Source organism: Pseudomonas versuta (assembly GCF_001294575.1).
Taxonomy (GTDB): Bacteria; Pseudomonadota; Gammaproteobacteria; order Pseudomonadales; family Pseudomonadaceae; genus Aquipseudomonas; species Aquipseudomonas versuta.
On the sequence record NZ_CP012676.1, the window covers coordinates 4,650,687 to 4,763,753 of the forward strand.

Below are 113,067 nucleotides of genomic sequence, written 5' to 3' on the forward strand. Positions count from 1 at the left end.
CCGTCAGGCGATTCGGCGAAGGTGACGAACTCTTCCAGTTCCGGGTCAGACAGGTCGCGATACACGTAGAGCAACGTGTTATCCAGCTCACCCGCAATTTGCTCCATCAAGCGCTGGCGCTGGCCATCCAGCATGCCTTGGGCCTGTCCACCGCCGAGCAACCCCGGAATCATCGAACTCAAACTGTCAGCGGCAACCCCGGCGATCGCCAGAGTGACTTCTGCGCCCGCTTCACGGGCCGGCAGTGCCCGTGACAAGTGGTTGATCAATAGCTGGCGAGTGGCGCTGGCTTCGATCCGGGGCAAGCCTTGTGCGTGCTTTGCCAACTGATCGCGGCGGGTGGCCAGCAGTTCTGCAGCCACAATCCGTCGGCCCAGCGGCGACTGGAAAAATGTCAGTGCAGGCACAGGGTCAGGCAGGGTGTTGCGCATTTTCTCTTTGGCACGCCGGTCCATCGCGTCGGGGGCAAAGCGCTGGTTGCTGTTATTGACCAGGGCTTGATAGACAGCAGGCGGCAGGTTGTTGCGATAGCGTTCCTGGGCGGCAGTAAGGGCATCAACAAAATGCGCGCGCTGTTCTGGCCACCCGGCAGTCGTGAACAGATCATCGAGGTTATCTGCCCATGCGGGTAACGTGCAAAACATCATCAACAGTAAAAACAAGCGGCGCATGAGGGACTCCTGTCTGCAGGGCGCTATTGTCCGGGTGTGGCGTAGGACTTGTCGAGAATTCGTCTCGCTCCAGGGGGCTTTAAATGCTCCGGTTAATTATTTCTACTCCGCCAGCTAGACGGAGCTGTCGGATTTTCAGACGTGTCGATATTATGCGCGGCATGCAAATACCATCTGATCACCCGCTGTTGCTTCGCATCGTCGACGACCTGTACGCGCAGGGGTGGTCACAGCAAAATATCTTTCTGCCCGAGGCTTTGACCCTCGAACTGGCGGCGGAGTGCCATAAACGTTCGGCCGAGGGTGAACTGACCCCGGCGGCGGTCGGGCGCGGTATTGCCCAGGAGGTCCGCGAGGGGATACGCGGCGACCATATTCAATGGCTGGAGCCGGGAGAGGTTCTAGCCTGCGACAACTATCTGGGGTTAATGGAAAGCCTGCGAATCGCCATGAATCGCAGGCTTTTTTTGGGCCTTGATGACTTTGAAAGTCACTTTGCCCTCTACCCGCCCGGAGCCTTCTACCTCAAGCATCTGGACCGCTTTCGCGATGATGACCGGCGCATGGTCTCGGCCGTGGTTTACCTCAACGAGGCCTGGCTGCCGGAACATGGCGGGCATTTGCGCATGTACCTGGACGATAACGTCGACTATGACGTACTGCCGGTCGGTGGTTGTCTGGTGGTATTTCTCTCGGGCGAGATCCCCCATGAAGTGATGCCCGCGACCCGTGACCGGCTGTCGTTGACCGGCTGGTTTCGCCGTCGCGCTACAGAGGTGTTTGTATGAGGCAAAAGGTGTTGGTCAGTCGTTGTCTGTTGGGCCATCGCGTGCGCTACGACGGCGGCGCCAGTGGTCCGTATGGTCAGTTGGCCCGGTGGCAGGATGAAGGGCGGATCATTGCCTTGTGCCCGGAAGTTGCGGGTGGCTTGCCTACGCCGCGTCCACCGGCAGAAATTCCCGGTGGGCAAGGGCTCGATGTGCTTAACGGCAAAGCACCGGTGATGACCAACGAAGGTGAAGACGTGACCGCGGCGTTTATGGACGGGGCACAACAGGCGCTGGCGCTGGTAAACCGGCACGGCATCCGGATTGCCATTCTCAAGGCCAATAGCCCGTCTTGCGGCAATGTGCAGACCTATGACGGCAGCTTCAGCGGGGTCAAGGTTGAGGGCCAGGGCGTGACAGCCGCATTGCTGGCAGGTGCAGGCGTTCAGGTGTTCAGCGAGTTGCAGCTGGATGACGCGGCACGGGCGCTGGCACGGCTTGAGGCCTGACGATTTCTGTGACAGCCGGCGCGCTCGCGCCTGCAGGGGTATGTAGAGGCTGTAAATGAGTTCAGGTAATATCCGTTGCCACTTTGCCCTGGGGATTCATCATGACTGACAAGCCTAAACCACAGCCCTCGGCCGCGACTGAAAGTGCCGACTCTGCGCTGCACCATATCGTGGATGGTTTTTTGCACTTCCATCACGAAATCTTCCCCGAGCAGGAAGCCTTCTTCAAAAAACTCGCCACGGCGCAGAACCCGCGCGCGATGTTTATTGCCTGTGCCGATTCGCGCATCGTGCCTGAACTGATCACCCAAAGTGCCCCGGGTGATTTGTTTGTTACGCGTAACGTCGGCAACGTGGTACCACCGTACGGCCAGATGAATGGCGGCGTTTCGACTGCAATCGAGTACGCGGTGCTGGCACTTGGCGTGCAGCACATCATCATTTGCGGACATTCGGATTGTGGCGCGATGCGCGCGGTGCTGAACCCCGCCAGCCTGAAAAAAATGCCTACGGTCAAAGCTTGGTTGCACCATGTTGAAGTGGCCAAAACCATGGTTCAGGACAACTGCAACTGTGCCAACGAAGCTGAAAGCATGCACGTGCTGACCGAAGAAAACGTAATTGCCCAGTTGCAGCACTTGCGCACACACCCGTCAGTGGCGTCGCGCATGGCCAACGGGCATCTGTTCATTCACGGCTGGGTGTACGACATCGAAACCAGTGAGATCAAGGCCTACGACGCCGATAAAGGCGCCTTCCTGCCCCTGGATGGCACCAGCCCGATTCCGAGTGCTACGCCCAAGGCCAGGTTTTAAGCGCTTGCAAGAGCGAGCTGTCCGCTTTCTTGGACACTGCACTGAAACGCTCGCGAGCAAGCTCGCTCCTACAGAACAATCCTATACGTTCAGCCCAACGCCCAGTTGCTTGGACAGGCAAGGCCAGCGGCTCCAGGCTGCGCCCGTCACAGGGCTGGTCAGACGTCCGCGGTAGGCATTGACCGATTCCACGGCAAAGCTTTCATCGTTGAGCATCTCGTCGACCGCATGGTGTACGGCTTCGTCCAGTTGATTGGCAAAGGCCTCGCCGATCAGCTGGTGGGCGATGAGGTTGGCTACGGTCATGTCCAGCGGGATCAACGGCTGGCCCAAGTGTTTGATGTAGAGATCGTTGACCTCTTCGACCAGCCGGTGTGCCAGATACGCTTCATCAAGCAGGCCTTCAAGCCCGGAATGACCCTCGAGCAGCTGCAGTGGCTGGGCAAAGTATTGCTCGGCAATTTTAAGTACCGGCTTGATTTGCGACTCGATGCCGGCCTCTTGGGCGACTGCGTTGGCGGCATCGAGCAAGTCGGGCACCTGTTCAATGTAGGCGCTGACAAAGCGGCTCATCACTGCATTTTTATCTGTGTCAGGGAGCTCAATGGCGGCATGAAGATGCGGCAGTTGCGTGGCCAGATGCTGGGCCAGCAGGCCCGTTTTGGCCTCATGTTCTTGGGCACGCGAGATCTGCACGCGGATGGCGGCGGTGTTCATGGGAACTCCAGGGGGGCAGCAAGACAGGAAAGTGCTTTAAAAGTAGACCTTTAAACTAAAAGGGCTTTTTTTCAGGGGAAGTATTGTTATTCATTTTGTGACCGGGCAGTGAGTGCCATTTGTCGATGTGGCCTTATTTCACTGTTTTGACCCCTTACATTGCGGGGTTGGTGCCGGTGTCTATACTCGATTTTGTAACCGAATTTGATGATGCCCGACTGCCTGAGCAGACGAGGCTAGGCGGTCCAGGTTCACAGGGTTTGAAAACCGCCCCCTTGTAACGCAGGTTGATACCGGCGCAATAACAAGAAAAATAAAGGGGAACCCGCAATGATGCGACATCCAAATCTATGGATGGGCCTGCTGTTGTGGTCGGTTTTCGGCAAGGCGCAAGCTGCCTGGACCGTGAACATGACGCCGGGCGCGACCGAAGTCAGCCACGCTGTCTTCGACCTGCACATGACCATTTTCTGGATCTGTGTGGTGATCGGCATCATCGTATTTGGTGCCATGTTTTGGTCGATGATCGTTCACCGCCGCTCTACCGGGCAGCAAGCCGCCAAATTCCACGAGAGCACCACGGTCGAAATCCTCTGGACGGTCGTGCCTCTGGTGATCCTCATCGTGATGGCCATCCCCGCAACCAAAACCCTGATTAACATCTATGACACCAGTGAATCGGATGTCGACATCCAGGTCACTGGCTACCAGTGGAAGTGGCATTACAAATACCTGGGACAGGACGTCGAATTCTTCAGCAACCTGGCCACCCCCGCCGAGCAAATCCATAACCAGGCCCCCAAGGGCGAACATTACTTGCTTGAAGTCGACGAGCCGCTGGTACTGCCGATCGGCGCCAAAGTGCGTTTTCTGGTGACCTCGGCTGACGTTATCCACTCCTGGTGGGTGCCTGCTTTCGCGGTCAAGCGCGACGCCATTCCGGGGTTTATCAACGAAGCCTGGACCCGTATCGAGAAGCCCGGCATCTATCGCGGCCAGTGCGCTGAACTGTGCGGCAAGGACCACGGTTTTATGCCCATCGTGGTGGATGTCAAAACCCGTGTGGACTACGACGCCTGGCTCGCCGATCGCAAGGCGCAGGCCGCGCAGCTCAAGGAATTGACCAGTAAAGACTGGACCCTGGACGAACTGGTGGCCCGTGGCGACAAGGTTTATCACACCACCTGTGTGGCCTGTCACCAGGCTGAGGGCCAGGGCTTGCCGCCGATGTTCCCTGCCCTCAAAGGCTCGCCGATTGCCACCGGTCCGGTCGCCGATCACCTGCATCGGGTGTTCTTCGGCAAACCGGGTACAGCCATGGCGGCCTTCGGCAAGCAGCTCTCGGAAGTGGATATAGCCGCGGTGGTGACTTACGAGCGTAACGCCTGGGGCAACAACAAGGGCGACATGGTCACCCCCAAAGATGTGCTGGCGCTCAAACAGGCACAAGGCAAATGAGCCGCCGGGGGATGTGCGTACGCAATGGCAGGGGGCCGCGGGCCGCCGGTTTTTTGGTCCATCCGTTTGCAGGAGTCAGGACATGAGTGCGGTTATTGATGACCACGGGCCTGCCCAAGACCACGCCCACGGCCCGGCCAAAGGCCTGATGCGCTGGGTGTTGACCACCAACCATAAAGACATCGGCACCTTGTACCTGTGGTTCAGCTTCTGCATGTTTTTGCTCGGTGGATCATTCGCCATGGTGATTCGCGCCGAACTGTTCCAGCCGGGTTTACAGATCGTGGCGCCCGCCTTTTTCAACCAGATGACCACCATGCACGGGCTGATCATGGTGTTCGGTGCAGTCATGCCCGCATTTGTCGGGCTGGCCAACTGGATGATCCCGCTGATGATCGGCGCCCCGGACATGGCCTTGCCGAGGATGAACAACTTCAGCTTCTGGCTGCTGCCTGCCGCTTTCGCACTGCTGATCTCGACACTGTTCATGGCCGGTGGCGGGCCTAATTTTGGCTGGACCTTCTACGCGCCGCTGTCCACGACCTATGCACCCGAAAGCGTGACTTATTTTATTTTTGCCATCCACTTGATGGGCATCAGTTCGATCATGGGCGCGATCAACGTGATCGCCACCATCCTCAACTTACGTGCTCCCGGCATGACGTTGATGAAGATGCCGCTGTTCGTCTGGACCTGGCTGATTACGGCCTTCCTGTTGATAGCGGTGATGCCCGTGCTGGCAGGCGTGGTCACCATGATGTTGATGGACATCCACTTCGGCACCAGCTTCTTCAGTGCCGCGGGGGGCGGTGATCCGGTGTTGTTCCAGCATGTGTTCTGGTTCTTCGGTCACCCCGAGGTCTACATCATGATCCTGCCGGCCTTCGGCGCCATCAGCGCGATCATTCCGACCTTCTCGCGCAAGCCGTTGTTCGGCTACACCTCGATGGTCTACGCCACGGCCAGCATCGCCTTCCTGTCATTCATCGTCTGGGCCCACCACATGTTTGTGGTCGGGATCCCCCTGGTCGGTGAACTGTTCTTTATGTACGCCACGCTGCTGATCGCAGTGCCGACCGGCGTCAAGGTGTTCAACTGGGTCAGTACCATGTGGCAAGGGTCATTGACCTTCGAGACGCCAATGCTGTTCGCCGTGGCCTTTGTGATTCTGTTCACCATCGGCGGGTTCTCCGGGCTGATGCTGGCCATCGCGCCGGCGGACTTCCAGTACCACGACACCTACTTCGTGGTGGCGCATTTCCACTACGTTCTGGTGCCGGGAGCGATTTTCGGAATCTTCGCCTCGACCTATTACTGGTTGCCGAAATGGACCGGCCACATGTACGACGAGACCCTCGGAAAACTGCACTTCTGGCTATCGTTTGTGGGCATGAACCTGACGTTTTTTCCGATGCATTTTGTCGGCCTGGCCGGCATGCCGCGTCGGGTGCCGGACTACAACCTGCAGTTTGCCGATTTCAACATGGTGTCCTCGATTGGCGGGTTCCTGTTCGGCACTACGCAGCTGTTGTTCCTGTTTATTGTCATCAAATGCATTCGCGGCGGCCCCAAAGCGCCCGCCAAGCCGTGGGACGGCGCCGAAGGTCTGGAGTGGAGCGTGCCCTCGCCCGCGCCGTATCACACCTTCACCACGCCGCCGGAAATCAAGTGACTATCGCATCCAGCGGCCTCGCACGCTTGAGCGCGCCAGCGATGCAGGCGGCCCATTCGCGGATGTCATCGCGAGCCAGCTCGCTCCTGAAGGACGCCGACTATGGCTAACTCAACGGCGGTCAAACGCCTGGTCCTGCGCCTGTTGCTGATGGTGGTGGTGATGTTTGCCTTTGGTTTTGCGTTGGTGCCGATTTACGACGTGATGTGCAAAGCCTTCGGGATCAACGGCAAGACTGCCGGGCAGTACGAAGGCGAGCAAGTGGTCGACCCGAGTCGCCAGGTGCGGGTGCAGTTTTTGTCGACTAATGCCATCGACATGGTGTGGGAGTTCTATCCCAAGGGCGATCAACTGGTGGTCAACCCCGGAGCGGTCAACGAAATGGTGTTTGTGGTCTCGAACCCCTCCGATCACCCGATGACGGCGCAGGCTGTGCCGAGTATTTCACCGGCCGAGGCTGCCCAGTATTTCCACAAGACCGAATGTTTTTGCTTTACCCAACAGGTGCTGCAACCGGGCCAGCGTCTGGAGATGCCGATGCGTTTTATCGTCGACCGTGACATGCCCAAGGATGTGAAACACCTGACGCTGGCCTACACGCTGTTCGATATCACTGCTCGCCATCCGCCTGTCGCCGCCAACGCCGGCAAGGACGACAACCGGCTTGCCCGATAAGGAGAACGCTCCATGGCAACTCACGATCGCTACTACGTCCCGCCTCAAAGCAAGTGGCCGATCATTGCCACGGTGGGCCTGCTGGTCACGGTGTACGGCCTTGGTACCTGGTTCAACGACCTCAAGGCTGCGCGGCCCGAGTCCCATGGCCCGCTGATTTTCTTTATCGGCGGCCTGATCGTGGCGTACATGCTGTTTGGCTGGTTCGGCGCAGTGATCAAGGAGAGCCGCGCCGGGCTCTATAGCGCGCAACTGGACCGCTCGTTTCGCTGGGGCATGACCTGGTTTATTTTTTCCGAGGTGATGTTCTTTATCGCGTTTTTTGGTGCGCTGTTTTATGTGCGCCATTTTTCCGGCCCATGGCTGGGTGGTGAGGGCAGCAAGGCGGTGGCGCACATGCTATGGCCCGATTTTCAATTCGCCTGGCCGCTGCTGCACACCCCTGACCCTGCACTTTATCCGCCTCCCAAAGGCACCATCAGCCCGTGGGGCTTGCCGCTGCTCAACACGGTGTTGCTGGTCAGCTCCAGCATCACTCTCACCATCGCTCACCACGCGCTGAGTAAAGGCCATCGCGGGGCACTCAAGTTCTGGCTGGGCCTTACGGTCTTGCTCGGGGTCGGGTTTTTGGGCTTTCAGGCCGAGGAGTACATCCACGCGTATAAAGAGCTGGGCCTGACCCTGGGCTCCGGGGTGTATGGCGCGACGTTCTTTATGCTCACCGGCTTTCACGGTGCCCACGTGACCATCGGCGCCCTGATATTGCTGGTGATGCTGATCCGGGTGATACGCGGGCATTTCAATGCCGAGCACCAGTTTGGCTTTCAGGCAGCGACCTGGTACTGGCACTTTGTGGATGTGGTGTGGCTCGGTTTGTTCCTGTTCGTGTACGTGCTGTGAGCCGGCAACCATGACCCGCTTTCTACCCGGTATCGCGCCGACGCTGGTGGTGTTGGCATTACTGCCGCTGCTGGTGTTTTTGGGCTTTTGGCAGCTCAGTCGTGGCGAGCAGAAACGTGTACTGCTCGACAGCTACGCCGAACGTCAGGTCGCCGCGCCGCTGACCGCGGGGCAACTGTTGAATGTGGATCAACCGGCCTTCCGCCGCGTGCAATTGCGCGGACATTTAGACGGGCAACACAGCCTGCTGCTGGACAACCGCGTGCGGGACGGCCAGGTCGGTGTCGAGCTGCTACAACCTTTTCAGGATCAAGCCAGCGGTCAGTGGTTACTGCTCAATCGCGGCTGGCTGCCGTGGCCCAGCCGGCGCATGCCACCGGTATTCGACACCCCCGAACAGACGCTGGATATCCAGGCCTGGGTTTATGAGTCTCCCGGCGCCACCTTTCAATTGCAGGCCGACCCGCAGAACGCACCCTGGCCGCGTCTCGTGACGACGGTTGCCCCCGCCAGGCTTTGGGCGGAACTGGGCCGCCAGGGCTTTGCCGACGAGGTTCGTATTGCCCCCGGCCCGGCTGCCTATAAGGCTGACTGGCCGCTCATTTCCACGGGCATGGGCCCGGAAAAACACACTGCCTATGCCGTGCAGTGGTTCGCCATGGCGCTGGCCCTGCTCGGTCTTTATCTGTACCTCGGTTGGCACAACGCTCGGGAGAAACGCCATGGGAACGGCCATCAATCCGCCTGATACAGCTCGCACTTCATCCCCTGCTACCCGGCGGCGCGGGCGCTTTCAGCTGATTCTGATTCTGTTGCTCACCGTCGGCCCGATGGTGCTGGCAACGGGCATGTACAAACTCAAATTCTGGGTACCTGACAGTCGCAGCTACCACGGTGAACTGCTGGGTAACGGGCAGAGCCGCGCGGCCCTTGGCGTGGTGTCCGATGAGTCGCGCTGGCAACTGCTGGTCACGGCACCACAGGGCTGTGCAGCAGATTGCCAGCAGTTGGTGTATCTGGCGCGTCAGCTTCAGGTCGGGCTGGGCCGCGATGCGTCAAGGGCGACCCATGGGTTGGCCGTGGCACAGCCGGTAGACGCGCAGTACGCCGCCAAATTGCAAAGCGAATACCCGCAATTACAACGCTACACACTGGACCTGCCGACTTATACACAGGGCGCTGAGGGCAATGGCGCGGCGCAACTGTGGATCATCGACCCGCACGGCAATCTGGTGCTGAGCTACGACCCGCAGGTCAACGGCAAGGACGTGCTCGACGACCTGCGCCATTTGCTGAAGCTGTCCAATATCGGATAGGGGCTATGTCATGGCCAAAGCTGGATTTCGTCTCGCCTTGTTGGCCACCTTGCTGGCGCTGGTGGTGGTGTTGCTCGGCGCCTATACCCGCCTGACCCATGCTGGGCTGGGCTGCCCGGACTGGCCCGGTTGCTACGGCTTTATCAGCGTGCCGCAAAGCGAGGCGCAACTGGCCCATGCCGAGTTGCACTTTCCCGATGCCCCGGTGCAGGCCGACAAAGGCTGGAGCGAGATGGTGCACCGCTATTTCGCCGGTACGCTCGGGCTGTTGATTGTGCTGCTGGCGGCGCGCGCCTGGAGCCAGCGACGGTTGCAGGATCAGCCATTAAAACTGCCGCTGTTTATTTTGTTGGTGGTGATCGCGCAAGCCGCCTTTGGCATGTGGACGGTAACGCTCAAGTTGTGGCCACAGGTGGTGACGGGGCATTTACTGGGCGGGTTTGCGACCCTGAGTCTGTTGTTTTTGCTGACCTTGCGTCTGTCTGGCGTGCTGCCAGCCCTGGCTGTCCCCCGCCGCCTGCAGCGTTGGGCTACGGCCGGGCTGGTGCTGGCGATCATGCAAATTGCGCTGGGGGGCTGGGTCAGTTCCAACTACGCAGCGGTGGCCTGTGTCGACCTTCCCACGTGTCACGGTCAATGGTGGCCGCAAGCCGACTTCGCCAATGGCTTTCATTTGACTCAGCACATCGGCCCCAACTACCTGGGCGGGCAACTGGACAGTGACGCACGCACTGCAATTCACCTGACCCATCGATTCGGTGCCGTGTTGCTGACCCTGGTATTAGTGGGGCTTGCCTGGCAACTGCGCAGGGTCGGCATGACGCGGCTGGCAGGCTTGCTCCTGTTGGCGCTGGGGGTGCAAATCAGCCTGGGGGTGAGCAATGTACTGTTGGGCTTGCCACTGGCCGTCGCCGTGGCTCACAACGCCGGCGGCGCAGCATTGTTGCTGACCCTGGTGCTGGTCAACTACCACGCCCGAACGGTTTTGGTCAGGGTTAAAGCCCCCCGCTTCGCCCGCTGGATATTCAGCCCTCGGCGCCCCTCGGCCGGTCTTGTCACCCTTAAAGGGGAACTGCCATGGCGGCCCTGACTGGCGATCGGCCCCGTCAGGCGCTGTGGCGTGATTATCTGGAACTGACCAAGCCCCGGGTGGTGGTGATGATGCTGCTCACCTCGCTGGTGGGCATGTTTCTGGCCACCCGTGCGGGCGTGCCCTGGACGGTACTGGTATTTGGAAATCTGGGAATTGGCCTGTGCGCCGGCGGTGCGGCGGCGGTCAATCATGTGGTCGACCGGCGTATCGATGCGGTGATGGCCCGTACTCACAAACGTCCGCTTGCCGAGGGCCGGGTCTCACCGCTGGCGGCGTTGTCATTCGCACTGCTGTTGTCGGTATCGGGGCTGGCGCTGCTGCTGGTGTTTACCAATGCGCTGGCAGCCTGGCTGACGCTGGCTTCGCTGTTGGGCTACGCGATTATTTATACCGGCTTTCTGAAGCGGGCCACGCCGCAAAATATTGTAATTGGCGGGCTGGCCGGCGCCGCACCACCGTTGCTGGGATGGGTGGCGGTCACGGGGCATGTCACCGCCGAGCCGTTGCTGCTGGTGTTGATCATCTTTGCCTGGACCCCGCCACACTTTTGGGCGCTGGCAATCCACCGCAAGGAGGAATACGCCAAGGCGAAAATTCCGATGTTGCCCGTGACCCACGGCGAGCACTACACCAAGGTGCATATCCTGCTATACACATTCGCGCTGCTTGCAGTGAGCTTGCTGCCCTTTGTGATTCACATGAGCGGCCTGCTCTACCTGGCATGTGCACTGGGGTTGGGCGCGCGCTTTCTGCGTTGGGCCTGGGTGCTGTACCGTGGCGCTGCGCCGCACGCCGCGATCAACACCTTCAAGTACTCTATTTACTACTTGTTCCTGCTATTTATCGCGCTGCTTGTCGATCATTACTTAGTGTTGAACCTATGACTAAAACTCAAAAAACCGTTTATATCCTCGTCGCGCTGGTGGCATTGGTCATGGGCCTGACGTTTAACAAAATGATGTCGGGGAAAAGCCAGGGCGATAACACGTCCCTGATCGATGCCGGGATCATCCTGCTGCCGCAAAGCCGTCATTTGCCTGATGTGAAGATGACCAACCAGGACGGTCAACCGGTACTCATGAATGAGCTGAAAGACAAGTGGAGCATGCTGTTTTTCGGCTACACCTTCTGCCCGGACATCTGCCCGACCACCCTCGCCCAGTTGCGTCAGATCAAAAGTGAACTGCCCAAGGCCGTGCAGGACAAGCTGCAGATCGTGCTGGTCAGTGTCGACCCGAACCGCGACACGCCGCAGCAGCTCAAACAATACCTGGGCTACTTCGACCCGCAGTTTGTAGGGCTGACGCCTGCTTCCATTGAAGACCTGCAAACACTGGCGAACGCGGTGAGCATCCCGTTCATTCCGGCTGACACCAGCAAGCCCAACTACACCGTTGACCACAGCGGCAATCTGGCGCTGATCGGTCCGGACGGCACCCAGCGCGGTTTCATTCGCGCACCGTTCAACACCGCCAAAATGGTTGCCCAATTGCCGGGGTTGGTAGAGCGTAAATAAAGGACGCGAGGGGGGAATCTGCAGGAGCCAGCTGGCTCCTGCAGAAAGATCAGCCAATCAGAACGCCGGAATGATGGCGCCTTTGTACTTCTCGTTGATGAACGCTTTCACTTCAGGGCTGTGCAGGGCAGCAACCAGCTTCTGCATGTCAGCCGAATCCTTGTCGTCCGGGCGAGCTACCAGGATGTTCACGTAAGGCGAGTCGCTGCCTTCGATCACCAGTGCATCTTTTTCCGGGTTCAGTTTGGCTTCCAGCGCGTAGTTGGTGTTGATCAGCGCCAGATCAACCTGGGTCAGCACGCGGGGAATGGTCGCGGCTTCCAGTTCGCGGAATTTCAGCTCTTTAGTGTTCTCGACGATGTCTTTAGGCGTCGACAGGATGTTATTCGAGTCCTTCAGCTTGATCAGGCCCGCCTTGTCCAGCAACAACAGCGCACGGCCGCCGTTGGTGGCGTCGTTAGGGATCACAACAGTTGCGCCCTCTGGCAGCTCAGCCAGCTTTTTGTACTTGCTGGAGTAAGCACCCAGCGGCTCAAGGTGTACGGCGGCAACGCTGACCAGATGGGTGCCCTTGGCCTTGTTGAACTCGTCCAGGTACGGCTGGTGCTGGAAGAAGTTGGCATCCAGGCGTTTTTCGGCCACTTGCACGTTTGGCTGGATGTAGTCAGTGAACACCTTGACCTTGAGGTTCACGCCCTCTTTGGCCAATGCCGGTTTCACGAATTCCAGAATCTCGGCGTGAGGCACCGGAGTGGCCGCGACCGACAGATCACCGGCGTGGGCCGAAAATGCGGCCACAGCGGCCACGGCAGCAAATAACTTCTTCATTCAGCAACTCCTTGTGAACACCTGACTTCAGGTGCCTGCCAGCCCGGGGGCTGGCGGTTACGTTTATTAACGAGGGATCGCGCTTACTTGCGCGAAAAGTGCACCACTAGCCGATCACCAACGGTTTGCAGAATTTGCACCAGGATCAGCAACAGCACCACGGTGACAATCATCACGTCAGTCTGGAAGCGCTGGTAGCCGAAACGAATCGCCAGATCGCCCAGGCCGCCTGCGCCGACCACGCCCGCCATCGCGGTGTAGGACACCAGCGTAATGGAGGTGACGGTAATCGCAGCAAAAATGCCGGGGCGCGCTTCAGGCAACAAGGCACTGGTAATGATCTGACGCGTGCTGGCACCCATTGCCTGAGTGGCTTCGATGATGCCGCGATCCACTTCACGCAGTGCGGTCTCGACCAGACGGGCGAAGAACGGCGTGGCGCCGACCACCAAAGGCGGAATGGCGCCTGCTACGCCCAGCGATGTTCCGGTAATCAGAACGGTGAACGGGATCATCACAATCAGCAAAATGATAAATGGCAGCGAACGTAAAATATTCACCACCAGCGACAACAGGGCGTACACCGCCTTTTGCTCGAACAGTTGGCGCGGACTGCACAGGAACAGCAATACGCCCAGCGGCAGGCCCAGAAGGATGGTGAACAGCAGCGAACCGCCGAGCATCATCATGGTGTCGCCGGTTGCCAGCCAGATTTCGAACCAGTCGATGTTGGCAAAGAAACTCAGTAGGGATTCCATTAGCGCAGCACCTCCATATGAACGTCAGCCGCAGTGAAACGTGCGAAAGCTGCGTCCATGTCGCCTCCGGTGATGGCCAGGGTCAACTGCCCGTAGGGGGTGTCTTTGATGCGGTCGATGCGACCGGCCAGGATGCTGTAGTCCACCCCCGTCTCGCGCGCGATAGTGCCCAGCAACGGTGCGTAGGTGGCTTCGCCCTGGAAGGTCAGACGTACGATACGGCCAGGGACATGGGCAAAATCGTCGCGCTGTTCGCTTTCGTCGATCTGCTCGTCTTCCTGGACAAAACGCTTGGTGGTCGGGTGCTTGGGGTGCAGGAACACTTGCGCAACCGGGCCTTGCTCGACGATCACGCCTGCGTCCATCACTGCTACGTGGTCGCACACGCGACGGATGACATCCATCTCGTGGGTGATCAGCACGATGGTCAGTTTCAGTTCGCGGTTGATTTCAGCCAGCAACTGCAAGACCGAGGCCGTAGTTTGCGGGTCCAGGGCACTGGTGGCTTCGTCGCACAGCAGCACTTTAGGTTTGGTGGCCAATGCGCGGGCTATGCCTACGCGCTGTTTCTGGCCGCCTGACAGCTGCGCCGGGTATTTTCTGGCGTGGTCGGACAGGCCTACCCGCTCCAGCAACTCGGCGACACGCAGGTCGATGTCTTTGCGCGACAGTTCACCGGCCAGCGTCAGCGGCATCGCGACGTTATCGGCGACAGTTTTGGACGCCAGCAGGTTGAAGTGCTGGAAGATCATGCCGACTTGCTGGCGAAAGCGTCGCAGGCCGTTGGCATCCATGGCCGTCACGTCCTCGTTGTCGACAATGATCTGGCCGCCACTCGGGGTTTCGAGGCGGTTGATCAGGCGCAGCAATGTACTTTTGCCCGCGCCGGAGTGGCCAATCAGGCCGAAAACCTGGCCGCTCTCGACACGCAAACTGGTGGAGTGCAACGCGGGGATGTCCTTACCGGAGACCCGGTAGGTTTTATGAACGTTATGGAACTCAATCACGTAGCGAACCTTGTGGGGCGCGAAAATAGAAGATCAGCGGTTAGCCGGGCGGGCATTTTAGCCTGTCCGTATAGAGGTTCTTAGCATTTATTTGCGCTGGAACCTTTGATTTGGCAATAAGACGACTGATGGTCTGAAATAAGGAACGACGGTAAACCCTAAAAGTCAGTACTAGGACCCGCCTCGGGAGATTAGTCCAGGAAGCCCGGCCCATCGGGCTTTCGCCAACAAGGAGTTTAGTCTGATGAGTAGCAAAAAACCGTCTTCCAACAAGAGCCAGATGGCCGGCACCGACACCTTGGATCGTGGCAACAGCAACGTCAAACTCGATAGCCTCGAAACTTTTCGTGATGACGCGACGGATCAGGCGTTGCGCACCAATCAGGGGGTGAAGATTGCGGACAATCAAAACACCCTGAAAGCCGGCGCCAGAGGCCCCTCGTTGCTCGAAGACTTCATCATGCGCGAGAAGATCACGCATTTTGACCACGAGCGAATTCCAGAGCGCATCGTTCACGCTCGCGGTACCGGCGCACATGGTTACTTCCAGGCTTATAAATCTCACAGCGACCTGAGCAAGGCGGGTTTTCTGCAGGACCCGGGTAAAAAAACTCCGGTTTTTGTGCGTTTCTCGACCGTCCAGGGCCCGCGCGGCTCCGGGGATACCGTGCGCGATGTCCGCGGCTTTGCCGTGAAGTTTTTTACCGATGAGGGCAATTTCGATCTGGTCGGTAACAACATGCCGGTATTTTTTATCCAGGACGCGATCAAGTTTCCTGACTTCGTGCATGCGGTAAAGCCTGAGCCACACAACGAAATGCCCACAGGTGGCTCAGCCCACGACACGTTTTGGGACTTCGTCTCGCTGGTGCCTGAATCTGCTCACATGGTGATTTGGGCAATGTCTGACCGCGCCATTCCTAAGAGCCTGCGCAGCATGCAGGGTTTCGGCGTGCATACGTTCCGTCTGATCAACGCTGAAGGCAAATCCAGCTTCGTCAAATTCCACTGGCGTCCGACTGTGGGTACTTGCTCGCTGGTGTGGGACGAAGCGCAAAAGCTGGCGGGCAAAGACACTGACTACCATCGCCGTGATCTGTGGGAGTCGATTGAAACCGGCGATTACCCTGAGTGGGAATTCGGCGTGCAGATCATTTCGGAGGAAGACGAGCATAAATTCGACTTCGATATCCTTGATCCAACCAAGCTGATCCCCGAAGAACTGGTGCCGATTACGCCTCTGGGCAAGATGGTGCTTAACCGCAACCCGGATAACTTCTTCGCGGAAACCGAGCAAGTAGCTTTTTGCCCGGGCCATATCGTGCCGGGTATCGACTTCTCCAATGACCCGTTGCTGCAAGGTCGGCTGTTTTCCTACACCGATACGCAAATCAGCCGTCTGGGCGGGCCGAACTTTCATGAAATCCCGATCAACCGCCCCGTTGCGCCGTTTCACAATAACCAGCGCGACGCGCAGCACCGCAGCACCATCAACAAAGGCCGGGCGTCCTACGAGCCGAATTCCATCGACGGTGGCTGGCCCAAAGAAACCCCGCCTGCGGCCCATGACGGGGGGTTTGAGTCGTACCCCGAGCGTATTGATGCCAACAAGATTCGTCAGCGCAGCGAGTCGTTCAGTGACCACTTCTCCCAGGCCCGGCTGTTTTTCCGCAGCATGAGCAAGCACGAGCAAGAACACATTATCGGCGCCTACAGTTTTGAACTGGGCAAGGTGGAGCGCGAACACATACGGGTGCGCCAGGTGAATGAAATCCTGGCCAATATCGACCTTCAGCTGGCCAAGCGTGTGGCTGAAAACCTGGGCCTGCCAGCACCGAAGGCCGGCACGGTCGCGGAGCGCAAAACCAGTGTCAGCCAGTCCCCGGCCTTGAGCCAGGCCAACCTGCTGGCGGGCAATATCAAAACCCGTAAAGTGGCAATTCTGGCGGCCAATGGTGTCGATGGTGCAGCGATTGAAAGCCTCAAACAGGCCCTCACGGCCCAAGGCGCACATGCCAAATTGCTGGGGCCTACGTCCGCGCCGGTGAAAACGGCAGACGGCAAACTGTTGCCGGTGGATGCCTCCATGGAGGGCATGCCGTCGATTGCCTTTGACGCGGTGTTCGTACCGGGTGGTGCAGCGTCGATCAATACATTGAGTGGTGACGGCGTAGCGTTGCATTACCTGCTCGAAGCTTATAAGCACCTGAAGGCGATTGCCTTGCAGGGTGACGCCAGCCAGCTGCTGGATGTGCTGCATTTACAGGTAGATGAAGGATTGCTGGCGATCAAGGATGCCAAGGATGTGAAGGCGTTCTTTGCCGCGATTGCCCAGCATCGGGTCTGGGCACGGGAGCCGAAGGCCAAGGCCATTCCGGCGTAATTGCAGGGCTCTGCAGCAGCGAGCTTGTACGCGATGGGGTCGCCGATGACCCTGTCGCGAACAAGCGGCTTGCCGCAGGTTTACTTGAATTTACGGTTTGCTGGGGATCAGGACCATTTGCGCAGGCACATGGCGAATGATCTGGCGTTCCAGTTGTAGATCGAACGCAGGGTCGAGTTTTTTCACCCGTTTGCTGATCAGTGTGGACAGCCATGGAAAGTCCGCCGTGCGCGGAACCTGCAGGCTGACAGCGCACTGGTAATTGACGATGTCTTGCGCAATCAAGTCCAGTTGACGGCGAAGTTTGGCAATATCGTCGATGTTAAGCGTAACGGTCGTGCTCTCTGCTGCGGGGTCGATAACCTTGGCCGCAGGTCTGGCTTCGGCAGCCTTTAGCGCGGCCTCGGCCTTGTCCAGCTCAGCTTTGCGCGCATGGGCAATGGCGCTGTTGACGCCACCGGTCAGCGCCGGAGCTGTAGGCATCAAGGATCGGGCGCGGCTCAGTGCTGTGGCAGCAGCGTTGACATCACCTTTTTGCAGAACGATCTGGCTGCGTTGCAAGTAGGCTTCAGCCAGCTGGCGCTGGTATTGCACCAACTGCGGGTCATCCGGCGTTTGCGCCTGCAAGGCGGCCAGTTGATCTTCAGCGGTAGCGAGTTCACTGCTGGCCAGGTTTTGCTCCAGCTGTGCGATGGCCGCAGCGCGCGCATCCGGGACAGGCGTGTCGCCGGAAGGTGTGCTTTGGCAGGCGCCCAGCAGCAAGGAAAATGCGGCCAGGAGCAAGTAACGGGAGTTAAACAGCTTCATTCCTGCGGCTCTCTAAGTGCGCAAAAAACGAGCAAGTCTACACCCCTCGACGGGGCAGAACAAAACTCAGCAGAAACAGTGCCGCGGCACACACCACAATTGATGGTCCCGCCGGCGTGTCTTTGAACCATGAAAGTGCCAGGCCACCACACACTGCCAGCATTCCCAGCAAGCTGGCACCCAGGGCCATTTGCTCGGGAGAGCGGGCATGGCGTTGGGCTGCTGCTGCCGGGATGATCAGCAAGGACGTGATCAACAACACGCCGACAATCTTCATTGCTACGGCAATAACAATCGCGATCAACAGCATCAGCGTCATGCGCAGTGCTGCTACCGGCAAGCCTTCAACGGTTGCCAACTCTTCATGTACGGTAATCGCCAGCAGCGGCCGCCACAGTGCCACCAACAATGCCAGAACTACAGCGCTACCGCCCATGATCCACATCAAATCGTTCGGGCTGATTGCCAGCAGATCACCAAACAAATAAGCCATCAGGTCGATTCGCACTTCATGCATGAAGCTTAGTACGACCAGCCCGAGGGACAAGGTACTGGGTGCAAGTATTCCGAGCAATGTGTCGGAAGCCAATGGCTGGCGCTGTTGCAAGGTAACCAACAAGACTGCCAGTAACAGGCAGCCAACCGTCACGGCGATGGTCGGGCTGACATCGAGCAGAAAACCCATCGCCACCCCGAGCAAGGCGGCATGGGACAGCGTGTCACCGAAATAGGCCATTCGTCGCCACACGACAAATGAACCCAGGGGCCCCGCGACTATTGCCAAAGCCAGACCTGCCAGCAGGGCGTAAAACAGAAAATCAGCCATGCTTGCAGCCTTCTCCATGAATGTGTGCGGGCGCCGCGGTGGCGCCTTCGCTGACCACCGAACCATGCAAGTCATGGGCGTGGTCATGATGGTGGTGATAAATCGCCAGGCTCTGTGCGTTTTTGCCGAACAGTTCAACGAACGCCGGGTCATTGCTGACTTGTTCCGGGTGACCCGAGCAACAGACGTGGCGATTGAGGCAGACCACCTGATCGGTGGTGCTCATGACCAGGTGCAAATCGTGGGACACCATCAGCACGCCGCAGCCGTGGCGGTCGCGCAGGCGGGTAATCAAGCTGTACAGCTCGGCCTGGCCGGCTACGTCTACGCCCTGTACCGGCTCGTCAAGAACCAGCAACTCAGGCTTGCGCAGCAGAGCGCGGGCCAGCAGCACGCGCTGCATTTCACCGCCGGAAACACTTTGCACGGGGCTGTCGATGACTTTCTCGGCGCCCACTTCTTTCAGCGCGGCGAGAGCCTGGGGTCTGTCCACGCCCGGCACCAGGCGCAAAAAGCGCAATACCGAGAGCGGCAGTGTCGGATCGACGTGCAGTTTTTGCGGCATGTAGCCGACCCGCAGCCTGGGTTTGCGCCATACGCTGCCATGGGTGGGCTTGAGCAGCCCGAGCACGGCTTTGACCAGCGTGGTTTTACCGGCGCCGTTGGGGCCTATGAGGGTAACGATCTGGCCCGGCTCTACACTCAGCTCGATATTGTCGAGCACGTCTTGCCCGGCGAAGGTCACAGTGACCTGGTCCAAACGTATCAGTGCTGCGCTCATCAGGCCTCCCGGCAACCCGAACACAAACCGACCACTTCGACGGTCTGGCCTTCCACAGTAAAGCCGACATCCAGCGCGCTATTGATGATTGCGTTGCTGATGCTCTTTTGCTCAAGCTCGATGGCGGCATGGCAGTTGCGGCAGATCAGAAACTGGCCCTGATGCGCGTGCTCGGGGTGGCTGCAACCAATAAAGGCATTGAGTGAGGAGATGCGATGCACCAGACCGTTGTCGAGCAGGAAGTCCAGCGCCCGATATACGGTCGGTGGTGCTGCGCGGCGGCCGTCTTGCTCGCTGAGCACTGCCAGAATGTCATAAGCGCCCAGCGGCTTGTGGCTTTGCCATACCAGCTCAAGCACACGGCGGCGCAGGGCAGTCAGGCGCAAACCCTTTTGCGCACACAAGATGTCCGCTTCGCTAAGCGCGCTGTGGACACAATGGGAGTGGTCATGGGGACGACTGGCTAGCGGTGTAATAGGCATGGGCGGCGACGATTTTTGAGAGAGACGTTATTATGTTACCTGTTTCAACCACCATGAGTGCTCATCGTGCCCCGTCTTTTTTCTATTTTTCTTGTTCTAAGTGCCAGTTTGGCCGTAATTGGCCCGGCTCGGGCCGAGGTCAACGTGTTGACCAGCATCAAGCCCTTGCAGCTGATAGCGGCTGCTGTGCAGGACGGCGTAGGTCATCCCGAGGTGCTTTTGCCGCCTAATGCTTCGCCCCATAACTATGCACTGCGCCCTTCCGACGTACGGCGCGTGCAGTCGGCTGATCTTCTGTACTGGATTGGCCCTGACATGGAAGGTTTCATGCCGCGGGTGATCAAAACCCGTACCTTGCCATCGGTTTCCATTCAAACCCTGCCAGCGCTCAAACTTCGTCATTTCGCCGAAGATAGCCAGTCCCATGAAGAAGATGCAGCCGAACACGACCACGATCACCGTCCAGGTACGCTGGATGCGCACCTGTGGCTGGACCCGGCGAACGCCCGTGTAATCGCGGCTAAAATGGCGGCCGACCTGTGTCAGAAAGACCCTGCCAACGCGGCCAGATACCAAGCTAACCTCACGGCTTTCAATCAGCGTCTGGACGCTCTGGATGTGCGTCTCAAAGCACGCCTGGCCGGGATTTCCGACAAGCCGTTCTTTGTGTTCCATGAAGGCTACGATTATTTCGAAAGCGCTTACGGCCTCAAGCATGCAGGCGTTTTCAGCGTGGCTTCGGAAGTACAACCGGGTGCGCAGCACGTCGCAACCATGCGCAAGCGTCTGCAGGAAGTAGGCAAGACGTGCGTGTTCAGTGACCCGCCTTTGCGCCCGCGTCTGGCTGACACGCTGACGGCCGGTTTACCGGTCAAGCTGGCTGAACTGGATGCGTTGGGTGGCTATACCCCGGCGACGGCGCAGGGGTACGAGCAACTGCTGGAAAAATTGGGCAATGACCTGGCGGGTTGCCTGGAGGGTTTGTAACGGCCCACACAAGCAGAACCTGTAGGAGCGAGCTTGCTCGCGAGCTATTCAATTACACACAGCTCGCGAGCTCGCTCCCACAGGGGCTTACCTTTCTTACAGCGCAAAAGGCAGATGTATTGTCACTGCCTGGCGCAATGCCAAACGGCGTTCGAACTCGCCCGGATCGTGGATCAGTACGTCCTGTCCGGCAAAAGTGTGGGCTGCGATCAGGCGTGACAGCCAGAAACGCACGCACGCCACGCGCAACATCGTCGGCCACAACTGAGCTTCGCTCGCAGTAAACGGGCGCAGAGCGGCATAAGCGCCAAGCAATGCACGGGCCCGTGGCTCGTCAATCTTTCCGTCTTCGTCAGCGCACCAGTCATTCAGGGCAATCGCAACGTCGTACAGCATTGGGCCAGAGCATGCGTTGTAAAAGTCGATCAGGCCGGTCAGATGCGTGCCTTCAAACATCGCGTTGTCACGAAACAGGTCGCCGTGCAGGTTGGCCCGCGGCAATGCGAGGATCTGCTCTTTATGCGCGCTGATTTCATCCAGTGCCTTTTGCAGCAATTGTGCCGATTCGGGTGACAGGTCGGCCATCAATGCCGGTCCTTCTGCCAGCATCCAGTCCAGGCCACGGTCTGTCTTGCGCTCCAGCACGTTGTCACGTGTGGCCACATGCAAATGGCCGAGCAATTCGCCGACTTGTGCACAATGCTGGGCATTGGCTTCTCGAATGTGCTTGCCCGCCAGGCGCGGTTGCAGCAGGGCCGGCTTGCCCTTGAGTTCACGCAGGGCCTGGCCGTCGACGGTGCGCAATGCGAAAGGCACCGGCAGATCAGCAGTGTGCAGCACGTCCAGCAGCTCGATAAAGAACGGCATCTCTTTGATCGGGCCACGTTCAACCAGGGTCAGGACATATTCGCCCTGCTCCAGGCTGATGAAGTAATTGGTGTTTTCGCTGCCAGCGGCAATCCCCTGGAAATCGAGCAGGCGGCCAAGCCCGTAAGGCGCAAGAAAAGTTTCCAACTCGGTGCGAGTCAGGGGCGTGAATACAGACATGGTTTAAAACTGCCAGTACGGGCGCCGCATGGAGTCGGCGCCGATTAAAGTTAAGACGCTATTTCCATTCGAAGATTTTCCACGATGGAATCAGCATATCCGGCTGGTCGGAACGGATGAAATTGGCATCAGTACCATCAGCGCGCACTAAAAAGTACGGCGGTGCTCCTTTTGGGGTGACCTTGATGGCATACAGAAAACCGTTTTGACGGTATTCCTGGATTGTCTTATCGCCTTCCGTGCGAATGGTTACGTCTGGGTCAGCTGTGACTGCTTCATCGGCTGCGAAGGTTAACAGCGGAGTGAATGCAAACAAGCCGGTCAGCAACAGGCGATTTAGTGTGCGCATGATAACCTTGTCCCTTTGTCGTCATTGGTCCGGACATTCTAGCGCCGGACTCGCCGAAAAGGTTGATCCTGCTCATGAGCCAAGCTCCCCTCGTCCTGGTGGACGGTTCTTCATATCTGTACCGCGCTTTTCATGCGCTGCCGCCGCTGACTACGTCCAAGGGGTTGCCGACAGGTGCCGTGAAGGGCGTATTGAACATGCTTAAAAGCCTGCGAAAACAGTACCCGGACAGTCCGTTTGCGGTGGTTTTCGATGCCAAGGGCGGGACATTTCGCGATGAGATGTTCGCCGAATACAAGGCTAACCGTCCAAGCATGCCCGACGACATGCGGGTCCAGATCGAGCCCTTGCACGCCAGCGTTATCGCGCTTGGCTTCCCTTTGCTGTGCGTGGAAGGTGTTGAGGCTGACGATGTAATCGGCACCCTGGCCCGCAGCAGCGCTGCCGCAGACCGTCCGGTAGTTATTTCGACGGGCGACAAGGACATGGCGCAACTGGTCGACGGTCACATCACTCTGGTCAACACCATGACCGGCAGCGTGATGGACATCGAGGGCGTGAAAGAAAAATTTGGCGTCTCGCCCGAGCAGATCATTGATTACCTGGCTCTGATGGGCGATTCGTCCGATAACATTCCGGGCGTCCCGGGGATTGGTCCGAAGACCGCGTCCGGCTTGCTGGTCGGTGTCGGCGGTGGTCTGGTCGATTTGTACGAAAAGCTCGATATCGTGCCGACCTTACCGATTCGGGGGGCTAAAAATCTGCCGGCCAAGCTTGAAGAGCATCGGGAAATGGCATTTTTGTCGTACCGGCTCGCCACGATCAAAATTGATGTTCCACTGGATATCGGCCTCGAAGACTTGCATCTCAAACAGCCAGACTGCGAAAAGCTGATTGAGCTGTACACCGAGCTGGAATTCAAAAGCTGGATTGCCGAGGTTGAGCGTGAAGCCAAGCGTGCCGGCCAGGTAATTGTTCATGAAGAGCCTGCGCCGCCTGCCGAAGAACAGCAGTACGAAACCATCCTTGATCAGGCGCGCTTCGACGTATGGCTGAAAAAGCTTAACGACGCCAGGCTGATAGCTTTCGATACTGAAACCACGGGCCTGGACGCGCAGCAGGCGCAATTGGTGGGGCTGTCGTTTGCAGTCAAGCCGGGGGAGGCGGCCTACATCCCGCTGACCCACTCCTACATGGGCGTGCCTGAGCAACTGGATCGCGACACAGTACTGCGAGCCCTCAAGCCGTTGCTCGAAGACCCGGCCAAAGCCAAAGTGGGCCAGCACGCCAAGTTCGACATGAACATCCTGGCCAACTGCGCCATCGGTGGTGATCAGGCATGCGGGATCATGGTGCAGGGCGTCGCATTTGACACCATGCTTGAATCCTATGTGCTCGACTCCACGGCGACGCGCCACGATATGGACAGCCTTGCCCTCAAATATCTGGGCCATGGCACTACCAGCTTCCAGGACATTGCCGGCAAGGGTGTCAAGCAGCTGACCTTTGACCAGATCTCGCTGGAGCAGGCCGGGCCGTATGCGGCTGAAGATGCAGACGTGACCCTGCGTTTACACCATGTGCTGCACGAGAAGCTGGCAGCGATCCCAAGCCTGAACAGCGTTTTGACCGACATTGAGATGCCGCTGGTACCTGTACTGGCGCGCATTGAGCGTCAGGGTGCGCTGGTGGACGCCAACCTGCTGGGTATTCAGAGCGTTGAACTGGGCGACAAGCTGGTCGCGCTTGAGCGTGAGGCTTTCGCCATCGCAGGCGAAGAATTCAACCTTGGGTCCCCTAAGCAATTAGGCGTGATCCTGTACGAAAAGCTCGGGTTGCCGATTATCAGCAAAACCGCCAAGGGGCAGCCTTCGACGGCTGAAGCGGTTCTGGCTGAATTGGCCGAGCAGGACTTCCCTTTGCCCAAGGTACTGATGCAGTACCGCTCAATGAGCAAGCTGAAAAGCACCTACACCGATCGCCTGCCTGAGCAGATCAACCCTCGTACCGGTCGGATTCATACGTCTTACCACCAGGCTGTCACGGCGACCGGACGCTTGTCGTCCAGTGATCCAAACCTGCAGAACATTCCAATCCGTACCGCCGAAGGCCGTCGGATTCGTCAGGCGTTTGTGGCGCCAAAAGGCTACAAACTGCTGGCGGCGGACTACTCGCAAATCGAGCTGCGGATCATGGCCCATCTGGCCAAGGACGAAGGCTTGCTGCACGCCTTCCGCAACGACCTGGACGTTCACAGTGCTACTGCAGCCGAGGTATTCGGCGTCGAACTGAACGATGTCACTACCGATCAGCGTCGTAGCGCCAAAGCGATCAACTTCGGTCTGATCTATGGCATGAGTGCTTTCGGTCTGGCCAAGCAGATTGGTGTTGATCGCAAACAGTCCCAGGCTTACATCGACCGTTATTTCGCGCGCTACCCGGGTGTTCTGGATTACATGGAACGCACCCGTACCCAGGCAGCCGAGCAAGGCTATGTCGAGACCATTTTTGGCCGTCGCCTGTACTTGCCGGACATCAATGCGAAAAACCCGGCGCTGCGCAAAGGCGCAGAGCGGACGGCGATTAACGCCCCGATGCAGGGCACTGCTGCCGATATCATCAAGAAAGCCATGGTGGCTGTGGATAACTGGCTGACGGCTTCTGGTCTGGATGCGCGCGTCATTTTGCAGGTACACGATGAATTGGTACTTGAGGTGCGTGAAGACCTGGTGGATGAGGTGCGTGAACAGGTCCGTAGCCACATGAGCGAAGCCGCGAAGCTCGATGTGCCGCTGGTGGTGGAAGTGGGTGTGGGCAACAACTGGGATGAGGCGCACTAAGGGCTGAAGTTGTCGGTATGGGTTTTTTGGCTCAGCCAAAGCCCCGTTTATTGCAAATGGTTTTTAGCCATCTGGAACTTAACAGTCATTCACCACTCAGATTTACTGAATGGGTGGTGAAGCCCTTCAATGCTCCTGATGTTGTGTTAAGTGTTGGCAGATATCTGGATCGCGCCCTAGCGGTCTAGTACTTGAACCCCGAACTTCTTCCCCCAATACGAAGTCCGGGGTTTTTTTTGCCTGCAATTCCTTATTCGGCGCTCTCGATTGCTTCTTCGCCTTTGTTCGGCAGTTCCATCCAGCGTGCCAGCACGGTGTAAGCTTCTTCCAGGCCCATACGTTTAGGGGTGGAGAACAGCTGGATGGTCACAGCATCGCCCCATTGCTTGCGGATATCAGCCTGAATTTTGAGCAGGGTATTTTTCGCAGCGCCGTACGTCAGTTTGTCGGCTTTGGTCAGCAAAATGTGCATCGGCATGCCGCTCGAAACTGTCCAGTCGAGCATCAACAGGTCGAAATCGGTCATTGGATGACGGATATCCATCATCAAAATCACACCCTTGAGGCTTTCGCGGCTGCCGAAATAGGCTTCCAGGTGACGCTGCCAGTGCAGTTTCAGCGGGATAGGAACCTTGGCATAACCATAACCCGGCAGGTCGACCAGGCGACGCTCTTCGTCCAGCTGGAAGAAGTTCAGCAGCTGAGTGCGTCCTGGAGTTTTCGAGGTGCGCGCCAGGCTAGCGTGGGTCAAGGTGTTGAGTGCGCTGGACTTGCCGGCGTTGGAGCGCCCGGCGAACGCGACTTCATAGCCTTCGTCGTCGGGGCATTGATCAACTTTGGCTGCGCTGAGCATGAAGGTGGCCTGTTGGCAAAGACCGAGAATGGGGTTCTTGAGTTGCATGGGATTTCCGATGTGAGCGGCGTCAGGAATGGACGCGGCGAGCGTGTCGTTTCCGTTTCAGTGGCGCCAGTATATAATGCCGCAGATTTTGTGTGCGCTTTGTCCCAGCGTAGGATAAAGAATACGGGAGCGGTAAACCCAGGTTGCGCAGTAGAACGCAGCAGGCTCCCAACCCTGAAAAGGTCGTTTTATGACGAAATGGCTGCTAGCTGCCGGTATCTTGATGCCACTTTAACAGCACTCAGGCTACACAGGATCCGGAAGCCGTGTACAACCGCGTTTGTATTGTCTGCCAGCTGGTCAACTGCCCGCAGCACCGACATCCGGTGATCGGGAAGCCTGAAGGCCAAGGGCAAGATATGGAAGCGCCGGTGCAGCACGTGACCCAGGGTTTCAAGGCGATGCCGCCGCGTGGTTTGTGCATGGACTGCAGTGTCGAGGATTACCGGTCACCCACCCTGTGGATGAACGAGTAAGCCCGGCCCATAACTCTTTAACCCTTAGCCGTAGTTGGATTAGCTGATGAACAAATTACTCGTGAGTCTGCTGTTGACCTTGGGCGTCGCCGGTACTGCCCAGGCCGCAGCCACCGCCCTTGTAGGCGATGCTGCTGCAGGTCAGGCAAAAACCGCTGTATGTGGCGCTTGTCACGGTCCGGACGGCAATAGCATGGCGCCAAATTTCCCGAAGCTGGCCGGGCAAGGTGATCGCTACCTGCTCAAGCAACTGCACGAAATCAAGGACGGCAAGCGCCAGGTACTGGAGATGACCGGCTTGCTGACCAACCTGAACGATCAGGATCTCGCGGATATCGCCGCTTACTACTCCAGCCAGAAAAACTCGGTGGGTGCTGCTGACCCGGCACTGGTTGCCCGTGGCGAAGCCCTGTTCCGCGGTGGCGACCTGCAAAAAGGCATGCCGGCGTGCACCGGTTGCCACTCGCCTGACGGCCAGGGTAATGCCGCTGCCGGCTTTCCGCATTTGGGTGGCCAGCACGCCAGCTATATCGAGAAACAACTGACCGACTTCCGTGAAGGCGAGCGTACCAACGACGGTGACTCGATGATCATGCGCGGTATTGCTGCGAAGCTGAGCAACAAGGATATCAAGGCGCTGGCCAGCTACATTCAAGGCCTGCACTAGGGTTGTTCACGCCGGATGCATGCCTTCGGCGGTGTTAACGATCGTTTAATCCTTGACTGTGAACCTGAAAGGGCAGCTTCGGCTGCCCTTTTTCGTAACAACTGCCGCTACACTACCGAACTCAAGCCAGAACGGGCCTGTCTGAATACAGGTCACGTTGAAGCGACCTTATTTGCCCAGGAGTAAAGCATGCGTAATCTGATTCTCAGCGCCGCTCTCGTCAGTGCCAGTCTGTTTGGCATGACCGCTCAAGCTGCCGAACCGCTTGAAGCGGGTAAACAATATGTAGAGCTGAGCAGCGCCGTTCCGGTTGCAGTGCCAGGCAAGATCGAAGTAGTTGAGCTGTTCTGGTATGGCTGCCCGCATTGCTATGCATTCGAGCCCGTGGTGAACCCTTGGGTCGAGAAGCTGCCTTCTGACGTGAACTTTGTACGCATTCCTGCCATGTTTGGAGGCCCATGGGATGCCCACGGGCAAATGTTCCTGACCCTTCAAGCCATGGGTGTAGAGGGTAAAGTTCACCACGCCGTCTTTGAAGCAATCCAGAAAGAAGGCAAACGCCTGACCAAACAGGATGAAATGGCCGATTTCCTGGCGACCCAGGGCGTAGATAAAGACAAGTTTCTCGCGACTTTCAACTCGTTCGCGATCAAGGGCCAGATTAAACAAGCTAAAGAGCTTGCCCAGAAGTACGGCATCACTGGCGTACCGACCATGGTTGTTGATGGCAAGTACCGATTCGATCTGGGTACTGCCGGTGGCCCGGAGCAGGCACTCAATGTGGCCGATCAACTGATCGCCAAAGAGCGCGCAGCAGCGGCAACCAAGCCTTAAGGGCGCCCTTCCCGTGAGGAGCTGGAAAACAAAGCGAACCGTTGCCCTGCACGAACCGCAGGTCAACGAGGATCATCTGGCTGCCTGCGGGCTGCCGGATGATCGGCGTTTGCGACTGCTCAGTTTTAATATCCAGGTCGGTAACAGTACCCAGAGCTACCGTCATTACCTGACCCGCAGCTGGCAGCATGTACTGCCGCACAAAGGGCGGGCCGGTAACCTGGACAAGATAGGCGACTTGTTGAGCGACTTCGATCTGGTCGCTTTGCAGGAAGCTGATGGTGGCAGCCTTCGATCCGGCTACATCAATCAAGTCAAATACCTGGCCCAACAGGGCGAATTCCCTTACTGGTATCAACAACTCAATCGCAATCTGGGTCGCCTGGCCCAGCACAGCAATGGCGTGCTCAGCCGGCTGCGCCCTACGGCGATTGAAGATCATCCCTTGCCCGGCCCTGCGGGTCGTGGCGCAATTTTAGTGCGCTTCGGTACTGGTCCTGATGCACTGGTCGTGGTGGTCATGCACCTGGCGCTGGGGACTAAGGTGCGGACGATGCAACTGGCCTATATTCGCGAGCTGGTAAGCGGTTATCAGCATCAGGTGCTGATGGGCGACATGAACACCAATGCCACAGATTTACTCCAGACTTCGCCCCTGCGTGACCTCGGTTTGCTGGCGCCGCAAATGGAAGCCACCTTCCCCAGCTGGCGTCCGCAGCGTTGTCTTGATCATATTTTGCTCAGCCCCAGCCTTACGCTGGAGCGTGTGCAGGTGCTGGATCAGCCCATCTCTGATCATTTGCCGGTGGCAGTTGAAATCCGCTTGCCGGGGACGGTGGGCGTCGACGCCCTGCCTGTGCTGAGCAGCCCCTCTTCATGAGTGCTGATGACGCCAGTCGCTGGAAAGAAAAGTACCTAAAAAGCATCGAGCGCCAAGACAAACTGGAACGTCGCTGGAGTGCCCGGATCGATTTGCTGCGCCGGGGGCTGGTACGCAGCACTCTGGCGGCAGAAGGCACTGATCGCACCGTCGACCAGTGCATGAAGGAGATGCGCGACGCGCTACGCACTGACGAGATGGACGCCGCGTTGGCGGCATTGTTGCCGCGTCTCGAAAAGGCCGTACTCGACTCCGAGCAGCGCCGGGAAACCCGCGTTGAGCAAATCAGTACGGCACTCAATACCCTGGTCACCCAGCTGCAAGCGCTGGCGTTGCCGCGGGAAGTCAGCAAGCCGCTGAAGGCATTCGCCAAACAGCTCGACAGCCGTGCAAGCCAGGCACGCGAGATCCCGCTGTTGCTCGATGAACTGAGCCATTTGCAAGGACTTGCTCTGGCGCCCCAAAGCCCTGAGTCAGAGTCGCCAAAACCGGGCTTGTTGCAGCGATTGTTCGGTGCTCAGGGGGCAGACCGGGCAGTACCCGAAGTCACTGCACCGCAAGTTACCCGGGCACAGGCAGCGACACAGCCTGCGCTCGCCAAACCCCCTGCAGCACCTCCATCGCCCTCGTTGCCGCTGGCTGAAAGTGCCCCGCCCGAGCTGGAGCGGCTGCATTCGGTGCCGGTGGCAGTGGCCGATACTGAGGCCTCGTCGCCGCACCCTCAGGATGATCACGCACAGCCCCTGCCCGCGCCGCAAGTTCCAGTGCCTGAAGAGTCGCAGGAGCATGTGTCCGCCGGGGCACTGGAGTCTGTTGTCGCCCTTGTGGATGCAGAAAACAGCCTGCCCGAAGTCCTGGTTGATTCCCCAACCCCTGAAAGTGATGACTTTACCGGGCCACCTGAGTCATACGAGCCTGGCCAGGCAGAGCCCCTTGCGGGCGATGCGGTCTATGCCCTGCCTGAAAGTCCCGAGCCATCCTACAGCTCGGTCGCGGTGCATATTGAATCCACCCTGCTTGGGTTGCTGAGCGACCTTTCATTGCCGGAGCATCATCGCCCGCAAGCAGAGGCGATGCGCATTCGTCTTGAAAAAGGGCTCAACTGGTACGAACTGCTGCCCATCCTCGATGATCTTGCCGTTCTGATGCTGGCTGTCGCTGACAGTGATCAGCATGAGTTCGAGGCGTATCTCAAGCAGCTCAACGGGCGGTTGGAGTTGTTCCAGAACAACCTTCAGGCTGCGAGCGAGGGGCACAGCGAAGGTCGATCTGCTGCCGCTGACTTGCACAGTCAATTGCGCGAACACGTCGACGGGTTGCAAAACAGTGTTCACGACGCGGTCGATCTGCGCAGCCTCAAGCACATTCTGGAAAACCGCCTGGAAGGCCTGCTGGGTACGCTTGACCAACACCAGCAGCAGCGCGATGCACGGGAGCAAGAGGTCGCCGCGCACCTGCAAGCCCTGGCCGAGCGGGTTGTACAAATGGAACAGCAAGCCCAGGGCTATCGCGAGCACCTTGAAGAGCAGCGCCAGAAAGCCCTGATTGACCCTCTCACCGGTTTGCCCAACCGTGCGGCCTGGGGCGAGCGACTTGGACTTGAAGTCAGACGCTGGCAAACAGAAGCAAGTCCGTTGTTGATCGCCATGCTCGACCTTGATCATTTCAAGCGCATCAATGATGGTTATGGTCATCTGGCGGGCGATAAAGTGCTGAAGATTATTGCCACTCAGCTACGCAAGCACCTGCGCCCCGGCGACTTTATCGCCCGTTTTGGCGGTGAGGAGTTTGTGCTGTTGATCCCTGGCGCCACGCTGGCCACGGGTGCGCCATTGCTCGAAAAGCTGCGTGCGGCCATTGCAGGCTGTCCGTTTCACTTCAAGGGCGAGCCAGTCACCATCACCGCTTCTATCGGTGTCTCGGCATTCAGGCCGGGTGACCGCAGCGAGCATGTACTCAAGCGTGCAGATGACGCCCTGTATCGGGCCAAGCATAACGGGCGAAATTGCATTGAGACCGACCTCCAGCCGCAGCCCTGAAGGTTCTGCGAGCGGCTACAGGGTTGCAGGCGGTGGTGAGGTGCAAGAGGTTGCGTTCAGATGCACCCGCAGCCAGTAAGGTATGCTGGCGCATTAATATTTTCCTGTGTTGGCTCCGCCCATGAAATTCTCAGCGCTTCTTATTGTGTTTCTTGCCCTGCTGGCCGGTTGTACCGGCGGCCTTCGCATGGATACCAGCCATCCTTCGGTCAACCACGACAGCCGTGTGCAGTTCGTGGTGCTTCATTACACCTCGACCTCGCTGGAGCGTTCACTGCAGTTGCTCACCAGCGGGCCTGTCAGTAGCCACTATCTGATTGGCGATACCCCGCCAACCATTTTCAAGCTGGTGGATGAAAACCAGCGGGCCTGGCACGCCGGTGAGAGCCAATGGAAAGGCCGCACCTGGCTCAACTCCAGTTCCATCGGCATTGAGATCGTCAACAAGGGGTACCGCGATACACCGAACGGGCGGGTCTGGTATCCCTACACCGAAGGGCAGGTCCAGTCGTTGATCGCGCTGCTCAAAGACATCACGACGCGTTACAAAATCGATGCACACAACATTATTGGTCACAGCGACATAGCGCCCCTGCGCAAGCTTGACCCGGGCCCGCTGTTTCCCTGGAAGCGCCTGGCCGAGGCAGGCTTCGGTGTCTGGCCAGAGGCTCAGGCCGTAGCCCGCGAGCAGGCTTTGTTTGCCAACGCGTTGCCAAGTATTACCTGGTTTCAGCAGCAGTTAGCGCTATTGGGCTACGAGACACCGCAGACCGGTGAGCTGGACGTTGCTACTCGCCATGTACTGGCGGCCTTCCAGATGCACTTTCGGCCAGCACTGTTTGATGGCACCCCCGATGCAGAAAGTGCGGCCATCCTGAAAGTACTGAATACACAAACCCGGTAATGACCAGGAAAGCGCTATAACAGGGGCAAGGCCATATAAAACTGGGTGCCCTGTCCCGGGCGCGAATAGACGCCGATCCGCCCGCCGTGCAATTGCACGATCTCCTTGCACAGCGCCAACCCAAGGCCGGCGCCGCCCTTTTTGCGCCCTACCTGCACAAAGGGTTCGAAAATCCTTCCTTGCTGGCCGTAGGCAATACCTTCGCCATTGTCTTCGACGCTGATAATCACCCGCTCGCCATGCCGGCGCGCCTGCAGGCGAATTTGACCGCCGCTGCCGGTGTGGCGCAAGGCATTGTCCAGCAGGTTATCCAGGACACGTTCGAGCTGGGCCTGGTCGGCATTCAAGCCCGGCAGCGGAGACTGCAACTCGACCAGCAACTCGACACCCTTGGCAGCTGCCCTCGCCGCGAAGCGGGCCCGGGCATCTTCCAGCATGTCCGGCAGGTCGCACGGGGCCAGCGTCAGCTTTTGCATGCCGTTTTGATAGCGGGAAAAGTTCAGCAGGTCATTGATCAGCTGCATCAGGCGCTGCATCTCTTCATTGACGGTGTTGAGCAGGTCGGTTTCACGGGACTGCGGGTCAAATTTGGCACGCTCCAGAAACAAACCGAAGGCCATATGCATACCGGTGACCGGGGTGCGCAACTCGTGGGAGGCGCGTAGCACAAACTCGCTGCGAACCCGTTCAAAGGCCCGTTGCTCCGTGACGTCATGCAGCACCATCACCGCGCCCAGAATTGGCCCTTTGGGCTGGCTGACCGGGGTCAGGCTGTAGGTAAGCAGGCGGTTTTCACCCTCAATATCGACGCTCAAGTCTTCCGGGGCGCGTTCAAGGCTGCCGCCACGCAAGACCGTCAGCAATTGTTGATCGAGTTCGGGGCGCATCAATGCCTCGCCCAGCGGCTGACTCAGACGGCTTTCGTCCCATCCCAGCTGGCGTTGAGCCACAGGATTCAAATGCTCAAGGCGGCCCTGCTGATCAATCATCAGCAACCCGTCGTCAATGCTGTCGAGCACTGCCTGAAGCCGCTGCTGACCTGCCAGAAGTTCGTCGACATTGGTCGCCTGATGCTGGCGCAAGGCTTCGGCCATGATCCCGAAACGCCGGGTCAGCAGGTTCATCTCAGTGGCCGAAGAAAGTGGCAGCACCACCTCGAAGTTGCCTTTACCTATATTGTCGGCGGCTTTGGCCAGCGCCTCGATCGGCGCGCCAAAACGTCGGGCTATGCCGTGGGCGGTAATAAAACCAATGGTCAATACCGCAAGTCCCACAAGCCCCAGTAACCAGGCAATGATCAGTGCCCGGTCACGGGCGGAGGCCTGGGCGGCATAGATGTTGTCGAGTGCCTGGCGGTGCTCGGCAATCAGGCCGTTGCGCAACAGGTTGAAGCTGTTCCTCAGCTCGTTGTCAGTACTCAGGTCAGGCGTGCTGTCATGCGTGGAATTAAGCGCTTTCAGAAAGCTCTCATAGTCCGCGCGAGCCTGGACAAAGCCGTTGTGCAGATTGTTTTTGCGTTCATGCTCGATGCCCTCATCGAGCAGCTGCTGGTACTCATTGATGGAGGCCTGCAGTGCTTTGGGGTCTTGCCGGGTGCTCAGCATCAGGATCAGTTGGTCACCCAGGCTTTGACGCAGTTTCAGGCCCAGATCGAGGGTGATGAAGTTGTTGCGGATCAGCGCCTCCTGGGTTTGAGCCATTTGCATCACGCTGACGACGCCGAGCAGCAGCCCGAGCAGCGCCACCGTAATCAGTGCAGAAATGCTTAGAAACAGCCGGGTGCGCAGCTTGATCGCAAGTTTCATCGTATACGGCTCACAAGTTGTACTGCTTGCGCTTGCGATAGAGTGTCGAAGCGTCGATACCCAGGGTTTTTGCCGCCTGGTCCAGGGTTTCGCTGGTGGCCAGTACCGCACCGATGTGCGCTTTTTCCAGTTGGTCGAGACTCAGTGCTGAACCAATGCGCGGAGTGTTCGGGGTGGTTTGCTCGGCCATGCCCAAGTGGCTGATTTCAACAACTTCCTGCGGGCAAATAATGCTCGCTCGTTCTACCACGTTGCGCAGTTCCCGGATGTTGCCCGGCCAGCGGTAGTTGGCCAGCGCCAGCCTGGCTTCTTCGCTGAAACCCCGGGCCGGACGGGCGTACTCTTTTACGAAGCGGGCCAGAAAGCGGTCGGCCAGGGTCAGAATGTCTTCACTGCGTTCGCGCAACGGCGGTAAATGCAGGGTGATGACGTTCAGGCGGTACAGCAGGTCTTCGCGAAAACGGCCTTCGCGCACCATGTGTTCAAGATTGAGGTTGGTGGCCGCCAGAATCCGTACATCGGCGCGGCGGGTTACAGGATCGCCAACTCGCTCGTAGGCCTTGTCCTGAATAAAGCGCAGCAGCTTGGGTTGCAATGTCAGGGGGAAATCGCCGATTTCATCCAGAAACAAGGTCCCGCCATCGGCCTGGTTGACTCGGCCCAGAGTGCTTTCACTGGCGCCGGTGAATGCTCCGCGAGTGTGGCCGAACAGCTCGCTTTCCATCAATTCGGCGGTCAGCGACGGGCAGTTAATGGTCACACAGGACTTTTTAGCCCGTTTGCTCCAACCATGAATAGCCTGCGCCAGCTCGCCCTTACCGGTCCCGGACTCACCGAGAATCAGGATGTTGGCATCGGTGCCGGCAACCTGGCGCGCGGTTTCCAGCACGGCCATCATGGCCGGACTGTGAGAATCGAGCCCGTCCTTTGGCTTGCGGATCTCACCTTCAAGGGCTTCGAGACGGGCGGACAGCTGGCGTACCTCCAGCTGCTTGGCCGTTGCCAGTCGCAGTTGGTCAGGGCTGCACGGTTTCACCAGATAGTCGGCTGCACCCGCCTGAATGGCGTCCACGGCGGTGTCCACGGCCGAGTGAGCAGTCACTATTACGACCCGCATCCACGGGGCCTGAATGCGCATCTGGGCCAGTACATCCAGGCCATTGTCTTCACCCAGGCGCAAGTCCAGAAAACACAGGTCGAACACTTGCCGCTGCAACAGCGCATCGGCCTGGGCCGCGCTGTTGGCGGTGGCGACGGTGTAACCCTCGTCTTCGAGGCAATAGCGGAATGTGCGCAGGATGGCAGATTCATCGTCGACCAGCAGAATGCGGCCCTGGTGTTCTTTGGCTGACTCCATTTCCTGCCTTCCTTTATGTGTGTTCAGGGTTAGTGTCGGAATAATCGGGCAAGTTGCATGATTTTTTCACGAATCTTTAAGAGGCTAGCAGGGAAGCCATACGCCTGCATTGGCTAACTCGATGATTTTACTGATTTTTAACCTGTCTTTTGCGCATCGGTGGACTGCTCATTTACCCCGTTTGGTTCGTGGGGGTCGTATCGACCGGTGCAGATCGTGCAGAACGCACGACCTTCTCGGCAGGCATCGTGCAGGATGCGCGCCCGGCAGTCTTCACATATGTCATAACTTATTGATCTATAAAGGTTTTATTTTTTTAAAAAGCTGGCATGCCGTCTGCACTATCCCTAGTAACGAAATTGCACAGCATCAGTCACGACTGGCTGTGCATTCCCAACATTGACCACCGAGTGGCAGGAGTTTGAGCATGAAGCGCCAAGGTTTCGCCAGCTTTCATATGTCATCACTGCACCTGCAGCAAGGCCTGTGTGCCAGTCTTGCTTTGTTGGTGACACTGATCGGTGGTCAGCAATGGGTTCGATGGGAGCAAGCCGCGCCGTCTCAGGCAGTGTCCTTGCCCGCTGTCGTTTATCAGCAGCAGCACTTCAGCACGATCAAAACCAATGCGCTGGATTCCAGTGTCTACGCCGCTGACCGTTATGAACTGGCAGCTGCTGAAGAGACGCAAATAGCCAATTCGCAACCTGCACCGGAACGTTGGGTGTTTTAAGTGTTCACAGCCTTGAGGCCCTTGCGGGCGTTGAAGTACATCACTGGCAATACGCTATTCCCACAGTAATAAGGAGAATCACCATGTTGAGTTGGGCAGTTACTTTCCTGATTATCGCCATCATCGCTGCAGTGCTGGGCTTTGGTGGTATTGCGGGCACCGCGACCGGTATCGCCAAGATTCTCTTTGTCGTATTCCTGGTGATGTTCGTGGTGTCGTTCATCTTTGGCCGTCGTGGTAAAGGCTAATCATGATTAGCCGTTCCTTTAAGGCTATGGCCGCCGCCCTGTTGATGGGCGGCAGCGTCATGGCCCTGGCTGCAAACGATGGCCAGTCGCACGCAAACCAGCTACTCAGCGATCCCGACTATCGCCAGGCCTGGCAACAGGTGGTGAAGATGGAAGAGCGCTTACCCGAGTGGGTGATGAATCTTTCTGGCTCTGCCGAGCAGATGAATGCAGTCACCGAAGATGGCGATCAATATCTGGTCGGTCCTTTATGTGAAACCGCAGATACGTGTTCGACCAAGCGCTTGATTGTCGCGGTCAGTTTCGACAAGAAACACGCTTATGCAATGCTGGTTGAAGTACCGGCGGGTTTGCCTGCTGACAAATCACCGACACGTCACGCCGACTACCGCTTTTTGGGCAAGCCGGACGCAGGCATGCAGGCCTTGCTCAAAGAGCAATTAAAGAAGGATCCGAGCTGGTACTGAGCTCTGTCTCTTTCTTGATTCTGTAGGGGGGAACTCACTCTTGCAGGCGCAATAGCCCAGGTTTTATCTGGGCTTTTTTGTGTCTGAGCGGTAGGGGTGTTTATTCGTAAAACCCTGTCTGGTCTCATTATTTTCCAAAGTACTGAGCAGCCCGGGGTTATGTGAGACAGCGACCGTATATCGACTAATAGCAAAATGATTTATTCAGTATTTTCGATTCGTGCAATCGGATAACTCTCATTTATTTGACGATTTTTCGTCGGGTTTTCTGGACGCAAAAGACCTTGTAACAGCCGGTGTACGGCACTTATGTCGTCTATTCTTACCTTTCCCCCGTGCTTGTTGATGAGGTCTTGTCGGACAAAACCCATGCCGATTCGGCATAGGGTAGGCGTTTACGGCATTAGACGGTTTACGCCGGCATGGGAATAGTTGCGCCTTTTTTCGCCTGCTAAAGAGCCTGTACGGTTCGATTTGGGCGACCTTCTACGGGGGTAGAGGTTTCTGATATTTGCGCTCTGAGCGCTCTATTCTGAGCTTCTGCCCGAGTCCACTTGAAGTAAGGGTAATGACATGAAGAAGGCAAAACTTAGCCTCGCCTGGCAGATCCTGATTGGTCTGGTCCTCGGGATTGCAATCGGCGCACTGCTTAACCATTTCAGTGCTGAAAAGGCCTGGTGGATCAGCAACGTTCTGCAACCTGCCGGTGATATCTTTATCCGTCTGATCAAGATGATCGTGATCCCGATCGTGATTTCCTCACTGGTTGTCGGGATTGCAGGCGTGGGTGATGCGAAGAAGCTGGGTCGTATCGGTCTTAAAACCATTCTTTACTTCGAGGTGGTGACCACCATCGCGATTCTGGTCGGCCTGGTGCTGGCCAACGTGTTCCACCCGGGCGCCGGGATCGACATGAGCACGCTGGGCACGGTCGATATTTCCAAATATCAGGCCACTGCTGCTGAAGTGACCCACGAGCATGCGTTCATTGAGACCATCCTCAACCTGATCCCGTCGAACATCTTCGCTGCCATGGCTCGCGGCGAGATGCTGCCGATCATCTTCTTCTCGGTACTCTTCGGCCTCGGCCTGTCGAGCCTGAACGCCGAGCTGCGTGACCCGCTGGTGAAAACCTTCCAGGGCGTGTCCGAGTCGATGTTCAAAGTCACGCACATGATCATGAACTACGCGCCAATCGGTGTGTTTGCGCTGATCGCCGTGACCGTTGCCAACTTCGGTTTTGCGTCTCTGGTACCGCTGGCCAAGCTGGTATTGCTGGTTTACGCCGCCATCCTGTTCTTCGCCTTTGCCGTGCTGGGCCTGATCGCCAAGCTGTTCGGCTTCTCGGTGATCAAGCTGATGCGCATCTTCAAGGACGAGCTGGTTCTGGCTTACTCCACCGCCAGCTCTGAAACCGTGCTGCCGCGGGTGATCGAGAAGATGGAAGCCTACGGCGCACCGAAGGCTATCTGCAGCTTCGTGGTACCGACCGGCTACTCGTTCAACCTTGACGGTTCGACCCTGTATCAAAGTATCGCGGCGATTTTTATCGCGCAGCTGTATGGCATCGACCTGTCGATCAGCCAGCAATTGCTGTTGGTACTGACCTTGATGGTCACCTCCAAAGGCATCGCCGGCGTACCGGGCGTGTCCTTCGTAGTGCTGCTGGCAACCCTGGGCAGCGTGGGTATTCCGCTTGAAGGCCTGGCCTTTATCGCCGGTGTTGACCGTGTGATGGACATGGCGCGTACCGCCCTGAACGTGATTGGTAACGCCCTGGCGGTACTGGTGATTTCGCGTTGGGAAGGCATGTACGACGACGCCAAGGGCGAGCGTTACTGGAACTCGCTGCCGCACTGGCGCAGCAAGGAAGCCCTGCCAAAAGGCGAATAAACGTCCTTCGGCAGTTGCACCCAAACAAACCCCGGCCTTGTCCGGGGTTTGTTGTTTCTGCGGTCTGGCCGCTATCATCCGCCGTATCTTTCAGGAGTTCACTCGATGCTCAACGGCCTATGGCTCGGTTTTTTCCTCGTCGCTGCGGTGTCGGCGCTTGTCCAGTGGCTGGTGGGCGGCAATGCCGGGATCTTTGCGGCGATAGTGGAAAGTATCTTTGCCATGGCCAAGCTGTCGGTCGAAGTGATGATTCTGTTGTTTGGCACCTTGACCTTATGGCTGGGGTTTCTGCGCATCGCTGAAAAAGCCGGAATCGTCGACTGGCTGGGCAGGGCGCTGGGGCCGCTGTTCAAGCGCCTGATGCCCGAAGTGCCGCCCGGCCACCCGGCACTGGGGTTTATCACCTTGAACTTCGCGGCCAACGGTCTGGGCCTGGACAATGCCGCCACGCCGATTGGCCTCAAGGCCATGCGGGCGCTGCAAGAGCTCAATCCGAGCCCGACCAGCGCGAGCAATGCGCAAATCCTGTTTCTGGTGCTTAACGCCTCTTCCTTGACCCTGCTGCCGGTGACGATCTTCATGTATCGCGCTCAGCAGGGCGCCGCGGACCCTACGCTGGTGTTCCTGCCCATCCTGCTGGCGACCAGCGCCTCGACGCTGGTGGGCCTGCTCTCGGTTGCCTTCATGCAGCGCTTGCGACTGTGGGACCCGGTGGTGTTGGCTTACCTGGTACCCGGGGCGTTGATCCTGGGTGCATTCATGGCGTTGCTGGCGAGCCTGTCAGCCGCGGCGCTGGCGAGTTTGTCCTCGATCCTCGGCAACCTGACACTGTTCGGGTTGATCATGCTGTTTCTGGTGATTGGCGCGTTGCGCAAGGTCAAGGTCTACGAGGCCTTCGTTGAAGGGGCCAAAGAGGGCTTTGATGTCGCCAAGAACCTGCTGCCGTATCTGGTGGCGATGCTCTGTGCGGTAGGGGTGCTCCGGGCATCTGGCGCGCTGGATTTCGGTCTGGACGGGATTCGCCATGTGGTCGAGTGGCTGGGCATGGACACACGCTTTGTCGATGCGTTGCCGACGGCCATGGTCAAGCCGTTCTCGGGCAGTGCGGCGCGGGCCCTGCTGATCGAAACCATGCAGACCCAGGGGGTGGACAGCTTCCCGGCGCTGGTGGCCGCGACGGTGCAGGGCAGTACTGAAACCACGTTTTATGTGCTGGCCGTGTACTTCGGCGCAGTGGGTATTCAGCGCGCCCGCCATGCCGTGGGTTGCGCTTTGCTGGCCGAGTTCTCGGGTGTAGTGGCCGCGATTGCGGTGTGCTACTGGTTCTTCGGTTAATCTGCAAAACCATCGCTGGCAAGCCAGCTTCCACAGGTGTTGTGGGAGCTGGCTTGGCAGCGATACAGGGCCTCAGCGTTGCGCCTGCCCTTGCTTCATCACCCACTGCACCACTTGTGGCATCAGCGTGTCAGTGGCCTGGCCAAAACCTGCAACAACCCCCGGGACCATCGGATTGCTCAGCGGCTGGCGTGCTTCAAAACGCCTGGATGCCACCACCCGCTGATCGCTACTGCGCACCAGCCGGGCGTTGTACTGAATCAGCACTTCAGGGCTTTTGCCGTTGTAGCGGGTCTGGAACGCCAGTAATTCTCCGCCTAGTTCGTAATCGGCCTGCAGGTTGCTGTCGTCGGTGCTCAGCCCCTGAATCCGCCCGTCCTGGAGGAAGGCCTCGAGCAAGCGGTTACGCAGTAGCACCGGCGCCGTATCGCTCCAGCGCGCGCCTTTGTAATTGCTGATCAGGTTGCCCTCAGGTACCACGGCGATGTTCTGGCTGTTCAGTGCGTTACTGGCCATCGGCTTGTCGAGGCGCAACGACCAGCTCACCGGTGCGCTACGGCTGGCGGCAACGGGCGCTTGCCCATAGGGCAGCCAGTACACGTCGACCTGCTCGGGCTTGGGCAAAATCGAACAGGCGCTGAGCAGGCTCAGGCTGGCGGCCAGGACGATTGCACCTGCCAGGCGATAAGTACGGATCATGGCGTGAATTCCTTGTTCTGTTCGCGGCCCAGCAAGTAACCGCTTGGGTTGGCTTCAAGGCGCCGCGAAATCGAGCGTAACGTGCCGAGGGTTTCGCGCAGCTCATTGACGGCCGGGCCCAGCTGATTGAGCCCTTGCAGGCCGCTGTTGAGCGACTGTTCATTGTTGTTGATCAGGGTATTGATGGTCGCGCTGCTCTGTTCCAGCGACTTCATGGCCTGTTCTGCACTGCTGAACATCTGCTGGCCCTGATTGCTCAACATGCCATTGGCGTTGCGCATCAGCGCCGTGGTTTGCTCCAGAGTGCCGCTGGCCTGCTTACTGACCTGGGCCAGTTGCTTCATCATCTGACTGATATCGTTGCGCTGGCTGGCAATTGCAGTAGTGGTCTGCTCAAGGTTGTCCAGGGTCTTGCCCACGCGATTGACGTTCTCGCGGGAGAACAGGCGGTTGGCGTTGTGCAGCAGGATATTGATATTGGCCAGCAAGTCATTGCCGTCGGTGAGCAACCGGGCAATCGGGGAGGGCGAGGCCACAATGACTGGCAGCTTGCCGTCTACGCCTTTGAGGGGTGGACTGTTCGGGTCGCCCCCGCTGAGCTGGATGATCGAGGTGCCTGTCACGCCCGTCAGCGCAAGCTTGGCCTTGGTATCGACCTTGACCGGGGTGCCGGCAGCCAGGCGAATACGCGCCAGTACGCGGCGCGGGTCCTTGTCATCCAGGCGCAGCTCTATGACGTCGCCAACCTTGATCCCGTTGTATTGCACCGAGCTGCCTTTGGACAAGCCGCTGACCGCCTCGTTGAACACCACTTCGTAATCCTTGAAGGTACTGTCCATGCTGGCCTTGGCCAGCCACAGGCCAAACAGCATGGCCCCGACAATGACCAGCACACTGAACAGGCCGATCAATACATGATGGGCACGGGTCTCCATGTTATTGCTCCTTGAACTTGGTTGCCGCTTCGTACGCAGCGCGGCCACGGGGGCCATGGAAATATTCATGAATCCACGGGTCGTCGTAGTCTTCGACCTGTTTGATAGGTGCGGCTACCAGCACCCGTTTTTGCGACAGCACCGCAACCCGGTCAGTGATGGTGTAGAGCGTGTCCAGGTCATGGGTAACGAGAAATACACTCAAGCCCATGGCGTCACGCAGGGTCAGGATCAACTGGTCGAACGCCGCGGCGCCAATCGGGTCCAGCCCCGCGGTGGGTTCATCCAGAAACAGGATGTCCGGATCCAGCGCCAGCGCCCGGGCCAGCGCCGCGCGCTTGACCATCCCGCCTGACAGCATGGACGGGTATTTGTCGGCGGCTGACAGGGGCAGCCCGGCCAGTGCCAGCTTCACACACGCCAGATGCTCTGCGTCAGGACGGCTTAGCCCCGCGTGCTCGATCAGGGGCAGGGCGATGTTTTCGGTCACGGTCAGCGAAGAAAACAGCGCGCCGCCCTGAAATAACACGCCAAAACGCCGTTCAACTTTCGACCGTGCCTCTTCCGGCAGGCTTAACAGGTCTTGACCAAACACCCGCACCTGGCCTTCGGTTGGTCGCCGCAGCCCGACAATACTGCGAAGCAGTACTGATTTTCCGGTACCGGAGCCGCCGACAACGCCGAGAATTTCGCCCTTGTACACATCCAGGTCGAGATTCTCGTGCACGGTCTGGCTGCCAAAACGGTTACACAAACCGCGCACTTCGATTACCGCCTCGCCGGGCGTATGCATGGGAGCACTCACCAGCCCATCTCCATAAAGAACAACGCGGCCACGGCGTCGAGGACGATTACGATAAAGATCGATTGCACCACGCTGGACGTGGTGTGCTCGCCTACAGACTCGGCGCTGCCGCTGACTTTAAAGCCCTCAAGGCAGCCCACCGCAGCGATCAGAAAGGCGAAAAACGGGGCTTTGACCATGCCCACCAAAAAGTGTTGAACGCCGATATCGGAGTGCAACAGTGATATGAACATGTCGGGGGAAATGCCCAGCGAGACAACGCAGACCACCGCGCCGCCGAGGATGCCGGCCATCATGGCCAAAAAAGTCAGCAGAGGCAGGGCGATAAGGAGTGCCAAAACCCGTGGCAGCACCAGCAAGTCCATGGGGTCCAGGCCCAGGGTGCGAATCGCGTCGATCTCTTCGTTGGCTTTCATCGAGCCGATTTGAGCAGTAAAGGCACTGGCCGTACGGCCTGCCAGCAGGATGGCCGTGAGTAACACGCCAAACTCGCGCAAGAAGGAAAAGGCCACCAGGTCGACGGTAAAGATCCCGGCACCAAAGTTGGCCAGCACCGTGGCGCCGAGGAATGCCACTACGGCGCCCACCATGAAGGTCAGCAACACCACAATCGGCGCGGCGTTGAGGCCAATCTGCTCGATATGCGCCACGACGGGAGTGATGCGCCACTGTTTTGGCCGAAACAGGTTGCGTATCAGGGTTTGCAGGATCAGCCCGATGAAGCCCAGCAACTGCAGCGTGTCTTGCCACAGCTTGTAGACCGCGCCGCCGATGCGGCTCAACAACAGGATGCAGGTGTTCTGCGGGGCGACTTTGACCGGCACACAGAAGTCGCGCATTGAGGAGTAGACCGTTTGCAGCAATGCACGATCAGCGGCGGGCAGTTTTTGTGCGGTGTCGGTCAACTGGCCGACTCGCTCGGCGCCCAATAGCTCCACCAGCAGCGACGCTCCGGCAGTGTCGATGCTGGAAACCTCGTCCAGATCAACCTCGGTTTGAGCGTCGTAATGCCCGACAAGTTGCTCGGTTTGCTGTTTGAGCAGGGTGTAGTGGGCCAGCGTCCAGTCGCCGCTGATAAGCAGCCGCGCCGGATTTCTTGAGGTGTCTAGTTGGGCATTGCCCGCCATGGCCGTAATGATCTTAAGCTCCCAGCTAAGTACGCTTGAACCTTATTTAATAGCACAGTCCTGCAAAACTGCTTCAGTTTGCTTGAAGATCGCTTGCCGGTGATTGATCTGGGTTAACCCGAAAGCGCAACACGCCAATCAATTGTCCATCCTCGGTGATAACCCGTACTTGCCAGCGCCCTGCGGGGTTGGGCGGGAAATTCTGTTTATGGGTCCAGGCGCGGTAGCCCTCCTGGCGTCCTCCGTGAATATCCAGAGCGATGCGGTCGACCTCCTGGCCGTTGAGCTGCCACACATGGTAGATCCGCTCATTCAAGCCACGGGGAGCATTGATCGATGTGTAGGCATACAGACCGCTGCGGCGCAGTTCGCTGACGCTGATCTCTTCAATGCTTTCGCCCGGCGTGCGGTCTTGCAACTGGGTTGTAACCGCGACCTCGGTCATCCACAGGGTCGCGGGCGGCACCCAGGAGCGCAGTAACCAGCCCGTACCTCCCAATGCGAGCACGATCAAGGGCAGCACCAGCCAGCCGCGCCAGGTTTTCAGCGGCAGGCTCACCGCCAGGCTGGGGATAGAAAGCAGCACAGCGGTGCCCAGAGCCAGTTTGTAGCTTTCGGAGGTGGTCAGGTTAAGGATGATCGGCAGGGCGGTCAGCAGCGCCGCGAACAAGGCCAGGGTGTGCATGGCCAAAAACAGCCAGCGCCTGGGTGCCAGCCATCGGTAATACAGCGGATCGGTGATCGTCACCAGCCCCGCGGCCCCGAGCAGGCCGGTAAACACCAGCTGTCCGCTGTTCCAGGTGGTGGTAATAAAGAAGAAGGGCAGGACAAAAAACAGGCTTTCCTGATGAATCATCTGCGTTGCATAACGCAGCAGCGGCGGGGGGATTTCGCGCTTGAACACCCGGCTGAACAGCTGGGTGAAACTGTTCTCCAGCATCAGCCAGACCCAGCTCACCAGCAGGATCACGGCGATCCATCGGGCCATGCCTTGCTGGCGGTCCACCAGAATGAAACTGCCCACGCCCGAGCAAAAGCCGAATGCCGCGATCAGTCCCGGATAACGCTTCATCAACTCGAGGATGCGCTGTACGTAGTGGTTCCAGTTCGGCATTCGGCGGTTCACATTCTGTATAGGAAAAATCCTCGACAGAATAGCGTTTCAGAGAGCATGGCGTCCGGGATGTTTGCACCCTTGGCGCCCGAAACCTGCGGGAACCGACAAGCCGGGCTCGCGCACCGGTTTAACGTACGCTGCTTTCGAAGCGGCTCACGTCAGTCAGTTCCAGTACCAGTTGATCGCCGACATTCAGCGGGCCAACGCCTGCCGGGGTCCCGGTCATGATCACGTCGCCGGCTTGCAGCGAGAAGCATGCCGCCATGTGCTGGATCATCGGCACGATCGGGTTGAGCATCATGGCGCTGTTGCCATCCTGGCGTACTTCGCCATTGATGGTCAGGCGAATGCCGATGTCGGCCAGATCAGCGAAGGTGCAGCTCGGCACGAACGGTGCCAGCACGCAGGCGCCGTCGAATGATTTGGCGATTTCCCACGGCAGGCCCTTGGCTTTGAGTTCGGCCTGCTTGTCGCGCAGGGTCAGGTCCAGCCCCGGAGCGAAGCCGGAAATGGCATCCAGCACTTCTTCCCGGCTCGGGTTGTTCGACAGGGGCTTGCCGATCAGAACCGAGATTTCGGCTTCGTAATGCACTGAGCCGCGCTCGGTCGGAATCGCAAAACCGCCGTCCAGAGCCACAACACAACTGCCTGGCTTGATAAACAGCAGGGGCTCGGTCGGGATCGGGTTATCCAGCTCTTTGGCGTGCTCGGCGTAGTTACGCCCGATGCACACCACTTTGCCGATTGGAAAGTGAATCCGGGTACCGTCGACATACTGGTGCTGATAGCTCATGGACCGCTCCGCTGGGATTTAAGGGTGAAACCAACCCTGTAGGAGCGAGCTTGCTCGCGAGCCGTAAAGATCGCGAACAAGCTCGTTCCTGCAGGGATGCAGGGTTATTTAAATCGCAAAAATCTTGCCCGGGTTCATGATGCCGTTCGGGTCGAACACGGCCTTGAGCGCTTTCATGTATTCGATTTCGACCGGCGAGCGGCTGTAGGTCAGGTAGTCACGCTTGGTCATGCCCACGCCATGTTCGGCAGAGATCGAGCCGTTGTACTTCTCGACGGTTTCAAATACCCACTTGTTCACCGTCGCACACTTGGCAAAGAACTCGTCCTTGCTCAGGTTTTCGGGCTTGAGGATGTTCAGGTGCAGGTTGCCGTCACCAATGTGGCCGAACCAGACAATTTCGAAGTCCGGGTAGTGTTCGCCGACGATGGCGTCAATTTCTTTCAGGAAGGCCGGTACTTTCGATACGGTGACCGAAATGTCGTTTTTGTACGGCGTCCAGTGGGAAATGGTTTCGGAGATGTATTCGCGAAGTTTCCACAGGTTTTGCAGTTGGGTCTCGCTCTGGCTCATCACGCCGTCCAGCACCCAGCCTTGTTCCATGCAGTGTTCGAAGGTTTCCAGCGCGGCATTGGCCACCTCTTCGGTGGTTGCTTCAAATTCCAGCAAGGCATAGAACGGGCAGTCGGTCTCGAATGGCGAAGGCACATCACCACGGCCCATGACCTTGGTCAGCGCCTTGTCGGAGAAGAACTCGAAGGCCGTCAGATCCAGCTTGCTCTGGAAGGCGTGCAGCACAGGCATGATCGAGTCGAAATCGGCCGTGCCCAACACCATCGCGGTCAGGTTTTTCGGCGCACGGTCCAGACGCATGGTGGCTTCAACCACAAAACCCAGAGTGCCTTCCGCGCCGATGAACAGCTGGCGCATGTCGTAGCCGGTGGCGTTTTTGATCAGGTCCTTGTTGAGCTCGAGCAGGTCGCCCTTGCCGGTCACGACTTTCATCCCCGCGACCCAGTTGCGGGTCATGCCGTAGCGAATAACCTTGATCCCGCCGGCATTGGTGCCGATATTGCCGCCAATCTGGCTTGAGCCTGCCGAGGCAAAATCCACCGGGTAGTACAGGCCGTTTTCTTCGGCCAGATTCTGTAGATGTTCGGTGACCACGCCCGGCTGACAGACCACGGTACGGTCGGTCAGGTTGATGTCCAGCACCTGGTTCATGTAGTCGAACGACACAACCACTTCGCCATTCGCCGCCACGGCTGCTGCCGACAGACCTGTACGCCCGCCCGACGGTACCAGTGCAACCTTGCGCTCATTGGCCCACAGCACGATGGCCTGCACCTGCTCGGTGCTCTTGGGGAAGACAATGGCCAGCGGGGCCGGGGCGAAGTGCTTGGTCCAGTCCTTGCCGAAAGCGTTGAGGGAGTCGGCGTCGGTCAAGACCTTGCCAGGCTCTACTAGGTTCTTTAGCTCATCAATCAAGGCTGGATGGGTCATCAACAGAACTCTCGAACAATTCATGGTCATCCTGAGAACGCTTCACGTCGCAGGTATGGGTGTTTAGCGGGGCGCTTATGCTAGCATACGGCCCCCCCGTAGAATCGAGCCGTAGGACGATTCTCGGTGCCGGTCTACACGCCGGCCAGGTCAGCTCTCGCTGTCCATTCCCTGCCATTTTTTCTCTGGGACACAGGTTTACGCAGATGAGCAAGACTTCTCTCGATAAGAGCAAGATCAAGTTCCTTCTTTTGGAAGGCGTCCACCAATCCGCTGTTGAAGTACTCAAGTCTGCCGGTTACACCAGCATCGAGTACATCACCAGTTCCTTGCCTGAAGCCCAGCTGAAGGAAAAGATCGCTGATGCCCACTTTATCGGCATCCGTTCTCGTACCCAGCTGACCGAAGAAGTGTTCGACTGCGCCAAGAAACTGGTCGCTGTTGGTTGTTTCTGCATCGGCACCAACCAGGTCGATCTCAACGCTGCTCGCGAACGCGGTATCGCTGTTTTCAACGCGCCGTACTCCAACACCCGTTCGGTGGCCGAGTTGGTGCTGGCTGAAGCGATCCTGTTGCTGCGTGGCATCCCTGAGAAGAACGCATCCTGCCACCGTGGTGGCTGGATCAAAAGTGCGGCCAACTCCTTCGAAATCCGGGGCAAGAAACTGGGTATCGTGGGTTATGGTTCGATCGGTACTCAGCTGTCGGTACTGGCTGAAGGCTTGGGCATGCAGGTGTTCTTCTATGACACCGTGACCAAACTGCCGTTGGGCAATGCGACTCAGGTCGGCAACCTGCACGACTTGTTGGGCATGTCCGACATCGTGACGCTGCATGTCCCTGAAACCGCCGCTACCCAGTGGATGATCGGTGAGAAAGAAATCCGCGCGATCAAAAAGGGCGGGATTCTGATCAACGCCGCACGTGGCACCGTGGTTGAGCTGGATGCACTGGCTGACGCGATCAAGGACAAGCACCTGATCGGCGCCGCTATCGACGTGTTCCCGGTTGAGCCGCGCTCCAACGACGACGTGTTCGAAAGCCCGCTGCGTGGCCTGGACAACGTGATCCTGACCCCGCACATCGGCGGTTCCACCGCTGAAGCGCAAGCCAACATCGGTCTGGAAGTGGCAGAGAAGCTGGTCAAGTACAGCGATAACGGTACTTCGGTATCGTCCGTGAACTTCCCGGAAGTTGCCCTGCCGGCTCATCCTGGCAAGCACCGTTTGCTGCACATCCACCAGAACATCCCGGGTGTGATGAGCGAGATCAACAAGGTCTTCGCCGAAAACGGTATCAACATCTCCGGCCAGTTCCTGCAAACCAACGAGAAAGTTGGCTATGTAGTGATCGACGTCGACGCCGAGTCTTCGGACCTGGCGCAAGAGAAGCTGCAAACCATCAACGGCACCATCCGTTGCCGCGTACTGTTCTAAGACGCGGGTCAATAAAAAGGGAGACCCTCGGGTCTCCCTTTTTTATGCGCGGTAAAAAACTTACTTCACATTGACGGTGATTTTTTTCGAAACGACGGCAGGCTCAAACGGCACGTGGTTCTTGTCACCCAGCTCCAGCTGCAAAGTGTGCTTGCCAGGGGTCAGCGTCACTTCGGTTTCAACCTGACCCTTGCCGAAATGCACGTGGTTGGCGTCTGCCGGGATTGGCATGGCGGCGGCAGGCAGTTTGTCGACATCGATCAGCAGATGGTGGTGGCCAGTGTTTGCAGTCTGGTCGCCAGCGGGTGCAATGGCGACGTTTTTGGCGCCGAACTTCACGGTAAAGGTTTTATCCACAGTGGCGCCGTCAGCGGGAGACACGATGAATACTTCGGCGTCTTTAGGCGCCGGGGTCGTCGGCATGCCGGCAGCCGTGGCCATAACCGAAGCGCCCATCAATACAGAAGCCAACGCAACACGAGACAGTAGAGCTTTCATTTATTTTCTCCGGTTTTTTACAAAATGCTCAGGCTAAGGACAACTTTGAGCGGATCTGTTGTCCAACGCCGCAATTAACCAACATAAAGCAAAGCGGACGCCAATTGCGAATCGCTTGCATCAAATTCAAAGGAGTGACCATGCGTTTTCTGCCGGGCCTGATGCTGTTACTGCCATTGGCGAGTCCTTTTGCCCAAGCTGAACTGATTGATGATGTGAATGATCGCGGCGAACTGCGCATCGCCCTCGAAGCCGACCTGCCACCTTTCAGCTTCAAGCAGGACGGCCGTTTGACCGGTTTCGACGTGGAGCTGGGCGAGTTACTGGCCCAGGAGCTGGACGTTCACCCCTCGATTCTGATCACCGACAGCAATGACCTGCTGCCTGGTGTTGAAAGCGGAAAATACGATGTAGCAATCAATCACATCGCTTTGACCCCGCAACTGCAGGATCGGTTCGATTTCAGCGAGCCTTACAGCTATACCGGCGCTCAGCTGATCGTCCGCCAGGAAGAGCAGCGCCCGCTCAACACCCTGGACACACTCAAGGGCCAGCTCTTAGGCGTAGCTCAGGGTAGCCAGTTTGTCGAGCAGGTGCGAACCGGTCAGGCAGGCGAAGTGCACAGCTACCCCGATGCCCATCAGTCATTGGTGGCGTTGGCGGATAAACAGCTGGATGCGGCGGTCAGCGACCGTTTACTGACCCCGTTTGCGATTCGCGACAGCCAGTTAGCGGTCAAGGAAGGTGCAACCCTGGGGCCCGTGGTTGCGTTGGCGATTCCCTTTCAGAAGGGCAACCCTGCGTTCCAGACCAGCCTGGACAAGGCGTTGCAGCGAATCAAGGCGGATGGCCGCCTGGCGGCCTTGTCGCAGAAGTGGTTTGGCCTGGATGCCACCAAGCCATAAGGCCACAAACTTGTAGGAACCGGCTTGCAGCGATGCAGGCGACTCGGTGTCGATCCGGTCGCCAGCAAGCTGGCTCATACAGTGCCATGGGAACTACTCGCGCAGTCCCTTCACATCTGTCGCCTTCACATCCCCGCCTTTATTGCCCCAGCTGGTGCGGATGAAATTGACCACGTCGGCTACTTCCTGATCCGACAACCGCCAGTCAAAAGCCGGCATGGTGAAGGTCGATGGCGCAGTGTGGGTTGCCGGAAGCGTCCCGCCCTTGAGCACGATATGAATCAGTGAAGTCGGGTCGTCCGACAGCAGCACCGGGTTGCCCGCCAATGCCGGGAATACCCGGGTGTAACCGTGCCCGTCAGTGCGATGGCAGGCCGCGCAGTTGTCGATGTATACCGCCGCGCCGCGTTTGCTGTCGTCACCGTTCCACAACGCATCGGCAACGGCCGGATCGTATTGATGCGGCGTGTCCGTCGCGTCGACTGCCGGCAGCGATTTGAGGTAGCGGGCAATGGCTGTCAGGTCGGCTTCGGACATGTACTGCATGCTGTGCACAATCACATCGCTCATGCCGCCAAATACCGCGCTGCGGTCACTGCGGCCGGTCTTCAGGAACTGCACCAGCTGCTCTTCGTTCCAGCTGCCCAGGCCATCCTTGTGATCACCGCGCAGGTTCTTCGCAATCCAGCCTTCCAGCGGTGCGCTGCCCGATAGAAATGCGCTGCTGTCGCCCGCGCCCAGGGCTTTTTCCTGCATGGTCAGTGCCCGTGGTGTATGGCAGGCGCCGCAATGTCCAAGGCCTTCCACCAGATAAGCGCCGCGGCTCACTACGGGGTCTTGCCCGGTAACGGGGGTGAAGTCTGCAACGGCAGGTGCGAACGTCCAGCGCCACATCGCCAGCGGCCAGCGCATGCTCAGTGGCCAGGGAATATCGACCGCCTTGTTTTCTTGTGCGACAGGTTTTACCCCCTTCATGAAGTAGGCATACAGCGCCTGCATGTCGGTTTCGGTCACGCGGGCGTAGGACGGATAAGGCATTGCCGGGTAGAGCGTGTCGCCATTTTTGGCGATGCCATGGCGTACGGCCTTGTCGAAATCGTCAAAGCTGTAGGCGCCGATTCCGCTTTTGTCCGGCGTGATATTGGTCGAGTAAATCAGGCCAATCGGGGTTTCCATTGGCAGGCCACCGGCAAACGGCTTGCCATCCTTGGCCGTGTGGCACGCCACGCAGTCACCGGCACGGGCCAGGTATTCACCCTGATTGATCAGCGCCTGCTGATCTTCCTGCGCGGCCACTGCCGAGAAGCTGCCCAGCAGGGCCAGGGTCGCGATAACAATTGCTTTCATGCTCATCGCTCCTTATGCCTGAACCAGCGGGCCGGGGTTTTTCAGGTACTGCTCGCGAATCGCCCGGGCCGACCAGTAGGTCAACGCAGCCACCAGCCCTGTCGGGTTGTAGCCCAGACCCTGAGGGAAAGCAGAGGCGCCGGGAACAAATACGTTGTGCACGTCCCAGCTCTGCAAGTAGCGGTTCAGGGCACTGGTTTTCGGATCGGTGCCCATGATCGCGCCACCGTTCAGGTGAGTGGTCTGATAGGACGCGGTATTGAAGTGATCGCCGACTTTTTTGCCGATGGCGGCGATGGCTTTGGGGTTCATCGCTTCGGCGATCTTGCCCATTTTCTCCATCATGAAACGGTTCATCTTGATGTCGTTTTCCTGCCAGTCGAAGGTCATCCGCAGCAACGGCTGGCCGTAGGCATCGCGATACACCGGGTCGAGATCGAGGTAGTTGCAACGGTAAGACTGATGCGCGCCGTGTGAGTCCATCGATACCTGGTGGGTGTAGTAATCCGCCGTGGCGCGCTTCCAGGCGCTGCCCCATGCCGGTGTGCCGGGCGGGTTGGAGGTGCCGGCAATCGGCCGGCTGCCCGCCTGGTTGACCCACATCGGCGAACCGCCGACGAAGCCATGGGGCCCGTGGTCGAAGTTGTCCGCGTTGAAGTCGTCTATCGCCACGCCGTTGCCGCCCGCGCCGATGAAATTGTTGGTGTGCACGTCTTTATCGAAGTAGGCCTTGATGGTGCCCATGTTCTGGTAGGCGAAGTTACGGCCGACCACGCCTTCGTTGGTGATCGGGTCGTAAGGCTTGCCAATCCCCGAGAGCAGCATCAACCGCACGTTGTGGAACTGGAAGGCCCCGAGAATCACCAGATCCGCCGGTTGCTCGATTTCCCGGCCCAGCGCATCGATGTACGTCACGCCTGTGGCTTTGCTTTTGCTGCTGTCCAGATTGACCCGGATCACGTGCGCGTTGGGGCGCAGTTCAAAGTTGGGCAGCGGTTTGAGCGCCGGCAGAATGTTCACGTTGGGCGAGGCTTTGGAGTACATGTAGCACACGTAACCGCTGCAAAACCCGCAGAAGTTGCAGGGTCCCATCTGTGCGCCATAAGGGTTGGTGTAAGGCCCGGAGGTGTTGGCTGACGGCAGGTTGTAGGGTTTATAACCCACCTCATTGGCCGCTTTCTGAAACAGCTGTGCGGATACGGTGTTCTTTTGCGAGACCAACGGGAAATGGTCTGAGCGATCGGGCGCATAAGGGTTGCCGCCGTTGCCTTTACCGACCAACTGACCTTTGACGGTCCAGGCCTGGCCAGAGGTGCCGAACACTTTTTCCGCGTAGTCGAAGAACGGTTCCAGCTCTTCGTAGCTGACGCCAAAGTCCTGGATGGTCATGTCTTTGGGGATGAAGTTTTTGCCGTAGCGCTCTTCATAGTGGCTGCGCATCCGCAGCTCGATAGGGTCTACCCGGAAGTGAACACCCGACCAGTGCAAGCCTGCGCCGCCCACGCCATTGCCGGGCAGGAACGCGCCCAGCTGGCGGTTGGGCAGGGCTACGTCATTCACGCTGTGGCGGATGGTGACGGTTTCTTTCGATACATCCTGAAAGAGCTTCTTGCGCACGCTGTAGGTGAGTTCGTCTATCACCTGTGGATAGTTGCCGTCCGGATAGGTGTCCTGCATTGGGCCGCGTTCAAGGGCCACAACATTCAGTCCAGCTTCTGTCAGCTCTTTGGCCATGATCGCGCCGGTCCAGCCGAAACCGACGATAACTGCATCAACTTTTTTCATAACGGTCGACATGCTCAAGCCCTCTCGCCGCGGATGGATACTGCCGGGAAGGGGTAAGGCTCGTTGCGTTCCACCCAGTCCATGAAATCAGCGCGGGCGCCGGGGAAGCCGATCATGGTCCAGCCGACCATGCCTTTGTTGCCACCGTGGATCGGGTCGCAGAAGAAGCCTTCCTTGGTGTTTTGCAGCAAGAAGCTGAAAAACATCTTGGCCGGGACGCTCTCGAATTCCGGTGTTCCGGCTTCCAGCTGCATGAGCACATTGTCTCGGGTAGCGCTGTCTAGCCCAGCAAATGTTGAGTTATAGGCCTTTTTGCAGAGCTCCTCCGTTGCAGCAATACCCAGGCGATAAATCTGTTTGGGTACCAGCTTGCTCTGCCAGCCCATTTCCGGGGCTGCGTCTGCATTGAACGGACCTTGCATGAACCACAGTGCGCCGCTGGCATACGGGGTATTCATCTGGCGATCGATATATTCCGGTACGCCAGCTTCCAGGGCGCCAGGGCCTTGTTCGTCAGCCGGGATCAGGCGCGACACAGCGGCGTTCACAAACGCCCACTCTTCAGCGGTGAAGTAAGTCGGCTCATAGGCGCTGGCAGCAGTTGCAGGGTGCGCCGCTGGTTCAGGCGCGGCGGCGGCAGGCGTGGCCATCAGCACAGAACCACCAAGGCCGGTGCTGGCGACGGTCACCACTGGAATCAGGGTCAGGGTTTTGCGTAAAAACTCACGCCGCGGGTTGTCTTGATCAGACATGGGGGAGCACCTCATCGGGCAATCACGGGTTTCAGCTACTCGATGGCAGCTTGTCGTTTTGGCGGCGGTTTGGACTGGAATCGATCCGTAAACAGAACACGCAGGCAACTATTAGTTACAAATTCTAACAGGCTGGGAGGCAGGGTGAATCGTTTCATGCGTAATTTTGCCGCACCCGCAGTGGCAAAGCGCTGTGGTGTCTTAACGAAATTTTGACAACAGGCTCACGGAGTTTTGATCGGGCTTGACCCAATCTAACGCTACATCCTCTTAATTCCTGTTGAAGTGGTCGAACTGACATGCCCAAAGCCCGGTTTCTCCCTGCTCTGTGTCTGACGTTAATGGCGGCATTTGCGCTGCCTCAAGCGCAGGCTGACGAAGCGGCCCGTCCGGCTCAGTGGGCACAGCCCATCGCGGCGCAGTACAACCTGTATCAAATGTCTGCGACGCTCTATCGCAGTGCATTGCCCGATAGCGAAGCTCAGGCTTTGCTGGACAAGCTGAAGATCGGTACCGTGATCAATTTTTTGAATGAGCCCGATGACACCTGGCTCAAGACCCCCGGCGTCGTGCAAGTGCAGTTGCCTTATCGCACTAATCATGTGGATGACGCCGATGTGCTGACGGCCTTGCGCGCCATTCAGTCGGCACAAGCCCGAGGTCCGGTGTTGATGCACTGCAAACACGGCTCGGATCGCACGGGCTTGATGTCTGCGATGTACCGGGTTGTGGTTGAGGGCTGGAGCAAAGAAGACGCCCTGAAGGAAATGACCCAGGGCGGCTTTGGTGAAAGCTCACACCACAGGGATGGCGCGGCCTACTTGATGAAGGCTGACATCCCGAAACTGCGTGCCGCCTTGAGCAGTGGCGCCTGCAGCACCAGCCCGTTCGCCTCATGCGTGGTGATGGGCTGGTTGAAATCCGCCTGAGCCCTGGTCGCCCACTGCTGCAAGGCCGCCCGGCGCTGTGGCAGTGGCAATTTCCCCAGTTTTTCTACCTCGGCATAAAACACCTGCCAATCACCTCCCGACTGTTTGAACAGGGCGGTAAAGGCGGGCACCCATTGGTCGTACAGACCAAATGGCAGCAGCTTGGCGTTATTCATCGGCGAATTTACCCACGGGTCATAACGGTTATTGCCGGCCCATTGCCGGTCGCGTAACTGACGGTACTCCCTGCGCAGTCGTTCAAACTCGGCTGTTTTACGCTGGCGCATTTCAGGCGCAGGCAAAGGCTGGGCATACAGCTGTTGCAGACGTTGTCGGGTGTCGAGCACCAGCGCTATGAATTGATCGCGTTGCTCCAGCTCCGCGCTGCTGGAGGGCGGCAAAACCTGGTGCATGCGCCATTGGCGAGTACCTTGCTGTTCGACAAAGCTGGCGAAAGACTCATTGAACTCGGTGTCGTCCTGTACGTAAAACCGCTGATGGGCCAGCTCATGAAAAATCAGGGTGGCCAGTCGCTCATCCCCCCAATTAAGCATGCTGTTGAGGATCGGATCATCAAACCAGCCAAGGGTTGAATAGGCTTCGACGCCACTGATAAACACGTCTTTGCCTTGCTGGCGCTGCAGGGCCGCCTCGCCGCGTGCGGCCCCTTTCGAGTAGTAACCCCTGTAGGCCACGCACCCGGCAATCGGGAAGCAATGGGTGACGGGGCTCAGGGAAAATTCTGCAGTGGCAAACACATTCCACACCACGTAGGGCCGTTTCAGATCGACGTAGAGGCGATAGCTTTGGTTGTCCGGCAGGTGCAGGTGCTGGCTGGCGAAGGTTCTCGCGGCCTGGGCTTTTGCCAGGTGTTCACGCAATGCCGGCGGTTGTTGCGGGTCGGCAATCACCGTGGCTACCGGTGTGCGGGCTTTTAATATTTGCCACTGGCCGTCAGCCAGTTGCGAGTAATAAGCGGCACTGGAGCAGCCATTGAGCAGGGGCACCAGGACAATGGCGAAGAGGCAGCGAGTGAGCGGCGACATGGGACGGTCCAGTGGGGGAATGGCGCAAGACTAATCGCTAGCCCCTGCAGGAGCGAGCAATCGAGCGTCGACCAGCTGCTCCTTCATGGGGGTAGCCTGTCTTCAGGCTATGCTCATACTTTGATCCCAGGTGGAAATCGCCATGCGCACGTATTTGTTATTGCCCATCGCCTGTCTGCTGTGTGCCTGTGCCAGCACGCCATTGCCAGCCGCAGACCCCACCAAGGCGTGGGTCGACCTGGAAACACAAACCGGCAAGCTGGTGATGGCCGAGCGTCTGGATAATCAGCGCCTGAACGACGGCCGCTACTTTCAAGTAACGCCAGGCAGTCATGAACTGATGGTGAGGTTTGATTTCGAGGTATTTGTCGGCGGCATGGGCATGTTCAGCGACCCGCAGGAGCGCTTGTGCTACATCACCCTCAATTACGACAATTTCCAGCCCGGCCAGCGTTACCGGCTGCAAGCGCGCTCCTTGGGTTTCAACGCTTACGCCCGGCTATACAACGCCGAGGGCAAGGTGCTGACAGAGGAGAGGCTGGTTAACTGCCTGCCTTGAGGTCAGGCATCGTTCTTTTGATAGATGATCTTTTTGCTGCCGTTTTCGCACGTCCCCACCACCATGTTCTGGTCGTGAACTTCTTCGTTGGTCACGATTTCAAGCGTGTAGGACGACACATTGTTGGCCTGAATCTTGGCTTCGATTTCGGCTTTCAGTTCTTCGCACGGTTTTGGCGCGGCCAGTGCCGAAGTGGCCATGGCGCAGCAGATAACAGCTAGAGCAAAACGTTTCATGATGAGACTCCCTTGGGACAGAACGCAAAGTCATGGTCTGACGCGACGAACGATCATACGATCACATTTCACGCCTTGCCTGACTGATCTGTGGCAGCCATCTTCCTACTGTTCAGGTCTACGCAGCCCCGGTCATGGCGACCGGGGCGTATGAGTGTCATTACCCCGTCGGTTTAGCTCACCAGGGTGGCATCGAGGGTGATTTTGGCATTCAGCACTTTGGACACCGGGCAACCTTCTTTGGCCTTTTTGGTCGCTTCTTCAAATTGTGCCTGGCTCGCCCCCGGCACCTTGGCCTTGAGTGTCAGATGCACGGCGGTGATCCCGTAGCCGCCCTCGACCTTGTCGAGTGAGACTTCGGCCTGGGTGTCGATGCTGTCCGGCTTTAGTCCCGCCTCGCCAAGAATCATGGACAAGGCCATGGAGAAGCAACCGGCATGGGCCGCGCCAATCAGTTCTTCAGGGTTGGTACCCTTGCCGCCTTCGAAACGGGCCTTGAAGCCATAGGGGGCTTTGTTCAGCACCCCGGTTTCAGTGGAGATGGAGCCGATGCCGGTTTTGACATCGCCTTCCCAATGCGCCGATGCCGTTTTTTTAATAGTCATGCGTGCCTCCTGAAGAACGGCGTGAAAAATTTCACGCCTTGACTGGAGGTGTGAGGGCGGCGGGGTTCACAAAGTTCATCCTGACTGACCAATCGTCTTTTTTAGTCGCTCAATTCATGGCTTGCCATTGAAACTCGGGTATATGCCCATATTGCTAAGAACACTGGCAGGTTTTTGGCGAGCGTCATGGCCTGCGTCCATTTAGGAGAAGCCGGCTCATGACACGATTGTCCGATGTTAAATTCTCGACCCTCGACCTGGTGCCTGTGCGTGAAAATGGCAGCGCGGCCCAGTCGTTGCACAACTCACTGGATCTGGCACGGCACGTAGAAAAGTTTGGCTACAACCGTTTCTGGGTGGCCGAGCACCACAATATGGACGGTATCGCCAGCTCGGCGACCTCTGTGTTGATTGGCTACCTGGCCGGTGGCACCTCGACCATTCGCGTGGGTTCTGGCGGTGTGATGTTGCCCAACCATGCGCCCCTGGTCATCGCTGAACAGTTCGGCACCCTTGAAAGCCTGTATCCGGGCCGGATCGATCTGGGCCTGGGCCGTGCGCCGGGCTCCGACCAGATGACCGCCCGCGCATTGCGTCGCGAACGCTCCGGCAGCGCGGATGATTTCCCTGAAGATGTGGCCGAGCTGATGCGCTATCTGGGCCCGCGCACGCCGGATCAGCGGGTGATCGCCATGCCGGGCACTGGGACTAATGTCCCGGTGTGGCTGCTCGGTTCCAGCCTGTTCAGCGCGCAATTGGCGGGTGAGCGCGGCTTGCCTTACGCCTTCGCTTCACATTTCGCACCGCGGATGATGCACGAAGCGATTCGTGTCTACCGCAATCACTTCAAGCCGTCAGCGACCCTCGATAAACCCTATGTGATGCTGGGCGTGCCACTGGTGGCGGCCGATACCGACGAGCAGGCGGAGTACCTGTCCACTTCAGTGCTGCAGCGGATTCTGGCGTTGATGCGCGGGCAAAGTCTGGTGCAGCGTGCACCGGTGGACTCGATGGATGGCCTGTGGCTGCCCCACGAAAAAGAAGCGGTGATGAGCTTCCTGGGCCTGGCAATGGTTGGCAGCCCGCAGAAAATTCGCGCCAAGCTTGAAGTGCTGGTGGAGCAAACCGGGGCGGATGAACTGATCTTCACCTGTGATCTGTATGAGCATGCGGACCGCATTCGCTCCTATGAACTGCTGGCGCAGGTGATGAAACAAGACTGACCCGCAGGAGCAAGCTTGCTCGCAAGCTTTTAGCCCCACAAAAAAGCCGACCTGAGGGTCCAGGCTGTTCACTTGAACGACTGCTTTTCAACTGTAGGAGCGAGCGTGTCTCGCGATGGTCGCGAGGCAAGCTCGCTCCTACAAAGGCAGTGTTTACTTATGTGAACAGCATTGGGCCCAGGGTCGGCTTTTTTGTACGCGCAGGGTTAACCGCGCTTGTAGACGATATCTTTGGTGCCCGCTTCGCAGGAACCCACTACTTTTCCGTCCGCCGACGCGCCTTTTTCCACTACTTTGAGCGAGTAATGCTGAGCGCCATTGGCCTCAATCTTCGCGGCGATTTCGCTTTTCAGCTCTTCACAAGGTTTGCCAGCTGCGAACGCTGTTCCTGCAATGCTCAGCAAACCTATAGCCAATAAAATCTTTTTCATCGGTCACATTCCCCGGTCGAAACTAAAAGGGTGCAGCGCATCTACTGCGTTGCACCCAGACGGTGTAGCGGACTTTATGGCAAACGGCCAGTCAGCTGACTCTAAAGGCTGATGCAACTCAGCTGCTGGCAATCCGGAAGCCGACCTTGAGGGTGACCTGATAGTGCCCCACCTTGCCGTCCTTGACGTGCCCGCGGGTCTCGATCACCTCGAACCATTCTATGTGCTTGATGCTTTTGTTGGCCTCTGCCAGTGCATTACTGATGGCGTCTTCTATGCTGCTCGGGGACGAGCCCACCAGTTCAATTTTCTTGTAGGTGTGATGGTCAGACATAACGTTCTCCTTTGTCGTAGATCAAAGCCTAGCAGCGATTGTGCTGAATACTTTGTAGGCCACTGGAAAGGAAAAGTTCAGACCGACTGCACTTTTGGTGCACCCCGGAGTCGGAGTTAACACGTACCTCACTCATCAATGCAGGAGAGCCCTAATGGCTAGCAATTCCCTACGTAAAGCCTCATTGCAAAGCATGGAAGCTGAGATCGAGAGCCTGCTCAAGTCTCTGGAAAGCCTCAAGCACGACGCCTCTGACGAATCCAAAAAAACCTTGAGTGCCCTCAAAGGCAACGCCGAGAACGCGCTGAAACACTCGCGTCATCTGATCAGCGATGCTTACGAAGAAGTTAAAGACAAAACCCGCGAAACCGCAGTGGCCACCCGCGAATATGCACAAGAGCATCCTTATGCCACCGCAGGCGTTGCTATCGGCGCCCTGGGCCTGTTGGCCGCCTTCCTGATGTGCAAGCGCGGTAACTAATTATCCGCGCTGCGCGCAAGCTCAGCCTTGAGCCATTGCGCCAGTTGCCGGGCGCGTCCGTCTGCGGCGCGCTTGGGCAACCACAACGCCAGCTGCGCCGGGGTTTGTTTGAAACCCCAAGGTGCAGCCAGGCGTCCGGCCCGCAAGTCTTCTGCCACTAACGGCTCGGGGGCAATCGCCACCCCAAGGCCTGCTACGGCGGCTTCGAGCAAATAGTACAAGTGCTCAAACCCTTGCCCGTATTTCAAATCGTTTGCCTGGATTGCGTTTTGCTGCGCCCAGCTCGGCCATGCCTGTGGTCTTGAAGTGGTGTGCAACAACGCTTCGTCCAGCAGGGCGCTGACGGGTGCCTGACGCAGTTGCTCATAACGGGCGTAACGCGGGCTGATCACCGGTCCGATCCGCTCGCTGGCCAGTTCATACACCTGCATGTCGGCGGGCCAGGGTGGCTCGGCAAACAGCAGCAGGGCATCCAGCCCCGGGCGGCGCGGGTCAAGATCGCCTTCGCCGGCCGACAAGTGCAGGCGCAGATCCGGCAGGTCGGCATTGAGGCGGCCCAGCCGAGGGATGAACCAGCGCGCCAGCAAACTGCCTGAGCAGCCAAGTACAAACGGCGCGTCGATATGGCTTTGCGTGAGTTCAGTGCACACATTACGCAGTCGGTCGAAGGCTTCGCTGCTGGCTTCACGCAGGCGCATCCCGGCATCCGTGAGCTTCAAACCACGGCCTTCCTTGACGAACAGGCTGATGCCCAGGTGTTCTTCGAGCACTTTCAATTGCCGACTGACGGCACCGTGGGTGACGTTCAGTTGTTCGGCGGCCAGGCTAACGCTGCTCAGCCGGGCTGTGGCTTCGAATGCGCGCAAGGCGTTCAGGGGCGGGAGGTCTCGGCTCATGGTATCTGTGAGTTTTCCTGACAGGTTGTGGCGATCTTATCGGTTTTCATCCTGGGCTGTCGCGGTTAAAGTCAGGTCCATCGACCTTCGTACCTTTTTATCTGGAGCGTCCCATGACCCAATCCACTTTGCGTACCGGCCCTGATGCCAATGGCCTTTTCGGCTCATTCGGCGGCCGCTACGTAGCCGAAACCCTGATGCCGCTGATCCTTGATCTGGACCGCGAGTATGAGCTGGCCAAGACCGATCCTGAATTCATTAAAGAGCTGGCCTATTTCCAGCGCGATTACGTCGGTCGTCCAAGCCCGCTGTACTACGCCGAGCGTCTGACCGAGTTCTGTGGCGGCGCCAAAATCTACCTCAAGCGCGAAGAGCTGAACCACACCGGTGCGCACAAGATCAACAACTGCATTGGCCAGATCCTGCTGGCGCGGCGCATGGGCAAAAAACGCATCATCGCCGAGACCGGCGCCGGCATGCACGGGGTGGCCACTGCCACCGTGGCAGCCCGCTTTGGCCTGCAGTGCGTTATCTACATGGGCACCACTGACATCGAGCGCCAGCAGGCCAACGTGTTCCGCATGAAGTTGCTGGGTGCTGAAGTGATCCCGGTCGTGGCAGGCACCGGCACCCTCAAGGACGCGATGAACGAAGCGTTGCGCGACTGGGTGACGAACGTCGATGACACCTTCTATCTGATCGGTACCGTGGCGGGGCCGCATCCGTATCCGGCCATGGTGCGCGACTTCCAGGCCGTGATCGGCAAGGAAACCCGTGACCAGATGCTGGATCAGGAAGGTCGTCTGCCCGACAGCCTGGTGGCGTGCATTGGCGGTGGTTCCAACGCGATGGGCCTGTTCCATCCGTTTCTGGATGACACCAGCGTCGAAATCATCGGCGTTGAAGCGGCGGGTTACGGCATCGAAACCGGCAAGCACGCAGCCAGCCTCAACGGCGGCGAGCCGGGCGTATTGCACGGCAACCGTACCTTCCTGCTGCAGGATGACGATGGCCAGATCATCGACGCACACTCGATTTCCGCCGGCCTGGACTACCCGGGTATCGGCCCTGAGCACGCGTGGTTGCATGATATCGGCCGCGTCGAATACACCTCGGTGACTGACGAAGAAGCCCTCGATGCGTTCCACAAGTGCTGCCGTCTTGAAGGCATTATTCCGGCACTGGAAAGCGCCCACGCGCTGGCCGAAGTGTTCAAGCGTGCGCCAACCCTGCCCGCCGATCACCTAATGGTGGTCAACCTGTCCGGCCGGGGCGACAAAGATATGCAAACCGTGATGCACCACATGGAACAGTCCCAGCAGGAGAAACACTGATGAGCCGCCTGCAAACGCGTTTTGCTGAACTCAAGGAACAAAACCGCGCTGCCCTGGTGACCTTCGTCACTGCCGGCGATCCGGATTACGACACCTCGCTGGCGATCCTCAAAGGCTTGCCTGCTGCGGGCGCTGATGTGATCGAGCTGGGTATGCCGTTCACTGACCCGATGGCGGATGGTCCGGCGATTCAACTGGCCAATATCCGTGCGCTGGCGGCCAGGCAAAATCTGGCGAATACCCTGCAAATGGTTCGCGAATTCCGTGAAGGCAACAGCGACACCCCGCTGGTGCTGATGGGTTACTTCAACCCGATTCACCACTATGGCGTACCGCGGTTTATCGCCGAAGCCAAAGCGGCGGGCGTCGACGGCCTGATCGTGGTCGACATGCCACCCGAGCACAACTCTGAACTGTGCGACCCGGCACAGGCTGCAGGCCTGGACTTTATCCGTCTGACCACCCCGACCACCGACGATGTGCGCCTGCCTAAAGTGCTGACCGGCAGCTCGGGCTTTGTGTACTACGTGTCCGTGGCGGGCGTGACCGGTGCCGGTTCGGCAACCACCGAACAGGTGCGCGAGGCGATTGAGCGTCTGCGTCGGCATACCGATTTGCCGATCAGCGTGGGCTTCGGTATCCGCACCCCGGAGCAAGCGGCAGCGATTGCCCGCCTGGCCGATGGCGTGGTGGTGGGCTCGGCCCTGATCGACAAAATCGAAAACGCCGCAACCCCGGAACAAGCGGTCGATGGCGTGTTGAGTCTGTGCGCGGCACTGGCCGAAGGTGTGCGCAAGGCACGTCATTAACCCGCCCTTGCAGGAGCAGCCGGTCAACGCTCGATTGCTCGCGAGCAAGCTCGCTCCTACAGAGTGCGCGGTGTTGCTTGCAGACCCTGTGGGAGCTGGCTTGCCAGCGATGCAGAGTGCTCGGTGTTGGTGATGTCCGAGGTGGGGCCCTCAGGTTTTACTTCTGTGTGCCGTCATCGTGCAGCAGGTTGGCCTGGGTCAGGTTGCTGCCTGCCGGTACGCTGCGGGTCAGCCACACATTGCCGCCAATGGTTGAGCCCTGGCCAATGGTGATACGCCCCAAAATCGTCGCGCCCGCATAGATCACTACGTCATCTTCAACGATTGGATGACGTGGATGGCCTTTTTGCAGCTGGCCTGATTCGTCTGCCGGGAAACGCTTGGCACCCAGGGTCACCGCCTGATAAATCCTCACACGTTCGCCGATGATCGCGGTTTCTCCGATCACAACGCCTGTTCCGTGATCGATAAAGAAGCTGCGGCCAATCTGCGCGCCCGGGTGAATGTCGATGCCGGTGGAAGAGTGGGCAATTTCTGCGCTGATCCGTGCCAGCAAGGGCAAGCCTGCGCGGTACAGGTGATGGGCCAGCCGGTGATGAATCACCGCCAGAATCCCCGGGTAGCACAGCAGCACTTCATCCACACTGCGCGCTGCCGGATCGCCGTGGTAAGCGGCCAGAACGTCAGTGTCCAGAATGCTGCGCAGCCCGGGCAGGGCCAGGGCAAAGTCCTGAATCAGCAGTGTTGCGCTTGCATCCACACGCTCATCGGGCAGGCCGCCCTGGCGCGCTGCGTAACGCAGTTCCAGCCGGGCCTGAGTCAACAACGCGTTGAGTGCCACATCCAGCGTGTGGCCGACGTAGAAGTCTTCACTTTCTTCGCGCAGGTCCACCGGTCCCAGACGCATCGGAAACAAAGCACCGCACAGGGCTTCAAGAATATCGGCCATCGCGGCACGCGACGGTAGCTCGCGGCCTCCCTGTTCACCACTGACGCGCCCGTTTTGTGTGCGCCACTGGTTTCGTGCCGTTCGTAGCTGGCAGACGATGGTTTGCAATTGCCAAGGATTGGAACGATCACTCACGATGAATACTCCGCACGCTGGCGGCTGAATTGAGCAGCCGCGAATGGGCAATGATTTTACGGTATCAAAGCGTTTCGGATACGGACAATTGCGGCTTAACGCCGACGATGACGCCAGGCGCGCCAGCCCACCCCGATGATGATCAGCAATGCCAGTGCGCCAAGGATCACTAGGCTCAAGCTGTTGTAGCTGAACAGTGCTTTTTCGATACGCACATACCCCGGTTCGGCAAACAGCTCACGCATGGCTGCATTGGCCTGTTTGAGGCTGATGGCCTGGAGCCGTTTGGCCGGGTCGGCAAAGTGACCGTTGTCGTAGTCACCCAGCGAAGCCCAGTAATAATCGGCCAGTGCACTGTTGCCCTGGACGGCCCATGCCTGACGGGCAATTGCTGCATTCTTGAGTCGAGCGAAGACCTGCGGGTCCAGTCCTTCTTTGAGCAGCCGGGCCTTCAGTTGCTCTACAACCTGGCGTGCTTGCGGCACATCGTTGCGTTCCAGATCGGCGTTGAGACTTAAAAAGCCTACGCCGCCGAACACTTCGCGCTCTGCCCACGGCCCGTAAGACCAGCCGTGCTTGAGCCGCAGCTCGCTGTACAGCGCCCACTCCAGATAGTCCCTGAGCAAATCCCAGGTCTCATCGCTTTGGTCTTCAATGACCGGCTCCGGCAACAGCCAGTGCAGTTGCACCGTGTCGCCGACCACGCCGCGTAGCAGTTCGCGTTCGGGCTCTGCCCTGGCCTCAATCGCTGCCAGAGGCTTGTGTTCACTAGGCTCTACCGGTTTCAGTGAACCGTAGGTGCGCTCCAGATAGGCCGGGAGCAGGCGGTCAAGATCGCCGACGATGATCAGGGTCATGTTGTTGGGGGCGTACCAGTTCTGGCGCACGGTTTCGAGTTGCTGGCGCGTCAGGTTCTCTACTTGCGCACGTTCGGTGCATTTGAGGCCCAGCTCAACCGCCAGTTGATTGCTGGCGCTGTGCCCCAGGTCCTGACGGTCCAGCCAGCGCTGCAAGTGCGAGTAGTGGCCGCCGTCTTCGCGCTCGACCACTTGTTTGGCCACATTGATACGCTGCTCGGTGAGTTGCGTCTGGGTCAGCAGGCTCAACAGCAGATCGAGAACCTTGCGCTGGTTTTTGGCCGGGGCTTCGATCACGAATGTGGTGTCGGCATGGCTGGTGAAGGCGTTCCATTCGCCCCCCAGCGCTTGCATGCGCTGCTCCAGGCCGCCTTCACCGGTGTCGTCGACGCCGCTGAACAACAAGTGCTCCAGCAGGTGCGGCAGTTGTTGATCGGCGCAACTGAAGTCGTCCAGGCCCACGCCCACCACTAGCCTGATGGCCACATGTCCGCGTTCGCTACCGGGTTTGAGGATCAGTTGCAGGCCGTTGGGCAGCTGGTAGCCCTCCACGCTGTAACGATCGAGGGCAAAGCTTGGGGCAGTGCCCAGCAGCAGAAAGATGAGCAGCAGGCAACGCATAAAAAATCCCTGAATCCTTGTTGGGGTGGTGAAGCAGTCGATGCAGGTTAGTCGCTGCTTAAAGACTGACAACATCCCTGCGCGCAACGTTCAAGGCGAATGGTTGGTGTCGTCCGCGTCATTCAGTTGCAGCGCACCGATATCGGCTGTTTCCAGCACCGCATAGGCGCTGCCGCAAAACAGTGAGTTGAGGCGTTTCATATCTGCGATCAGCTCCAGATGCACTGAACTGGTTTCGATGCTTTGAGTGATTTTGCGTTGCAGACGGTTGACGTGGGCGTGGGCCAGGCGCCGTTCCTGGGCGCGGAAGCGACGTTTTTCGCGAAGCAGTTGCCGTGCACTTTGCGGGTCGCCATTGAGGAACACGGTCAGCCCCAGACGCAGATTTTCGATCAGCTGGGTTTGCAGGCCCACCAGTTCTTCCAGGCCCATCTCTGAAAACGAGCGGCGCTGGGAGGTTTTCTGCAGCTGGACTTTACGCAGCATGCGTTCGATCAGGTCGCTGGCGAGTTTGAGGTTGATGGCCAGCTCGATAATTTCTGCCCAGCGGCGACTGTCCTGCTCGCTCAAGTCTTCGCGTGGCATTTGTGCCAGGTAGAGTTTGACCGCGCTGTACAGCACTTCGACCTCATCACTCAGGGTGCGCATCTGCTGGGTGACGGCCGTTTGCTTGCCGCGCAGAACGTCGAGCATGTTGACCAGCATGGTGTCGATCAGGTCGCCAATACGCAGGGTTTCGCGCACGGCGTTGGTCAGTGCCAGGCTCGGTGTGTCGAGCGCAGCGGGATCGAGATGGCGCGGCTTGATCACGCCGCTGGCTTGCTCGCGTTCAGGCAGTAGCCAGGCGCAAAGCCGCGCCATCAGGCCTACGGTCGGCAACATCAAGAAGCAGCGCACGGTGTTGTAGAGCAAGTGAAAACCGATGACCAGTTCCTGTGCGCTGTAGTTGAGGCTGTCCATCCAGGCCACGAGCGGATCGAGCACGGGCATGATCAGCAGCAGTCCGATCAACTTGTACAGCAGGCTGCCCAGCGCCACCTGACGCCCGGAGGTGTTCTGCATGTTGGTACTGATGAGCGCCAGCACGCCGCTGCCGATATTGGCGCCGATCACCAGGCCAATGGCGACGTGCAGACTGATAACCCCGGCACCGGCCAGGGTTGCGGTCAGCAGCACGGCGGCCAGGCTGGAGTAGGACACCATCGCGAACAGCGCACCCACCAGGGCATCGAGCAGCAGGTCGCCGGTCAGCGAGGCAAAAATTACCTTTACGCCCTGGGCATGGGTGATGGGGCCGGCGGCTTCGACGATCAGTTGCAGGGCCAGAATAATCAGGCCCAGGCCAATCCCGACGCGGCCCAGTTGTCCGGCACGGGTTTGCTTGCGCGAAAGAAAGAAGATCACACCCAGAAAAATCAGCAGCGGCGAGAGCCATGACAGGTCGAAGGTCAGCACCCGCGCCATCAAGGCCGTACCGACATCGGCGCCGAGCATGGTTGCCAGTGCAGGCGTGAGCGTCATCAACCCCTGGCCGACAAATGAAGTGACCAGCATTGCGGTGGCGTTACTGCTCTGCACCATGGCCGTGACCACAATACCGGCGACAAAGGCCAGCATGCGCTTGGACACGTTTTGCCCGATGACATGACGCAGGTTTGTGCCGTAGACCCGCAAGATGCCGGTTCGCACGATATGCGTGCCCCAAATCAACAAGGTCACGGCGGAAAGCAGATTAAGCAGGGTCAGCATGCTGGCTCCCTGTAAAGGATGTACCGAAGGATCAAATAGCTGCGGACCATTCCTACAGACGTTTCTTAAGCTGTAGTCGGCAATTGAGCTGAGCGCCAGCATCGCATAGCTCGCGAGGTCTTGAAACATTTCTGCAACATTTGCACAGTCCAGGCACCTGTAGGAGCTGGTTGGCCAGCGATGGCATCACTTCGGTCTTGTGGATAAACCGGGATGAATCTATCGCTGGCTAGCCAGTTCGCCCACGGTCAGAGGCTGCTGTACAGCGGGAATGTGCCCAGCAGCAGTGCCGCCAGCATGATGCACAGGCATACCAGCACCGCCCATTTGAGGGTGAAGCGCTGGTGGTCACCGAATTCGATACCGGCCAGTGCTACCAGCAGGTAGGTGGAGGGCACCAGCGGGCTGAGCAAGTGAACCGGCTGGCCAACGATCGAGGCGCGGGCCATTTCGGCGGCCGTAATCCCGTAGTGGCTGGCGGCTTCGGCCAGCACCGGCAAGACGCCGTAGTAGAACGCATCGTTGGACATGAAGAAGGTGAACGGCATGCTCACCAGTGCAGTAATCACTGCCAGATAAGGCCCGAGTGCCGGCGGGATCACGGCCAGCAGGCTTTTGGACATGGCATCGACCATGCCGGTGCCCGACAGGATGCCGGTGAAAATACCCGCGGCAAAAATCAGCCCGACCACCGCCAGTACGCTGCCGGCATGGGCCGCGACGCGATCCTTTTGCTGTTGCAGGCATGGGTAGTTGACGATCATCGCGATGCTGAACGCGACCATGAACAGTACTGGCAAAGGCAGCAATCCGCCGATCAGGGCGACCATCAACAGCAGGGTCAATGCCCCGTTGAACCAGATCAGTTTTGGCCGGCGGGCGTCCGGGAACTGCGAAACGCTGATTTCGCTGTGATCAATTTCGTCGCCTTGCAGGTGCAACTCGCCCAGGCGTGCCCGCTCACGCAGGCCATAGAACCAGGCAATCGCCAGGATGGCTGCGCAGCCTGCCAGCATCGCCGGGATCATGGGTACGAAGATGTCCGAAGGGTCGACATGCAAGGCGCTGGCGGCACGGGCAGTGGGGCCGCCCCAGGGGGTCATGTTCATCACGCCACCGGCCAGAATGATCAGGCCGGCCATGATCCGCGGGCTCATGCCAATACGCTTGTAGAGCGGCAGCATGGCGGCAACGCAAATCATGTAGGTGGTTGCGCCGTCGCCATCCAGTGAGACCACCAGGGCCAGCACCGCGGTGCCTACAGAGATCTTCAGCGGGTCGCCTTTGACCAGCTTGAGGATCTTGCGTACGGCCGGGTCAAACAGCCCGGAGTCGATCATCAGGGCAAAGTAGAGGATGGCAAACATCAGCATCACCCCGGTGGGGGCGAGTTTGGTGATGCCTTCGAGCATCATTGGGCCGATCTTCGGTGCAAAGCCGCCAAATACAGCGAACAGGATGGGTACCAGGATCAGGGCAATCAGCGCAGACAGGCGCTTGGTCATGATCAGGTACATGAATGTAATGACCATGGCAAAGCCAAGGAAGGTCAGCATAAAAGTCACCGTTGTTATTGTTGTTTAGTGGGCGCTGACAGCCATTGGGGGGCTGGTCAGGCCGGCCGGTCTATTGCCGGGGGTGACGGGATGCTAGAGGGGAATTCTTTCAGCCAGCTGTCGCCGGGGGAATATTCTGTGGCGGGGACCTGATCCTGTAGGAGCGAGCTCTCAAAGCTCGCTCCTACAGGGAGAGGTGTTGCAGGTATCAATCCAGCTTGAGGACTTTGGCCAGGACGATTTTTGGGCCTTTCATCTTTTTGATGATGATGCGCAGGCCTTCAACTTCCAGCTTCTCTTCTTCTTCCGGCACCCGCTTGAGGGTGTCGTAGATCAGGCCGGCGATGGTCTCGGCTTCGATGTGGTCAAGGTCAACACCCAGCAGGCGCTCGATCTTGAACAGTGGCGTGTCGCCGCGCACCAGCAGTTTGCCGGGCTGGTACGACAGAATGCCGCGCTCGGCCTTGCGGTGTTCGTCCTGGATATCGCCAACCAGCACTTCCAGCACGTCTTCCATGGTCAGGTAGCCCACCACCTTGCCGTCCGCTTCTTCCACCAGGGCAAAGTGCGCGCCGCCCTTGCGGAACCGCTCCAGCAGCTGCGACAGCGGCATGTGGCGCGATACACGCTCCAACGGCCGGGTCAGTTCTTCCAGGTTGAAGGTTTCGGGCAAGTGCTCAAGGTCGGCCAGCTCCAGCAGCAGGTCCTTGATATGCAGCAGCCCCAGGAACGTATTGCTCTCGGCGTCGTAGACCGGGTAGCGGCTGAATTTGTGGCGACGGAACAGCGCCAGGATCTCCTTCAGCGGGGCCTTGGAGTCCAGCGTCACCAGGTCTTCGCGCGAGTTGGCCCAGTCGACCACCTCCAGCTCGCCCATCTCGACAGCCGAAGCCAGTACACGCATGCCCTGGTCGCTCGGGTCCTGACCGCGGCTGGAGTGCAGGATCAGTTTGAGTTCTTCACGGCTGTAGGCGTGATCGTGATGAGCGCCGGGTTCACCTTGGCCGGCAATCCGCAAAATGGCATTGGCGCTGGCGTTGAGCAGGTAGATCGCCGGGTACATGGCCCAGTAAAACAGGTACAGCGGCACGGCCGTCCACAGCGACAGCGCTTCGGGTTTTCGTATGGCCCACGATTTTGGAGCCAGTTCGCCGACCACAATGTGCAGGTAGGAAATGATGAAGAAGGCGGCAAAGAACGACACGCCCTTGATCACTTCGGGCGACTCGACGCCCATGGCGCCCAGTACCGGCTCCAGGATGTGGGCGAACGCCGGTTCGCCGACCCAGCCCAGCCCCAGCGACGCCAGGGTGATACCCAGCTGGCAGGCCGAAAGGTAAGCGTCGAGCTGGTTGTGGACGGTGCGCAGGATTTGTCCGCGCCAGCCGTTCACGTCTGCGATGGCCTCGACCCGGGTCGAGCGCAGTTTGACCATGGCAAATTCCGCCGCAACGAAGAAGCCGTTGAGCAAAACCAGGATCAGTGCAAAAAGAATCATGCCGAAGTCGGCGAAGAGTGTGGCGAGGGTCAAGCCAGGGGAAGGGTCCATGATGGAGTTTTAATGGTTCCGTTGTTTCAAAAAATGGGAGAAGTTCGCGCCTGACAGGCAGGCTGACGCCGAGCAATGTAGCGGCTGAGAAGGCCCTTGCCTAGTGGGTAAAGGCCATGGCGGCTAGTCGGTCGTTGTAGACAGGCCGGGTTTTGACACCTGTGCCGGGGCGAAATGGCAGGTGAAAGTACTGCCATGGCCCAGCACGCTGCTGATTTCCAGGCGTGCGCGATGGCGTAGCAGTACATGCTTGACGATGGCCAGCCCCAGACCGGTGCCGCCGGTGCTGGCGTTGCGGCTGGAGTCCACGCGGTAGAAGCGTTCGGTCAGGCGCGGCAGGTGTTTGTTGTCGATGCCCACGCCCGAGTCCTGCACGCTAAGGTGCGCGCCCGCAGCGTCGGCCCACCAGCGGATCCGCACACTGCCGCCATCGGGGGTGTATTTGACGGCGTTGAATATCAGATTGGAAAACGCGCTGCGCAGCTCGGCTTCGCTGCCCTTGAGCGCCGCATCGGCCTCGATTTCCAGGCTGATGGTCTGGTTGCGTTGCCCGGACAACGCCTGGGCATCGCCCTTGATCGAGCGCAGCAGGGTATCGATGGCCACCGGCTGGTTGTCCGAGGGGTAATCCGTGGCTTCCAGCTTGGCCAGCAACAGCAGGTCATTGAGCAAGGTCTGCATGCGCTCGCCCTGTTGCTGCATTTGCGAAAGCGGCCGCTTCCAGCGCGGGTTCACCTCATCGACATTATCGAGCAAGGTTTCCAGGTAGCCGCAGATCACCGTTAACGGGGTGCGCAGTTCATGGGAGACGTTGGCAATAAAGTCTTTGCGCATTTGTTCGAGCTGGTGCAGCCGGGTGACATCGCGCACCAGCATCAGATGTTCATTGTTGCCATAGCGGGTGATGTAGAGCTGGATGCGCAGGTGATCGTTGATCGGCGAGGGGATATCCAGCGGCTCGGCGTAGTTGCCCTGCTCGAAATATTCCTTGAAGCGCGGGTGGCGCACCAGGTTGCTGACCGGCTGGCCGCCGTCCTGAGGCGTTTTAAGGCCCAGCAAGGTCTCTGCGGCGCGGTTCCACCACTCCAGGTTGCCTTCGCTGTCGAGCATGATCACAGCGTCCTTGAGGGCCGCCGTAGACTCTTGCACGCGATCGATAACTGCCTGCAGACGCCCGCGTGCCCGCTGGTCGCGACGTTGCAGGTGGTAAATGCTGTCAAACACATCGCCCCATAAGCCATAGCCGTCGGGTGGTGCCTCTTCGGGTTTGTGCTGGCGCAACCATTCGTGCAGACGCAGCAACTGCTTGAGGGTCCAGCCCAGATAGAACGCCAGGCCGATTGCCATGCTCCAGCCGTAATAACCACTGATCAGCCCGACCAGCAGGCAGCCGGTGACCAGAAGCAGCAAATGACGAATCAGAGTGCCATGCCAATTTTGATTCAAGATCACAAGTCCAGTTGTGAGCTGCAAGCCTCAAGTTACAAGCGTCAAGCCAGGAGCCAGACAGCTCCGGACCTTCAGGTTGCAGGTGAGAACGTGCTGCTGCTTTTAAGCTTTGGTCGAAAACCGGTAGCCGGTGCCGCGCACGGTTTGTACCAGATTTTCGTAAGCCTCGCCGAGGGCTTTGCGCAGCCGGCGAATGTGAACGTCCACGGTGCGCTCTTCCACATACACGTTGCCGCCCCACACCTGATCGAGCAATTGGCCGCGGGTGTAGGCACGTTCCTGATGGGTCATGAAGAACTGCAACAGGCGGTATTCGGTAGGGCCCATTTCTGCCGGGGTGCCGTCGATGGTTACGCGGTGGCTGATGGGGTCGAGCAGCAAGCCGCCAATTTCAATCGGTGACTCACTGTCGGCAGGTCCGGCACGGCGCAGTACGGCTTTGAGGCGGGCCACCAGTTCACGGGGTGAAAATGGCTTGGTGATGTAATCGTCAGCGCCGACTTCCAGGCCCTGGATTTTGTTGTCCTCTTCGCCTTTGGCCGTAAGCATGATGATCGGGATGTCACCGGTCAGCTCTTCGCGCTTGAGACGGCGGGCCAGTTCAATGCCGGAAGTACCGCCGGGCAGCATCCAGTCGAGCAGGATCAGGTCCGGTTTGCGGTCAACGATGATGGCATGAGCGTCCTGGGCATTATCGGCTTCAAGGCAGTCGTAGCCTGCCATTTCCAAGGCTACCGCGATCATTTCGCGGATCGGTGCCTCGTCATCAACGATCAAAATGCTCCTGCCAACCATGCCGTGCTCCTCATGTCATTTAACTGTCTTGTGGCGCATTAGATAACGGAATTATTGCAGTCGTGTGACAGCCCTGAGTGTGGACCACGGGATGCAGGTTACTGAACTAAGCTTTGAGTTCAAATCGTACAACCACAAAAGGACGATTCCGATGATTCGCAGCTCTTTTTCCCTGAAAGCTTTAGTGGTCGCTGCTGCATTGGCCCTCCCCGGACTGGCATTTGCCGCGGACCCGGCGATGGCCAAAGAGGGCATGTTGGTCGACCACAAAGGCATGACGCTCTACACCTTCGCCAAGGATGCGGGCGGCAAATCGATGTGCAACGACAAATGCGCAGCCAACTGGCCGCCACTGATGGTCGAGGGCAAACATAACAATATGGGCAAGTGGACCATGATCAAACGTGATGACGGCACCCAGCAATGGGCCTATGACGGCAAGCCGCTGTACACCTTTGTCATGGACAAGAAAGCCGGAGACGCTACGGGCGACGGCAAAATGGACGGCGCATGGAAAGTAGCCAAGCCCTGACCGGCATACCGCCCCCCTGTAGGAGCGAGCTTGCTCGCGAGCCAGCTCGCTCCTACAGGGTGTTTTCAGCCATAAAAAAACCTCGCTTCCTTGACAGGAGGCGAGGTTTTTTATGGTGCTGTCTTATGCCGCAGTGGGCGTTTTCGGACGGCGTACATCAGGCTGCTTCCAGGACTCGGCCGAGGCTTCGTCGATGGCTTGCTGGATGGCCTTTTTGCGATGCTCTTCGGCACGGCGGCTGAAGAACCACACCAGGAAGGTCACCAGCGACACCGCCAGCAGAATCAGGCTGGCCACGGCGTTGATCTCGGGTTTGACCCCCAGACGTACCGCCGAGAACACTTCCATCGGCAAGGTGGTAGAGCCCGGCCCGGACACGAAGCTGGCCAGTACCAGGTCATCCAGCGACAGGGCGAACGACATCATGGCGCCCGCCGCCAGTGACGGCGCGATCATCGGGATGGTGATCAGGAAGAACACTTTCCACGGTTTGGCACCCAGGTCCATGGCCGCTTCTTCGATCGACAGGTCCAGCTCGCGCAAGCGCGACGACACCACCACGGCCACATAGGCCGAGCAGAACGTGGTGTGGGCAATCCAGATGGTGACGATGCCGCGTTCCTGCGGCCAGCCAATCATCTGCGCCATGGCCACGAACAGCAGCAACAGCGACAGACCGGTGATCACTTCGGGCATCACCAACGGTGCAGTCACCAGGCCGCCGAACAGCGTGCGGCCCTTGAAGTGGCTGATCCGGGTCAGCACGAAGGCTGCCAGGGTGCCCAGCGCCACCGCCGCAATCGCCGTGTACAGGGCGATTTCCAGCGAGCGCATCACCGAGCCCATCAGTTGCGTGTTGTCCAGCAGGCCCACGTACCACTTCAGCGACCAGCCGCCCCACACCGTCACCAGCTTGGACGCGTTGAACGAGTAGATCACCAGAATCAGCATCGGCAGGTAGATGAACAACAAGCCTGCGACCAGCATAAAGCTGGAAAAACGGAAGCGATTCATACCTTGCCCTCCAGTTCTTTAGCCTGGCTGCGGTTGAACAGAATGATTGGCACGATCAGGATCGCCAGCATGACCACGGCAAGCGCAGAGGCTACCGGCCAGTCACGGTTGTTGAAGAACTCTTGCCACAAGACTTTACCGATCATCAGGGTTTCCGGGCCGCCCAGCAGTTCCGGGATCACGAACTCGCCCACCACCGGGATAAACACCAGCATGCAGCCAGCGATGATGCCGTTCTTGGACAGCGGGACGGTGATTTTCCAGAAGCTGTTGAAGGTGCTCGAGCCCAGGTCGGACGCGGCTTCCAGCAGGCTGTGATCGTGTTTTACCAGGTTGGCGTACAGCGGCAGGATCATGAACGGCAGGTACGAGTAAACGATGCCGATATAGACCGCGATGTTGGTGTTGAGGATCTGCAGCGGTTCGCTGATCCAGCCCATCGACATCAGGAAGCCATTGAGCAGGCCGTTATTGCTGAGGATGCCCATCCACGCGTAAACGCGGATCAGGATCGCGGTCCAGGTCGGCATCATGATCAGCAGCACCAGCACGGTCTGCATCTCTTTGCGCGCATTGGCAATGGCGTAGGCCATCGGATAACCGATCAGCAGGCACAGCGCCGTGCTGAAGAAAGCCATCTTCAGCGAGCCCAGATAAGCGGCGATGTACAACTCGTCGTCACCCAGCATGGCGTAGTTGCCCAGGTTCAGCAGTAGCTGAATTTTTTGGTCAACGTAGCTGTAGATCTCGGTGTACGGCGGAATCGCGACGTCGGCTTCGGCAAAGCTGATCTTCAGGACGATGAAGAACGGCAGCATGAAAAACAGGAACAGCCACAGGAATGGAATCCCGATGACCATATGACGGCCACCGGGGGTTATTCGTTGCAGGCGGCGCTTGAATTTTCGAAGGTTCATGAGCGCAATACCACGCCGCTGTCGTCTTCCCACCAGACATAGACTTCGTCGTCCCAGGTCGGACGCGCACCGCGGCGTTCGGCGTTGGCGACAAACGACTGCACGATCTTGCCGCTCGGCAGTTCGACGTAGAACACCGAGTGGCCACCCAGGTAGGCGATGTCATGCACCTTGCCCCGCGACCAGTTGTATTCGCAGGTCGGTTTTTCGGTGGTCACCAGCATTTTTTCCGGGCGGATCGCGTAGGTCGTGTGTTTGTCCTCTACCGAGGTGCTCACACCGTGACCCACGTAGATGTCGTTCTCCAGCTCCGGGCAATTGATACGCGCGTAGCCTTCGGCGTCATCGACCACTTCACCGTCGAACAGGTTGACGTTGCCGATGAACTCGCAGACCAGACGGCTGACCGGGGTCTCGTAAATATCGATTGGGCTGCCGATCTGGGCGATCCAGCCCTGGTGCATGATCGCGATGCGTTGGGCCATGGTCATGGCCTCTTCCTGATCGTGGGTCACCATGACGCAGGTCACGCCGACGCGCTCGATGATTTCCACCAGCTCGAGTTGCATTTGCGAGCGCAGTTTTTTATCCAGCGCCCCCATCGGCTCATCGAGCAGCAGCAGCTTTGGACGCTTGGCCAGCGAGCGGGCCAGGGCCACACGTTGACGCTGGCCGCCGGACAACTGATGCGGTTTGCGCTTGGCGTACTGGGTCATGTGCACCAGCTTGAGCATTTCGCCCACCCGCGCATCGATGTCCGAAGCGGACATTTTGTCCTGCTTGAGGCCGAAGGCGATGTTTTGTGCCACGGTCATGTGCGGGAACAGGGCGTAGGACTGGAACATCATGTTGATCGGCCGCTCGTAGGGCGGCATGTCGGTGATGTCCACACCATCGAGGTAAATACGGCCTTCTGTTGGGCGCTCGAAACCGGCGAGCATACGCAGCAAGGTGGATTTGCCCGATCCCGATCCGCCGAGCATGGCGAAGATTTCGCCTTTGTTGATTTCCAGGGACACATCGTCCACGGCAATCGTCTCGTCGAATTTTTTCGTGACCCGGTCGATTTTGACCAACACCTGTTTAGGTGTGTGGTCGCCCTCGAGGGCTTTCTTATAGGCGCCGGAGGCAACAGCCATTTACGAAACTCCCAACAAATTTAGCAGCCCGATCAATAGGGTCGGGCCTTGGATAGGTGGTCTTGCGAGCTATTTACCCGTCTTGACCTTGGTCCACGTGCGCGTCATCAGACGTTGCACCTTCGGCGGTAGTTCGGTTGAAACGTAAGTCTTGTCCAGTACCGCCTGGGTCGGGTAAACCGCTTCGTCGGCACGGATGGACGCGTCCATCACCTTGTCTGCTGCAGGATTGGGGTTGGCATAGCCAACATAATCGCTGACCTGGGCAATCACTTCTGGCTTGAGCAGATAGTTGATGAACGTGTGGGCCTGCTTGACGTTGCTGGAGTCTTTTGGAATCGCCAGCATGTCAAACCACAGGGCGCCGCCTTCCTTGGGAACGATATAGGCGATGTTGACGCCTTTTTTGGCCTCTTCGGCACGTGCCTTGGCCTGGAACACATCACCGGAGAAGCCGATCGCAACACAGATGTTGCCGTTGGCCAGGTCGGAAATGTATTTGGAAGAATGGAAATAGGTGACGTAAGGACGCACCGACATCAGGGTAGCTTCAGCTTTTTTGTAGTCTTTGGGGTTGGTGCTGTTTGGATCCAGGCCCAGATAGTTGAGCACGGTCGGCAGCATTTCATCGGCCGAGTCCAGGAAAGCCACGCCGCACGATTGCAGCTTCTTCATGTTCTCGGGTTTGAACACCACGTCCCAGGAGTCGATGGTGTCGATGCCCAGTACTTCCTTGACCTTATCGACGTTGTAGCCAATACCGTTGGTGCCCCACAGGTACGGCACCGCGTACTGGTTGCCCGGGTCATTGGCCTGCAGACGCTTGAGCAGAACCGGGTCCAGGTTGGAATAGTTAGGCAGTTGTGACATGTCCAGCTTCTGGAATGCGCCCGCTTTGATCTGCTTGCCCAGGAAGTGGTTCGACGGAACGACCACGTCGTAACCGGTGCGTCCTGCCAACAGTTTGCCTTCCAGCGTTTCGTTGGAGTCGAAAACGTCATACACCGGTTTGATGCCGGTGGTCTTTTCGAAATCGGCCAGTGTGTTCGGGGCGATGTAGTCCGACCAGTTGTAAATGTGCACGGTGGGTGCCGCTTGAACGCTGACGGCAAGCGTCAAACCAGCTCCGACCAGCAGGGTCTTGCGAAACAAAGATATAGACACTTGGTGGTCCTCTAAATAGTTGGGCCTGCAAGGCCCGCGTTGCATGGCAGCACAACTGCCAAAGACAAACCGGCGCGCAACTTACCCTCGATAAACCGGGACGGCAAAGTTTTCTGCGATTTATAGCCCTAAAACCATGATTTTTCGTGATTTCTGCCTTCTTCAGGAGCGTGCTTGCTCGCGATCTTCTGGATCTGAACAGCTCGTGGGCAAGCTCGCTCCTGCAAGGGGCAGTTATTTACCGGATTTGATCTTGGTCCAGCTGCGGGTCAGCAGACGCAAGGTTGCAGGCGGCAAATCGCTGATGGCATACAGCTTGGCCTTCACTTCATCCGACGGATAAATGCTCGGGTCACCGGAGATGTCTTTATTCACCAGCGGTGTTGCAGCCTTGTTACCGTTCGGGAAACGTACGCTGTTGGTGATTTCAGCCATGATTTCAGGCTGCATCAGGAAGTTCATCCAGGCGTAAGCGGCATCAACGTTCTCGGCGTCCTTGGGAATGGCGACCATGTCGTAGAAGCTGCCGGCACCCTCTTTAGGAATGGCGTATTTGAGTTTGACCTTGCCACCGGCTTCTTTGGCACGGGAGATGGACTGCTCCAGGTCGCCCGAGTACCCCACGGCTACGCAGATATTGCCGTTGGCCAGGTCAGAGATGTACTTGGAGGAGTGGAAGTAACCCACCGAAGGACGAATTTTCAGGAACAGTGCTTCGGCTTCAGCCAGTTGCTTCTTGTCTTGTGAATCGGTCGGGTAGCCCAGGTAGTGCAGGGCGGCCGGGATCATTTCGGTCGGCGAGTCGAGGAAGCTGATGCCACAGCTTTTCAGCTTTTCAGCGTTCTCTGGCTTGAACAGCACATCCCAGGAATCGATGGTGTCGACGCCCAGTGCGGCTTTGACCTTCTCGGGGTTGTAGCCGATGCCGATGGTGCCCCACATGTACGGGAAGGCATGTTTGTTGTCTTTGTCGCTGGCATCGCCAACGGCCTTGAGCAACGCAGGATCGAGGTTTTTCCAGTCAGGCAGCTTGGAGCGGTCCAGTTCCTGGTAAACCCCGGCCTTGATCTGCTTGGCCAGGAAATTGTTGGATGGCACGACGATGTCGTAACCGGACTTGCCCGCCAGCAGTTTGGCCTCAAGGGTCTCGTTGCTGTCGAACACGTCGTAAACCACTTTGATACCGGTCTGGTCTTCAAACTTTTTGACGGTATCGGGCGCGATATAGTCGGACCAGTTGTAGATGTGCAGAACCTTGTCCGCGGCTTGAGCTGCCCCCGCCATCACTCCCATCAAAGACAGGGCGAGAAGGGTCTTGCCAGCTTTTTTAAAACCTGATGCCTTCATCTGTAATGCTCCAATTGTTCTCTTAAACCACTGATTCAGCGACCTGATCTCAGGATGACTAAAACCGGCGGGTAGTCTGGCAAGATCCGGGGCAGGCTTTCAAGGGAAGAGCCTTTATTCTTAAGGCTCCGAGCGTAATTGCCTGCATAAAAACAGCAGATTTCATTCACCCGGAGCCCGACGATCAACCTTGCAATACTTCCAGGGTCAGATCGAGGCACTTGCGCGCCTTGGTCACCAGCTCATCAATCTCGTCTTTGCTGATTACCAGCGGCGGCGCAATGATCATGGTGTCGCCAACGGCGCGCATGATCAGCCCGTTTTCAAAGCAGAATTGTCGGCAAATCATGCCGGCGCCGCGGCCCTCATAACGTTTGCGGGTGGCTTTGTCCTGAACCAGTTCAATGGCTCCCAACAGGCCCACACCGCGCACTTCGCCCACCAACGGGTGATCGTTCAGTTCACGTAGACGCTTTTGCAAATACGGTGCCGTTTCTGCGTGAACCTTCTCGATAATTTTTTCTTCGCGCAGGATGCGGATGTTTTCCAGCGCAACGGCGGCGGCAACCGGGTGACCGGAGTAGGTGAAACCGTGGTTGAAATCGCCCCCTTCGTTAAGCACGGCGACCACTTCGTCGCGCACGATCAGGCCACCCATCGGGATGTAACCCGAGGTCAGGCCCTTGGCGATGGTCATCATGTCGGGTTTGAGGCCGTAGAAATCGCTACCGAACCACTCACCGGTGCGGCCAAAGCCACATATAACTTCGTCAGCCACGAACAGGATGTCGTACTTGGCCAGAATCTCCTTGATTCGCGGCCAGTAGGTATCGGGCGGAATGATCACGCCGCCTGCGCCCTGAATCGGCTCGGCAATAAAGGCACCGACCTTGTCGACGCCGATTTCGAGAATCTTTTCTTCCAGCTGGTTGGCCGCCCAGATACCGAACTCTTCCGGGGACATGTCGCCGCCTTCGGCAAACCAGTACGGTTGGGCAATGTGCGTGATGCCCGGGATCGGCAAGTCACCCTGTTCATGCATGTAGGTCATGCCGCCCAGGCTGGCACCGGCCACGGTTGAGCCGTGGTAGCCGTTCTTGCGGCTGATGATGACCTTCTTCTCGGGTTGGCCTTTGATCGCCCAGTAGTGGCGAACCATGCGCAACATGGTGTCGTTGCCTTCAGAACCGGAACCGGTGAAGAACACGTGGTTCATGCCTTCGGGGGCGATCTGGGCGATGACTTTGGACAGCTCGAGCACTGGCGGGTGAGCGGTCATGAAAAACAGGTTGTAGTACGCCAGCTCGCGCATTTGCTTACTGGCCACATCGGCCAGTTCGTCACGTCCGTAGCCAATGGCAACACACCACAGGCCGGCCATGCCGTCGAGAATTTTGTGACCTTCGCTGTCCCACAGGTACACGCCCTTGGCGTGAGTGACAATGCGCGGCCCGACTTCTTTCAATTGCTTGAAATCACTGAATGGCGCCAGGTGATGGTCGTTGCTCAGTTGTTGCCAGTGGAGGGTTTGCGGGTTCTTGTTGGTCATACAGAGCTCTCCTTTATTCCGTGAGGTGCCGCGCCTTCCTGGCGCAGCACTCCTGGTGACAGACGGGGTGGATCAGACGGCGAACAGCAGGAACTCCCGCTCCCACGAACTGATGACACGCTTGAAGTTTTCATGCTCGGCACGTTTGACTGCGATGTAACCCGCAATGAATTTGGTGCCCAGGTACTTTTCGACAGTCTTGCTGCTTTCCATGCGTGCCAGTGCTTCTTCAAGGGTCAGAGGCAGGCGCAGGTTGCGGCGTTCATAACCGCGGCCCACTACGGGAGCGCTCGGATTGATCCCTTCAACCATGCCGATATAGCCACACAGCAAGCTGGCAGCAATCGCCAGGTACGGGTTGGCGTCGGCGCCCGGCAAGCGGTTCTCGACCCGGCGGTTTTGCGGGCCGGCATCCGGCACGCGCAGACCTACGGTCCGGTTCTCTTCGCCCCATTCCACGTTTACCGGCGCCGAGGTATCAGGCAGGAAGCGGCGGAAGGAGTTCACGTTCGGCGCAAACAGTGGCAGCAGTTCAGGAATGAACTTCTGCAAGCCGCCGATGTGATTCAGGAACAGCTGGCTCATGGTTCCATCTTCATTGGAGAAGATGTTTTTGCCGGTTTCGATGTCGATGATGCTCTGGTGCAAGTGCATGGCGCTGCCAGGCTCGCCGGTCATGGGTTTGGCCATGAAGGTAGCGGCTACGTCGTGCTTGAGCGCGGCTTCGCGCATGGTGCGTTTGAACACCAGAATCTGGTCGGCCAGCGACAGTGCGTCGCCGTGACGGAAGTTGATTTCCATCTGCGCGGTGCCGTCTTCGTGGATCAGGGTGTCCAGATCCAGCTCTTGCAACTCGCACCAGTCGTATACGTCTTCGAACAGCGGATCGAATTCGTTGGCCGCTTCAATGGAGAACGACTGACGGCCGGTCTCGGGGCGTCCCGAGCGTCCGATCGGTGGCTGCAACGGGTAGTCCGGGTCGTCGCTGCGCTTGGTCAGGTAGAACTCCATCTCTGGCGCCACAATCGGCTGCCAGCCGTGATCGGCATAGAGTTTGAGGACCTTTTTCAGCACGTTGCGCGGCGACAGCTCAATCGGGTTGCCCTGTTTGTCGTAGGTGTCGTGAATCACCTGGGCCGTGGGTTCTATCGCCCAGGGCACCATAAACACAGCGTTCTGGTCCGGACGGCAGATCATGTCGATATCGGCAGGGTCCAGCAGCTCGTAATAGATGTCGTCTTCGACATAGTCGCCCGTTACGGTTTGCAGCAAAACGCTCTCGGGCAGGCGCATGCCTTTTTCGGCAATGAACTTGTTGGTCGGCGAAATCTTGCCGCGTGTAATCCCGGTAAGGTCGGCGATCATGCATTCGACTTCTGTGATCTTGTGGTCTTTCAACCAATCGGTGAGCTGGTCGAGGTTGTTACTCATAAATGCCTCTGGGCTGAGTGTCCTGACTTGGATAAGTCAGGCGTTTACTGACGCATCCGCGTCGCGTTGGGTCGCGCGCCTTCTGCAGGCATCGCCAAATGCCTGGAAGATGGCGAGATAAATCGGGTTAGAGCTTACCTGCCATTCGGGGTGCCATTGCACAGCTAAAGCAAAAGCCTTGCCGCCCTCGACCGAAACCGCCTCAACCAGCCCGTCCGGGGCCACGGCCTCAACCCGTAACCCGGGGGCCAATTGATCGACACCCTGGGTGTGAATCGAGTTGACCTCGAACTCCGCCGGCAGGCCCAGACCCGCCAGTACGCCGCCCGGTTGAATGTGCATGGCATGGCTCGGTGCGTACTGCACCTCAACGGGCGCGCTGGGGTCTTCGCGATGCTCGATGAAGCCTTCGACTTCATGCAATTTCTGGTGAAGTGTGCCCCCCAGGGCTACATTCAACTCCTGAAACCCGCGGCAGATCCCCAGCACAGGAATACCTGCGGCTATGGCGGCGCGAATCAGGGGGAGGGTGGTGCCATCACGGTCAGGATCATGCAGCGTGCCAGGCGCGCTGGCAGGGCCGTGATATAAGTGAGGTTCGATGTTGGAAGGTGAACCGGTAAAGAGCAGGCCGTCCAGACTGTCCAGAATATTTGTCGGATCAATCAGTTCCGCCAATGACGGAAGGATCAGAGGCAAGCCTTTGGCGGCCACCGCGACTGCTCGCACGTACTTATCGCCAGTGATGTGATAAGGATGCAAACCGATCTGCTTGGTGCAGGCGGTGACGCCGATTAACGGCAGGCGTGACATGTAACACCCCGGTATTATTGCTGTTATGGGTTTGAATCGAGCTTAGCCTTGTTCATTTTTTTACACAACACCCCCGTAAAAAATACAATACGGCCCGCTCAAGCCTGCGGTCGGCAAAGGTTTTAAAAGGGCAAAGACGCCCTAAAAAGCGTCAAAAATGGCCTTTCAGCCCTTTTTAAGGGCAAAAAAGAGGCTGCTTGACTTCGGTATGCCGTTCGGGTTGACTGAATCCCGTAGCGCTCAATGATTGATATTTTTAACAACAAAGGTGTTGCATCATGTCGGTACCCCCGCGTGCCGTTCAGCTTAACGAAGCGAACGCGTTCCTTAAGGAACATCCTGAGGTTCTGTACGTTGACCTTCTAATTGCGGATATGAATGGTGTGGTGCGCGGCAAGCGCATTGAACGCACCAGCCTCCACAAGGTTTACGAGAAAGGCATCAACCTGCCAGCCTCTCTTTTTGCGCTGGATATCAACGGCTCAACGGTGGAAAGCACCGGTCTGGGGCTGGATATCGGTGACGCAGACAGAATCTGTTATCCAATCCCTGACACCCTGTGCAATGAGCCGTGGCAAAAGCGCCCAACCGCGCAACTGCTGATGACCATGCACGAACTCGAAGGTGAACCCTTCTTCGCCGACCCTCGCGAAGTATTGCGTCAAGTTGTTACTAAATTTGATGACATGGGCCTCACCATCTGCGCCGCTTTCGAGCTCGAGTTCTACCTGATCGACCAGGAGAACGTAAACGGGCGTCCACAACCGCCGCGTTCGCCGATCTCCGGCAAACGTCCGCATTCGACCCAGGTTTACCTGATCGACGATCTCGACGAATACGTCGACTGCCTCCAGGACATTCTGGAAGGTGCCAAAGAACAAGGCATCCCGGCTGACGCCATCGTTAAAGAAAGTGCCCCGGCGCAGTTCGAAGTGAACCTGCACCACGTTGCCGACCCGATCAAGGCTTGCGACTACGCGGTACTGCTTAAACGTCTGATCAAGAACATCGCCTACGACCATGAGATGGACACCACGTTCATGGCCAAGCCTTATCCGGGCCAGGCGGGTAACGGGTTGCACGTACATATTTCGATTCTGGACAAAGAAGGCAAAAATATTTTTGCCAGCGAGGATCCCGAGCAGAACGCCGCATTGCGTCACGCGATCGGCGGTGTGCTCGAGACCCTACCGGCGCAGATGGCGTTCCTTTGCCCTAACGTCAACTCGTACCGTCGTTTCGGCGCACAGTTCTACGTGCCGAACTCGCCGTGCTGGGGCCTGGACAACCGTACGGTCGCCTTGCGCGTGCCGACCGGCTCATCTGACTCCGTGCGTCTGGAACACCGGGTTGCCGGCGCTGATGCCAACCCGTACTTGTTGATGGCTTCGGTTCTGGCAGGCGTGCACCACGGTCTGACTAACAAGATCGAGCCACCGCCACCCGTAGAAGGCAACTCCTACGAGCAGAACGAGCAGAGCCTGCCGAACAACTTGCGTGATGCCCTGCGCGAGCTGGATGACAGCGAAGTCATGGCCAAATATATCGACCCCAAATACATCGATATTTTTGTTGCCTGTAAAGAGAGCGAACTGGAAGAGTTTGAGCATTCCATCTCCGACCTCGAGTACAACTGGTACCTGCATACCGTGTAAGCGATTGCAGTACTGAAAAACGCCATCGGCCCACAGCCGGTGGCGTTTTTTTATGGGTTCACAGCCGCGGGCGATCAGGGTGAAGGTCTGTGGCTAACATCCTGCCCGGCTCGTACAATGCCTGCTGCCCCGCAGGAGACACCCATGACGCGCCCCGCCACGCCCCGCGCTACACCTCGCAAGCCCCGCGCCCGCAGTCAGGTCCGAATCGATTCGATACTCGATGCTGCCCGCACATTGCTCGCGGCAGAGGGGGTGTCCAGCCTGTCGATTTACAGCGTGGCGCAGCGTGCCGCCATCGCACCTTCATCGGTCTACCACTTTTTCCCCAGTGTGCCGGCGTTGCTCCAGGCCCTGACCAGTGATGTCCATGCAGCGTTCCGCGCCTGCCTGCAAGTGCCCGTTGCCCACGGCGAACTCACTGGCTGGCGCGATCTTTCGCGGATTATCGAACAACGCATGCTGACCATTTACCACCAGGACGCGGCGGCCCGGCAGCTGATCCTGGCTCAGCACGGGCTTACCGAAGTGACCCTGGCCGACCGCCAGCACGATCTTGAACTGGGGCAATTGATGCACGCGCTTTTTATGCGCCACTTCGAGCTACCGGTAATGCCGCAAGAGGTGGACGTTTTTGCCCTGGCGATGGAATTGGGCGACCGCGTGTATGCGCGTTCCATGCAGCTTCACGACTGCATCACCCCACGCATGGCCGAAGAAGGGGCGCGGGTGGTCGATGCGTATTTGGGCTTGTACCTGCCGCCGTACCTGCCCAAACGCCCAAGCCCGGCGTTACCTCTGTAGGAGCGAGCTTTTCAACGCTGTAACCCGGGCCGTGAAGAGCTCGCGAGGCAAGCTCGCTCCTACAACAAGCTCGCTCCGTCTGTGTCAGAAGGGCGCGTCACCCAGGATTGTCGCGCGATGCATCACGCGCCGGTTCGGGCGGTAATCATCCACGGCGTAATGCTGGGTCACACGGTTGTCCCAGAACGCGACGTCGTTCTCTTGCCAGCGCCAGCGGATGGTGTACTCGGGGCGGGTGCTGTGGGCGAACAGCAGCTTCAAAATCGCTTCGCTTTCAGCCTCTGAAAGCTCATTGATTTTCGTGGTGAAGCCTTCGTTGACGAACAGCGACTTGCGGCCGCTGACCGGGTGCGTGCGTACCACCGGGTGCGACAGCGGCGGGTTGTTTTTACGGGTCTGGTCCCAGCGCAGAAAATCTTCAGGTGTAGAGCCGAAACGCTCCAGCGGGAACGACTTGGTGAAGTCGTGGGTTGCAGTCAAACCATCCAGCAACACTTGCAATGGCCTGGACAGCCCCTCGAACGCTGCAATCCCGCTGGCCCACAAGGTATCGCCGCCAAAGGCCGGCAACTGCTTGGCACTCAGCACCGCACCCATCGCCGGGGTCGGCAAAAAGGTTACGTCGGTGTGCCATACCGCGTTGTCACGCACGTCGGTGACGGCGGTGTCCAGCACCAGCACTTCGGGCTGCTCAGGTACGTTGGGATAGATCGGATGAATATGCAGATCACCAAAATTGGCCGCAAAGCGTGCTTGCTGCTGCGGGGTGATCGACTGGTCTTTGAAGAAAATAACCTGATGCTCAAGCAGCGCTTGCTCGATGGCATCGCGCTGCTGCGGGCTCAGGGGGCGGGTCAGGTCAACGCCGTCAATCTGGGCGCCAAGGGCAGAGCTAATCGGGGTAATGGTCAGGCTCATGGTCTATCTCTTTATCAGCGCGCCGATTGATCAGCGTCGAGTGTCTAGTGAGCCTGGCCGTGCCACGGCACCAGCTTGCGTTGCAGGGCGCGCAGGCCCATTTCCATGGCAAAGGCGATGATGGCAATCACCAGAATTCCCAGTACCACCACGTCGGTGACCAGAAATTGTGCGGCGGACTGCACCATGAAACCCAGCCCGCTGGTGGCGGCGATCAACTCGGCTGCCACCAGGGTCGACCAGCCGACGCCAAGGCCGATACGCACACCGGTCAGAATGTCCGGCAGGGCGCTGGGCAAAATCACATGGCGAATCAACTGCCAGCGGGTGGCACCCAACGACTGAGCGGCGCGGACTTTGGCCGGGTCGACGGTACGCACGCCGGTGGCAGTCGCAATTGCAATCGGGGCAAAAATCGCCAGGTAAATCAGCAGCACTTTTGAAAGCTCGCCAATCCCGCACCAGATCACAATCAGCGGCAAATAGGCCAGCGGCGGAATCGGGCGATAGAACTCGATCAGCGGGTCGAAAATCCCCCGCGCAATGCGGTTGTGGCCAATGGCGATACCCACCGGTACGGCGGTCAGGATCGCAAACCCCAGGCCCAGGCCGATACGGCTCAGGCTAGCGCCCAAGTGTTGCCACAAGGTGGAGTCCATATAACCTTTGGTCGCCAGCAACCAGCCCTTTTCCAGTACGGCGGACGGTGGCGGTAAAAACAGCGGTTCGATCAGCCCGGCCGCGGTCACGGCCCACCAAAGGGCAATCAGGGTGACGATGGTCAGGACGCTGATCCAGCGTGTGCTCAGGCTGCGTTTCACCGGGCGCGGTGCGTGGGGTGCGGCAACCGGAGCTGCGGCAACGGCTTCATAACTGCTCATGCGTGCTCCTGATGCTGTGTGGCACTGCGTTGGGAAAACACGCGCTCAAGCACGTGCTCACGGGTTTCGATAAAGCGTGGATCGGACTTGATCGAACGGGCCGATTCACCGGCGTTGTAACGCTTTCCGAAATCCAGGCTCAGGCGCTCGACGATGCGGCCCGGGTTGGGTGCCAGCAAAATCAGGTCAGTGGCCAGAAACACCGCTTCTTCAATGTCATGGGTAATCAGGAATACGGGTTTGTCGGTGCGCTTGCACACTTGCAGCAGCAGTTCTTGCATCTGTTCGCGGGTGAAGGCATCCAGCGCGCCGAAAGGTTCGTCCATCAGCAACACGCGGGGATCGGCAGCCAGGGCACGAGCCAGGCCGACGCGCTGCTTCTGGCCGCCCGAAAGCTCCCAGACGCGGCGCTGTTCAAAGCCCGACAAATCCACCAGCGCCAGCATTTCACGGGCGCGGATTTCGCGCTTGTCGCGGGGTACACCGGCCAGTTCCAGGCCGAAAGCCACGTTGGCCAGGACGTCTTGCCAGGGCAGCAGCACGTCGTCCTGAAACACCACGCCACGCTCGGCACTCGGTCCCTTGACCGGGGCACCGTCGAGGGTGATGCGCCCCGCGCTCGGTTCGACAAAACCGGCGATCAGATTCAGCAATGACGTTTTGCCGCTGCCCGACGGGCCAAGGGCGACCAACAATTGCTGAGGGCCGAGGTTGACGGAAATATCCGACAGCACCGGCTCAGCTGCGCCCGGGTACTGTGCGCTGATGCGCTCCAGTGATAACAAGGCCATGACGGTCGACTCCTCAGCGGGCGAAAATTATTGAGTAATGAAGCTGGCGTTGACCGACGGCGCGTAGTCCGGCAGTACCGCATCGACCTTGCCTTGCTCTTTGAGGAAGGCGGCAGTGTCGGTCAGCGCTTTAGTGGTCGGCGCGCCGAGCAGGACAACTTGATCCGCGGCCAGCGGGTAGACGTTGCCTTGCAGCAGCACCGGGATGTCAGCAGGCTTGGCGCCGGAGAGCTTCACCACTTTGTCGACGTTGCTTTGATTGGCCAGCCAGGCTTGCGGATCCTTGCGATAGTCGGCGTAGGCATCCAGCGTGACCTTGGCAAAGCCTTTAACGATTTCCGGGTGCTTGGCAGCAAAGTCTTTGCGCACGATCCATGCATCAAAAGTCGGTGCACCGAATTTGGCCAGCTCGCCAGAGGTAATCAGCACTTTGCCGTTCTCCTTGGCTGCGCCTAATGCCGGGTCCCACACATAAGTGGCGTCGATATCGCCACGCTTCCAGGCCGCCACAATGGCCGGCGGTGCAAGGTTCAGAATCTGTACTTTCGAAGGGTCAATGTTCCAGTGCTTGAGCGCTGCCAGCAGGCTGTAGTGCCCGGTGGACACAAAAGGCACGGCAACTTTCTTGCCGATCAGGTCTTGCGGGCTATTGATTCCGGAACCGTCACGGGCCACCAGTGCCTCAGCGCCGCCGATCTGGGTGGCGATCAAAAAGGTTTCCACCGGCACTTTGCGGGTGATGGCCGCGGTCAGCGGGCTGGACCCCAGATAGCCGATTTGCACATCACCCGAGGCAATGGCGGCAATGATGTCTGAGCCGTTATCGAATTTGCGCCAGTTGATTTTGGCGCCCGTGGCCTTTTCGTAAGCCCCATCGGCCTGGGCGACTTTGGCCGGGTCAACGGTGGTTTGGTAAGCCACGGTCACATCGGTACTGGCGGCCTGCGCAAAGAAACTGGCACCCGCCAGAGACAGAGCTGCCAAAAGGCGTAAGGGGGAGTGCAGTTTCATCAGGAAGCTCCTCGGCAGGCGGCCGGACATCGGCAGAGCGCGAGGTTAAATGATCTAAGAATGCGTAAATAAATAACTTTTAAGCATTAGCTTATGAAGTTCTGAACACTAGATACGCGCGCGAGCTTTAACTGCGTCGCGTTTTTTGCCGGCATCTGGTCGGGTCGCGGGATAAGAACTAAACGCTATTAAAAAATTCATAAATTATTGTTTATAAATTAGACAAAAGGCCTATAGGATTCCCCCGATTTTGCGTAGGAAATATTTAGCTATATATTCTTTTGATCTGAAAAAATTCGAAACAATTCTTTTTGGTTTTATTGAATAGCCATTACCCTGCGCACAAACGGCAGATGACTAGACAAAGGTCGTAGACATGATTGGTTACGATTGACTTGTCAGTCACTGTCTGGCGCTAATCGCGCATCTGTAGCACCGAGGCGTCAGATCTTGGGCTAAAGAACTACAAAAATTAGAAACGCATAGGAGCAACACCATGAACAAGTCCACCTTGGCCCTCGCTGTGGCCGTAGGTTTGTTGGCGCAACAGGCAAGCGCTGCTGGCTTCATTGAAGACAGCAAGGCCACGCTGAAGCTGCGTAACTTCTATATCAACAACGATAACCGTGATGCTGAAGCAGGCTCTGCTGCCAACCGCGCAAATGGTGTTCGGAGCAAAACCGAAGAATGGGGCCAAGGTTTCCAGCTGGACTTCACCTCGGGCTTCACCCAGGGCACAGTTGGTTTCGGTGTGGACGCGATTGGCCTGTTGGGCGTCAAACTGGACTCCAGCGCTGCCAAGCACGGTAATGCACTGGGCACCTCATCGGGCGGCTCTGTATTCCCGAGCGACGGCGACCACGCTGCTGACGAATTCGCCAGCCTGGGCCTGACTGCCAAAGCCAAGATTTCTCAGACTGAATTGCGCATCGGTACCTTGCAGCCAAAACTGCCGGTCATCGTGACCAACGACGGTCGCATGCTGCCGCAAACCTTCCAGGGTGGCCAGATCACCTCCAGCGAGTTCAAGGACCTGACCTTCACCGGCGGCCAGATTGAACACGCCAAGGGTCGTAACTCCAGCAACAACGAAGGCCTGTCGATTGCTGGTGCCAACGGTGGCTCCAACTACGACGCGGGCAAATTTGTTAACAAGTTCTATTACGGCGGTGCCGACTACAAGGTCAACAAAGACCTGTTGCTGCAGTACTACTACGGCAATCTGGAAGATTTCTACAAGCAACACTTTCTGGGCCTGACTCACAACTGGTCCATCGGCCCGGGCGTGCTAAAAACTGATTTGCGTTACTTCCACAGCACAGACGACGGTAAGAACGGTAATGATCCGTCCTACTACAGTGCTGGCGATTACCGTGGCCAGACCAGCGGCAAAGGCAAGGTTGACAACAACCTGTACAGCGGCCTGTTCCTGTACACCGTTGAAGGCCACACCTTCGGTGGCGGTTACCAGGTCAGCAACGGCAGCAGCGACTTCCCTTGGCTGAACCAGGGTGACGGTTCTTCTGCTTACCTGACTACCGACATGCAAATCCAGAAGTTTGCCCGTGCTGGCGAACGTACCTGGCAGGCTCGCTACTCGTATGACTTCGCCAAGCTGGGCGTTCCTGGCCTGACGGCGGGCGCGGTTTACCTGCGTGGCGATAACTTCGACACCGTCAACAAAGCCGGTGGCGTTGCAGGCTCCGGTCTTTCCGAGTGGGAACGGGACATTACCGTGGCCTACGTAGTACAGGAAGGCACGTTGAAAAACCTTGGCTTCATGTGGAAAAACGCCATGTGGCGCAACGATATTCCTTCGAGCCGCGAGCAAGACGAAAACCGTCTGATCGTCAGCTACTCGATCCCGTTGCTGTAAGCCGTTCGTAACAAAAGGCAAGAAAAATCCTGCCCGGCGCAATGCCGGGCAGGGTGTTTACCGAAGATCGAATCGATCAATTCGCAACACATTTAAATGTCGCAGCTCCCTGCCGCTCCCCTTGCCTAAACCTGAATCCAGAGTGGCCCCATGCCTTGGCCGCGTCCAATGAAACAGTTTTTAATATTCCTTTAAGATCTAACCAAATCGATATTTATTCTTTTTAATTCGTTCCTGGCGCAGGCAGAGTAAGCCCATCACGCCCTGCCATTCCCTATAAAAAGGAGCTGCACCATGAGCCTCAGACTCGGCGATATCGCCCCCGATTTCGAACAGGATTCCAGCGCCGGCAAAATCCATTTTCATGAATGGCTGGGCGATAACTGGGGCGTGCTGTTCTCGCACCCGGCGGACTTCACCCCGGTGTGCACCACCGAGTTGGGATTCACCGCCAAGCTCAAGGACGAGTTTGCCAAGCGCGGGGTCAAGGCCATCGCCCTGTCCGTCGACCCGGTGGATTCGCACCACAAGTGGATCGAGGACATCAACGAAACCCAGAACACCCTCGTCAACTTCCCGATCCTGGCCGATGCCGATCGCAAAGTGTCTGACCTCTACGACCTGATTCACCCCAATGCCAGCGATACCCTGACAGTGCGCTCGTTGTTCGTGATTGATCCGAACAAGAAAATTCGTCTGACCATCACCTACCCGGCCAGTACGGGACGTAATTTCAACGAAATACTGCGGGTGATTGATTCACTGCAACTGACCGACAACTACAAAGTCGCCACCCCGGCCAACTGGCAGGACGGTGACGACGTCGTCATCGTGCCGTCGCTCAAGGACGAAGACGAAATCAAGAAACGCTTCCCTAAAGGCTACCGCGCCGTGAAGCCTTACCTGCGCCTGACGCCACAACCGAATAAATAATCCCTCCTGTAGGAGCGAGCTTGCTCCTACAGAGTTTCCACCTTCAAGTGCAACAGGGTTTGGGCCGTTTCGACGGCCTTTTTTTTGCTTTTTAAATGTTCAAAATGCTTATTCTTTTAAAGAATAAACAAATGAATAAATATGATTTATAGATATATAAATCACCTGTTAAGGTCTTCTCACTCAAGCGAAAACGCTGACAGCGAATTGCACACATTCATTCAAGGAAACGCCTAGATGCTGGTCGTGACAATCGGAGGTAGCCCTAGCCAACGATCCCGTTCCGGGGTGCTGCTGGACCGCGCCAAACACTGGCTCAACCAGCAAGGCGTTGAAGTCGTGAGTTATCAGGTCCGTGACTTTCCGGCCGAAGACTTGCTCCACGCCCGTTTTGACAGCCCGCAAATCATCGATCTGTTGCAGCACATTGATAACGCCGATGGCCTGGTGATTGCTACGCCGGTTTACAAGGCTTCGTTTAGCGGCGCACTGAAAACCATCCTCGATCTGCTGCCTGAACGTGCCCTGAGCCACAAAGTGGTGTTGCCCATCGCTACGGGGGGCAGCATCGCCCACATGCTGGCTGTGGACTACGCCCTCAAGCCGGTGCTGTCTGCGCTCAAGGCTCAGGAAATGCTGCACGGCATTTTTGCCGAAGACAGCCAGATTGCTTACGGCGAAGGCAGCGCACAAGCGCAACTGGTGCCGATCCTGGAACAACGTTTGAGCGAGGCCCTTGAGCAGTTCTACAGCGCCCTGGCCCGCCGTCCGAAACCGCTGGACCCGAACATTCTCAACGAGCGCCTGCGCACGGCTCGCTGGAGCATCTGAACCAACCGATGCCTGTGCCTTTGTGTGGGAGCTGGCTTGCCAGCGATTCAGGCGCTCCGGATTGCCTGACACGATGCAGTGATGCCATCGCCGGCAAGCCAGCGCCCACAGGTACAGCACACCGTTTCAAGTAATCCCGCCTTACCGATCCGCTAACGGCCCGGCAGGTGCAACCCGAATCTCGAACTCTGATAGGAGAGCGCTATGCGCCCTTTCATTTTGCGTCGTGGAGTGGTCGCCCTGTTGGCTGCGGCTGTGTCCTTTGGCGTCGTTTTAGAAGCACAGGCCGATGCGCTGCGTATCGGTTATCAAAAGTACGGCACGCTGGTGCTGCTCAAGGCCAGGGGCACGCTGGAAAAGCGTCTGGCCGAGCAGGGCGTCGATGTGCAATGGACCGAGTTCCCCGGTGGCCCGCAATTGCTTGAGGGCCTCAACGTGGGCTCCATCGACTTCGGCGTGACGGGTGAAACTCCGCCTGTATTCGCCCAGGCTGCCGGTGCTGACCTGCTGTATGTCGCCTACGAGCCGCCTGCGCCGACCAGCGAAGCAATTCTGGTGCCCAAGGATTCACCGATCAAATCGGTCAAAGACCTCAAAGGCAAAAAGGTCGTGCTCAACAAAGGCTCCAACGTGCACTACTTGTTGGTGCGCGCCCTTGAAGATGCCGGCCTGAAGTACAGCGATATCCAGACCATATTCCTGCCACCCGCCGATGCCCGTGCGGCGTTTGAGCGCGGCAGTGCCGATGCCTGGGTGATCTGGGACCCGTACCAGGCTGCCGCCGAACAGCAGCTGCAGGCACGCACCCTGCGTGACGCCAGCGGTATCGCAGACAACCATCAGTTCTATCTGGCTACCAAGCCTTACGCCGAACAGCATCCCAAGGTCATCGAGGCCTTGATTGAAGAAGTCCGCGATGTCGGTGAGTGGGCCAAAGCCAACCCTGAAGAGGTCACCCGGCAAGTAGCGCCGATCCTCGGTCTGCCGGTTGATATCACCCGCACGGCGGTCCAACGCCAGGGCTACGGCGCACAGTTTTTGACCCCGGATGTGGTCAGCGCCCAGCAAAAAATCGCTGACAGTTTTTACCAGCTCAAGCTGATTCCCAAGCCGCTGGTTGTGAAAGATGTGATCTGGACACCACCGGCCACTGTGGCCAAAGCCAACTAACGCTTGCCGTACCCATTCAGGAGACAACTCCATGAGCCTCAATATTTTCTGGTTCCTGCCTACTCACGGTGACGGCCATTACCTTGGCACCTCCGAAGGCGCCCGCGCCGTTGACTACGGTTATTTGCAACAAGTGGCACAAGCGGCAGACCGCCTGGGTTTTGGCGGAGTACTGATCCCAACCGGGCGCTCGTGCGAAGACTCGTGGCTGGTGGCGGCAGCGTTGATCCCTGTGACCCAGCGCTTGAAGTTTCTGGTGGCGCTGCGCCCGGGTATCGTTTCCCCGACCGTGGCCGCGCGACAGGCCGCGACCCTGGACCGACTGTCCGGCGGACGGGCGCTGTTCAACCTGGTGACCGGCGGTGACCCGGAAGAGTTGGCGGGTGATGGCCTGTTTCTGAGCCACGAAGAGCGTTATCAGGCATCGGTTGAGTTCACCCGTATCTGGCGCCGTGTACTGGAAGGCGAAACCGTGGACTACGACGGTCAGCACATCACGGTCAAAGGCGCCAAGTTGCTCTATCCACCGATCCAGCAACCGCGTCCGCCGCTGTACTTCGGCGGTTCCTCGGAAGCGGCGCAGGATCTGGCCGCAGAGCAAGTTGAAATGGTCCTGACCTGGGGCGAGCCTCCGGCTGCGGTTGCAGAAAAAATCGAGCAGGTACGGGCCAAGGCCGCCAAACACGGACGTACCGTGCGCTTCGGTATTCGCCTGCACGTCATCGTTCGCGAAACCAACGAAGAGGCGTGGAAAGCGGCAGACAAGCTGATTTCACATCTGGATGACGACACCATCGCCCGGGCCCAGGCTTCACTGGCGCGCTTCGATTCCGTCGGCCAGCAGCGCATGGCCGCACTGCATGGTGGCAGCCGCGACAATCTGGAAGTCAGCCCCAACCTGTGGGCAGGCGTCGGCCTGGTACGCGGTGGCGCGGGCACCGCGCTGGTGGGTGACGGTCCGACAGTGGCGGCACGGGTCAAGGAATACGCCGACCTGGGCATCGACACCTTTATTTTCTCGGGCTATCCGCACCTGGAAGAGTCCTACCGCGTGGCTGAACTGCTGTTCCCGCACCTCGATATCGAGCGCCCGGAACTGCCGAAAAGTGCCGGCTACGTCAGTCCGTTTGGCGAAATGGTTGCCAACGATATTCTCCCTAAAGCTGCTTCGCAGAGTTGAGGCGGCCATGAGTAAGGGGAAGGCTCTAAGCCTTAATGGCATCGGCCACAAACTGGCGCCCTGGGCCTTGCCGGTTTTACTGCTGGCGGTTTGGCAGTTGTCGGTATCGGCGGGCTGGTTGTCGACGCGCATTTTGCCGGCACCCAGCGCCGTGATCGCGGCCGGGGTCGAGTTGGTGCGCAGTGGCGAAATCTGGAAACACCTCGCCATCAGTGGCTGGCGCGCCGGGGTCGGTTTTGTGATCGGTGGCAGCATTGGCCTGGTATTGGGCTTCATTACCGGCTTGTCGAAATGGGGTGAACGCCTGCTCGACAGCTCGGTGCAAATGATCCGCAACGTACCGCATCTGGCGCTGATCCCTCTGGTCATCCTGTGGTTCGGGATCGACGAGTCGGCGAAGATTTTTCTGGTGGCGCTGGGGACTTTATTCCCGATCTACCTCAACACCTACCACGGCATCCGCAACGTCGACCCTGCCCTGGTGGAGATGGCGCGCAGTTACGGGCTGTCCGGTTTCAGCCTGTTTCGTCAGGTGATCCTGCCCGGTGCCTTGCCTTCGATTCTGGTGGGCGTGCGCTTTGCCCTGGGCTTTATGTGGTTGACCCTGATCGTGGCTGAAACCATCTCCGCCAGCTCCGGCATTGGCTACCTGGCGATGAACGCCCGGGAGTTTTTGCAGACAGACGTGGTGGTACTGGCAATTGTTTTGTACGCGGTGCTGGGCAAGCTGGCCGACACCGCAGCCCGTGGACTGGAGCGCGTGTGGTTGCGTTGGCACCCGGCGTATCAAGTGGTTAAAGGCGGTGCAGCATGACAGCTCAACAACCTCCGCGTTTGCGTCAGGGTATTCCGCTGGCGATCCATGGCCTGCAAAAGTCTTTTGGTGAGCGTCAGGTACTGCGCGACATCAATCTGCATATTCCGGCCGGTCAATTCGTGGCGATTGTCGGGCGTAGCGGGTGCGGCAAAAGCACCCTGATGCGCCTGCTGGCCGGGCTCGATCAACCGACGGCGGGGGTATTGCAGGCAGGTACTGCACCGCTGGAAGAAGCCCGCGCAGACACGCGGCTAATGTTTCAGGAAGCGCGTTTGCTGCCCTGGAAAAAAGTCATCGACAACGTCGGGCTCGGGCTCAAGGGCGACTGGCGTGCCAAGGCGCTAAAAGCGCTTGAAGAGGTGGGTCTGGCCGAGCGGGCCAATGAATGGCCGGCGGCATTATCGGGCGGGCAGAAACAGCGTGTGGCGCTGGCTCGTGCGCTGATCCACCAGCCGAGCCTGTTATTGCTGGATGAACCGCTGGGCGCGCTGGATGCATTGACCCGCATCGAGATGCAACAACTGATCGAACGCCTGTGGCGCCAGCACGGATTCACCGTGTTGCTGGTGACCCACGATGTCAGCGAAGCCGTTGCGATAGCCGACCGGGTGATTCTGATCGAAGACGGCGAAGTGGGGCTGGACCTCATTGTCGAATTGCAACGCCCGCGGGTGCGCGGATCGCACCGGCTGGCGGCACTGGAAACTGAAGTACTCAACCGGGTACTTGCCTTGCCTGGCTCGCCCCCTGAGCCAGAACCCGTTGCACCGCTGCCCACGCAACTGCGCTGGGCGCAATAACCGCACTTTTCTATCCCAAGACAGGAATCGACACCATGACCATCAAAGCCATCAACGTTCGCAACCAGTTCAAAGGCCATATCAAGGAAATCGTGCTGGGCGACGTGCTCTCGGAAATCGACGTACAGACTGCATCGGGCATCGTTACCTCGGTCATCACCACCCGTTCGGTCAAAGAACTGGAACTGGTTGTGGGCAGTGAAGTCATTGCCTTTGTGAAATCTACCGAAGTCTCCATCGCCAAGTTGTAAGCCATGAAAGACCGAGCCCCGAGCGGTGTAAGCCCCTCGGGGCTTTTTTATGCCCGGCAATGGCGCGAGCTTCAAAGGCTCGCGAGCAAGCTCGCTCCTACAGGGGTTACAACCAAATAGCATCCCAGTGCGGGTAATCGCCCAAGCGCTTTACCCAACCTGCACGCAGGGGATTTGCTACGACATAGCGTGCAACGCTTGCAAGATCCTCGTCATAGCGAATCGCCCGGTCGTGATAGCCCTGCTGCCAAAAATGATCATTGCGCTCACAGGCAGCGTTAATTACTCGGCCGCTACGCGATTTTGTCCGTTGCATGATTGTCGCAAGGCTGGCGTTTTGAAGTTCGATCAACCAGTGGAAGTGATCGGGCATTACGACCCAGGCGAGTGATTTAACAAAACCCTCGCTTTGAGTTCTGCGAAGCTCATTGATCAAAAGCTGCGCCATATGAAAGTTGCTGAAAGTCGGTTTACGGTCTTTCACCACGGCTGTGAGCAGGTAGATACGACCCGTTTCAGAGGCTCTGCCCGTGCGAAGCCGACATCCATGAATAGAACCTGACATTCCTTTGCTCTCTGAGTAAACATCAAAGGACAAAGACTAATCGGTACTCAAACCACTGAAGCATTGTGGTGGTTCTGAATATGTCTAACCCTGTAGGAGCGAGCTTGCTCGCGAGCTTTCAAGGCTTGCGAGCGAACAGGATTCAGGCAGTGATTTTACGCCACACACTCACCAGCCAGGGCTGCTGGTCGCGGGGCAGGCCCGGTGGGCGATAGTAGTGCTCAAGCTCGACAAAACCCGCTTTGGTGAGCATCGCCCGCCAGTTCTCCAGGTCGTGATATGCCCCGTAACGCTGGCCATTCCAGCCTTCCTGATTGTCTCCCCGGGGGTTGGAACTCAGCAGTACGCCACCTGGTTTCAGGGTGGCGTGCAGTTTGCCCAGCACTTGTTCCAGCTCTTGCGTCGGTACGTGGAACAACGAGGCGTTGGCGAAGATGCCGTCGAAGTGTTCTGCAGGCAGTTCAAGCTTGAGAAAGTCTTGATGCCATACTTCACAGCCACTGTCCTGGCGGGCCATCTGGGTGAAGCGTTCAGTGCCGTCGAGCCCGACCGCTACATGCCCCAGGCGGGTGAAGGTTTGCAGATCGCGCCCCGGGCCGCAGCCAAAATCCAGAAGGGTAAATGGCGCGCTGCCCTGGATGTGCCGCAGCAATGCGGCGATGTTCTGGCTCACGTCGTGGTCGCGAGTCCCTTCGCGAAAGCCTTCGGCACTCTGCTGATAATGCTCCAGCGTGGTGGCAGCAATCTGTTCGAGGGTTTTTGCATCGAGGGTCATGGCAGGCTCGGTCGGCGGCAGTGGCCGCCGACTATACCTCAGCGTTTGTTCAGTACGCGGGCCAGGCGATCACCGCCAAGCTGAATCACCGCCACCAGCACCACCAGCAACACAATCACGGTCAGCATGACCTGAGTGTCAAAGCGCTGATAACCGTAGCGGTAGGCAATGTCGCCCAACCCTCCCGCGCCAATGGCCCCGGCCATGGCCGATGAGTTGATCATGGTGACCACTGTGATGGTGAAACCGCCGACAATGCCCGGTAAAGCTTCTGGCAACAGCACGTGCCAAATGATGTGGTGGCGTTTGCAGCCCATGGCCTGCGCTGCTTCGATCAGGCCGTGATCCACTTCGCGCAAACTGACTTCGGCGATCCGCGCAAAGAATGGCGTAGCCGCGATGGTCAGCGGTACGACGGCAGCCCAGACGCCGTAGGTAGTGCCGACAATCAGGCGGGTAAACGGGATCAGCGCCACCATTAAAATAAGAAAGGGAATGGAGCGGAACAGGTTCACGAACGCGCCCAGTGCCTTGTGCAATCTGGGGGCTTCATAGATTCCACCCTTGGCGCTGGTGACCAGAATCACCGCCAGCGGGATGCCCAATATCAATGCGATCAGCGACGACACACCGACCATCAAAAAGGTGTCGATCACCCCCTGCCATAAACGCTCATATCCCATAACCCACGACCTCGACCTGTTGTGCCCATTGTTCGGCGCGCTTGCGCAGTTCGTCCGCGCCCAGTGAGGAGCTGGTCACACTGAGCAACAGTTGGCCCAGGGCATGGCCCTGAATCTGTTCAACCCCGCCATGCAGCAGCCGCACCTGACCGCCCAGAGCGCTGAACAACGCACCCAGATCCGGTTCCTGGTCCTGGCTGCCGGTAAAACGCAGACGCAGAATCACACTTGAATGTGACGATGCCGGCTGCGCGCTGATGCGGTTTTTCAGGGCTTCGGGCAGGCTGTCTTGCAGCGGTGCGAGCAAGGTTTTGCTGACCTCGTGTTGCGGGTCGCCGAACACTTGCCACACCGGGCCCTGCTCGACGATCCGGCCTTGTTCCAGTACCACCACGCGGTGGCAGATATCGCGAATCACCGCCATCTCGTGGGTGATGAGGATGATGGTCAGGCCCAGGCGCTGATTGATCTCGCGCAGCAGGCCGAGGATCGACTGGGTGGTCTCCGGATCAAGGGCCGAGGTGGCCTCGTCACAGAGCAGGATCGCCGGGTCATGGACCAGCGCGCGGGCAATGCCGACCCGCTGTTTCTGCCCGCCCGAAAGCTGCGCCGGATAGGCCGTGTGCTTGCCTTGCAGGCCCACCAGCTCCAGCAGTTCTCGGACTTTTTGCTCGCGTTGCAGCTTGGGCACGCCTGCAACCTTGAGCGGCAGTTCGACGTTCTGCCACACGGTTTTGGCCGACATCAGGTTGAAGTGCTGGAAGATCATGCCGGTTTGCCGGCGCAGCGCCACCAGCCGGTTTTCATCGAAGTCACCGATGTCGGTTTGATCGATCAGCACGCGACCGCTGCTGGGTTGCTCCAGGCGATTGATGGTGCGGATCAGCGACGATTTGCCGGCACCGCTGCGGCCGATAATGCCGAAAATCTCCCCGTGCTGAATCGCCAGGTCGATACCCTTGAGGGCATCCACCGGTCCCTGGCGACCTTCATAGGTTTTGCCCACGCCGATAAAACGCACATGGGCCTGGCTCAGTTCAGGGTGCAGCTGGGTGTGGGTCGCGCCAGGCTGCGGCTGATCGAGCCGCTCGCGAGCAATAGCCACGTTCATGTTCAGTTATCCCAGCCAGGTTGATACAGGGTGCCGTAGGCCTTATCCAGCGAGGCTTTGACCACAGGCGAGTGCTGGTAGATGTCGACAAATTTTGCCAGTCGCGGGTCGTCCTTGTTCTTGGGCTGGATCACGAATTGAATGACGTATTCCGGGTGGTCGATGCCGTCAAACAACAGTGCCGAATTGGCATCGAAGTTTTTCGACAGGCGGATGTAGTGCGGGTAACCCTGCACCAGATCGGCATCGTCATAAGCGCGCACCAGCTGCACGGCTTCGACCTGCAGGATTTTGATGTTTTTCGGATTGGCGATGATGTCTTCTTCGGTCGCCTTGTAGCCTACGCCGGGCTTGAGGGTGATGAGGCCGGCTTTGGCCAGCAGTTGCAGGCCGCGTCCGCTGTTGATCGGGTCATTGGCGATGGCCACCGTAGCGCCCTGGGGCAGTTGGTCCAGGCTTTTGTATTTTTTCGAGTACAGGCCCACGTTGTTGATGATGCCTTTGGCATAGGGCACCAGATTAAACCCGCCGGCAGCGTTGGCGTTCTCCAGGAACGGGATGTGCTGGAAGTAGTTCACGTCGATGTCGCCGCTATTGAGGCTGACGTTGGGAGCGATCCAGTCGCTGAACTCGATCAGCTCGACATCAAGGCCTTGCTTCTTGGCTTCGCTCACCGTCGTCTCAAGGGCGGGAGCAAAGGCCGCCGTGGTGCCGACCTTGAGCGGGGCGTCGCTGGCGAACACGATGCCGCTGAACAGTCCGAGCGCCAGAACCAGTGGGGTTAAGTGTTTTTTGTGCATGGGGCAAATTCCATTCAAAAATTCAGAATTCAAATCCTGTGGGCGCGAGCTTGCCCGCGAGCATCTGACGGCTCGTGAGCAAGCTCGCTCCTGCAGGGTTATTCGGGTTGGCGGTAACTGGCGCCGGTATGCCGCCCGGGCAAGTGCGCGTCGCCTTCGGTAAACAGTTTTTGCCGCAGGCTGCCTACGTCATACGCGGTCTTGTAGGAACCGCGGCGCTGCAACTCGGGGACTACCAGGTCGATAAAGTCGACATAGCTTTCCGGCGTCACGATGCGTGTCAGGTTGAAGCCGTCCAGACCGGTCTCTTGGATCCACGATTCGAGCTCGTCGGCCACCTGTTCCGGTGAACCCACCAACGTCATGTAGCGTCCGCCCAATGCGTGTTGCTCAAGCAGTTTGCGGCGCGTCCAGTCGTTGTTTTGCAGCACTTTGGTGGCGGACTGGATGGCGTTGTTCTTCACGTACTGGATCGGCTCGTCCAGTTCGTAGTCGGCAAAGTCGATGCCCGTGGAGCTGGAAAAATGCGCCACTCCGGCTTCGGCACTGGCATAGCCCAGGTACTCTTCGCGCTTGGCCCGGGCCAGGGCTTCGGTGGGCGCGACGATGACGTTGAGGCCCATAAACAGTTTGATGTCATCCGGGTTGCGTCCTGCCGCCACGGCGCTGGCGCGAACCTTGTCGACCTGGGCTTTGGTCGCCGCCTTGGTCTGGCCACTGATGAACACGCACTCGGCATGGCGCCCGGCAAACACCAGCCCCCGATCCGAACTGCCAGCTTGAAACAGTACCGGCGTGCGCTGCGGTGAGGGTTCGCACAGGTGATAACCCTCGACCTGGTAGAACTCACCGGTGTGTTTGACCTTGTGCACCTTGTCGGGCCGGGCATAGATGCGCTGCGCCGGGTCGTTGACCACGGCGCCGTTTTCCCAGCTGCCTTCCCAGAGTTTGTACAACACCTCCAGGTATTCATCGGCCTGGTCGTAGCGCCGGTCGTGTTCGACTTGCTCGGTCAGGCCCATGGCCTTGGCCGCGCTGTCCAGATAACCGGTGACGATGTTCCAGCCCACGCGGCCGCGGGTCAGGTGGTCCAGTGTCGACATGCGGCGCGCGAATAAATACGGGGGCTCGTAGGTCAGGTTTGCGGTCAGGCCAAAGCCAAGGTTTTTGGTCACGGCCGCCATGGCCGATACCAGCAGCAGCGGGTCGTTGACCGGCAGCTGGATCGACTCCTTGAGCGGAACATCAACCGACTGTTGATAGACGTCGTAGACGCCGACGATATCGGCGATAAACAGCCCGTCAAACAGCCCGCGCTCCAGCAGCTGTGCCAGCTCCGTCCAGTATTCCAGGGTGTTGAATCGGGTGGAGGTGTCCCGTGGATGAGTCCACAACCCGTGGTTGATGTGGCCAATGCAGTTCATGTTGAAGGCATTGATCAGGATTTTCTTTTTGCTCATCAGATGGTCCCCCGCAATGGCGGGTTTACATCGTTCAGGTAGTAGTTACCTACCGCGTGATATTTCCAGCGCACCGGATCGTGCAGGGTGTGGACGCGAGCATTGCGCCAATGACGATCGAGCCCGTGTTCGGCAAGGGTGGCCTGGCTGCCCGCCAGTTCAAACAGGGTGCTGCCGGCGGCTAGCGAAATCTCGGTGCTGATGGCGCGCGCTTCTGCCACCGCTATCGAGGCGGCTGCCACGGTGCCGGCATGGGTATTGGCCTGGGCGATATCCAGCAGTTCACCGGCGCGCTCCAGCAAGGCTTCGCCAGCATGCAGACGCACACTCAGGCGGCCAAAGCTTTTCAGGGTCAGTGGGTCTTCGCTGGCGATATCGGTGGTGGCATCGATCCAGGGCCGGGTCTTGGTGCTTACAAAATGCAGCGCGTCTTCAAAGGCGGCGCGGGCGATGCCGGTGTCGATGGCTGCGTGGAGGATTTGCGCCAGCGGGCCAACCGGGGTCGGGCGCTCAAAGGCGCTTTGAAACGGGATCACGTCTTCAGTGGCGACGAATACATTGTCGAACAGCACGGAACCACTGCCGGTGGTGCGCTGGCCGAAGCCGCTCCAGTCGTCGATCACGGTCAGGCCGTCGCTGTCGCGGGGCACAAACGCCAGGTGCTGTACGCCGTTGTCATCGACTACCGAGGTCGGAATCCGCTGCGCATACAGGGCGCCAGTGGCGTAGAACTTGCGACCGGTAATGCGGTAACCGTCTTCGGCTTTGGCCAGATGGGTCGTACGGTCGTGGGCGGTTTTAGTACCTGTTTCGGCCAGGGCATTACCAAAGCGCTGCCCGGCCAGGACCTCGGCATACAGCCGCGCCTGTTGCGCCGGCGTGCCATTGACCCGCAGTACTTCAAGTGCATAAAAATGGTTTTGCGGGATTTGCCCCAGCGAGGCGTCAGCAGCAGCAATCAACGCCACCACCTGTGCCAGCGTGACATTGGACACACCGGCGCCGCCCAGGGCCTTCGGCACAGTGATGCCCCACAGGCCGGTGTGGGAAAACAGTTCGAGTTCATCAAAGGGCAGGCGTCGTTCGCGGTCGCGTACAGCGCTCTCGCGTTTGAAATGTGCGGCGAGCTCACGGGCGACGCTCAGGGCCTCGGCATCACTGCGGATGACCGGGACCTGTTTGGATATCAGTGACATGGGTATCTCCGTAGTCAAATCCAGGAATGCCGGGCAGGCAGGGTGCCGTTGAGGCGATAGGTGCCGATGGCGTGGTATTTCCAGCGGACCGGGTCGTGCAGGGTGTGAACCCGTGCGTTGCGCCAGTGGCGGTCGAGGTTGTACCGGGCCAGAGATGCGCTGCTACCTGCCAGTTCGAAGAGTTTTTCGCTGGCCAGCAACGACAGCTCGGTGCTCAGCACCTTGGCTTCGGCCACGGCAATCGAAGCCCGGGCGGCGGCCTGCGCGTCAATCGGCGCGGCGCTGACTTCATCCAGTACCCGGCCTGCTTTGCGCAGCAAGGCTTCGGCCGCGTGCAGCTCGATCTTCAATTTGCCGATGTCGGCGATGACATAGGGATCATCGCTGTTGCGTTCAACGTTGGCGTCGATCCACGGCCGGGAACGTTCACGTACAAAACTGATGGCGTCGGTAATGGCTTCGCGGGCGATGCCCAGATCGATGGCGGCCTGGATCAGTTGCGACACCGAGCCCTGAATGTTCGGGACTTCGCTCAGGCGCCAGCTGTCGATGACCAGTTCGTCATCGATTCGCACGTTGTTGAGCAACACGGTGCCGCTGGCGGTGGTGCGCTGGCCAAAGCCGGACCAGTCATCGACAACGCGCAGGCCGGGAGTACCGCGGCGAACAAAGGCCATGACCGGTTTGCCGTCGTCGTTGAGCGCCTTGACTGCGATCCAGTGCGCGAACAGTGCACCGGTGGAGTAAAACTTCTGACCGCTGATAACCAGGTCATCCTCGTCAGCGGTAATGCGTGCCTTCAAGTCGAGGGTATTTTTACTACCGCGCTCAGGCCCTGCATTACCAATGCGCCAGCCTTGCAGCACGCTGCTGAACAGTTGTTCTTTTTGCGACGGGGTCGCGGTGCTCGAAATCAGATTGAGAATGCCCACCTGGTTCTGCGGAATCTGCCCCAGCGCCGGGTCGGCAGCCGAGATAATGGCAAACACTTCAGCCAGGGTGACGAACGATACCTGTGGCCCGCCGAACTCGCGGGGAATGGAAATACTGCCAAGTCCACTGCGGGTGAACTGCTCAATAAGTGACCACGGTAATTTGCGTTGCTGATCGCGTTTTGCGGCGTGCTCACGGGCGGCGCCAGCCAGATCGCGTGCGGCTTGAAGGGCTTCGTTGTCGGTGCGCAGGATGTGCGCTGCGAGCAACAAGGGCGCGACATCCAGGTCGCTTTGCAGGTGTGCATTCGCCAGGTTCGACATCACTGCTGCTCCTTGGCTGCACGCAATGCCCTGGCGATTTCCACAAGGGTAATTGTGTTACGGACCATACCTACCTCGCATCTCATTGGAGCACCGCTTGAGCGGTGCGGATAAAAGCTGGAAAGTCCGGTGGTCCGGTGCATATACCCTAATTGAGTATAAAAATTAAAAGAACTAACTTTTAGGAATATGGATAGACGATTCGTCTTGCTGACGGTTGCGGTTGCGTCATCGGGTTGCGGCGCTCTTGCGCGAACGGGGCTTTTTGTCGCGTCGTTTCCTACAAGTCCTGCTCATTGTTGGCCTCAAGTCAGCGCTTTTATTTTGCTATTTCTTTCCATCGCGCTAAGGAATAGCCATCGTGACCAATCCAACTGACCACACCCCCGACACCCGATCCGCCGCCAGCCTGTTCAGTACTGGCGACGTTTATTCCGGTGCCTACAACTTCATGAGCAGCATCAGTGCCGGGGTCGACCCACGCACCGGTTCATTCTCGGCCTCGGTGAGCCTGCCCACCGGCGCCGCCAACGATCTGCGCGGGCCGATCAGCCAGCTGCGTCTGGGTTACAGCCCCTTGATGACCGAGGATCAGGGTTTTGGCCTGGGCTGGATGCTCGGCACCACGTCCTGGGACGGCGCCAGTCAGCAGTTGCAGCTCAATTCCGGCGAGCGTTTTCGCGGCGAGATTGTTGGCCAGGGCATGCGCTTCCCGGACGTTCGCTTGCCGGTGGTGACGGTTACGGTTCAGCGCCAGGAGATGTGGGTGCGGCATAACGACGGCACCTGTGAGCGCCTGATTCCATTGGCCGGGCATCCGAGCCTGTGGGTGGTCAGCACCCTGGTGGGAGCCGATGGCAGTGCCCTGAGTTTTGACTGGCGCTCGATCGGCAACGCGGCTTATTTGCAGCAAGTCAGCGATGCCCAGGGCCGTACACTGGTGGCACTTGCCTACGAAGGCCAGCTTACCCATCTGACTCTGCAACCCGACACTCCCTCACAGATGGTGATGACTTTTCAGCGCATCTCCGGGCAGTTGCGCCGGGTGACGGTGGACGGATTGCCCAATAACGGCTGGCAGTTTGACTACAGCACCGCGAGCTCGGGCTTGTTGTTGCTGAGCAAATGCACCCAGCCCACCGGTAGCACCGAGGAAGTGACCTACAGCGAGGCCAACGGCCTGAACCTGCCTGCAGGTGCGCCCTTTGCACGGATGCCGGTGGTCAGCCAGACCCGCAAGGACCCGGGCGATGGCCAGCCGGTGCAGCTGGTTCGTTATGACTACGGCCTTTATGGCTCCAACAATTACTTTGGCTGGCCGGCGGTGCGCCAGTGGCGCAACCGTGAGGACAATCTTTACCACCTGACAGGGGGTGGCGATTTCCTTTATGGCTCTACCGAAACTCTGATGGATGCCCGGGGTACTGTTTTGCAAACGGTATCCCGCACCTTTAACCGTTTCCATCTGCTGACCCGCGAACGCACGTTACAGGGCCAGACCCTGCAGGAAACCGAGACCACCTATTACGACGAGCCCTGGCTGCCGATTGCCCGGCAACTGCCTTACTTCCAGTTCCCGCACAAGGTGATTACCCGCAAGGCGCGGCTGGACGGGCAGCGGGTGCTGCGTGAACTGAGCACTGAAGAAGAAACCCGTTACGACGACTTGGGCAACCCGGTGTGGCACCGCAATGCATTGGGTGGCATTGAAGCGTCGGAGTATTACCCGGTCAGTGGTGAGACCGACAACTGCCCGGCCGATCCGTTGGGCAGGATTACCCGTCTGAAAAGTCGCACAGTGAGTCCGCCACCCGGCACCGAGGGTCCGGTGAAGCAGACTCAATATCGCTATCAATCATTGCCAGTACGTCAGGATGCGCCCGAGTTTGCACTGCCGACCTTTATCCAGAGCAGCGAGGAGAAACTGTTGCTGGTGGAGGGCGAAAAACGTACCGAGCTGGGCCGTTCCAGCCAGACCTTTATCGTCGATCCAGCATCGCCCCACCACGGTCGCATGCTCAGTGAAACTCAGACCGTGCAGGGTAAAAGCACCACCCGCTCCTACAGCTACCAGCTCAACCAAGCCCGCAATGCCCGCTCTCTTGAGCATGCAGTGCTGCAGGAAAACGTCACCGTCACCGGGCACGATGGGCATGAATCCAGCTCCCAATCCTCGCAAGATCTGTACTCGGGTTTGATGGTCACCGAGCAGACCGATGAGCAAATGCGCATCGCCTTTGCCCACGATGCCCTGGGCCGTGTAGTACAAGAGGTCGCCGCCCCGGATTCGGCGTTCGAGGCCGAGGTCAATTGGGCCTATTCGTTGTCAGCGAACGAACGCTGCCAGACCCGAATCGGCGCTTCCGGGCGTAAGGAAACCGTCTGGCTGGATGGTATGGGCCGGGAAATTCGTCGAGAAAAACAGACCGACAGCGGTGAGACTTATACCGCCTGGACTGGCGAATATGACGTGTTGGGCCGGGTATTTCGGGAGACCAGCTACGACCTCGGTAACGAAGACACTCCGGCCCTGAGCCTGAGCACCGAACGTACCTTTGATGACTGGGGCAATGTGCTGACCGAAACCGGGGCAGACGGCGTCACCCAACACACTGTTGCCGACCCGGTAGCCCTGACCGGCACCCGCTGGCAGACCGACGCCAATGGCGTGGCCGGGCCCAAAACCGTGACCACCCAGGGTCTTGATGGACAGCCTTTAAAAGAACAGGTGTTTTGCGCCGATGGACTGCTCCAGCACGAACTGAGCTGGCGCTATGACGGGCTGGGTCGCTGCATCAGCCAGTCCGATGCCATGGGTCGGGAGACCTTGCAGGAGTGGGATGTCCGCGATCGACTGGTGTCGACCACGCTACCCGACGGCAGCCTGATCAAGCGCACCTACGCCGAAGGCCATGACGGTGAATTACCGGTCACGGTGTCGATCACCCATCCTTCGCTAGGCAGCAATGAAGTGCTGCTGGGCGAGCGCAAATACGACGGTCTTGGCCGATTGGTGTGGGAAAAGATCGGCCAGAGTGTGTCTGAATGGCAATACGCCGAAGGACAAATCCACGCCCATACCCAGACCTTGCCCGATGGCACCCAGGTCCAGACCGAACGCCAGCCGGAACTGGGCGGGGCGCTGCTGTCGATGCAAGCGCCGGGCATCAGCGTGTTCAACAAATACGATCCGTTAAGTGGCCGTTTGCTGGAAACACAGGGCAATCTGGGGCTGCAAAAAGATCACTGGTCGCCGTCCGGCCAATTGGTGAAGGCCGATTACGCCTGGCAAGGCGATCAACCGCGCTCGCAACAACAAACCACCACGCCATCGGGCAAGGTCACACGGCTGACCGATGCCGACGGCGCAGAGCAGCGCTGCCAATACGATGCCTTGGGGCGCTTGAGCGTGCAGCAGGGGCCTGATGTCACCATCAGCGTCACCTACGATGCGGCCTCGCGGATTCACCAACAGCGCACCCAGGCAAAAGATGGCTCGCGGGACATGACCGTGACCCTGGGCTACGACAGTCTCGGACGTCCGGCCCGTCGTGAAACCGCGACCCGTACGCCCACCCGACAGTCCCTTGAAATCCAGACCCAGCAGTGGCGCAAGGACGGCAAGCTGATCCAGCGCGAATTGACCCGTGACGGTGTTCTGGTACGTCGTGAAACCTTCGACTACGACATCCGTGGCCGCATGATTTCCCATCGCCTTACAGGCCCATCGCTTCCCGAAGACGCCCACGGCAAAACCTACCGCGAGCAGCACTTCGAATACGATGCGCTGGACAATGTGCGCCGTCTGGAAACCGTATTGGCCGACGGCAGCGCAAACAATGTCACCACTTTTACCTACAGCCCCTCTGACCTCACCCAGCTGATAAACATCAGCCACAGCCGAAGCGATTACCCGGCGCCGGTAACCCTGGAGTACGACGCCCTCGGCAATCTCAAACGCGACGAACGCGGTAATCCACTGCACTACGACGCCCTCGGCCGACTGATCGGGGTAACCCTGCCTACAGGCGAGCGTCGTTGGCACTACGGCCCCGGTGGCAACATCATCAAGACCGAGGATGCTCGCGGGCCGCGCTGGCGTTACCACACCGGCGGCCAGCTCAGCTGCGAGACGGGTGAAGACACTCAAACCCGCTGGGTCCGTGCCGGAAATGTGCCGGTAGCCGAAAGCCGGCTGGCGTCGGCAGTGCGTGAAGTCATGCTGCTGGGCACCGATGCCCAGGGCTCGGTCACCACTGAAGCCCAGGACGGGATCAACCACCCGGTCTATGGCGCCTATGGTTCAAGCGTGGCCGGGACCAGCCGACTGGGCTATGCCGGGAGCCTGCGCGAGGACGTCACCGGCTGGTATTTCCTGGGCGACTACCGCATCTACAACCCGGCGCTGATGCGTTTTCACAGCCGCGACAGCCTCAGCCCCTTCGGTGAAGGCGGCCTCAATGGCTATGCCTACTGCGCCGGCGACCCGGTCAACCGCATCGACCCCTCGGGCCATTCGTGGCTGGACTGGTTGCTGCCAGCGGTGGGGATTGCGTTCGGGGTGATGGGCGCGGTGGCCTCATTCGGTGCCCTGGCGGCCCCCGCTGCGGCGTTGACCGCCAGTTACATCACCGCCGTGACCACCGCGACCTTAAGCGTGGTGTCACTGGCCGCAGACGTGGCCTCGATAGCCTTGCTGGCCACCGGCAATGAAAGCGCGGGTCGGATTCTGGGCTTTGTGGGTATGGCCACAGGTCTGGCATCAGCGGCGCCGTCAATCGCCGGGGCGGCGGCCAAGGGGGTCAAGAAAGCGGGCAAGTTTGTCGGCGCCTGGCAGCACAAGTTGCAGAACGCCGGTGGGGTGCCGGGCAGAGGTGGGATGGGAGTTCGAGGAGCCCGCCCCAGGCTCAACGTAGAGTTAGACTATATGCTGGAACAAGGAGGTATTCGGGAGCGTATGTTGTCGCACCTGTCCCGTGGTGATTTGCAAAATATAGGGCAAACCAACTCAGCCAACAGGGCCGCTATTTATCGACCTGGGTCATCCACTGCTGCCGTGCCACTGCAACTTCCGTCTCCAGAGCCCGTGAATGTTTTTTCGGGTCCTTACCTCTATCCTGCGGGAAGTGGTCAGATCGTTCATAACCCCGGTTATATTATGGAGGTGAGGCAAATTATATCTGGCTCTCATCCCCAGTATTACCCATGGCAATTGGGGGAAGCAGGCATCCAGAACCCGCGTCAATTAAGAATCGTAAGCAGTGCTCAATTAGACGGCCATGTTGACGCAATGGCCCGACATGGTAGAGCAGACCGGTTGAACATAATGGAAAGCCTCGCCGAGGCTGACAATCAATGGTTCCGCCAGAACCCTCTGCCTGCAGCTTCCCCCGCAGCTCCAGCTAATGCTCGTGCTCGGATAGCGCGGCGAGTTGAGAGATGTCGTATGACGTAGTCACAGGCATGGATAAATTTTAAAACACATGATCAGGATGGGGGGCGTTTTCTTCGCCCCCCTAATTTCATAGAGGTGTAAGTTCCAGGCCATTAACGCTAAAGAAGGGGGGGGTATTTAATGCTTTACTGCAAAATAAATAACGCCTGGAGATCCACAACTTGAGGACGCCCTCTACTTTGGGGAGCGTGAGTCCGTAAGGCCTGATAACTCTTGAGGCGCAGTTATAGAGTCCAGTACGCCAGCTCATATTATTCCTGCAATCGACGGGCGACTGGAGGTCGTACTTTCATCAGGAATCCGCATTCAGATGCATCCGGTATGCATTTCGCCGTTTTTATCATTTATTTCACACTGCATCCGCATAATGGGCTTGAGCCAGGCAGTCGGTTTGCCCGCTTTGTGATATTTAGACGTTGCCAAATTTCTAGGAAGATCATTCAAATGGCCTCAGATCCTCAGCTGACCCCGCCTGTACGCTCGCGCTTTAATCTGCGCTGGTATTACTGGCTTTTGCTGCTTGGCGCATTGCTTTATGCACTGTCGGCCATCATGCATTGGGATGACCGGGGTGCGTTGTGGGTGCTGGAGCAGTTTGAGAACCCGCAAGAACAGAACGAAAGCGTGTGGTTGCCTGACTATGTGGTGACGATAGATGCCAAGCCGTTACCGGGAATGGAAAAGGACGAAGCGTCGGATCTGGCTTATAACCCGCTGAGCAAAACGCTGTTTTCGGTGATGGGTAAAAACCCGTTCTTGGTGGAATTGACCCTCGATGGCGATGTACTGCGCAAAATTCCTCTGGTGGGCTGGAGCAACCCTGAAGGCCTGACGGTGATGGAAAATGGCCTGCTGGCCATTGTCGATGAGCGCGAACACTTGCTGACCATCATCAATATCGATGCGAACACCAAATCCCTGAATATTGCCGACTTCCCCAAGTACAACCTGGGGCCTTCCAGGAATCAGAACAAAGCTTTTGAGGCCATTGCCTGGGACCCGCGCCGCCAGCAACTGTTGCTGGGCGAAGAGCGTCCGCCGCAGTTGTATGTGTGGAAAAGCGATGGCAGCCAGACCCTCACTGGCACCAAGCAGAAAGTGCCTAGCGACGAGCTGGATTTGCGCAACCTGTCGGCCTTGAGCATTGATCCGCGAACGGGCCATACCCTGGTGCTTTCGGCAGATTCCCACATGCTGCTGGAGCTCGATGAACTGGGTGAGCAAGTCAGTTTCATGACCTTGCTTAGCGGCTTTAACGGTCTCAAAAAAACCATTCCCCGGGCGGAAGGGGTGGCAATTGATGAGAAAGGCACCCTGTACATGGTCAGTGAGCCAAATCTGTTTTATCGCTTCGAGAAAAATGCCAACAAGCCTTGAGCATTGACCGCCAGGACCGGGCCGATGCTAACGCAGGCAAGCCCGGGCCGCGCACACGGCGGGCCAGGTTGTTAAGTTTGAATTAATCCGGTCATGGTATTTCACCCGCCTGATTTTTCTTTGAGTTCGGCCCAATGCTCCGCTTCAATCGTTTTAGCGCTCTTGCTCTGCTTCTAACTCTGCTTGCTGCCGGTTTTGCCGCACAACATTACCGTCTGTTCGAGCACACCTGGTTCAAGGTCAACCGGCTGTGGCAACTCGCCAATCCCGCAGCGATCAATCTGGGCGAGTATCGCGCCGTGGTGCAAGGTCAGGTGATTGAAGGGCTTGAGGACGATGTCTCGGCACTGACCTACGACCCGCTGCGTAAAAGCCTGTTTACCGTGACCAACAAAAATGCCGAACTGGTTGAGCTGTCCCTGGATGGCCGGATTGTGCGGCGCATTGCCCTGGTCGGGTTTGGCGATGCCGAGGCGGTTGAGTTTATTGACGCCAATACCTACGTGATTGCCGACGAGCGTGAGCAGCGGCTTTTCAAGGTCAGGCTTGATGACAACACTCTGGTGCTCAATGCCCGGGAGGCGGAGCAACTGACGCTGGGGATCCATCTGCGGGGTAACAAGGGGTTTGAAGGGTTGGCATACGACTCGGTCGGCAAACGGCTGTTTGTGGCCAAGGAGCGTGATCCGATGCTGATTTACGAAGTGCGGGGCTTCCCTCAGGACAATCCCCAGATGCCGTCTGCCATCCACGTGGTAACCAATGCGCGGCGTGATGCCCGGTTGTTTGTTCGCGATCTGTCGAGTTTGCAGTTTGACGAGCGCAGCGGGCATTTGCTGGCTTTGTCCGATGAATCGAGGTTGTTGCTGGAGCTGGATATAGACGGGCGGCCTATCAGCACGCTATCGCTGAAAAAGGGCCGTCATGGCCTGAAAAAAACAGTGCCACAAGCGGAAGGTGTCGCCATGGACGACGAAGGGACGTTGTACGTGGTGAGTGAGCCGAATCTGTTTTACGTGTTCAAAAAACCATAAAACATAAAAAAACAAACTGTAGGAGCGAGCTTGCTCGCGAGCTTTTCAGCCGGCCATCAAGAGCTCGCGAGCAAGCTCGCTCCTACAAGTTTGGGTTAGCGGGTCAGGGTTTTCACGCCTTCAGCGGTACCCAGCAACAGCAGGTCAGCCGGGCGGGCTGCAAACAGGCCGTTGGTCACGACGCCGACGATGGCGTTGATCTGACGCTCCAGCTCTACCGGGTTGGTGATCTGCATGTTGAACACGTCGATGATGATATTGCCGTTGTCCGTCACCACGCCTTCGCGGTAAACCGGGTCGCCGCCCAGCTTGACCAGTTCGCGGGCTACATGGCTGCGGGCCATCGGGATCACTTCAACAGGTAGCGGGAACGCGCCCAGCACCGGTACCAGCTTGCTGCCGTCGGCAATGCAGATAAAAGTTTTAGCCACGGCGGCCACGATCTTCTCGCGGGTCAGGGCTGCGCCGCCGCCTTTGATCAGGTTCAGGTTTTCGTCGCTTTCATCAGCGCCATCGACATAGAACTCAAGGTCGCTGACGGTGTTCAGTTCGTATACCGGAATACCGTGGCCCTTGAGGCGCGCGGCAGTGGCTTCGGAGCTGGCCACGGCGCCGTCGAAGGCACCCTTGTGCAGTGCCAGGGCATCGATAAAGCAGTTGGCCGTGGAGCCGGTGCCGACCCCTACGACGCTCTTGTCATCCAGCTTTGGGAGGATGAAGTCGACGGCAGCCTGGGCTACGGCCTGTTTGAGTTGGTCCTGGGTCATGGGGGGCTCCGGGCGGGAAGGGGAACAGAAGGGCCCGCATTATAGAGGCAAGCGCCCGGTTGTGTGGCGGGTGTGATGGCAATAGGTGGGCGCTGGCTTGCCGGCGATTGAGATGGCCCTAATAAACCTTCCCTTTCGTGTGGTCGGTTGCGTAAACGCTGGGGTAGACTCCTTGGTCCCTGCCAACCCGCCCAGTGAAGCTTTCCGATGCTCGAACAGTACGTTAAGAAAATCCTCACCTCGCGCGTTTATGACGTTGCCGTAGAAACCCCCTTGCAAGCTGCCAACCAGCTCTCCGAGCGGTTGGGCAACCATATTTTGCTCAAGCGCGAAGATTTGCAGCCGGTGTACTCGTTCAAGATTCGCGGCGCTTACAACAAGCTCATGCATTTGAGTGACGCCGAGCGTGCCTGTGGCGTAGTCACCGCGTCGGCGGGCAATCATGCACAGGGTCTGGCCCTGGCAGCCAAGGTGCTGGGGGTCAAGGCCACCATCGTCATGCCCAAAACCACTCCCGAGATCAAGGTCGAAGGTGTGCGTTCACGGGGCGGCATTGTGGTGCTGCACGGCGATACGTTCCCGGAAGCCCTGGCCTACTCGCTGCAATTGGTTGAGAAGGAAGGCTACGTCTACGTTCACCCCTACGATGACCCGCACACCATTGCCGGGCAGGGCACCGTGGCGATGGAAATTCTGCGCCAGCACCCGGCACCGCTGGATGCGATCTTTGTACCGGTGGGCGGTGGCGGGTTGATCGCCGGGATTGCCGCGTATGTGAA

107 protein-coding genes and 1 pseudogene (2 of these 108 running past the window's edge) are annotated in these 113,067 nt (G+C 58.4%); 49 read left to right on the forward strand and 59 right to left on the reverse strand.

The features are described 5' to 3' along the window. Positions 1–671: the 5' portion of a DUF2059 domain-containing protein gene (locus AOC04_RS20825; RefSeq protein WP_060696441.1), read on the reverse strand. The gene continues 82 nt to the left of window position 1, outside the view; only the first 671 of its 753 coding nucleotides appear in the window; its start codon is at positions 669–671; its stop codon lies off the left edge, out of view. A gap of 152 nt (positions 672–823) precedes the next feature. On the opposite strand from AOC04_RS20825, the gene AOC04_RS20830 reads away from it, so the two are divergent. From AOC04_RS20830 to AOC04_RS20840, 3 genes are all read left to right on the forward strand, one after another. Further along, entirely contained in the window at positions 824–1,459 is a 636-nt protein-coding gene (locus tag AOC04_RS20830; RefSeq protein ID WP_060696442.1) for a 2OG-Fe(II) oxygenase, read from the forward strand. Further along, complete coding sequence (locus tag AOC04_RS20835) at positions 1,456–1,947, forward strand: 2-thiouracil desulfurase family protein (RefSeq protein ID WP_060696443.1); 492 nt, start codon at positions 1,456–1,458, stop codon at positions 1,945–1,947. The genes AOC04_RS20830 and AOC04_RS20835 overlap by 4 nt, the downstream gene beginning before the upstream one ends. 101 nt (positions 1,948–2,048) lie before the next feature. Continuing rightward, the gene (locus AOC04_RS20840; RefSeq protein ID WP_060696444.1) at positions 2,049–2,762 is read left to right on the forward strand and encodes a carbonic anhydrase; all 714 of its coding nucleotides are present in this window, start codon (positions 2,049–2,051) and stop codon (positions 2,760–2,762) included. Positions 2,763–2,843: 81 nt separating this feature from the next. Here the strand turns inward: AOC04_RS20840 and AOC04_RS20845 are convergent, their stop codons facing one another. After that, on the reverse strand, positions 2,844–3,479 hold the full coding sequence (locus AOC04_RS20845; protein ID WP_060696445.1) for a hypothetical protein: 636 nt from the start codon (positions 3,477–3,479) through the stop codon (positions 2,844–2,846). Between the two features lie 330 nt (positions 3,480–3,809). Here AOC04_RS20845 and coxB point away from each other — a divergent pair, with 330 nt between their 5' ends. From coxB to AOC04_RS20890, 9 genes are all read left to right on the forward strand, one after another. Then, positions 3,810–4,937 carry a cytochrome c oxidase subunit II gene (gene coxB / locus AOC04_RS20850; protein WP_060696446.1) on the forward strand — a complete coding sequence of 376 codons (1,128 nt, stop codon included), beginning with the start codon at positions 3,810–3,812 and terminating at the stop codon, positions 4,935–4,937. 82 nt (positions 4,938–5,019) lie between these two features. Next, on the forward strand, positions 5,020–6,609 hold the full coding sequence (gene ctaD / locus AOC04_RS20855) for a cytochrome c oxidase subunit I (RefSeq protein ID WP_060696447.1): 1,590 nt from the start codon (positions 5,020–5,022) through the stop codon (positions 6,607–6,609). 102 nt (positions 6,610–6,711) lie between these two features. Then, positions 6,712–7,284, forward strand: coding sequence for a cytochrome c oxidase assembly protein (locus tag AOC04_RS20860; protein WP_060696448.1), 573 nt, complete (start codon positions 6,712–6,714; stop codon positions 7,282–7,284). 12 nt (positions 7,285–7,296) lie between these two features. Beyond that, positions 7,297–8,184 (forward strand): cytochrome c oxidase subunit 3, encoded by an 888-nt coding sequence (locus AOC04_RS20865; RefSeq protein WP_060696449.1) that lies wholly within the window; start codon positions 7,297–7,299, stop codon positions 8,182–8,184. A gap of 10 nt (positions 8,185–8,194) precedes the next feature. Then, on the forward strand, positions 8,195–8,932 hold the full coding sequence (locus AOC04_RS20870; protein ID WP_060696450.1) for an SURF1 family protein: 738 nt from the start codon (positions 8,195–8,197) through the stop codon (positions 8,930–8,932). After that, positions 8,907–9,500: a hypothetical protein gene (locus AOC04_RS20875; RefSeq protein WP_060696451.1), complete on the forward strand. Its 594-nt coding sequence runs from the start codon at positions 8,907–8,909 to the stop codon at positions 9,498–9,500. Before AOC04_RS20870 ends, AOC04_RS20875 begins: the two co-directional genes overlap by 26 nt. Before the next feature lie 10 nt (positions 9,501–9,510). Beyond that, positions 9,511–10,590 carry a COX15/CtaA family protein gene (locus tag AOC04_RS20880; protein WP_060696452.1) on the forward strand — a complete coding sequence of 360 codons (1,080 nt, stop codon included), beginning with the start codon at positions 9,511–9,513 and terminating at the stop codon, positions 10,588–10,590. Continuing rightward, positions 10,578–11,477, forward strand: coding sequence for a heme o synthase (gene cyoE, locus AOC04_RS20885; protein WP_060696453.1), 900 nt, complete (start codon positions 10,578–10,580; stop codon positions 11,475–11,477). Before AOC04_RS20880 ends, cyoE begins: the two co-directional genes overlap by 13 nt. Next, positions 11,474–12,109, forward strand: a complete 636-nt coding sequence (locus AOC04_RS20890; protein WP_060696454.1) for an SCO family protein — start codon at positions 11,474–11,476, stop codon at positions 12,107–12,109. The genes cyoE and AOC04_RS20890 overlap by 4 nt, the downstream gene beginning before the upstream one ends. Before the next feature lie 57 nt (positions 12,110–12,166). Here the strand turns inward: AOC04_RS20890 and AOC04_RS20895 are convergent, their stop codons facing one another. The 3 genes from AOC04_RS20895 to AOC04_RS20905 form a co-directional block, all read right to left on the reverse strand. Next, positions 12,167–12,937 carry a MetQ/NlpA family ABC transporter substrate-binding protein gene (locus AOC04_RS20895; protein WP_060696455.1) on the reverse strand — a complete coding sequence of 257 codons (771 nt, stop codon included), beginning with the start codon at positions 12,935–12,937 and terminating at the stop codon, positions 12,167–12,169. Positions 12,938–13,020: 83 nt separating this feature from the next. Further along, entirely contained in the window at positions 13,021–13,695 is a 675-nt protein-coding gene (locus AOC04_RS20900; protein ID WP_060696456.1) for a methionine ABC transporter permease, read from the reverse strand. Beyond that, on the reverse strand, positions 13,695–14,702 hold the full coding sequence (locus tag AOC04_RS20905) for a methionine ABC transporter ATP-binding protein (protein WP_060696457.1): 1,008 nt from the start codon (positions 14,700–14,702) through the stop codon (positions 13,695–13,697). Before AOC04_RS20905 ends, AOC04_RS20900 begins: the two co-directional genes overlap by 1 nt. Before the next feature lie 244 nt (positions 14,703–14,946). Here AOC04_RS20905 and katE point away from each other — a divergent pair, with 244 nt between their 5' ends. Beyond that, the gene (gene katE / locus AOC04_RS20910) at positions 14,947–17,085 is read left to right on the forward strand and encodes a catalase HPII (RefSeq protein WP_060696458.1); all 2,139 of its coding nucleotides are present in this window, start codon (positions 14,947–14,949) and stop codon (positions 17,083–17,085) included. A 90-nt stretch (positions 17,086–17,175) separates the two neighbouring features. On the opposite strand, the gene AOC04_RS20915 is transcribed toward katE, so the two are convergent. The 4 genes from AOC04_RS20915 to AOC04_RS20930 are packed head-to-tail and all read right to left on the reverse strand — an operon-like array spanning position 17,176 to position 19,981. Beyond that, a complete protein-coding gene (locus AOC04_RS20915) occupies positions 17,176–17,892 on the reverse strand; it encodes a PA5502 family lipoprotein (RefSeq protein WP_060696459.1) in 717 nt (238 codons plus the stop codon). A gap of 37 nt (positions 17,893–17,929) precedes the next feature. Continuing rightward, on the reverse strand, positions 17,930–18,718 hold the full coding sequence (znuB, locus tag AOC04_RS20920) for a zinc ABC transporter permease subunit ZnuB (RefSeq protein WP_003437694.1): 789 nt from the start codon (positions 18,716–18,718) through the stop codon (positions 17,930–17,932). Next, positions 18,711–19,499, reverse strand: coding sequence for a zinc ABC transporter ATP-binding protein ZnuC (gene znuC, locus AOC04_RS20925; RefSeq protein ID WP_060696460.1), 789 nt, complete (start codon positions 19,497–19,499; stop codon positions 18,711–18,713). Before znuC ends, znuB begins: the two co-directional genes overlap by 8 nt. Next, positions 19,499–19,981: a Fur family transcriptional regulator gene (locus AOC04_RS20930; protein WP_060696461.1), complete on the reverse strand. Its 483-nt coding sequence runs from the start codon at positions 19,979–19,981 to the stop codon at positions 19,499–19,501. Before AOC04_RS20930 ends, znuC begins: the two co-directional genes overlap by 1 nt. Positions 19,982–20,047: 66 nt before the next feature. Here AOC04_RS20930 and AOC04_RS20935 point away from each other — a divergent pair, with 66 nt between their 5' ends. After that, positions 20,048–20,968, forward strand: coding sequence for a zinc ABC transporter substrate-binding protein ZnuA (locus AOC04_RS20935; RefSeq protein ID WP_060696462.1), 921 nt, complete (start codon positions 20,048–20,050; stop codon positions 20,966–20,968). 96 nt (positions 20,969–21,064) lie between these two features. On the opposite strand, the gene AOC04_RS20940 is transcribed toward AOC04_RS20935, so the two are convergent. Together AOC04_RS20940 and AOC04_RS20945 are read right to left on the reverse strand one after the other, a co-directional pair. Then, complete coding sequence (locus tag AOC04_RS20940) at positions 21,065–22,015, reverse strand: homoserine kinase (RefSeq protein WP_060696463.1); 951 nt, start codon at positions 22,013–22,015, stop codon at positions 21,065–21,067. A 58-nt stretch (positions 22,016–22,073) separates the two neighbouring features. After that, positions 22,074–22,364: a DUF2782 domain-containing protein gene (locus AOC04_RS20945; RefSeq protein WP_003437683.1), complete on the reverse strand. Its 291-nt coding sequence runs from the start codon at positions 22,362–22,364 to the stop codon at positions 22,074–22,076. A 74-nt stretch (positions 22,365–22,438) separates the two neighbouring features. Between AOC04_RS20945 and polA the strand changes: the two genes are divergently transcribed. Continuing rightward, positions 22,439–25,204, forward strand: coding sequence for a DNA polymerase I (gene polA / locus AOC04_RS20950; protein WP_060696464.1), 2,766 nt, complete (start codon positions 22,439–22,441; stop codon positions 25,202–25,204). Positions 25,205–25,454: 250 nt separating this feature from the next. Here the strand turns inward: polA and yihA are convergent, their stop codons facing one another. Beyond that, positions 25,455–26,105, reverse strand: a complete 651-nt coding sequence (gene yihA, locus AOC04_RS20955) for a ribosome biogenesis GTP-binding protein YihA/YsxC (protein WP_060696465.1) — start codon at positions 26,103–26,105, stop codon at positions 25,455–25,457. A gap of 190 nt (positions 26,106–26,295) precedes the next feature. Between yihA and AOC04_RS20960 the strand changes: the two are divergent. The 6 genes and pseudogenes from AOC04_RS20960 (at position 26,296) to AOC04_RS20985 (ending at position 31,905) form a co-directional block, all read left to right on the forward strand. Next, a pseudogene (locus AOC04_RS20960) lies at positions 26,296–26,594 on the forward strand (c-type cytochrome). A 33-nt stretch (positions 26,595–26,627) separates the two neighbouring features. Further along, positions 26,628–27,248 (forward strand): c-type cytochrome, encoded by a 621-nt coding sequence (locus AOC04_RS20965; protein ID WP_060696466.1) that lies wholly within the window; start codon positions 26,628–26,630, stop codon positions 27,246–27,248. 189 nt (positions 27,249–27,437) lie between these two features. After that, positions 27,438–28,082 (forward strand): thiol:disulfide interchange protein DsbA, encoded by a 645-nt coding sequence (dsbA, locus tag AOC04_RS20970; protein ID WP_060696467.1) that lies wholly within the window; start codon positions 27,438–27,440, stop codon positions 28,080–28,082. A gap of 46 nt (positions 28,083–28,128) precedes the next feature. After that, positions 28,129–28,962 (forward strand): endonuclease/exonuclease/phosphatase family protein, encoded by an 834-nt coding sequence (locus tag AOC04_RS20975; protein ID WP_418054955.1) that lies wholly within the window; start codon positions 28,129–28,131, stop codon positions 28,960–28,962. Further along, positions 28,959–31,001, forward strand: coding sequence for a GGDEF domain-containing protein (locus tag AOC04_RS20980; RefSeq protein WP_060696469.1), 2,043 nt, complete (start codon positions 28,959–28,961; stop codon positions 30,999–31,001). The genes AOC04_RS20975 and AOC04_RS20980 overlap by 4 nt, the downstream gene beginning before the upstream one ends. 121 nt (positions 31,002–31,122) lie before the next feature. Beyond that, on the forward strand, positions 31,123–31,905 hold the full coding sequence (locus AOC04_RS20985; RefSeq protein WP_060696470.1) for an N-acetylmuramoyl-L-alanine amidase: 783 nt from the start codon (positions 31,123–31,125) through the stop codon (positions 31,903–31,905). A gap of 14 nt (positions 31,906–31,919) precedes the next feature. Here the strand turns inward: AOC04_RS20985 and AOC04_RS20990 are convergent, their stop codons facing one another. After that, positions 31,920–33,710 (reverse strand): ATP-binding protein, encoded by a 1,791-nt coding sequence (locus AOC04_RS20990; protein ID WP_060696471.1) that lies wholly within the window; start codon positions 33,708–33,710, stop codon positions 31,920–31,922. A 10-nt stretch (positions 33,711–33,720) separates the two neighbouring features. Beyond that, positions 33,721–35,067: a sigma-54-dependent response regulator transcription factor AlgB gene (algB, locus tag AOC04_RS20995; RefSeq protein ID WP_060696472.1), complete on the reverse strand. Its 1,347-nt coding sequence runs from the start codon at positions 35,065–35,067 to the stop codon at positions 33,721–33,723. Between the two features lie 427 nt (positions 35,068–35,494). Between algB and AOC04_RS21000 the strand changes: the two genes are divergently transcribed. The 5 genes from AOC04_RS21000 to AOC04_RS21015 all read left to right on the forward strand — a co-directional run bounded on the left by AOC04_RS21000 (position 35,495) and on the right by AOC04_RS21015 (position 39,740). Next, the gene (locus tag AOC04_RS21000; RefSeq protein ID WP_060696473.1) at positions 35,495–35,797 is read left to right on the forward strand and encodes a hypothetical protein; all 303 of its coding nucleotides are present in this window, start codon (positions 35,495–35,497) and stop codon (positions 35,795–35,797) included. An 83-nt stretch (positions 35,798–35,880) separates the two neighbouring features. Then, positions 35,881–36,045, forward strand: coding sequence for a DUF1328 domain-containing protein (locus tag AOC04_RS23665; protein ID WP_003437658.1), 165 nt, complete (start codon positions 35,881–35,883; stop codon positions 36,043–36,045). 2 nt (positions 36,046–36,047) lie between these two features. Further along, a complete protein-coding gene (locus AOC04_RS21005) occupies positions 36,048–36,512 on the forward strand; it encodes an inhibitor of vertebrate lysozyme family protein (RefSeq protein WP_060696474.1) in 465 nt (154 codons plus the stop codon). A 573-nt stretch (positions 36,513–37,085) separates the two neighbouring features. Then, entirely contained in the window at positions 37,086–38,405 is a 1,320-nt protein-coding gene (gene gltP, locus AOC04_RS21010) for a glutamate/aspartate:proton symporter GltP (RefSeq protein WP_060696475.1), read from the forward strand. Between the two features lie 105 nt (positions 38,406–38,510). Further along, complete coding sequence (locus tag AOC04_RS21015; RefSeq protein WP_060696476.1) at positions 38,511–39,740, forward strand: nucleoside recognition domain-containing protein; 1,230 nt, start codon at positions 38,511–38,513, stop codon at positions 39,738–39,740. 72 nt (positions 39,741–39,812) lie between these two features. On the opposite strand, the gene AOC04_RS21020 is transcribed toward AOC04_RS21015, so the two are convergent. The 7 genes from AOC04_RS21020 to AOC04_RS21050 form a co-directional block, all read right to left on the reverse strand. Then, positions 39,813–40,439: an ABC-type transport auxiliary lipoprotein family protein gene (locus AOC04_RS21020; RefSeq protein WP_060696477.1), complete on the reverse strand. Its 627-nt coding sequence runs from the start codon at positions 40,437–40,439 to the stop codon at positions 39,813–39,815. Continuing rightward, positions 40,436–41,374: an MlaD family protein gene (locus AOC04_RS21025; protein WP_060696478.1), complete on the reverse strand. Its 939-nt coding sequence runs from the start codon at positions 41,372–41,374 to the stop codon at positions 40,436–40,438. Before AOC04_RS21025 ends, AOC04_RS21020 begins: the two co-directional genes overlap by 4 nt. A gap of 1 nt (position 41,375) precedes the next feature. Beyond that, on the reverse strand, positions 41,376–42,167 hold the full coding sequence (locus tag AOC04_RS21030; protein ID WP_060696479.1) for an ABC transporter ATP-binding protein: 792 nt from the start codon (positions 42,165–42,167) through the stop codon (positions 41,376–41,378). Between the two features lie 8 nt (positions 42,168–42,175). Beyond that, the gene (locus tag AOC04_RS21035; protein WP_060696480.1) at positions 42,176–43,306 is read right to left on the reverse strand and encodes an ABC transporter permease; all 1,131 of its coding nucleotides are present in this window, start codon (positions 43,304–43,306) and stop codon (positions 42,176–42,178) included. Positions 43,307–43,379: 73 nt separating this feature from the next. Then, positions 43,380–44,420, reverse strand: coding sequence for a DUF5924 family protein (locus AOC04_RS21040; protein WP_060696481.1), 1,041 nt, complete (start codon positions 44,418–44,420; stop codon positions 43,380–43,382). Between the two features lie 130 nt (positions 44,421–44,550). Next, a complete protein-coding gene (locus AOC04_RS21045; RefSeq protein ID WP_060696482.1) occupies positions 44,551–45,216 on the reverse strand; it encodes a fumarylacetoacetate hydrolase family protein in 666 nt (221 codons plus the stop codon). Between the two features lie 108 nt (positions 45,217–45,324). Then, positions 45,325–46,719: an FAD-binding oxidoreductase gene (locus tag AOC04_RS21050; protein WP_060696483.1), complete on the reverse strand. Its 1,395-nt coding sequence runs from the start codon at positions 46,717–46,719 to the stop codon at positions 45,325–45,327. A 206-nt stretch (positions 46,720–46,925) separates the two neighbouring features. Between AOC04_RS21050 and serA the strand changes: the two genes are divergently transcribed. Beyond that, complete coding sequence (serA, locus tag AOC04_RS21055; protein WP_060696484.1) at positions 46,926–48,155, forward strand: phosphoglycerate dehydrogenase; 1,230 nt, start codon at positions 46,926–46,928, stop codon at positions 48,153–48,155. 60 nt (positions 48,156–48,215) lie between these two features. On the opposite strand, the gene AOC04_RS21060 is transcribed toward serA, so the two are convergent. Further along, entirely contained in the window at positions 48,216–48,653 is a 438-nt protein-coding gene (locus tag AOC04_RS21060) for a DUF4399 domain-containing protein (protein WP_003437624.1), read from the reverse strand. 140 nt (positions 48,654–48,793) lie between these two features. On the opposite strand from AOC04_RS21060, the gene AOC04_RS21065 reads away from it, so the two are divergent. Next, the gene (locus AOC04_RS21065; protein ID WP_060696485.1) at positions 48,794–49,558 is read left to right on the forward strand and encodes a transporter substrate-binding domain-containing protein; all 765 of its coding nucleotides are present in this window, start codon (positions 48,794–48,796) and stop codon (positions 49,556–49,558) included. Between the two features lie 93 nt (positions 49,559–49,651). On the opposite strand, the gene AOC04_RS21070 is transcribed toward AOC04_RS21065, so the two are convergent. The 3 genes from AOC04_RS21070 to AOC04_RS21080 are packed head-to-tail and all read right to left on the reverse strand — an operon-like array spanning position 49,652 to position 53,442. Further along, entirely contained in the window at positions 49,652–50,905 is a 1,254-nt protein-coding gene (locus tag AOC04_RS21070; protein WP_060696486.1) for a c-type cytochrome, read from the reverse strand. Between the two features lie 12 nt (positions 50,906–50,917). Further along, a complete protein-coding gene (locus tag AOC04_RS21075) occupies positions 50,918–52,702 on the reverse strand; it encodes a GMC family oxidoreductase (RefSeq protein ID WP_060696487.1) in 1,785 nt (594 codons plus the stop codon). A gap of 2 nt (positions 52,703–52,704) precedes the next feature. Further along, positions 52,705–53,442 carry a gluconate 2-dehydrogenase subunit 3 family protein gene (locus AOC04_RS21080; protein ID WP_060696488.1) on the reverse strand — a complete coding sequence of 246 codons (738 nt, stop codon included), beginning with the start codon at positions 53,440–53,442 and terminating at the stop codon, positions 52,705–52,707. 299 nt (positions 53,443–53,741) lie between these two features. Between AOC04_RS21080 and AOC04_RS21085 the strand changes: the two genes are divergently transcribed. Next, positions 53,742–54,371 carry a phosphatase domain-containing protein gene (locus AOC04_RS21085; RefSeq protein ID WP_073510686.1) on the forward strand — a complete coding sequence of 210 codons (630 nt, stop codon included), beginning with the start codon at positions 53,742–53,744 and terminating at the stop codon, positions 54,369–54,371. Here AOC04_RS21085 and AOC04_RS21090 read toward each other — a convergent pair. Continuing rightward, entirely contained in the window at positions 54,260–55,417 is a 1,158-nt protein-coding gene (locus tag AOC04_RS21090; protein WP_237178885.1) for an aminopeptidase, read from the reverse strand. The genes AOC04_RS21085 and AOC04_RS21090 overlap by 112 nt on opposite strands. A gap of 142 nt (positions 55,418–55,559) precedes the next feature. Here AOC04_RS21090 and AOC04_RS21095 point away from each other — a divergent pair, with 142 nt between their 5' ends. Beyond that, positions 55,560–55,976, forward strand: coding sequence for a PA0061/PA0062 family lipoprotein (locus tag AOC04_RS21095; RefSeq protein WP_060696490.1), 417 nt, complete (start codon positions 55,560–55,562; stop codon positions 55,974–55,976). Positions 55,977–55,978: 2 nt separating this feature from the next. Here the strand turns inward: AOC04_RS21095 and AOC04_RS21100 are convergent, their stop codons facing one another. Continuing rightward, a complete protein-coding gene (locus tag AOC04_RS21100; protein ID WP_060696491.1) occupies positions 55,979–56,212 on the reverse strand; it encodes a DUF1161 domain-containing protein in 234 nt (77 codons plus the stop codon). A gap of 173 nt (positions 56,213–56,385) precedes the next feature. Further along, positions 56,386–56,817, reverse strand: a complete 432-nt coding sequence (locus tag AOC04_RS21105; RefSeq protein WP_060696492.1) for an OsmC family protein — start codon at positions 56,815–56,817, stop codon at positions 56,386–56,388. A 218-nt stretch (positions 56,818–57,035) separates the two neighbouring features. On the opposite strand from AOC04_RS21105, the gene AOC04_RS21110 reads away from it, so the two are divergent. Continuing rightward, on the forward strand, positions 57,036–58,040 hold the full coding sequence (locus AOC04_RS21110; RefSeq protein WP_060696493.1) for an LLM class flavin-dependent oxidoreductase: 1,005 nt from the start codon (positions 57,036–57,038) through the stop codon (positions 58,038–58,040). Positions 58,041–58,246: 206 nt separating this feature from the next. On the opposite strand, the gene AOC04_RS21115 is transcribed toward AOC04_RS21110, so the two are convergent. Further along, on the reverse strand, positions 58,247–58,471 hold the full coding sequence (locus AOC04_RS21115) for a DUF1161 domain-containing protein (protein WP_060696494.1): 225 nt from the start codon (positions 58,469–58,471) through the stop codon (positions 58,247–58,249). Positions 58,472–58,589: 118 nt separating this feature from the next. After that, positions 58,590–58,805 carry a dodecin gene (locus AOC04_RS21120; RefSeq protein WP_060696495.1) on the reverse strand — a complete coding sequence of 72 codons (216 nt, stop codon included), beginning with the start codon at positions 58,803–58,805 and terminating at the stop codon, positions 58,590–58,592. 154 nt (positions 58,806–58,959) lie between these two features. On the opposite strand from AOC04_RS21120, the gene AOC04_RS21125 reads away from it, so the two are divergent. Then, a complete protein-coding gene (locus AOC04_RS21125) occupies positions 58,960–59,286 on the forward strand; it encodes an ElaB/YgaM/YqjD family protein (RefSeq protein ID WP_003437585.1) in 327 nt (108 codons plus the stop codon). Here AOC04_RS21125 and AOC04_RS21130 read toward each other — a convergent pair. Then, on the reverse strand, positions 59,283–60,182 hold the full coding sequence (locus AOC04_RS21130; protein WP_060696496.1) for a LysR family transcriptional regulator: 900 nt from the start codon (positions 60,180–60,182) through the stop codon (positions 59,283–59,285). The two genes, AOC04_RS21125 and AOC04_RS21130, sit on opposite strands and share 4 nt — an antisense overlap. A 113-nt stretch (positions 60,183–60,295) precedes the next feature. Here AOC04_RS21130 and trpB point away from each other — a divergent pair, with 113 nt between their 5' ends. Continuing rightward, entirely contained in the window at positions 60,296–61,516 is a 1,221-nt protein-coding gene (trpB, locus tag AOC04_RS21135; RefSeq protein WP_060696497.1) for a tryptophan synthase subunit beta, read from the forward strand. Further along, the gene (trpA, locus tag AOC04_RS21140) at positions 61,516–62,325 is read left to right on the forward strand and encodes a tryptophan synthase subunit alpha (protein WP_060696498.1); all 810 of its coding nucleotides are present in this window, start codon (positions 61,516–61,518) and stop codon (positions 62,323–62,325) included. Before trpB ends, trpA begins: the two co-directional genes overlap by 1 nt. Positions 62,326–62,482: 157 nt before the next feature. Here the strand turns inward: trpA and epsC are convergent, their stop codons facing one another. The 7 genes from epsC to phoB form a co-directional block, all read right to left on the reverse strand. After that, the gene (epsC, locus tag AOC04_RS21145) at positions 62,483–63,409 is read right to left on the reverse strand and encodes a serine O-acetyltransferase EpsC (protein WP_060696499.1); all 927 of its coding nucleotides are present in this window, start codon (positions 63,407–63,409) and stop codon (positions 62,483–62,485) included. Positions 63,410–63,504: 95 nt separating this feature from the next. Then, the gene (locus tag AOC04_RS21150; protein WP_060696500.1) at positions 63,505–64,887 is read right to left on the reverse strand and encodes a M16 family metallopeptidase; all 1,383 of its coding nucleotides are present in this window, start codon (positions 64,885–64,887) and stop codon (positions 63,505–63,507) included. Positions 64,888–64,977: 90 nt separating this feature from the next. Further along, entirely contained in the window at positions 64,978–66,636 is a 1,659-nt protein-coding gene (locus AOC04_RS21155; protein ID WP_060696501.1) for a Na/Pi cotransporter family protein, read from the reverse strand. A 248-nt stretch (positions 66,637–66,884) separates the two neighbouring features. Continuing rightward, the gene (locus tag AOC04_RS21160) at positions 66,885–68,192 is read right to left on the reverse strand and encodes a CitMHS family transporter (RefSeq protein ID WP_060696502.1); all 1,308 of its coding nucleotides are present in this window, start codon (positions 68,190–68,192) and stop codon (positions 66,885–66,887) included. 208 nt (positions 68,193–68,400) lie between these two features. Further along, on the reverse strand, positions 68,401–69,741 hold the full coding sequence (locus tag AOC04_RS21165; protein ID WP_060696503.1) for a hemolysin family protein: 1,341 nt from the start codon (positions 69,739–69,741) through the stop codon (positions 68,401–68,403). A 123-nt stretch (positions 69,742–69,864) separates the two neighbouring features. Continuing rightward, positions 69,865–71,193, reverse strand: a complete 1,329-nt coding sequence (gene phoR / locus AOC04_RS21170; protein ID WP_171970629.1) for a phosphate regulon sensor histidine kinase PhoR — start codon at positions 71,191–71,193, stop codon at positions 69,865–69,867. A gap of 99 nt (positions 71,194–71,292) precedes the next feature. Beyond that, positions 71,293–71,985, reverse strand: coding sequence for a phosphate regulon transcriptional regulator PhoB (phoB, locus tag AOC04_RS21175; protein ID WP_060696505.1), 693 nt, complete (start codon positions 71,983–71,985; stop codon positions 71,293–71,295). Between the two features lie 151 nt (positions 71,986–72,136). Here phoB and AOC04_RS21180 point away from each other — a divergent pair, with 151 nt between their 5' ends. Next, positions 72,137–72,517: a COG4315 family predicted lipoprotein gene (locus AOC04_RS21180; RefSeq protein WP_060696506.1), complete on the forward strand. Its 381-nt coding sequence runs from the start codon at positions 72,137–72,139 to the stop codon at positions 72,515–72,517. A gap of 123 nt (positions 72,518–72,640) precedes the next feature. Here AOC04_RS21180 and AOC04_RS21185 read toward each other — a convergent pair whose 3' ends face one another. From AOC04_RS21185 to AOC04_RS21220, 8 genes are all read right to left on the reverse strand, one after another. After that, the gene (locus AOC04_RS21185) at positions 72,641–73,531 is read right to left on the reverse strand and encodes an ABC transporter permease subunit (protein ID WP_060696507.1); all 891 of its coding nucleotides are present in this window, start codon (positions 73,529–73,531) and stop codon (positions 72,641–72,643) included. Then, complete coding sequence (locus AOC04_RS21190; protein ID WP_060696508.1) at positions 73,528–74,448, reverse strand: ABC transporter permease subunit; 921 nt, start codon at positions 74,446–74,448, stop codon at positions 73,528–73,530. The genes AOC04_RS21185 and AOC04_RS21190 overlap by 4 nt, the downstream gene beginning before the upstream one ends. Beyond that, positions 74,445–75,587 (reverse strand): ABC transporter ATP-binding protein, encoded by a 1,143-nt coding sequence (locus AOC04_RS21195; RefSeq protein ID WP_060696509.1) that lies wholly within the window; start codon positions 75,585–75,587, stop codon positions 74,445–74,447. Before AOC04_RS21195 ends, AOC04_RS21190 begins: the two co-directional genes overlap by 4 nt. A gap of 69 nt (positions 75,588–75,656) precedes the next feature. Beyond that, complete coding sequence (locus AOC04_RS21200) at positions 75,657–76,751, reverse strand: polyamine ABC transporter substrate-binding protein (RefSeq protein ID WP_060696510.1); 1,095 nt, start codon at positions 76,749–76,751, stop codon at positions 75,657–75,659. A gap of 234 nt (positions 76,752–76,985) precedes the next feature. Then, a complete protein-coding gene (locus tag AOC04_RS21205) occupies positions 76,986–78,098 on the reverse strand; it encodes a polyamine ABC transporter substrate-binding protein (RefSeq protein ID WP_060696511.1) in 1,113 nt (370 codons plus the stop codon). Between the two features lie 184 nt (positions 78,099–78,282). Continuing rightward, a complete protein-coding gene (locus AOC04_RS21210) occupies positions 78,283–79,647 on the reverse strand; it encodes an aspartate aminotransferase family protein (RefSeq protein ID WP_060696512.1) in 1,365 nt (454 codons plus the stop codon). Between the two features lie 72 nt (positions 79,648–79,719). Further along, a complete protein-coding gene (locus tag AOC04_RS21215) occupies positions 79,720–81,078 on the reverse strand; it encodes a glutamine synthetase family protein (protein WP_003444610.1) in 1,359 nt (452 codons plus the stop codon). A gap of 36 nt (positions 81,079–81,114) precedes the next feature. After that, entirely contained in the window at positions 81,115–81,891 is a 777-nt protein-coding gene (locus AOC04_RS21220) for a gamma-glutamyl-gamma-aminobutyrate hydrolase family protein (RefSeq protein WP_060696513.1), read from the reverse strand. 278 nt (positions 81,892–82,169) lie between these two features. On the opposite strand from AOC04_RS21220, the gene AOC04_RS21225 reads away from it, so the two are divergent. Both AOC04_RS21225 and AOC04_RS21230 read left to right on the forward strand, forming a co-directional pair. Next, the gene (locus tag AOC04_RS21225; RefSeq protein ID WP_003444606.1) at positions 82,170–83,546 is read left to right on the forward strand and encodes a glutamine synthetase family protein; all 1,377 of its coding nucleotides are present in this window, start codon (positions 82,170–82,172) and stop codon (positions 83,544–83,546) included. 144 nt (positions 83,547–83,690) lie between these two features. Then, positions 83,691–84,350: a TetR/AcrR family transcriptional regulator gene (locus tag AOC04_RS21230; RefSeq protein ID WP_060696514.1), complete on the forward strand. Its 660-nt coding sequence runs from the start codon at positions 83,691–83,693 to the stop codon at positions 84,348–84,350. A gap of 84 nt (positions 84,351–84,434) precedes the next feature. Here AOC04_RS21230 and tauD read toward each other — a convergent pair whose 3' ends face one another. The 4 genes from tauD to tauA are packed head-to-tail and all read right to left on the reverse strand — an operon-like array spanning position 84,435 to position 87,951. Continuing rightward, on the reverse strand, positions 84,435–85,268 hold the full coding sequence (gene tauD / locus AOC04_RS21235) for a taurine dioxygenase (RefSeq protein WP_060696515.1): 834 nt from the start codon (positions 85,266–85,268) through the stop codon (positions 84,435–84,437). Positions 85,269–85,312: 44 nt separating this feature from the next. Further along, on the reverse strand, positions 85,313–86,149 hold the full coding sequence (gene tauC / locus AOC04_RS21240; RefSeq protein ID WP_060696516.1) for a taurine ABC transporter permease TauC: 837 nt from the start codon (positions 86,147–86,149) through the stop codon (positions 85,313–85,315). Next, a complete protein-coding gene (gene tauB / locus AOC04_RS21245; protein WP_060696517.1) occupies positions 86,146–86,940 on the reverse strand; it encodes a taurine ABC transporter ATP-binding subunit in 795 nt (264 codons plus the stop codon). The genes tauC and tauB overlap by 4 nt, the downstream gene beginning before the upstream one ends. Positions 86,941–86,967: 27 nt before the next feature. Then, complete coding sequence (gene tauA / locus AOC04_RS21250; RefSeq protein WP_060696518.1) at positions 86,968–87,951, reverse strand: taurine ABC transporter substrate-binding protein; 984 nt, start codon at positions 87,949–87,951, stop codon at positions 86,968–86,970. Between the two features lie 496 nt (positions 87,952–88,447). Here tauA and AOC04_RS21255 point away from each other — a divergent pair, with 496 nt between their 5' ends. The 8 genes from AOC04_RS21255 (at position 88,448) to AOC04_RS21290 (ending at position 95,809) form a co-directional block, all read left to right on the forward strand. Then, positions 88,448–89,827: an OprD family porin gene (locus AOC04_RS21255; protein WP_060696519.1), complete on the forward strand. Its 1,380-nt coding sequence runs from the start codon at positions 88,448–88,450 to the stop codon at positions 89,825–89,827. A 294-nt stretch (positions 89,828–90,121) separates the two neighbouring features. Next, positions 90,122–90,760 carry a peroxiredoxin gene (locus AOC04_RS21260; protein WP_060696520.1) on the forward strand — a complete coding sequence of 213 codons (639 nt, stop codon included), beginning with the start codon at positions 90,122–90,124 and terminating at the stop codon, positions 90,758–90,760. Between the two features lie 237 nt (positions 90,761–90,997). After that, entirely contained in the window at positions 90,998–91,591 is a 594-nt protein-coding gene (gene ssuE / locus AOC04_RS21265) for an NADPH-dependent FMN reductase (protein ID WP_060696521.1), read from the forward strand. A 204-nt stretch (positions 91,592–91,795) separates the two neighbouring features. Then, positions 91,796–92,761, forward strand: a complete 966-nt coding sequence (locus AOC04_RS21270) for a sulfonate ABC transporter substrate-binding protein (RefSeq protein WP_060696522.1) — start codon at positions 91,796–91,798, stop codon at positions 92,759–92,761. Between the two features lie 31 nt (positions 92,762–92,792). Further along, entirely contained in the window at positions 92,793–93,941 is a 1,149-nt protein-coding gene (gene ssuD / locus AOC04_RS21275) for an FMNH2-dependent alkanesulfonate monooxygenase (RefSeq protein ID WP_060696523.1), read from the forward strand. A 7-nt stretch (positions 93,942–93,948) separates the two neighbouring features. Further along, positions 93,949–94,755 carry an aliphatic sulfonate ABC transporter permease SsuC gene (gene ssuC, locus AOC04_RS21280; RefSeq protein ID WP_060696524.1) on the forward strand — a complete coding sequence of 269 codons (807 nt, stop codon included), beginning with the start codon at positions 93,949–93,951 and terminating at the stop codon, positions 94,753–94,755. After that, positions 94,752–95,558, forward strand: coding sequence for an aliphatic sulfonates ABC transporter ATP-binding protein (ssuB, locus tag AOC04_RS21285; protein WP_060696525.1), 807 nt, complete (start codon positions 94,752–94,754; stop codon positions 95,556–95,558). Before ssuC ends, ssuB begins: the two co-directional genes overlap by 4 nt. 35 nt (positions 95,559–95,593) lie before the next feature. Further along, complete coding sequence (locus AOC04_RS21290) at positions 95,594–95,809, forward strand: TOBE domain-containing protein (protein WP_003444581.1); 216 nt, start codon at positions 95,594–95,596, stop codon at positions 95,807–95,809. A 106-nt stretch (positions 95,810–95,915) separates the two neighbouring features. Here the strand turns inward: AOC04_RS21290 and AOC04_RS21295 are convergent, their stop codons facing one another. The 8 genes from AOC04_RS21295 to AOC04_RS21330 all read right to left on the reverse strand — a co-directional run bounded on the left by AOC04_RS21295 (position 95,916) and on the right by AOC04_RS21330 (position 103,655). Beyond that, positions 95,916–96,374 (reverse strand): REP-associated tyrosine transposase, encoded by a 459-nt coding sequence (locus AOC04_RS21295; RefSeq protein WP_060696526.1) that lies wholly within the window; start codon positions 96,372–96,374, stop codon positions 95,916–95,918. Positions 96,375–96,516: 142 nt separating this feature from the next. Continuing rightward, positions 96,517–97,149 (reverse strand): class I SAM-dependent methyltransferase, encoded by a 633-nt coding sequence (locus AOC04_RS21300; protein WP_060696527.1) that lies wholly within the window; start codon positions 97,147–97,149, stop codon positions 96,517–96,519. Positions 97,150–97,187: 38 nt separating this feature from the next. Next, on the reverse strand, positions 97,188–97,832 hold the full coding sequence (locus tag AOC04_RS21305) for a methionine ABC transporter permease (RefSeq protein WP_060696528.1): 645 nt from the start codon (positions 97,830–97,832) through the stop codon (positions 97,188–97,190). Next, a complete protein-coding gene (locus tag AOC04_RS21310) occupies positions 97,822–98,943 on the reverse strand; it encodes a methionine ABC transporter ATP-binding protein (protein WP_060696529.1) in 1,122 nt (373 codons plus the stop codon). The genes AOC04_RS21305 and AOC04_RS21310 overlap by 11 nt, the downstream gene beginning before the upstream one ends. Before the next feature lie 2 nt (positions 98,944–98,945). Beyond that, positions 98,946–99,743, reverse strand: coding sequence for a MetQ/NlpA family ABC transporter substrate-binding protein (locus AOC04_RS21315; protein ID WP_060696530.1), 798 nt, complete (start codon positions 99,741–99,743; stop codon positions 98,946–98,948). Positions 99,744–99,841: 98 nt separating this feature from the next. Further along, positions 99,842–101,203, reverse strand: coding sequence for an LLM class flavin-dependent oxidoreductase (locus AOC04_RS21320; RefSeq protein WP_060696531.1), 1,362 nt, complete (start codon positions 101,201–101,203; stop codon positions 99,842–99,844). Continuing rightward, positions 101,203–102,399 carry an SfnB family sulfur acquisition oxidoreductase gene (locus AOC04_RS21325; protein WP_060696532.1) on the reverse strand — a complete coding sequence of 399 codons (1,197 nt, stop codon included), beginning with the start codon at positions 102,397–102,399 and terminating at the stop codon, positions 101,203–101,205. Before AOC04_RS21325 ends, AOC04_RS21320 begins: the two co-directional genes overlap by 1 nt. A gap of 14 nt (positions 102,400–102,413) precedes the next feature. Beyond that, the gene (locus AOC04_RS21330; RefSeq protein WP_060696533.1) at positions 102,414–103,655 is read right to left on the reverse strand and encodes an SfnB family sulfur acquisition oxidoreductase; all 1,242 of its coding nucleotides are present in this window, start codon (positions 103,653–103,655) and stop codon (positions 102,414–102,416) included. A gap of 361 nt (positions 103,656–104,016) precedes the next feature. Here AOC04_RS21330 and AOC04_RS21335 point away from each other — a divergent pair, with 361 nt between their 5' ends. From AOC04_RS21335 to AOC04_RS21345, 3 genes are all read left to right on the forward strand, one after another. Continuing rightward, positions 104,017–109,110 (forward strand): RHS repeat domain-containing protein, encoded by a 5,094-nt coding sequence (locus AOC04_RS21335; RefSeq protein ID WP_060696534.1) that lies wholly within the window; start codon positions 104,017–104,019, stop codon positions 109,108–109,110. Positions 109,111–109,554: 444 nt separating this feature from the next. Beyond that, positions 109,555–110,487 (forward strand): SdiA-regulated domain-containing protein, encoded by a 933-nt coding sequence (locus tag AOC04_RS21340; protein WP_060696535.1) that lies wholly within the window; start codon positions 109,555–109,557, stop codon positions 110,485–110,487. A 134-nt stretch (positions 110,488–110,621) separates the two neighbouring features. After that, positions 110,622–111,521, forward strand: coding sequence for an SdiA-regulated domain-containing protein (locus AOC04_RS21345; RefSeq protein WP_060696536.1), 900 nt, complete (start codon positions 110,622–110,624; stop codon positions 111,519–111,521). A gap of 95 nt (positions 111,522–111,616) precedes the next feature. Here AOC04_RS21345 and rpiA read toward each other — a convergent pair whose 3' ends face one another. After that, a complete protein-coding gene (rpiA, locus tag AOC04_RS21350) occupies positions 111,617–112,288 on the reverse strand; it encodes a ribose-5-phosphate isomerase RpiA (protein WP_003444561.1) in 672 nt (223 codons plus the stop codon). Positions 112,289–112,495: 207 nt separating this feature from the next. Here rpiA and ilvA point away from each other — a divergent pair, with 207 nt between their 5' ends. After that, a protein-coding gene (gene ilvA, locus AOC04_RS21355) for a threonine ammonia-lyase, biosynthetic (RefSeq protein WP_060696537.1) crosses the window boundary here: on the forward strand, positions 112,496–113,067 show its 5' portion. Its footprint extends 943 nt past the window's final position; 572 of the gene's 1,515 nt are visible here — the first part of the coding sequence; it begins with the start codon at positions 112,496–112,498; its stop codon lies off the right edge, out of view.

Bases quoted from the DNA above. Each gene is read 5' to 3' on its own strand.
- AOC04_RS20830 (WP_060696442.1), top strand. From the start codon at position 824: ATGCGCGGCATGCAAATACCATCTGATCACCCGCTGTTGCTTCGCATC.
- AOC04_RS20835 (WP_060696443.1), top strand. From the start codon at position 1,456: ATGAGGCAAAAGGTGTTGGTCAGTCGTTGTCTGTTGGGCCATCGCGTG.
- AOC04_RS20840 (WP_060696444.1), top strand. From the start codon at position 2,049: ATGACTGACAAGCCTAAACCACAGCCCTCGGCCGCGACTGAAAGTGCC.
- AOC04_RS20845 (WP_060696445.1), bottom strand. From the start codon at position 3,479: ATGAACACCGCCGCCATCCGCGTGCAGATCTCGCGTGCCCAAGAACAT.
- coxB (WP_060696446.1), top strand. From the start codon at position 3,810: ATGATGCGACATCCAAATCTATGGATGGGCCTGCTGTTGTGGTCGGTT.
- ctaD (WP_060696447.1), top strand. From the start codon at position 5,020: ATGAGTGCGGTTATTGATGACCACGGGCCTGCCCAAGACCACGCCCAC.
- AOC04_RS20860 (WP_060696448.1), top strand. From the start codon at position 6,712: ATGGCTAACTCAACGGCGGTCAAACGCCTGGTCCTGCGCCTGTTGCTG.
- AOC04_RS20865 (WP_060696449.1), top strand. From the start codon at position 7,297: ATGGCAACTCACGATCGCTACTACGTCCCGCCTCAAAGCAAGTGGCCG.
- AOC04_RS20870 (WP_060696450.1), top strand. From the start codon at position 8,195: ATGACCCGCTTTCTACCCGGTATCGCGCCGACGCTGGTGGTGTTGGCA.
- AOC04_RS20875 (WP_060696451.1), top strand. From the start codon at position 8,907: ATGGGAACGGCCATCAATCCGCCTGATACAGCTCGCACTTCATCCCCT.
- AOC04_RS20880 (WP_060696452.1), top strand. From the start codon at position 9,511: ATGGCCAAAGCTGGATTTCGTCTCGCCTTGTTGGCCACCTTGCTGGCG.
- cyoE (WP_060696453.1), top strand. From the start codon at position 10,578: ATGGCGGCCCTGACTGGCGATCGGCCCCGTCAGGCGCTGTGGCGTGAT.
- AOC04_RS20890 (WP_060696454.1), top strand. From the start codon at position 11,474: ATGACTAAAACTCAAAAAACCGTTTATATCCTCGTCGCGCTGGTGGCA.
- AOC04_RS20895 (WP_060696455.1), bottom strand. From the start codon at position 12,937: ATGAAGAAGTTATTTGCTGCCGTGGCCGCTGTGGCCGCATTTTCGGCC.
- AOC04_RS20900 (WP_060696456.1), bottom strand. From the start codon at position 13,695: ATGGAATCCCTACTGAGTTTCTTTGCCAACATCGACTGGTTCGAAATC.
- katE (WP_060696458.1), top strand. From the start codon at position 14,947: ATGAGTAGCAAAAAACCGTCTTCCAACAAGAGCCAGATGGCCGGCACC.
- AOC04_RS20915 (WP_060696459.1), bottom strand. From the start codon at position 17,892: ATGAAGCTGTTTAACTCCCGTTACTTGCTCCTGGCCGCATTTTCCTTG.
- znuB (WP_003437694.1), bottom strand. From the start codon at position 18,718: ATGGCTGATTTTCTGTTTTACGCCCTGCTGGCAGGTCTGGCTTTGGCA.
- znuC (WP_060696460.1), bottom strand. From the start codon at position 19,499: ATGAGCGCAGCACTGATACGTTTGGACCAGGTCACTGTGACCTTCGCC.
- AOC04_RS20930 (WP_060696461.1), bottom strand. From the start codon at position 19,981: ATGCCTATTACACCGCTAGCCAGTCGTCCCCATGACCACTCCCATTGT.
- AOC04_RS20940 (WP_060696463.1), bottom strand. From the start codon at position 22,015: ATGTCTGTATTCACGCCCCTGACTCGCACCGAGTTGGAAACTTTTCTT.
- AOC04_RS20945 (WP_003437683.1), bottom strand. From the start codon at position 22,364: ATGCGCACACTAAATCGCCTGTTGCTGACCGGCTTGTTTGCATTCACT.
- polA (WP_060696464.1), top strand. From the start codon at position 22,439: ATGAGCCAAGCTCCCCTCGTCCTGGTGGACGGTTCTTCATATCTGTAC.
- yihA (WP_060696465.1), bottom strand. From the start codon at position 26,105: ATGCAACTCAAGAACCCCATTCTCGGTCTTTGCCAACAGGCCACCTTC.
- AOC04_RS20965 (WP_060696466.1), top strand. From the start codon at position 26,628: ATGAACAAATTACTCGTGAGTCTGCTGTTGACCTTGGGCGTCGCCGGT.
- dsbA (WP_060696467.1), top strand. From the start codon at position 27,438: ATGCGTAATCTGATTCTCAGCGCCGCTCTCGTCAGTGCCAGTCTGTTT.
- AOC04_RS20980 (WP_060696469.1), top strand. From the start codon at position 28,959: ATGAGTGCTGATGACGCCAGTCGCTGGAAAGAAAAGTACCTAAAAAGC.
- AOC04_RS20985 (WP_060696470.1), top strand. From the start codon at position 31,123: ATGAAATTCTCAGCGCTTCTTATTGTGTTTCTTGCCCTGCTGGCCGGT.
- AOC04_RS20990 (WP_060696471.1), bottom strand. From the start codon at position 33,710: ATGAAACTTGCGATCAAGCTGCGCACCCGGCTGTTTCTAAGCATTTCT.
- algB (WP_060696472.1), bottom strand. From the start codon at position 35,067: ATGGAGTCAGCCAAAGAACACCAGGGCCGCATTCTGCTGGTCGACGAT.
- AOC04_RS21000 (WP_060696473.1), top strand. From the start codon at position 35,495: ATGAAGCGCCAAGGTTTCGCCAGCTTTCATATGTCATCACTGCACCTG.
- AOC04_RS23665 (WP_003437658.1), top strand. From the start codon at position 35,881: ATGTTGAGTTGGGCAGTTACTTTCCTGATTATCGCCATCATCGCTGCA.
- AOC04_RS21005 (WP_060696474.1), top strand. From the start codon at position 36,048: ATGATTAGCCGTTCCTTTAAGGCTATGGCCGCCGCCCTGTTGATGGGC.
- gltP (WP_060696475.1), top strand. From the start codon at position 37,086: ATGAAGAAGGCAAAACTTAGCCTCGCCTGGCAGATCCTGATTGGTCTG.
- AOC04_RS21015 (WP_060696476.1), top strand. From the start codon at position 38,511: ATGCTCAACGGCCTATGGCTCGGTTTTTTCCTCGTCGCTGCGGTGTCG.
- AOC04_RS21020 (WP_060696477.1), bottom strand. From the start codon at position 40,439: ATGATCCGTACTTATCGCCTGGCAGGTGCAATCGTCCTGGCCGCCAGC.
- AOC04_RS21025 (WP_060696478.1), bottom strand. From the start codon at position 41,374: ATGGAGACCCGTGCCCATCATGTATTGATCGGCCTGTTCAGTGTGCTG.
- AOC04_RS21030 (WP_060696479.1), bottom strand. From the start codon at position 42,167: ATGCATACGCCCGGCGAGGCGGTAATCGAAGTGCGCGGTTTGTGTAAC.
- AOC04_RS21035 (WP_060696480.1), bottom strand. From the start codon at position 43,306: ATGGCGGGCAATGCCCAACTAGACACCTCAAGAAATCCGGCGCGGCTG.
- AOC04_RS21040 (WP_060696481.1), bottom strand. From the start codon at position 44,420: ATGCCGAACTGGAACCACTACGTACAGCGCATCCTCGAGTTGATGAAG.
- AOC04_RS21045 (WP_060696482.1), bottom strand. From the start codon at position 45,216: ATGAGCTATCAGCACCAGTATGTCGACGGTACCCGGATTCACTTTCCA.
- AOC04_RS21050 (WP_060696483.1), bottom strand. From the start codon at position 46,719: ATGACCCATCCAGCCTTGATTGATGAGCTAAAGAACCTAGTAGAGCCT.
- serA (WP_060696484.1), top strand. From the start codon at position 46,926: ATGAGCAAGACTTCTCTCGATAAGAGCAAGATCAAGTTCCTTCTTTTG.
- AOC04_RS21060 (WP_003437624.1), bottom strand. From the start codon at position 48,653: ATGAAAGCTCTACTGTCTCGTGTTGCGTTGGCTTCTGTATTGATGGGC.
- AOC04_RS21065 (WP_060696485.1), top strand. From the start codon at position 48,794: ATGCGTTTTCTGCCGGGCCTGATGCTGTTACTGCCATTGGCGAGTCCT.
- AOC04_RS21070 (WP_060696486.1), bottom strand. From the start codon at position 50,905: ATGAAAGCAATTGTTATCGCGACCCTGGCCCTGCTGGGCAGCTTCTCG.
- AOC04_RS21075 (WP_060696487.1), bottom strand. From the start codon at position 52,702: ATGTCGACCGTTATGAAAAAAGTTGATGCAGTTATCGTCGGTTTCGGC.
- AOC04_RS21080 (WP_060696488.1), bottom strand. From the start codon at position 53,442: ATGTCTGATCAAGACAACCCGCGGCGTGAGTTTTTACGCAAAACCCTG.
- AOC04_RS21085 (WP_073510686.1), top strand. From the start codon at position 53,742: ATGCCCAAAGCCCGGTTTCTCCCTGCTCTGTGTCTGACGTTAATGGCG.
- AOC04_RS21090 (WP_237178885.1), bottom strand. From the start codon at position 55,417: ATGTCGCCGCTCACTCGCTGCCTCTTCGCCATTGTCCTGGTGCCCCTG.
- AOC04_RS21095 (WP_060696490.1), top strand. From the start codon at position 55,560: ATGCGCACGTATTTGTTATTGCCCATCGCCTGTCTGCTGTGTGCCTGT.
- AOC04_RS21100 (WP_060696491.1), bottom strand. From the start codon at position 56,212: ATGAAACGTTTTGCTCTAGCTGTTATCTGCTGCGCCATGGCCACTTCG.
- AOC04_RS21105 (WP_060696492.1), bottom strand. From the start codon at position 56,817: ATGACTATTAAAAAAACGGCATCGGCGCATTGGGAAGGCGATGTCAAA.
- AOC04_RS21110 (WP_060696493.1), top strand. From the start codon at position 57,036: ATGACACGATTGTCCGATGTTAAATTCTCGACCCTCGACCTGGTGCCT.
- AOC04_RS21115 (WP_060696494.1), bottom strand. From the start codon at position 58,471: ATGAAAAAGATTTTATTGGCTATAGGTTTGCTGAGCATTGCAGGAACA.
- AOC04_RS21120 (WP_060696495.1), bottom strand. From the start codon at position 58,805: ATGTCTGACCATCACACCTACAAGAAAATTGAACTGGTGGGCTCGTCC.
- AOC04_RS21125 (WP_003437585.1), top strand. From the start codon at position 58,960: ATGGCTAGCAATTCCCTACGTAAAGCCTCATTGCAAAGCATGGAAGCT.
- AOC04_RS21130 (WP_060696496.1), bottom strand. From the start codon at position 60,182: ATGAGCCGAGACCTCCCGCCCCTGAACGCCTTGCGCGCATTCGAAGCC.
- trpB (WP_060696497.1), top strand. From the start codon at position 60,296: ATGACCCAATCCACTTTGCGTACCGGCCCTGATGCCAATGGCCTTTTC.
- trpA (WP_060696498.1), top strand. From the start codon at position 61,516: ATGAGCCGCCTGCAAACGCGTTTTGCTGAACTCAAGGAACAAAACCGC.
- AOC04_RS21150 (WP_060696500.1), bottom strand. From the start codon at position 64,887: ATGCGTTGCCTGCTGCTCATCTTTCTGCTGCTGGGCACTGCCCCAAGC.
- AOC04_RS21155 (WP_060696501.1), bottom strand. From the start codon at position 66,636: ATGCTGACCCTGCTTAATCTGCTTTCCGCCGTGACCTTGTTGATTTGG.
- AOC04_RS21160 (WP_060696502.1), bottom strand. From the start codon at position 68,192: ATGCTGACCTTCCTTGGCTTTGCCATGGTCATTACATTCATGTACCTG.
- AOC04_RS21165 (WP_060696503.1), bottom strand. From the start codon at position 69,741: ATGGACCCTTCCCCTGGCTTGACCCTCGCCACACTCTTCGCCGACTTC.
- phoB (WP_060696505.1), bottom strand. From the start codon at position 71,985: ATGGTTGGCAGGAGCATTTTGATCGTTGATGACGAGGCACCGATCCGC.
- AOC04_RS21180 (WP_060696506.1), top strand. From the start codon at position 72,137: ATGATTCGCAGCTCTTTTTCCCTGAAAGCTTTAGTGGTCGCTGCTGCA.
- AOC04_RS21185 (WP_060696507.1), bottom strand. From the start codon at position 73,531: ATGAATCGCTTCCGTTTTTCCAGCTTTATGCTGGTCGCAGGCTTGTTG.
- AOC04_RS21190 (WP_060696508.1), bottom strand. From the start codon at position 74,448: ATGAACCTTCGAAAATTCAAGCGCCGCCTGCAACGAATAACCCCCGGT.
- AOC04_RS21195 (WP_060696509.1), bottom strand. From the start codon at position 75,587: ATGGCTGTTGCCTCCGGCGCCTATAAGAAAGCCCTCGAGGGCGACCAC.
- AOC04_RS21205 (WP_060696511.1), bottom strand. From the start codon at position 78,098: ATGAAGGCATCAGGTTTTAAAAAAGCTGGCAAGACCCTTCTCGCCCTG.
- AOC04_RS21210 (WP_060696512.1), bottom strand. From the start codon at position 79,647: ATGACCAACAAGAACCCGCAAACCCTCCACTGGCAACAACTGAGCAAC.
- AOC04_RS21215 (WP_003444610.1), bottom strand. From the start codon at position 81,078: ATGAGTAACAACCTCGACCAGCTCACCGATTGGTTGAAAGACCACAAG.
- AOC04_RS21220 (WP_060696513.1), bottom strand. From the start codon at position 81,891: ATGTCACGCCTGCCGTTAATCGGCGTCACCGCCTGCACCAAGCAGATC.
- AOC04_RS21225 (WP_003444606.1), top strand. From the start codon at position 82,170: ATGTCGGTACCCCCGCGTGCCGTTCAGCTTAACGAAGCGAACGCGTTC.
- AOC04_RS21230 (WP_060696514.1), top strand. From the start codon at position 83,691: ATGACGCGCCCCGCCACGCCCCGCGCTACACCTCGCAAGCCCCGCGCC.
- tauD (WP_060696515.1), bottom strand. From the start codon at position 85,268: ATGAGCCTGACCATTACCCCGATTAGCTCTGCCCTTGGCGCCCAGATT.
- tauC (WP_060696516.1), bottom strand. From the start codon at position 86,149: ATGAGCAGTTATGAAGCCGTTGCCGCAGCTCCGGTTGCCGCACCCCAC.
- tauB (WP_060696517.1), bottom strand. From the start codon at position 86,940: ATGGCCTTGTTATCACTGGAGCGCATCAGCGCACAGTACCCGGGCGCA.
- tauA (WP_060696518.1), bottom strand. From the start codon at position 87,951: ATGAAACTGCACTCCCCCTTACGCCTTTTGGCAGCTCTGTCTCTGGCG.
- AOC04_RS21255 (WP_060696519.1), top strand. From the start codon at position 88,448: ATGAACAAGTCCACCTTGGCCCTCGCTGTGGCCGTAGGTTTGTTGGCG.
- AOC04_RS21260 (WP_060696520.1), top strand. From the start codon at position 90,122: ATGAGCCTCAGACTCGGCGATATCGCCCCCGATTTCGAACAGGATTCC.
- ssuE (WP_060696521.1), top strand. From the start codon at position 90,998: ATGCTGGTCGTGACAATCGGAGGTAGCCCTAGCCAACGATCCCGTTCC.
- AOC04_RS21270 (WP_060696522.1), top strand. From the start codon at position 91,796: ATGCGCCCTTTCATTTTGCGTCGTGGAGTGGTCGCCCTGTTGGCTGCG.
- ssuD (WP_060696523.1), top strand. From the start codon at position 92,793: ATGAGCCTCAATATTTTCTGGTTCCTGCCTACTCACGGTGACGGCCAT.
- ssuC (WP_060696524.1), top strand. From the start codon at position 93,949: ATGAGTAAGGGGAAGGCTCTAAGCCTTAATGGCATCGGCCACAAACTG.
- ssuB (WP_060696525.1), top strand. From the start codon at position 94,752: ATGACAGCTCAACAACCTCCGCGTTTGCGTCAGGGTATTCCGCTGGCG.
- AOC04_RS21290 (WP_003444581.1), top strand. From the start codon at position 95,594: ATGACCATCAAAGCCATCAACGTTCGCAACCAGTTCAAAGGCCATATC.
- AOC04_RS21295 (WP_060696526.1), bottom strand. From the start codon at position 96,374: ATGTCAGGTTCTATTCATGGATGTCGGCTTCGCACGGGCAGAGCCTCT.
- AOC04_RS21300 (WP_060696527.1), bottom strand. From the start codon at position 97,149: ATGACCCTCGATGCAAAAACCCTCGAACAGATTGCTGCCACCACGCTG.
- AOC04_RS21305 (WP_060696528.1), bottom strand. From the start codon at position 97,832: ATGGGATATGAGCGTTTATGGCAGGGGGTGATCGACACCTTTTTGATG.
- AOC04_RS21310 (WP_060696529.1), bottom strand. From the start codon at position 98,943: ATGAACGTGGCTATTGCTCGCGAGCGGCTCGATCAGCCGCAGCCTGGC.
- AOC04_RS21315 (WP_060696530.1), bottom strand. From the start codon at position 99,743: ATGCACAAAAAACACTTAACCCCACTGGTTCTGGCGCTCGGACTGTTC.
- AOC04_RS21320 (WP_060696531.1), bottom strand. From the start codon at position 101,203: ATGAGCAAAAAGAAAATCCTGATCAATGCCTTCAACATGAACTGCATT.
- AOC04_RS21325 (WP_060696532.1), bottom strand. From the start codon at position 102,399: ATGTCACTGATATCCAAACAGGTCCCGGTCATCCGCAGTGATGCCGAG.
- AOC04_RS21330 (WP_060696533.1), bottom strand. From the start codon at position 103,655: ATGTCGAACCTGGCGAATGCACACCTGCAAAGCGACCTGGATGTCGCG.
- AOC04_RS21340 (WP_060696535.1), top strand. From the start codon at position 109,555: ATGGCCTCAGATCCTCAGCTGACCCCGCCTGTACGCTCGCGCTTTAAT.
- AOC04_RS21345 (WP_060696536.1), top strand. From the start codon at position 110,622: ATGCTCCGCTTCAATCGTTTTAGCGCTCTTGCTCTGCTTCTAACTCTG.
- rpiA (WP_003444561.1), bottom strand. From the start codon at position 112,288: ATGACCCAGGACCAACTCAAACAGGCCGTAGCCCAGGCTGCCGTCGAC.